Here is a 115,343-nt window from a genome sequence, read left to right as displayed (position 1 = left end):
CGTCCCGGGGCGCCGCGAGGACCTCGGCGGGTTGCCGCCGGCGTGGATCGGCGTGGGCACCCACGACCTGTTCCACGACGAAAGCGTCGACTACGCCCGGCGACTCGAAGGGGCCGGGGTGCCGTGCGGCCTCGAGGTGGTCGACGGCGCATTCCACGGATTCGACCTGGTGGTGCCGAAAGCCGCGGTGTCGCAACGATTTTTCGGCCGCCAGTGCGAGGTGCTGCGGTCCGCGCTGGCGCCGGCCGGCTGATCACATCGCGAAGTAGACGAGCTCGCCGCCGATGACCGTGGCCGCCACCATGCCGGCGTCGAGTTCGGCCAGCGCCGTCGCGGGCGGTTCGCTCAGCACGCACAGGTCCCCCGGTTGTCCGGCCTCGACGGTTCGCGGCAGGCCCGGCCGCTCCGGGCCGCCCAGGAACATCGTCAACGCCGCGCGCGCCGAGACGCGTTCGCCCGCGTTGAGGACGGCGCCGCTCGGGGTGGTGCGGTAGACCGCGGCGCGCATCGCCGTCCACGGGTCGCCGTGGCCGAACGGCATGTCGGTGGACAGCGCCGTCGGCACCGCCGCGGTGAGCAGGGACGCGACGCGCCACAGTTGGCCGTGCTCGTCGGCGGGGACGTCGGCGAGGTACTGATCGCCGCGCTCGGCGACGAAGTTGGGCTGGGTCACCACCGTGACGCCCAGCTCGGCGAGGTCGGCCAGGTTGTCGTCGGGCACCACGGCGGCGTGCTCGATCCGGTCCCGGGGATGGCCACCGGCCGCGCGCAGGGCCGCGATGGTGACGACGAGCTGGGCCGCTGTCACGCAGTGCACGGCGACCGGCTGGCCGATGTCGTGCCGGCCCATGATCCAGCCAATGAGTTCGTCGAGGTCGAGTCGGTCGTCCTGCAGGATCCTCTTTCCCGGGGCTAGGAAGGCCAGGCGGGGGCGGAACTCCCCGCGCAGGTGGGCCGCGCGCAGCGCTTCCGTGTCGGCGGCGCCCAGGTCGGGGGTGGCGTCGGTGACCCCGGTGACGCCGGTCGCGGTGATCCTGCGGCCAAGCTCGGCGAGGTCGGTTTCCCGCCACCCCAGCAGGTCCGACCAGCCGCGGTCGGCGCTGCGCAGGCGGCCGTCGGGATGCCCGGCCAGGCCGACGCGGCCGAGCGCCTCGGAGTTCAGGATCCACAGCGCGCCGCTGCGGTGCTGCACGCGCACGGGCACGTCGCGCACGACGGCGTCCAGTGCGGCCCGGTCGAGCTCGCCGGCGACCGATTCGTGATAGCCGACGGCGCGGATCCACCCGTCGGGGCCCGGGGTGGCGTTCGACAGCAGTTGCGCCAGCTCGGCTTCGGTGCTGACGCCGGGCGGTCCGACGAAGAACGAATTCAGGGCGGAGGCGGCCGAGCGCACGTGGACGTGGTGGTCGTGCAGTCCGGGCAGGACGGCACCGCCGCCGGCGTAGAGGACCCCCTCGCCGGCGCGCGCCTCGAGCCCCTCGCCCACCTCCTCGATCCGCTCGCCCACCCGCAGGTCGGCCGTCCTGCCATCGAGCAGGGCTGCCCGCTTGATCAGCATGCGGCGCAACGTCGTCGCGCGACCAGCCGGTGCACGGCGACGTTGTCCGCGCCGAGTGCGCCCGCCGGTTCGACCGGCGGAGGCGCCACCGGCGGCGGGGCGGGGCACTGCGCGACCGACGGTTCGGCCGGCAGCGCGGCATAGGTGGCGGCCACCGCCGCCATCGAGACTTCGATCAGCTCGCCACCACCCCGGGTCAGCGAATCATGGAGCGCGGCAAAGGCTTCCAGCCCAGTCAGCGGGTCGGCGACGGCGTCCCCGCAGAACACCGGCCCCGCGGCGCTGGCCCCCACCAGGCCGCCGGCCACCGCGGCGTCATCGCCGAAGGCCGGTCCGCCGCCCCAGGATCCGACGATGCGCAGCCAGATTCGCCCCCGCCGGGCCGCCGCGTCCGCCGGCCCGAGCCGGCGCCGCGCCAGCGCCGCCGGGCGCGAGCCTTCGATCACGATGTCGGCGGCCGCGAGCAGTTCGCGCACCTCGTCGGCCTCCGCATCGAAATCGATGCCGTACATCAGCTTTTCGCTGTTGACCCAGTCGAAGAAGGCTCGGCTGCCGTTTCGGGTGCCGTCCGGTCGGCGCGGGCTTTCGACCTTCACGACCGTAGCACCGGCCCGGGCCAGCAGCCGCCCACACAGCGGACCCGCCCACATCGACGACAGGTCGGCCACCAGCAAGTCGCTCATCTGGCGTCCCGCCGCCCTGGCGCCCAGCCGGCGTATCCGTGGCGGGCTGGCGACGACCTCGCCCAGGGCAGCTGCCGGGATGTCGAGCAGGCGCGCCCGGTCGACGGCCGTAGAGGTGAAACGCGTTGCGGCCCAGCGCTCCAGCGCCGGCCAGGGATCGGTCCCCACGTCGTCGGCCTGCACCAGCGCGGGCACCGCCGCGACGTCGTCGGGGCGGGAGAGTGTGATCGCGCACCAGCTATCGCGGGCCTCGAGCATCCGGGTGGCGCCGCCGGCCGACACCCGTCCGCGCCGCCCCAAACCCAGCCACGCGGCCCGGCAGGTGAGCTCGGCGGCCGCATCGATCGCGATGCCGCTGCGCGCGACCGCGGCGGCCACGGCCTCGGCGCGGGCCAGCACGTTGGCGCGGGAGAAGTCCGGGGGCCCGTCGGGCAAGCCCGTCAGGTGGGCCAGCCCGCTGCTCCCCCAGCGACGCGTCGCGCGGTTCATCTCGCCGAGAGTAACCCCGGGCGCGCCTCGCCCCGCGGCCGCACGGCCCGGGCCTCAGAAGTGCAACGCGCTGAACCGCCAGTCCAGCACCGGGCGGTCCGCCACACCGGAACCGTCGCCGACCGCGTGGACGACCGATCGCAGCGCCAGCACGCCGCCGCGCTCCGCGGGTTCAGCCGACTCGACCCGCAGCTCGCTGTACAGCGTGTCCCCCTCGTGGACGGGACCGGTGTGATCGCAAGACTCCCAGCCCAGCACCGTCGCCAGATTGGGCAGCAGCCTGCTCGCCTGCGCCAGCGCGATCCCGATGGTGTGCCCGCCGTACACCAGCCGGCGACCGCCGACCCGCGAATCATGATGCGTTGCCGCGATGTTCGCCGTCAGCCGGGCCAGCTCCGGGGCACCGCTGACCACGTCGCCGGTGCTACGCAGCACGAGACCGGCCATGGCCGGGTCGAAATGCGGGCCCGGGACCCTGCTGCGGAAGGCGTCCCCGTCCCAGTGGGCGGTGGGGTCGGCGGCCGGCCCGGCCGCGTCGGCGCCGATGACCGACAGGTCGTCGCCGAGCTCGTCGGAGGGACGCCAATCGGGGCTCGCCGGCAGCATCGCACACCGATAGAAGTCGAGCACCAGCCGGTCGGCCTGGTCGATGGTGATCATGCGCAGCGCCGCCATCCCCGTCGGCGCCCGGCCCGGCTTCGGCGAATTGGCTCGCAGCCCAACCACTTCCGTGCGTGTGTAGATGGTGTCGCCGACGACGGGGAAGCGGTGGAACGTGAGGCCCCGGTAGAACAGGTTGGCCTTGACCCGCTGGGTGGCCAGGGTCGACTGCCCGATCGCGACGTCGCACACCAGCGCGGGGTGGGCCAGCGGCCCCGGCACGCCGGTGACCGCGGTGCACAGGACGGCGTCCAGCGCGAGGCGCAGCCTATCCCCCACGATCGACTGGTGCGTGGCAGCCAGTCCCGACGACAGCGTCACCGAGGGAGCCCAGTCAAACACTTGGCCAACCGACAGGTCATCGAAGAAGGGGCCGCCCTCGCGCTGGCCCGCGTAGCCGCTGTGCACAACGCCACATGCTGGCAGGCGCGCGGGGTGGGTGCAATATGGCGTGCGTGAATGAGGAAGAGGAGATGTTGGTCGCCACGGTGCGGGCGTTCATCGACCGTGAAGTCAAGCCGACCGTCCGCGAGGTCGAACACGCCAACACCTATCCGGAAGCGTGGATCGACCAGATGAAGCGGATTGGCATCTACGGGCTGGCCATCGGCGAGGAGTACGGCGGGTCACCGGTGTCGATGCCGTGTTATGTGCGGGTCACCGAGGAACTGGCCCGCGGCTGGATGAGCCTGGCGGGTGCGATGGGCGGACACACCGTGGTGGCCAGGCTGCTGACGCTGTTCGGAACCGACGAGCAGAAGAGCGCCTACCTGCCGCCGATGGCGACGGGCGAACTGCGTGCCACCATGGCGCTGACCGAACCCGGCGGCGGTTCCGATCTGCAGAACATGTCGACGACCGCGCTGCCGGACGGTCCGGACGGCTTGCTCATCAACGGGGCCAAGACGTGGATCAGCAATGCGCGCCGCTCCGGGCTGATTGCGCTGCTGTGCAAGACGGATCCCGAGGCCACACCCCGCCACATGGGGGTCTCGATCGTGCTCGTAGGGCACGGCCCGGGCCTGACAGTGTCGCGGGACCTGCCCAAGCTCGGCTACAAGGGTGTCGAGGCGTGCGAGCTGTCGTTCGACGATTTCTCCGCGCCCGCGTCGGCCATCCTGGGTGGCGTTGCCGGGGAAGGCTTTTCGCAGATGATGAAGGGCCTCGAGACCGGCCGCATCCAGGTGGCAGCCCGCGCCCTGGGCGTCGCGACGGCGGCGCTCGAGGACGCGCTGGCGTACGCCGGGCAGCGGGAGAGCTTCGGTCAGCCGATCTGGAAGCACCAGTCGATCGGCAACTACCTGGCCGACATGGCCACCAAGCTCACCGCCGCCCGCCAGCTGACCCGGTACGCCGCCGAGCGCTACGACAGCGGGCAACGCTGCGACATGGAAGCCGGGATGGCCAAGCTGTTCGCCTCGGAGGTCGCCATGGAGATCGCCCTCGACGCGGTGCGCATCCACGGCGGCTACGGCTATTCGACCGAATACGACGTCGAGCGGTACTTCCGCGACGCGCCCCTGATGATCGTCGGCGAAGGCACCAACGAGATCCAGCGCAACGTGATCGCCCGGCAGCTGGTCGCCCGGGGCGGGATCTGACCATCTAAATCCCGGACCGGCGTCGGCCCCTGCTGTATATTTGCCTGACTTCGAGGAAAGCCGGGTGCCATGAGTTATCCCCCAGGGCCGTACCAGGGTTCACCGGAATGGCAGGGCCAGCAACCCGGCTGGCCGGGCCAGCAGCCGGCGGGTTGGCCGGGTCCACAGCCGGGCTGGCAGGGGCAGCGCGAGCCCGACAACTACCTCGTGTGGGCGATCCTGTGCACCGTCCTGTGCTGCCTGCCGTTCGGGGTCGTCTCGATCGTCTATTCGACCAAGGTTTCCGGCCTGTGGGCGCAGGGGCGGTACGCCGAGGCCCAGGCGGCGGCCAACAATGCGAAGAAGTGGGCCATCATCGGGGCGATAGTGGGCGCGGTGGCCGCCGTGATCGGCGCCATCCTCTACTTCGGCCTCATCGTGTTCGCGATCTCGAACGCGCCGTCGAACGTCACCACCACCTACTCCGGTTACTGAGCCACCGCGTCCACCAGCCCCCAGGACAACGCGGTAGCCGCGTCGATGGTGCGTCCCGTCAACACCAGGTAGGCGGTGCGCCAACGGCCGATCCTGCGCGTGACGCTGACCGTGCCGCCGGCCCCCGGGATCAGGCCCAGCGCAAGTTCGGGTAGTCCGAACAGCGAGTCACGTTGCGCCTCAACCCATCCGCAGAACGCCGCCATCTCCAGCCCGCTGCCGAGCACTCGGCCGTGCACCTCGGCGCGGCAGGACCGGCCCAGCCGGGCGGCGAGCGCGTCGAGCGCCAGGGCCGGGCTGTGCCGGGTGCGGGCCAGGTGCGCGCTGGCCGGGTCGGCCAGGCTGCCGAACTCGGCGAGGTCACCGCCGCTGCAGAACGACGGGCCGTTGCCGCGCAGCACGATTCGGGTCACCGACGGGTCCAGCCGCGCGACGGTGAGCGCCTCCAGCAGCGCAGCGCGGGCATCCGTCGAGAAGGCGTTGTGCCGCTGCGGCCGGTTGAACGCGACGACAACGGTGTCGCCGTCGCGCCCACAAAGGACCGGCTCGGCGATGTCCGGCATGCGCGCCGGGCCGCGGTCGGCGAGCCACCGCGCGAACTCGGGGCCGCCCTGCAGCGTCGAGTACGCCAGCGACTCGGTGATCACCCCGGCCGACGCCGGGCCGGCGGGATCGATCGCGCGCAGCACGTCGTCGCACACGCTGCTGGCGTGCGGCCAGCGTTCACAGCGCAGCGCCAGCTCGGCCAGGGCGTCGGGCAACGACGCGACGGTGATCGCCCGCCGGTCGTCACACGGGTCTTCGGTGAGCGTGAAAGTGGCGTGATCGAGCCAATATTCGGGCGCGCGACCGATCGCACCGGCGCCGACCACCACGCCTGGCGGCGCAACGTCATCGGGCGGCGGCGGCGCGCTCAGATCGATGACGCGCAGTGTCACACCGAGTACTTCTCGATCAGCCCGTTCTTGTACAGCTTGCCGGTATCGGTCCGCGGCAGCTGCGCCTCGAAGGCGATCGACCGGGGACATTTGTAGTGCGCCAAGCGGTCTCGCAGCCACGCCGTCAGCTCGTCGGCGAACTCTGCGGTGGCGTCGCCAGGGTCGACGGTCTGCACGGCCGCCATCACCCGTTGGCCCATCTCGTCGTCGGGAACACCGAACACCGCCGCATCCAACACCTTTGGATGGGTGACCAGGAGGTTCTCGGTCTCCTGCGGGTAGATGTTGACCCCACCCGAGATGATCATGTGGTGGCGCCGGTCCGTGAGGTAGAGGTAGCCCTCGTCGTCGAGGTAGCCGACGTCGCCGACCGTCACCCAGCCGCGCCCGTCGCGTGAGGCGGCGGTCTTCGCGTCGTCGTTGAGGTATTCGAAGGAATAGCCACCCGCGAAATAGATTTCACCGGGCTGGCCCGGGGGCAGCTCGTTGCCGTCCTCGTCGAGGATGTGGATCTCGCAGGCCATCGGTTTGCCGACCGACCCCGGATGAGCCAGCCACTCCTCGGCGCTGATCAGGGTCGAGCCGATCGCCTCCGAGGAGGCGTAGTACTCGTCGATGATCGGGCCCCACCAGTCGATCATCTGCTTCTTGATCTCCACGGGGCACGGCGCCGCCGCGTGCATCACCCGCTGCAGGCTGGACAGGTCATACGAATTGCGCACGGCCTCCGGAAGTTTGAGCATTCGGGTGAACATCGCCGGGACGAACTGGCCGTGCGTGACCCGGTGGCGCGCGATGGCGTCGAGGCAGCCTTCCGGGTCGAACTTCTCCAGGACGACCGTGGTGACGCCGCCGGCCTGCGCGCTCATCGACCACACCGACGGCGCGGTGTGGTACAGCGGCGCGGGGCTCAGGTAGATCGAATCCGGGTTCATCCAGAAGCTGACCAACGCCGACATCATCCCCGGCGCCTCGGCCGGCGAGACGTGCTGCAGTTCGCGTTTGATGCCCTTCGGCCGGCCCGTGGTGCCCGACGAATACTGCAGCAGGTCGCCCTCACGCTCGTCGTCGATCGGGGTGTCCGGCTCGCCGGCAACGCATTCCGGGTAGCGCTGCCAGCCCTCGAGGTCGGGTTCTCCCTTTTCCGAGGCGATCAACAGCAACGCGGGCAGGCCGCCCGGCAGGTGCTCGGCCAGGTTCTCGCAGGTCTTGCGCAGCGCGGCCGACCCGATGATCGCCTTGGCGGCGCTGTTGTCGATGATGTACGCGGCCTCGGCCGCGGTGAGGTGAGTGTTGATGGGGACGTAGTACAGGCCACTGCGGCGAGCTGCCCACATCACCGCATGGATGTGCTCGTTGTTCTCCATGAGGATCGCGACGGCGTCGCCCTCGCGCAGCCCGGCCCGCCGGAAGTGGTGCGCCAGCCTGTTGGCGCGCGCCTCGAGTTCGTCGAAAGTGACGACCGTGCCGGAGGGGTGAAGGACGATGGCGGGCTTACCCGAGCCGCAATGGTCGCGAATCTGCATGCGCAGACTGTACCGCCGCGAAACTTGACGGGTGTCAAGTGGTCCCGCTCAGCGGGCAACGTTACCGGGACTCGGCCAGCCGCTGCTTGAGCGCCTCGAACTCGTCCTTGACGCCGGTGGGCAGCTTGTCGCCGACGAACTCGAACCACTCCTCGATCAGCGGCACTTCCTGGCGCCATTCGTCGGCGTTGACCGCCAAGGCCTGCGCGACGTCGGCGCTGTCGGCGTCGAGCCCGTCGAGGTCCAGGTCGTCTGCGCTCGGCACCACACCGATCGGGGTGTCCTGGCCGCCGGCACGGTGCTCGATGCGGTCGACGATCCACTTCAGCACGCGGCTGTTCTCACCGAAGCCCGGCCACAGGAACTGGCCCTCGTCGCCGCGGCGGAACCAGTTGACGAAGAACACCTTCGGCAGCTTGGACTCGTCGGAGTTCTTGCCCAGGTCCAGCCAGTGCTGGAAGTAGTCAGCGACGTGGTAACCCAGGAAAGGCAACATGGCCATCGGGTCGCGGCGCACGGTGCCGACCTTGCCCTCGGCGGCGGCGGTCTGCTCGCTGCCCATGGTGGCGCCCATGAACACCCCGTGCTGCCAGTCGCGGGCCTCGGTCACCAGCGGCACCGTGGTCTTGCGGCGGGCGCCGAACAGGATGCCGGAGATCGGCACGCCCTGCGGGTCGTCCCACTCTGGCGCCAGGATGGGGCACTGCGACATCGGCGTGCAGTACCGCGAATTCGGGTGGGCGGCCTTGGTTTCCGTCTCGCGGAGGTACCAGTCGTTGCCCTTCCAGTCGATCAGGTGGTCGGGCTCGCCCTCCAGGCCTTCCCACCACACCTCGTCGTCGTCGGTCAGGGCGACGTTGGTGAAGACGGTGTTGCCGGCGGCGATGGTGCGCATGGCGTTGGGGTTGGACTTCCAGTTGGTGCCCGGCGCCACCCCGAAGAAGCCGAACTCGGGATTGACCGCGTACAGGCGGCCGTCCTTGCCGAACCGCATCCAGGCGATGTCGTCGCCGAGCGTCTCGGCGCGCCAGCCGGGGATGGTCGGCTGCAGCATCGCGAGGTTGGTCTTGCCGCACGCCGAGGGGAAGGCCGCGGCGAAGTAGTACGCCTTGTTCTCAGGGGAGATGAGCTTGAGGATCAGCATGTGCTCGGCGAGCCAGCCCTCGTCGTGGGCCATCGCCGAGGCGATGCGCAGCGAGTAGCACTTCTTGCCCAGCAGGGCGTTGCCGCCGTAGCCGGAGCCGTAGCTCATGATCTCGCGGGTTTCCGGGAAGTGGGTGATGTACTTGGTGTCGTTGCAGGGCCACGGCACGTCCTGTTGGCCCGGCTCCAGGGGTGCGCCCACGGAGTGCAGCGCCTTGACGAAGAAACCGTCGTCGCCGATCTTGTCCAGGGCGGCCTTGCCCATCCGGGTCATGACCTTCATCGAGACGACGACGTACTCGGAGTCGGTGATCTCCACGCCGAGCTTGGGGTCGTCGGCGCCGAGCGGGCCCATGCAGAACGGCACCACATACATGGTGCGGCCGTGCATGCAGCCGCGGTACAGATCGGTCAGGGTGGAGCGCATCTCGGCGGGATCCATCCAGTTGTTGGTGGGCCCGGCGTCGATCTCGCGCTCGGAACAGATGAAGGTCCGCGACTCGACGCGGGCCACGTCGGACGGGTCCGACAGCGCCAGGAAGGAGTTCGGGTACTCCTTGGGGTTCAACCGCTTGAACGTGCCCGCCTCGACGAGCTGGTCGGTCAGCCGCTTCCACTCCTCGTCGGATCCGTCGGTGAACACCACCCGGTCGGGTTGGGTGAGCTCGGCGACTTCGCGTACCCACGCCAGCAGACCCGGGTGATTGGTAGGCGCGGTATCCAGTCCCGGAATGGTGGCTGAGGTCATCGAAGTCTCCTGAATTCGTCTCTGTACTCGGGCTTCTGTGGCTTGCGTATGCACTCGCCCACACAACTGTTCCTATGGTGGCGTTAACTACAGGTTATCGCGGACGCCTTGTCGGGGAAGTCTCGGGCGGGTATAAGCCTTCTCACAACAACGATTCAGAAGCGTCACCGATCGTCACCCGTCGTCGCCATCGTCGCTCCTCAGGCCCGGTTTCTCGGCCACGTCCGCGCCGGGGGCCGCCGAAGGGATCTTGAGTTCAGGTATACCCGGTTCGCCGAGTTCTGCACGCACGGCGTCCAGCGCGGCCTTTACTGTGGGCATCTCGCGGTCGCGCGTCGCGGCCGCCCGCGCCGCCGCGACGGCGTGCTCGCGCAGCTCGCCGTCGATCGCGGTGACCTGGGCGGACACCGTGGTGTTCTCGGCCTCGTCGCGTGCCGTCGCCGCCGCGCTCAGCGCCGTCTCGGCGACGAGGACGCGGGTGGCGACGAGCTCGTCGACGACCGAGCGCAGCGACGACGTGGCGTCGCCCACCCAGCGGTCCAGCAACCCGCGATCGTGCAGTAGCGCACGGATGTGGACCACCATCAGCGTGACGGCCAACCCGACCGCCGCGCAGGCCGCAGCGGCGGCGACGGCGACCGCGGGGCTCAGCTTGGCGGCCACGCCGCCAACCAGCCGGCCCAGGGTCAGCGCCACCCCGAGCCCGAATCCGGCGCCGAGCAGCGTCATCAGCCACGCCTCGTGCCGCCGGCATTTCAGGGGCGGGGAAGAGACCTCGACAGCCGGCAGGTCCTGGCCGGCCGGCAGCGCGACCGGCGCGCCCGTCGCTTCGACCATTTCGGTGAGCTCCGAGAGCTCCGTGGAAATGCCCTCGCCGACCTCGGCGACCACGTCGTCGAGCCGGGCGCGCGTGTGCGCTTCGAAGCCGGCCATCTTCCGCCGCGACAACCCCGCGACTTCCTCCTGCAGTTCTGTGCGCACCGACGAACAACGGTTGCGGGCGAAATAGGACAGCTGGACGCGAGCCTGCTGAATCTGGCCACGCAGCGTGATGCTGCGCTCCGTCCTGGCCTCGCGCCGCTCCCGCAGCGCCGTGCTGCGCTGCTCGCGCAGCGCGTCGACCCGCGCCCGCCGGCCGGCGCCGTCCGCGTCGCGGTCGAACCGCCGCGCGGCCGTCAGGAGCCGGGAATCCCACGCCCGCAACCTGTTCCGGCGCGGGTTGTCGGGATCGGCGAGCCGACGGGAGACCACCTCGACCAGGCCGTCGACGTCCGGTTCGCCGAGATCGGGGAGGGCGGCCGCCCCCACCCACGGCACGTCGGCATACCGCGGGGCGTGGGCGGCCAGCGCGTCGCGGTTGGCGTCGACCAGGTCGCGCCAGCCGCGGTGCACGTCGATCTTGGACACCACACCCACCACCACGTCGGTGTTTTCGGCCGCGGCGTCGAGCAGGGCGCAGTCGGACGCCGCCAGCGGGGCCACCGCGGAGACGACGAACACCACCGCCAGCGGCGCGTCGCCCGGCCCCAGGTCCGTCGATTCGACGAACTTGCACTGGGGCAGCCGTTCGCGCAGCGCAGCGGCCACCGAGCTGACGCCCGCCAACCACGGGCCGGCCACCAGGACCACGTCGCGGCGATTGACCGCGGGTGGACCCAAGTCGGGGCCGATGGCCGCCACCAGCGCGTCCACCTGCGCGATCGGGTCGACAGAGTCCTCGACGCTCATGGCCCCTCCCCGGGCAGCGTCCGGCGGGAACGCGACCACAGCCGCATCGATCCCCTCACGATGTCCGCACCACAGGCACGCTGCACCGGGCCCACCGAGCCGCGGCTGTAGCGCTGCCATCGCGCGGCGGCCTGGAGGTGCTCGGCCGGGTCGCCGCCACCCGCGCCGATCTCCAGCCCGGCGGCCTCGGCCATATCGGCGGCCGCGGCCATCCGGGCGATGACCGCGTCGTCACCGGCGAGGAACGCGGTGATCCGCTCGCCGTTCACGTCCCGCGAGACGGCCCCAGAGACCGCCCCAGAGACCGCCAGCGCCTCCAGCTCCGCGACGGCGTCCAGGACGCGCCGGTAGCGCAGCTCGGCCCCGGCCGCCGCGATCGCGCGCAGGACGTCGTCCGCCCCACCCATGCGGTGCAGGAGGGCCCGCACCTGGCCCGACGTCCGGCCCTGCCGGACCGCCACCATCGCCAGGGCCACGCCGAACAGGTCCAGCCTGTCGAGCAGGCGTACCCGCACCTCGGTGGGAACGGGACAGTCCGCCGACAGAAACTCCGAAAAGGAACCGTCCAGGCAGGTCCCGGGCTCGTCGGCCAGCGTCCGCAGCGCCGCCCACAACCCGCCGTCGAGGTCGTCCAGCGTGGCGACCGTCAGCAGCCCGATCATCGGCCGCACCGCGACGCCGGCCAGGGCGGAGAGCTCCGCGCACCGGCGCCGCGCCGCCGCGATGGGCCCACCCGACGCCCTGGCGCCCCGGTCCGAGAGCGGACCGATCAGGTCGGCCTTGTTCAGCACCCCTACGACGGGCCGGTCCGCGGCGGCGATCGCGTCGACGTCTTCGGCCTTGAAGACCTCCGCGGTGGCGTAGACGAGGACATCGGCCGGACCGGTCGTCACCGCGATCCCCCAGGCCCGGCCGGCGCCGCCCAGGGCCCGCTCGACCGTGCCGCGGCCGACACCCGGCCGCCCATGGACGGCCACCCGCAGGGGCGCGGCGGTCCGCTCGGCGACTGCCGTCACGCGCGGGTCGGCGTGCGCGGCGGCGAACCGCGTCAGCCCCTCGGCGAAGATCTGGTGTCCCCGTCCCCTCATGTCCCGCCCGTTCCGTTCGATACGTTCCGGCCAACCTTGCCACCACCGTCGGTCACACCGATCGTGGCACCCGACACGCCGAGATGCGAGCCACCGCGAGCCGCCGTCTGGTAGCAGGCGAAGACAACTGTTGGATATCAATCTGGACCAGGGGCGGCTACATCGGGAGTTCATGGGCCACCATGGACAAATGCGTGCGCAAACCGGTGTGGGGCGGGGTCCCGGCACGCCGGTGGGAGGGGAGGCCTGTTCAGCCGCGGTCTCCGCACCGGAACCGCCCGACGCGGACCGCAGCGAGCAGCGCTACCTGCCGGCCAGCACCTTTCGTTCGCGTCGTTCGGCGCTCTCCGACGCGCAGCGCCAGACCTGGGAGCGGCTCTGGCCCCGGCTCGGCCTGTCGGTGGGTACGCCGGCCCCCGGTGAAGCCGGCCCGGAGCCCGTCGACACCCGGGCGTGGTTCGGTCGCCAGGCCCCGGTGGTGCTCGAGATCGGCTGCGGCACCGGCACATCCACGTTGGCCATGGCACAGGAGGAACCCGGCGTCGACGTGATCGCGGTCGAGGTCTACCGGCGGGGGCTTGCGCAGCTGCTCTCCGCGATCGACCGCGAACGGGTCGGAAACATCCGGCTGATCCGGGGGAACGCGATCGTCGTCCTCGAGTATCTGATCGCGCCGGCCTCGCTGACCGGCGTTCGCGTCTTCTTCCCCGACCCGTGGCCGAAGGCGCGCCACCACAAGCGCCGGTTCCTGCAGCCGAACACGGTTGGCCTGATCGCCGACCGGTTACTCCCTGGTGGTGTTTTCCACGCCGCGACGGACCACCCCGGTTACGCCGAGCACATCGCCGAGGTCGGCGAGGCCGAGCCGCGGCTGCGCCGGGTCACCGCCGAGACCGCGCTCCCGATCTCGGTGGTGCGACCCACCACCAAGTACGAGAGCAAGGCACACCAGGCGGGCAGCGCCGTGACCGAATTCCTCTGGCAGCGACGTTGAAAAGGCGGTGACCATGAGCCTGACGGAAGAAACCGCACCGGAGTCCGCCCGGTCGGCGGAACCTGTCGCGCCGCCGGCGGTGCTGTCCGACGAGGCGCTGGGCAGTTTCTCGCCCGGCGGCCGCGTGCTGCTGGTGTGGGACGCGCCCAACCTCGACATGGGCCTCGGCTCGATACTGGGACGCCGCCCCACCGCCCTGGAACGCCCCCGTTTCGACGCTCTGGGCCGCTGGCTGCTGGCGCGCACGGCAGAGGTGAGCGCCACCCGGCCGGGGGTCGTTATCGAACCCGAGGCAACCGTGTTCACCAACATCGCGCCGGGCAGTGCCGACGTGGTCCGGCCGTGGGTCGACGCGCTGCGTAACGTGGGATTCGCCGTCTTCGCCAAGCCGAAGATCGACGAGGACAGCGACGTCGACCGCGACATGCTCGAGCACATCGAGCGGCGCCGCGAGGAGGGGCTCGCGGCGCTGGTGGTGGCCTCCGCCGACGGTCAGGCGTTTCGTCAGCCGCTCGAGGAGATCGCCCGTGGCGGCATCGCTGTTCAGGTGCTCGGATTTCGCGAACACGCCAGTTGGGCGCTAGCGTCGGATACCTTGGACTTTGTCGACCTGGAAGATATCGCGGGTGTTTTCCGGGAGCCATTGCCGCGAATCGGCTTGGATTCGCTGCCCGACCAGGGGGCGTGGCTGCAGCCGTTCAGGCCGCTGTCCGCCCTGTTGACCGCGCGTGTGTGAGACTGGGAAGCCAATGCGCGGGTCACTACTGATCCAGTAAGGAGCTCACGTGTTCGCCTGGTGGGGTCGAACTGTGTACCGGTATCGGTACATCGTAATCGGGGTCATGGTGGCTTTGAGCCTGGGTGGCGGTGTGTTCGGGATGAGCCTGGGCAAGCACGTCACGCAGAGCGGTTTCTACGACGACGGCAGCCAGTCCGTGAAGGCCTCGGTGCTGGGTGACCAGACCTACGGTCGCGACCGCACGAGCCACATCGTCGCCACGTTCACCGCCCCCGACGGCAAGACCGTCGACGACCCGGCGTGGCGGCAGAAGATCGTCGACGAGCTCAACAAGTTCAAGAACGACCACCCCAACCAGGTCGTGGGCTGGGCCGGCTATCTGGCGCTGTCGAACCCCGCCGACGCTCCCCCCCTCATCAAGGGCATGGCGACCGAGGACAAGAAGCACACCTTCGTCAGCATCCCGTTGAAGGGCGACGACGACGACACCATCCTCAACAACTACAAGGCGATCCTGCCGGACCTGCAGAAGCTCGACGGCGGCACGGTCCAACTGGCCGGCCTCGAGCCGATCGCCAACGCCCTGACCGGCACCATCGCCACCGACCAGCGCCGGATGGAGGTGCTGGCGCTGCCGGCCGTGACGGTGGTGCTGTTCTTGGTGTTCGGCGGCGCGGTCGCCGCGGGCCTCCCGGTGATCGTGGGCGGGCTGAGCATCGCCGGCGCCTTGGGCATCCTGCGGCTGATCGCGGTGTTCGGGCCGGTGCACTTCTTCGCCCAGCCCGTCGTCTCCCTGATCGGGTTGGGGCTGGCCATCGACTACGGGCTGTTCGTGGTGAGCCGTTTCCGGGAGGAGATCGCGGAAGGCTACGACACCGAGGCCGCTGTGCGCCGCACCGTGATGACGGCGGGTCGCACCGTGACGTTCTCGGCGGTGCTGATCATCGCCTCGAGTGCCAGCCTGCTCGTGTTGCCGCAGGGGTTCGTGCATTCGCTGACCTATGCGATCTTCGCCGCGGTCGGACTCGCGGCGCTGCTGTCGATCACGTTCCTGCCGGCTTGCCTGGGCATCCTCGGTCGCCACGTGGACGCGCTGGGCGTGCGTACGGCGTTCCGCGTGCCCTTCCTGCGGAATTGGAAGGTGTCGCGGGCCTATCTGAACTGGCTGGCGGACCGGCTGCAGAAGACGAAGACCCGCGAGGAGGTCGAGGCCGGGTTCTGGGGCAAACTCGTCAACTTCGTGATGAAGCGCCCGCTGGCGTTCGCGATCCCCATCGCCGTCGGCATGATCCTGCTGGTGATCCCGCTGGGCAACCTTTCGTTCGGGGGCATGAGCGAGAAGTACCTGCCGCCCAACAACCCCGTCCGTCTGGCCCAGGAGCACTTCGACAAGCTGTTCCCCGGGTACCGGACCGAGCAGTTGACGGTGGTGATCGAGAGCACCAACCACACCAAGGTCACGGACCAGCAGGTCGCCGACATCCGTAACAGGATCGCGCCGATCACCGGGTTCACCGACAAATCCTGGGAGGAGCGGCCCTGCCCGACGATCGCCGGCAACCCCTGCGTCACCGGCCCGAACGGGACGTCGCAGCCCAAAGACAACACGGTGCGGGTGATCCAGAACGGCCTGTCCAATCGCGGTGACGCCGCCAAGAAGATCGACGAGCTGAGGGCCATATCCCCTCCGAAGGGGATCAACCTGTTGATCGGCGGCACGCCGGCGCTCGAGCAAGACAGCATCCACAGCTTGTTCGACAAGGCGCCGCTGATGCTGGTCCTGTTGCTCAGCGCGACGACCTTATTGATGTTCCTGGCATTCGGATCGTTCGTGTTGCCGATCAAGGCCGTGGTGATGAGCGCGCTGACGCTGGGCTCCACCTTGGGCATCCTGACGTGGATCTTCGTCGACGGGCACTTCGCCTCCTTACTCAATTTCACGCCGACTCCGCTGATGGTGGTGCTGATCGCGCTGGTCGTCGCGGTGGGTTTCGGCCTGGCGACCGACTACGAGGTCTTCCTCGTGTCGCGGATGGTCGAGGCGCGGGAACGCGGCATGTCGACCGCGGAGGCCATCCGGATCGGCACAGCGACCACCGGCCGCCTGATCACGGCGGCCGCGCTGGTCCTTGCCGTGGTCGCCGCCTCGTTCGTGTTCTCCGATCTCGTCCTGATGAAGTACCTGGCGTTCGGCCTGATGGCGGCCCTGCTGCTGGACGCGACCATCGTCCGCATGTTCCTGGTGCCCTCGGTGATGAAGCTGCTCGGGGACGACTGCTGGTGGGCCCCGCGCTGGGCGCGGCGCCTGCAGAACAGGATCGGGCTGGGCGAGATCGACCTGCCCGACGAGCGCAAGCGCCCCACGTTCAAGGGGGGCCCCGCGCGCCCGCCGGTCGCCGCGGCCAGCCTGGCCGCCGCGCCGTCGCGTCCCCCGCGCGACCCCACGCATCCCGGCGCGCTGGAGCCGTCGCGGGCGCGGCCGGTCACCCCGTCGGAGGCCCGCCCCGGCCCCGCGCCGACGTCGTCGGCGCCCGGCGGCAACGGCGCTCCCGGTCAGGCGCGGCCCGCGCAGCCGACCGAAGCCAAGACCTCCCGCCTGACGGCACCGGGACGGGAACGACCCGCCGGCCCGGGTGCGGCCCAGCCCGCCACGCCGGTGGCACCGACGCCGCCGCCACCGCCGTCGGACGGCCAGACCCGCGCCATGCCGGTCCCATCGAACCGCGACAACAACGTCGGCGCGGCGGATCCCACCGCGGCGCTGCCGGTCATGCGCCCGGAGGGCTCGGAAGGCAGGGACTCCGACGCCGCCACCGAGAAGCTGAACGCTCGCGGACAGGGCGAAAACGGTGACCCGTCGCGTCAGCGCCGCCGCGCCAGCTCGGGCGGCGGGGGCCTGTCAGCCCAGGATCTGCTGCGACGCGAGGGTCGGCTGTAGGGGTCGCGCGCTCGGTCGCGGCCTGCTTGCCCCCGCGACCCGCCTTCCTGCCCGGCGACCCGCCTTCCTGCCTGCCCGCCCCGCGACCCGCCTTCCTGCCCCGCGACCCGCCTTCCTGCCCCGCGACCCGCCTTCCTGCCTGCCCGCCCCGCGACACATAAATCACGCACACGACGCGCCGGAAGAGTCAGCAGTCGTTTATGTCTCGTCGCGCGGCAAGGCGCCTTCCGGGCTGTCCGGCTCGGCCTGCACGATAGCGGTGTCGTCGGACTCCTCGGTCTGCTTCTCGGCTTCAGCGGCGGGATCCTTGGCGAGCAGCACCTGCACCGCGTTGTTGAGGAACGCCACCGTCGGAACGGCCAGCAGGGCGCCAACGATACCGGCGAGCACGCCGCCGGTGGAGATGGCCAGCACCACCGCCAGCGGGTGAATCGACACCGCCCGGCCCATCACCAGCGGCTGCAGTATGTGGGCCTCGAGCTGGTTGACGGCGATCAGCACCCCGAGCGTGATCAGCGCGTAGACGACGCCCTTCGCGAGCAGGGCAACCACGACGGCCAGGAAACCGGCGACCACGGCCCCGACCAGCGGCACGAAGGCGCCAAGGAACACCAGGGAGGCCAGCGGCAGGGCGAGCGGGATGTGCATGATCGCCAGCCCGGTGCCCACACCGGCGGCGTCGGTCAGGGCGACCAGGAAGGTGGCCCGCACGTACCCGATCAGTGAGCTGTAGCCGGCGCTGCCCGCCTCGAGCACCCTTTCGCGGACGTCGGTGGGGAAGATCTTCGTCACGTACAGCCAGATGTTGCGACCGCCGTACAAGAAGAAGATCAGGGTGAACAGCACCAGGACGGCCGCGGTGACCAGCTCGGTGATGGTCGCCGCCGTGGCCAGCGCGCCGCTGGTCAGCTTCGACTGGTTGTTGTGCACCGCCTCGATCGCGGCGTTGCCGGCGTTATCGATCTGTTCGCTGCGCAGATGCGCCGGCCCCTGGATCAGCCAGCGGCGGGTGGAGTCGATGCTGCGGCTGATCTGTTCGGTCAGGCCGGGTAGGCCGTCGATGAACTGGTTGATGACGAACGCGAGGATGCCGCCCAGGATTCCGAAACCGCCGAGCAAGACCAGCGCCACCGCGCCGCCCCGCGGCAGGCCGCGCCGGTCCATCCAGTCGACGACGGGTACCAGCAGCGCGCTGAGCAGCAGCGCCACCAGCACGGGGACGACGATCACTTCGAGTTTCTCCACCACCCATAGCAGAGCGAGGAATGCGGCGAGGATGACGAGCAGGCGCCACGCCCAGGCTGCGGCCTTGCGGACCAAGGGTTCGACGGACGCGTCGTCGAGGTTTGCCGCCATTCGGCAAGCCTAGTGACGACCGCGAGCGCGGCGAAGCCGGGCGCGGCGGGTCGGCACGGGGTTTACATGGGGTTGTCAGGCCTACGCGGGGCTGGCACGATCCGGTTACGACCCCGACACAGTCGGAACTGCGCCGCGATCCCTCCCCCACCTGCACCGTTACCCTAAAACACGTGTCGCACGACGCACCCGTCCGCAAGCTCGACTTGCCACGCGAGGAGACCCCGCGCGGCAAGTACTGGTGGCTGCGATGGGTGATCCTCGGCATCGTCGCCGTCGTCCTCGCCGTCGAGGTCTCGCTGGGCTGGCGCCAGCTGGCCAAGGCGTGGATGAGCCTGTACGAGGCGAATTGGTGGTGGCTCCTCGCGTCGGTGGTGGCGGCCGCCGCGTCCATGCACAGCTTCGCCCAGATCCAGCGCACCCTGCTGAGGTCCGCCGGGGTGCATGTCAAGCAGTTGCGGTCGGAAGCCGCCTTCTACGCGGCCAACTCGCTGAGTACCACGCTGCCGGGCGGGCCGGTGCTGTCGGCCACGTTCCTGCTGCGCCAGCAGCGGCTGTGGGGCGCCTCGACGGTGGTGGCGTCGTGGCAGCTGGTGATGTCGGGGGTGCTGCAGGCGGTCGGGCTGGCGCTGCTCGGCCTGGGCGGCGCCTTCTTCCTCGGCGCCAAGAACAATCCGTTCTCGCTGCTGTTCACATTGGGCGGCTTTGTCGCGTTGCTGATCCTCGCCCAGGCCGTGGCGTCGCGCCCCGAGCTCATTGACGGGATCGGGAGCCGAATCCTGGCGCGGGTCAACTCGATTCGCGGCAAGCCGGCCGACACCGGGCTGGAGAGGTGGCGCGAGACGCTTCGGCAGCTGGAGTCGGTCAGCCTGGGCCGGCGGGACATGAGCGTGGCCTTCAGCTGGTCGATGCTGAACTGGATCGCCGACGTGGCCTGCCTCGGCTTCGCCGCCTACGCGGCCGGCGATCACGCGTCGGTCGCCGGGTTGACGGTTGCCTACGCCGCCGCCCGGGCGGTCGGGACGATACCGCTGATGCCCGGCGGGCTGTTGGTGGTGGAGGCCGTCCTGGTGCCCGGCCTGGTATCCAGCGGCATGTCGCTGCCCAGCGCCATCTCGGCGATGCTGATCTACCGGCTGATCAGCTGGCTTCTGATCGCCGCCATCGGCTGGGTGGTGTTCTTCTTCGTGTTCCGCACCGAGAACGTCACCGTCCCCGAGGACGACGACACCGATCCGACGGCGCTAGCGGTCCCCGACCCCGACCCGACCGAGCCCGCCCTGCAGGGTCCGCTGCCGCCCGACCGCAAGCCTGAGGACGCTTAGCCGACGGAATTGCCGCGCGGCGGCCCCGACAGCGGACTGCCGGCCGTCGGCGGGACCGTCCCCGTGCCCCCGATCGTGACCCCCGGCGGGATGGCGGCGGGCGGGCTGGCCGCCGCGCCGGCGGGGCCACCCGGCGGCAGAGCGCCGCCCGGCAGTCCGGCTGCCGCGCCCTGCGCCTGCTGCATCATGCCCATCGCCTGGGTGGGTGAGATCGGCAACTTGCACTGCATCGACAGGTTCGTCAGCGGCTGGGCGATCGACGTCATGTCCGCGGCGACCTTGGGGTTGGCCTCGAAGTAGGACTTGATGCCGGTCAACGACTGCGGCCCCGCCTGCTGCTGCAGCATCGACGTCATCGTCTGGTTGGTCTCGGGATGGGAGTCCAGGTAGTCGCCCATCGACTTGGAAACCGAACCGATCGTCCTGGCGACCTCGCTGGCCGCACACGGGTCGTTGGCACCCGTCGCGAACGGTCCGGCCAGCAAAGCGACGGCGGCGGCCGGCAACCCCACCAGCGTGGTGGCGATCAACCCGGTGCGGAGCCGGCGGCGGCCGGTCACGGTACCTGTCGTCATGGATCACTCCTTAGCTGCGAAGACCCGCCGGATGATGACGCCTCGCGAACGGCTGCGATGAACGGCCCCATGTCGCGGAGTTGCCCTGCCCCGCAGACCATCCGACATACTGCCATCCGCCCCATACCACTGCCAGCCCGTGTGATCTACATCCCCCGAGTCACCGGTTGACAACGACTCCACAGCGACTTGGCAACAACGGTGTTGCCGCAGCTCAGGATGCGAATAGCCGACATAATCCACAGCCCGCTGCGGTATCCTCGCCTGCACGCGTTGCGTGACACACCGGGGAGTCGAAAATCCAGCAGTTAATGATGCGCCTGAGCCGCAGCCTGCGCCGATATCGCTGGTTGGTCTTCGCGGGCTGGTTGCTGGCATTGGTGCCGGCCGTCTATCTCGCGATGACGCAATCCGGGAACCTCACCGGAGGTGGGTTCGAAGTCGCCGGCTCGCAGTCGCTCGCGGTGCACGACCAACTCGAGGATCTCTACCACGATCAGGGTGCGTCGTCGTTGGCGCTGGTCGCCGCGCCCCGGCCGGACGCCAGCTACCAGGACATGAACGACGCGGTGGCGCTGCTGCGGCAGACCGTCGGCGAGTTCCCCGGCATCACCGAGGCGCCCAACCCCACCCAACGGCCACCACAACCCGACCGGCCGTATGTGCTGTCGCTGAGGTTGGACGCCCGCAACGCCGGCACCAGCGACCTGGCCAAGCAGCTGCAGAAGAAGATCGGCGTCAACGGCGACCAGCCCGGCCAGACCGCCAACGGCCGGGTCCGGCTATACGTCATCGGGCAGGGCGCGCTGAGCGCCGCCGCGGCGGCCAACACCAAGCACGACATCGCGGCGGCGGAGCGCTGGAACCTTCCGATCATCCTGATCGTCTTGCTCGCCGTGTTCGGCTCGCTGGCGGCCGCGGCGATCCCGCTGGCGCTCGCCGTCTGCACGGTCGTGGTGACGATGGGCCTGGTCTACCTGCTGTCCGAATTCACCACCATGTCGGTGTTCGTCACCTCGACCGTCTCGATGTTCGGCATCGCGCTCGCCGTCGACTACTCGCTGTTCATCCTGATGCGGTTCCGCGAGGAGCTGCGGACGGGGCGCGAGCCGCGCGACGCCATCGACGCCGCGATGGCCACGTCCGGTCTGGCGGTGGTGCTGTCGGGCATGACCGTGATCGCCTCGCTCACCGCGATCTACGTGATCAACACCCCGGCGCTCAAGTCGATGGCCACCGGGGCGATCCTGGCCGTCGCGGTCGCGATGCTGACGGCGGCGACGCTGACGCCCGCGGTGTTGGGAACGTTCGGTCGGGCGGCCGCCAAGCGGTCGCCGCTGCTGCACTGGTCGCGCAAACCCGAGGCCACCCAGTCCCGGTTCTGGAACCGCTGGATCGGGGCGGTGATGCGCCGGCCGTGGATCTCGTCGCTGGCGGCGGCGACGATCCTGCTCGTCATGGCCGCGCCGGCGGCGTCGATGGTGCTCGGCAACAGCCTGTTGCGCCAATTCGACTCGTCCCACGAGATCCGCGCCGGGGTGGGCGCGGCCGCCCAGGCGCTCGGGCCCGGCGCGCTCGGTCCGATCCGGGTGCTCGTCACCTTCCCCGACGGCGGTGCCGCCTCACCCGAGCACGCCCAGACCATCGGCGCGATCCGCCAGCGCATGACCCAGGCGCCGCACATCGCCTCGGTGAGCCCGCCGCAATTCGCCGAGGACAACGGCAGCGCGCTGCTGTCGGCGGTGCTGTCGGTGGACCCCGAGGACATGGGAGCGCGGGAGTCGGTGGGGTGGATGCGCGCCCAGCTGCCTAAGATCCCCGACGCGGGCACGGCGCGGGTGGACGTCGGCGGGCCGACGGCGCTGATCAAGGACTTCGATGACCGGGTGTCGCAGACCGAGCCGCTGGTGCTGCTGTTCGTGGCGCTGATCGCGTTCGTGATGCTGCTGCTGTCCATCCATTCGGTCTTCCTGGCCCTCAAAGGCGTGCTGATGACGTTGCTGTCCGTCGCGGCCGCCTACGGCAGCCTGGTGATGGTGTTCCAGTGGGGCTGGCTGCAGGATCTCGGCTTCGCGCACATCAGCTCGATCGACAGCACGGTGCCCCCGCTGGTGCTGGCGATGACCTTCGGGTTGTCGATGGACTACGAGATCTTCCTGCTGACCCGCATCCGGGAACGCTTCCTGCACTCCGGGAACACCCGCGACGCGGTCGCGTACGGCGTGAGCACCAGCGCCCGCACCATCACCAGCGCCGCGCTGATCATGATCGCCGTGTTCATCGGCTTCGCGTTCGCCGGCATGCCGCTGGTCGCCGAGATCGGGGTGGCGTGCGCCGTCGCGATCGCGGTCGACGCGACCGTGGTGCGGCTGGTGCTGGTGCCGGCGCTGATGGCGATGTTCGCCCAGTGGAATTGGTGGATCCCGCCGTGGCTGTCCAGGGTCTTGCCGTCCGTCGACTTCGACCGGCCGCTGCCCGAGGTCGACCTCGGCGACGTGGTGGTGATCCCCGACGACATCTCGGCGCTGACGGCGCCCACCGCGGACCTGAAGATGGTGCTCAAGTCGGCGGCCAAGCTCAAGCACCTGGCGCCCGACGCCATCACCGTGGCCGACCCGCTCGCGTTCTCCGGTTGCGGACGCAACGGCAAGACAACCCTGTCCGGCCTGCAGTCCGGCGCCCTGGGCCGCGGGCGCGGCCCCGCGCAGATCCCCCACCAGGTCAACATCGACGACGACACCGCGGGCATCGCGGTGGGCCGAAACGGCGGCAACGGTCACGGCCCGGCCCACCCGGGGAGCAAGAAGCTGGTCGGCGCCCGGCCGTCGCGGAACGGCATCGCCCGGGTGATCGCCGGAACCGACCGGCCCGTGCACCCCGTCACGCTGTGGCGGGGCCGGCTGTCGGTTGCCATCGAAGCGCTGCAGACGGGCAGCGATGACGACGACCAGCCGAAGTACGAACGGCGCAGCCCGGTGGAGACCACCCACGTGCAGCTGCCGACGGGCGACCGGCTGCAGGTCCCCACCGGCGCCGAGGCGCTGCGCCTCAAGGGCTACCTGATCATGTGCCGTAACAGTCGCCGCGATTACGCCGACTTTGCAGACATGGTGGACACCGTGGAGCCCGAGACCGCCGCGCTGGTGCTGGCCGGCATGGACAGCTATTACTGTTGTCAATCGCCCGGGCGGCAGTGGATGGCCAGCCAATTGGTGCGTCAGCTCGCCGATCCCCATCCGCGCGATCTCACCGACGATCCGGGCTCCGACGCCGAAGACGAGGCAGACTGGGAAGAAGTCAGGCAACGCTGCCTGTCGGTGGCTGTGGCAATGCTGGAGGAGGCGAGGTGACGTTGGCATCCGACCGGCGCCCCGCATCGCCGCCCCAGCGGCCCGCTGCGGAAGCGAGCAGGCCCGAGCCCGACCAGCCGGTCGAGTTCTGGCCGACCTCCGCGATCCGCTCGGCGCTGCAGGGCGGTGACATCGACACCTGGAAGCGCATCGCGGCCGCGCTCAAGCGCGACCCGTACGGCCGGACCGCCCGCCAGGTCGAAGAGGTCCTGGAGGGCACCCGCCCGTACGGCATCTCGAAGGCCCTGTGGGAGGTGCTGGAACGCGCCCGCACCCACCTGGAGGCCGACGAGCGCGCGGAGGTGGCGCGCCATGTGCGGCTGCTGATCGACCGCTCCGGGCTCGGACACCAGGAATTCGCGTCCCGCATCGGGGTCTCCGCCGACGAGCTGTTCACCTACCTCGACGGCAGCGCCAGCCCGGCGGCCTCCCTGATGATCCGGATGCGCCGGCTGTCGGACCGGTTCGTCAAGGTCAAGTCCGCGCGGTCGGCCGAATCGAACTGACCCGCCTAGCGGGAGTTGACGGGCAGCACACCCGAGACCAGCCAGTCGCTGCCCCGCTTGGTCAGCGCGACCCGCAGCGCGGGCGCCGCCTGGCTGGGCGGCTGGCCGGGCGTCGTCTGGGTCACCCGCAGGATCACCGCCACGCTCGCCGCCGTCGGCCCGATCGCCTCGATGCCGGCCGACAGCGTGGCCGCCTCGGCGGTGACGTTGTGCTGGGCCAGCTCGGCGCTGCCCTTGTTGTATTGGTCCCTGAACGCCCCCGCCTGGTCCGGGACCATCAGCGCCGTCGCCCGATCGATCGCGCTGGCCGGGGCGCTGGGGCTGAACGACGCCATCGCTTCCGCCACGTCGGTGGCGATGTGGACGACGTCCCGGGAGTCCCGCCTGAAGTCGCGGTCCGGCCTCGTCCAATGCAGGTAGCCGGTCACGACCGCCGCCGACACGGCGGCCGTGCACAGGACGGCGACGGCCAGGCGCAGCCCCGGGGCGTCGTCGTCGGTGCCCACGCTGACCGAATCGCGGCGCAGTAGCCAGAAATCGACCGCCATGGCTTCGACGATCAGCAGGATCAACACCGAGCACGCCGACACCCACCACAGCGGCCAGGCGAGGACCACGCCGATCGCCAGGAGGGCCGCGATCGCGGCCAGCGGGGCCACCGCGTCGAAGGCCAGCAGCCGCAAGATGTTTCTCAGCTGAGCCCTCACCTGATCGACGCCAATCCGGAGACCATCAGCTTGCCGTCCACGTCGGACACGTCCAACCGCAGATTCCAGTGCACCGTCGTCGGCTTGCCGCCGGCGTTCTCGCTGATCGACGTGGCGACCAGCAGCACCGAGTCCGTGCGGCTGGCGAAGGGCGGCAGCTTGGTGGTGACCACATCTTTCGGCTTCCCGCCACCGGGCTGGGTGTCCAGTTCGTGGTGCACCGACTCGATGGCCACCGCCTCGATCCGGCCGGTGCTCTTGGCCTGCAGCTTCTGCACCACCTGGCGGTAGGGCTGGACGGCCGCGTCGAAGTCGGTGTTCAGCTCACCGACCGTCCCGTCGTGCAGCCGCTGCAGGCTGGCGTCCACGTTGCCGCTGTTCATGTTGATCAGCACGTTCGTCCATTCGGCGGCGGACTCCATGACGCGGGTGAGGTACGAACGCTCGGCCTCCTCGTCACGGTGTCCGGACCAGATGAAGACACCGAGCGCGACCGCCGCGACCGACAGCAGGCCGAGGGCGGCCGACGCGACGCCGTAGCCGGAAAACATGGCTCCGCCTGCGGGTTCGGACGCCGAATCGGCGCCGGCCGGTTCGTCGTCGGGGGGTGGCTCGGTGGGGTCGCCGTCGGGCATGGCCCGATCGTTGCACCCAAATGAAGATGGAAGGATGGCGGGGTGACAGTAGAGGCCATCCGCTCCGGTATCGACCTGAGCTACGTCGACGCAACCGCCCGCCCCCAGGACGACCTGTTCGGCCACGTCAACGGCCGCTGGCTGGACGATTACGAGATACCGGCCGACCGGGCCACCGACGGCGCCTTCCGTCACCTCTACGACCGCGCCGAGGAGCAGGTCCGGGACCTGATCATCGAGGCCAGCGAGGCCGGCGGCGCGCCGGGTACCGACGCGCAGCGCATCGGCGACCTGTACGCCAGTTTCCTCGACGAGGAGACGGTCGAACGCCGAGGCGTGCAACCGCTGCTGGACGAGCTCGCCTCGATCGACGGGGCCACGGACGCCGCCGCGCTGGCCGCAGCGGTGGGTGCCCTGCAACGCACCGGGGTGGGCGGCGGCATCGGCGTGTACATCGACACCGACGCCAAGGACTCGTCGCGCTACCTGGTCTACCTCAACCAGTCCGGCCTCGGGCTGCCCGACGAATCGTATTACCGCGAGGAGCGGCACGCCGAGGTCCTGGCGGCCTACCCCGGGCACATCGCGCGGATGTTCGCCCTCGTGTTCGGCGAGGATCAGGGCGACCACACCGACACGGCGGCGCGGATCGTGGCCCTGGAGGCCAAACTGGCGGCCGCCCACTGGGACGTGGTCAAGCGCCGCGACGCCGAGCTGAGCTACAACCTGCGCGCTTTCGCCGATCTCGAGGCCGAAGGGGCGGGCTTCGACTGGGCCGGGTGGGTGCGCGCGCTGGGCAGCAGTCCTGAGGCGGCCGCCGAAGTCGTTGTGCGCCAACCCGATTACCTGACCGCGTTCGCGACCCTGTGGGCCGGCGAGGACCTGGAGGACTGGAAGTCCTGGGCACGCTGGCGGGTGATCCGCGCGCGTGCGCCGTGGCTGACCGACGCCATCGTCGCCGCGGACTTCGACTTCTACGGCCGACGGCTGACCGGGGCGGAGCAGATCCGGGACCGCTGGAAGCGGGCGGTGTCGCTGGTCGAGAACCTGATGGGTGACGCCGTCGGAAAGCTGTACGTGCAGCAGCATTTCCCGCCGGAGGCCAAGGCGCGCATGGACGCGCTGGTGGAGAACCTCAAGGCGGCTTACCGGCAGTCCATCAACGACCTGGACTGGATGACGCCGCAAACCCGCGAGCGGGCGCTGCGCAAGCTGGAGAAGTTCACCGCCAAGGTCGGCTACCCCTCGAAGTGGCGCGACTACTCCGCGCTGCAGGTCGAGCGCGACGACCTCTACGGCAACTACCGCCGCGGCTACGCCGTCAACCACGACCGCGAGGTGGCGAAGCTGGGCGGCCCGGTGGACAGAGACGAGTGGTTCATGACGCCGCAGACCGTCAACGCCTACTACAACCCGGGCATGAACGAAATCGTCTTTCCCGCGGCCATTCTGCAGCCGCCGTTCTTCGATGCCGAGGCCGACGACGCCGCCAACTACGGCGGGATCGGCGCGGTGATCGGTCACGAGATCGGGCACGGCTTCGACGACCAGGGCGCGAAGTACGACGGCGACGGCAACCTGGTCGACTGGTGGACCGACGAGGACCGCACCGAGTTCGGCGCGCGGACCAAGGCGCTCATCGAGCAGTACGACGCCTACACGCCGAGGGGACTTGACGCGAGTCACCACGTGAATGGCGCGTTCACCGTCGGCGAGAACATCGGCGACTTGGGCGGGCTGTCCATCGCGCTGCTCGCCTACCAGTTGTCCCTTAATGGACAAGCCGCCCCCGTCATCGACGGCCTCACCGGCGTGCAGCGCGTGTTCTACGGCTGGGCGCAGGTGTGGCGCACCAAATCCCGTGTGGCTGAGGCGATCCGGCGGCTGGCGATCGATCCGCACTCGCCGCCGGAGTTCCGGTGCAACGGGGTGATCCGCAACATCGACGCCTTTTACGAGGCGTTCGAGGTGTCCGAGGGCGACGCCTTGTTCCTGGAGCCGCGGCGCCGGGTCAGGATCTGGAACTAGGTCACCCGGCCGGGCACAGTTCGATGCGGGCGGGAACGTGCTTGTGCCAGGGCGTGCCGGCGTAGGGGTCGCGCCACCGGGTGGAGGTGAGCGCGTTCGGGGCGACACCCGGAACGACGGTCTGCCCGTCGGGCCCGACGTAGTCGAGGCCGAAACCGTTGGGCAGGGCTGCGTGTCCGGCCAGCATGGTCTCGGTGACCTCGACGGTGGCCTCCGCGCTGCCGGCCGCGGTGCTGATGCGCGCCCGGCCCCCGTCGACGAGCCCGAGGTGCTGGGCGTCTTCGACGCTGACGCGCAGCGCCCCGTCGGTGTCACGCTTGCGCCAGGACGGGTCGCGGATGATGTCGTTGGCGGTGTAGGCCCGCCGCTCGCCCACCGACAGCACAATGGGAAACTCCGCCGTGGTCAGCCGCAGTGGCGCCTCGGCGAGTGCCCGCAGGTCGGCGAGCATTTCGGGAATCTCCAGCGCGATCTTGTGGTCGGCGTGGCCGATCAGCGCGAAATCGTCCTCGTAGTTGTGGGCGGTGAACACCACGCCTGACGGGCTGTCCAGGATGGCGTCGAACAGCGCGTTGCCGTCGGCATGGCCGGCCCGGCGTACGGCCTCGGGGTAGGTCATCGCGACCTTCTGGGCCAGCCCCCAGACGGCGGCCGCGCCGGCCATGCCGTCGGGCAGCGTCGGGCCGAGCGTCTCGTAGAGCACATACGGAACCAGCCGCGCCAGAGTCGGATTGGCGGACACCGCGGAGAGGAACGCCTCGGCGTACGCCTGACGGCCGCGTAGGGCGGCCTCGCGCAACGGACGCAGGTCCGCGTCGTCGACGACGCCGAGCGCCCGCACCAGCCGGGCCCAGATCTCCGGTTCGGGCAGCGTGCCCCCCAGCGGTTCGAGCAGCGGCCGCCGCAGGTGAAAGCCATTGTGCGGGAACTCGAAATTGAAGAAGGTGGCCTCGGGCTTCTCGTATTGCGACGCGGCGGGCAACACGTAGTGCGCCAGCCTGGCCGTCTCGGTCATCGCCACATCGACGACCACCATCAGCTCCAGCGATCGGAACGCCTCCCGGCACGCCGTCGAGTCGGCCAGCGAGTGGGCGGGGTTCCCGCTTTCGACGATCATGGCCCGGAACCGGTCCGGGTGATCGGTGAGGATTTCCTCGGGCACGACGTTGGACGGCACCAGGCCGGCGATGATCGGCGCGCCGGTGACGGGGGTGCGGCCCGACACCGTGCTGAACAATGACGCCACCGACGAATGCAGGTGCTGCCCACCCTTTTTCGCGAAGTTGCCGGTGAAGATCCACAGCAGCTTGTTCAAGTAGGAGCTCAGAGTGCTGTTGGGCGCCTGCTGGATGCCGAGGTCTTCGAACACCGCGACGCTGGCGGCGGTGCCGATGCGCCGTGCCGCGGCCCGCACCAGCTCTTCGTCGACCCCGCAGCGCAGCGCGTAGTCGCGGACCGAGACGTCGCGCAACGCGTCGCGCACGGTGTCGGCCCCGCGCACATGTTCGGCGAGAAAAGCCTCGTCGCACAGGCTTTCCTGAACGAGGACGGCAGCCATCGCGGCCAGGCACCAGGCGTCGGTTCCGGGGTGCACCCGCAGGTGGAAGTCGGACATTTTCGCCGTGTCGGTGACCACCGGGTCGATCACGATCATCGACCGGGCCGGGTCCTTGGCGATCTCGTTGAGCACCACGCGCGCCCGGGGGAAGCTCTGCGACATCCATGGGTTCTTGCCGACGAACACCGCAACCTCGGCGTGCTCGAACTCGCCGCGGGTATGGCCGCCGTACAGGTGCCCGTCGACCCAGGCCTCGCCGGTCTTCTCCTGCGCCAACGCATTCGACCGGTACTTCGACCCCAGCGCCTTCAGGAAGGCGCCGCTGTAGGCCCCGCCCAGGTGGTTGCCCTGCCCGCCGCCGCCATAGTAGAAGATCTTGTCGCCGCCGTAGGTGTCACGGATATGCCTGAAGCCCTCGGCGATCTCGACGATCGCGGTGTCCCAATCGATTTCTTCGTAGGTGCCGTCGGGCCGGCGGCGCATCGGCGATGTCAGGCGGGCCCGGTTGTTCTGGTAGTGGTCCAGCCGCAGCGCCTTGTTGCAGGTGTAGCCCTGCGACGCCGGATGGTTCTTGTCGCCGCGGATCTTGGCCAAATGGCCGTCCTCGACTTGGACGACGATGCCGCAGTTGCACTCGCAGAGGATGCAGGCGGTGGGCTGCCATTCAGCGGTCATCGTCGGGGTTCCTTCCCAGGGCGGCCAGCAGCGAGCTGCGCAGCTGACGGTGGATGAGATCCAGGGGCGCCACGTCACGCCGGACCCGGGCCAGCACGATCGCGCCCTCGATCGCCGACGTGGTCAGCATCGACAGTTCGGCGGCGGTCTCGGTCGGGATGCCATCGGAGACGAGGCGCTGGGTGATCTGGGACGTCCAGCGGTCGAACACCGCCGTCGCGCGCTCGATCACCGGGGCCATCCGCTCGCGGTCCTGCTCGTCACCGGATTCGACGGAGACCGCGACAACCGGGCACCCGGCGCGGAAGTCGCTGTCGAGCAATTGGCGGCGGTACTTGCCGATCAGCGTGTCCAGCAGTTCGAGGCCACTCTCGGCCGCGGCGATGACGGCGCCGACGTGGTCACCGGCGTAGTCCACCGCCTCGCAGAGCAACTGGGTGCGCCCACCCGGGAAGTAGTGGTAGGCGGACCCGCGCGGCGCGCCGCTGTGCTGCAGCACGTCCGAGATCGCGGTGGCGCGCGCGCCGCGCTCCCTGATCAGCAGCGCGGCCGAGACGACCATCTGCTCGCGGTGGCTTCGCATCGCCGCTCCTCGGCCGGGGGTATGTATGATGCTATACATAACCGCCGGGCGCGCGGAAGGCCCTTCCGCACAGAGCGGGAGAGGGCTAGTTCATCCAGTCGGCGGAGCCGTCATTCTTCGGGTAAGGCCCACCGCTCGAGTTCTTCACGACGATCACGTCGCCGGGGCCGAAGTTGTCGAAGAACCACTTCGCGTTCGAGGGGCTGATGTTGATGCAGCCGTGGCTGACGTCGCGCTTGCCCTGGTCGTCCACCGACCACGGTGCGCTGTGCACGAAGTCGCCGACGTTGTCGAACCGGACGGCCAGGTCGACGGTCACCTTGTAGCCGTACGTCGAGTTGACCGGGACCCCGTAGGTGGAAGAATCCATCACCACCGACGGCATTTTCTCCTGCACGTAGTAGGTGCCGTTGGGGGTTTGGTGATTGCCCGCCGACATGCCCATTGACATCGGGATGGTCTTCTCCACCGTGCCGTTGCGGGTCACGGTCAGCTGGTGGGTCGTGTCGTCCGCCGTGGCGATCAGCGCGTCACCGGTTTGGAAGCTGGTCACGGTGCCGCCCGCGTCGACGGTCACCGCGGTGTGGGCGGGCCAGAAGCTCAGCGGGCGCCAGCGCAGCTGCGTCGGGGTCATCCAGTAGAACTTGCCCGGCACCGGCGGGGTCGACATGACGTGGACGGCGTCCATGGCCGCGCCGGCGTCATCCACGCGGGCGGGGAAGTTGACGATGATCGGCTGCCCGACACCCACGGTCGAACCGTTGACCGGGACGATCTTCGGGGGGCCGAACGGCGCGACGCCGGTGAACGGGCTCGGGTTCTGCCCGGCGGCGGGACCCGCGGCGACGGGCTGGCCGAGCGGCGGCAGGAAGGGAGGCGGCGCCAGCGGGTTGGGCGGCGGGGGCGCCGCGAACGGGTCGGGCGGGGGGGAGGGCGGCCCGGGCGGGACGGCCACCCCCGGATCACCGGGAGCCGGGTCCGGATCCGCCAGCGCGGTGCCGGCGCTCAGCACCAACACAACGGCCAACCCGGCTGCGTTCAGAGCGGCGAAGAAGCGTCCCCTCGTCCAGCCCGACATATGCATCCCTCCAGACACGTCCTGGAAATAGTTTGGCACAGCGCGGGAACCGGCTACCCGGTCCGCGGCCCCCGCCGGACCCGTTTAGGGTCGCTGACCTGCCGAGCTATGAATCACGTGAGCTTGCCGGCGCAACGTCGAGCACCTGCCGATTGGCCGCCATACCGGCCAGCGCCGCGGCCATCAGGCCGGCCGAAGCGGTCAACATCAGGGCGATGCTGCGCTCGTAGAGAAGACCGCCCACCAGCGACCCCGCCATGATGCCCACCTGGAACGCCGTCACGTACAGCCCCGACGCCCCGTCGGGGTCGTCGACCCCGCTGCGCATGGCGGCGGCCTGCATCATCGGCGACACGGCCGTCGCCATCGCACCCCACAGCACGATCGCGCACGTTCCGATCAGCACGGTCGCCACGACGGGCTCGCCCCCGAACGCCAGACCCGTCAGCACGGCGAACACGACGGTCAACCCGGCCATGCAGAAGATGATCGCCCCGCGGGGCCGGCGGTCCAGCGGTCGCGCGACCATGCCCACGGCGACCACGCCGGCGGCGCCGTAGGCGGCCAGCACCCAGGCCAGGTTCGCGCCGCGCACGCCGACCACCTCGCGGATGACCACGACGATGTAGGTGTACGAGACGAAGTGGCCGGTGACGCCGACCATCGTGATGAGGCTGAGGATGATCAGCCGGCGGTTGCGGTGATGCCGGGCGCGCGGGCCGACGCAGGCGAGCTGGTCGTTGCTGAGCACCATCGCCGGCAACAGGAGCCGGGCGGCCACCGTGACGACGGCCGCCGCGACCGTGACGCTGACCGCCGCGAGCCGCCAGCCCCACATCAGGCTCATGGCGGCCGTCAGCGGGCTACCGATGACGAGGGCCAAGCTGGTCCCGATATAGATCGACATCGTGGCGCGGCCGGCATGGCTGGGCGGCACCAGCCGGGTGGCGAACGGGGCGATGACCGACCACAGCAGCCCGTGGGTGACCGCGCAGAGCACCCGCCCGGCGGCCAGCACGGCGAAGTTCGGGGCCAGCGCGGAGATCAGCTGGGAGGCGGTCAGGCACGCCAGGCTCACCACCAGGGCGCGCCGCCGCGGCCAGTGCGCCGTCCAGCGCACCAGCGGGAAGGTCGACAGGGCCGCCACCAGCGCGTACCAGGACAGCAAGGTCCCGACGAGGACGACGCTGACGTGCAGGTTCCGCGCGATCGAGGACAGCGCGCCCACCGGCAGGATTTCCGCGGTGACGTAGGTGAAAGCCGCCGCGGCCAGCACGGCCAGCTGTGCCGCGATGCGTGGCGTCCACGTTCGCGTGGCAACAGTGGTTTCGGCTGTCATGGCAGTCATAGGTCGGTTGCGGGATGGGCCGGCAATACCGCCGACACGACCACGCTGCCCCTACGGTACGCACCGCGGCAACGGGTTCATGCATTCTTTCGTTTCAACACGCCCTAGGCGATCAGGAACGAACCAGCCGCGCGATGGCCGCGGAGGCCTCGGCCAGCTTCTCGTCGGCCTGGCCGCCGCCCTCGGCGACCGCGTTGGTGACGCAGTGGCTAAGGTGCTCGTCGAGCAGGTTCAGCGCCACCGAGCGCAGGGCGCTGTTGACGGCGCTGATCTGGGTGAGGACGTCGATGCAGTACTTGTCCTCGTCGATCATCCGGGCGATGCCCCGCACCTGGCCCTCGATGCGCCGCAGCCTCTTGGCGTAGTTGTCCTTCTGCTCGGAATATCCGTGCGCGGTCGTCATTCTCCTAGCTTATACCCCGTTGGGGTATCCCGCGGGTCTCGTGGCCACGCGGTTCGCGCATACTTGAACGATGTCCTCCACCACCGATCCGGCGTCTTCCGCCGACATCAAACCCCGTAGTCGTGACGTCACCGACGGCCTGGAGAAGGCCGCGGCCCGTGGCATGCTGCGCGCGGTAGGCATGGGTGACGAGGACTTCGCCAAGCCGCAGGTCGGGGTCGGGTCGTCCTGGAACGAGATCACGCCGTGCAACCTCTCGCTCGACCGGCTCGCCAAGGCGGTCAAGGAGGGCGTGTTCGCGGCGGGCGGGTACCCGCTCGAGTTCGGGACGATCTCCGTCTCCGACGGCATCTCGATGGGCCACGAGGGGATGCATTTCTCACTGGTGTCCCGCGAGGTGATCGCGGACAGCGTCGAGACCGTGATGCAGGCGGAGCGGCTGGACGGCTCGGTGCTGCTGGCCGGGTGTGATAAGTCGCTTCCGGGGATGCTGATGGCCGCCGCGCGCCTGGACCTGGCGTCGGTGTTCCTCTACGCGGGGTCCATCCTCCCGGGCGTGGCCAAGCTTTCCGACGGCAGCGAGCGCGAGGTCACCATCATCGACGCGTTCGAGGCGGTCGGCGCGTGCGCCCGCGGGTTGATGCCGCGCGCGGACGTCGACGCCATCGAGCGGGCCATCTGCCCCGGCGAGGGGGCGTGTGGCGGCATGTACACCGCCAACACGATGGCCAGCGCCGCCGAGGCGCTCGGCATGTCGCTGCCTGGCAGCGCGGCGCCACCGGCCACCGACCGGCGCCGCGACGGGTTCGCGCGCCGCAGCGGCCAGGCCGTCGTCGAACTGCTGCGGCGCGGTATCACCGCCCGCGACATCATGACCAAGGAGGCGTTCGAGAACGCGATCGCGGTGGTGATGGCGTTCGGCGGCTCCACCAACGCGGTGCTGCACCTGCTCGCCATCGCGCACGAGGCCGAGGTGGCCCTGACGCTCGACGACTTCGACCGGATCGGGTCGAAGGTGCCGCACCTGGCCGACGTGAAGCCGTTCGGCCGCCACGTCATGACCCACGTCGACCACATCGGCGGCGTTCCGGTGATGATGAAGACGCTGCTGGACGCGGGCCTGCTGCACGGTGACTGCCTGACGGTGACCGGCCAGACCGTCGCCGAGAACCTCGCCGCGATCGCCCCGCCCGACCCGGACGGCAAGGTGCTGCGCGCGCTGAACGATCCCATCCACCCCACCGGGGGGATCACCATCCTGCGCGGCTCGCTGGCGCCCGAGGGGGCGGTGGTCAAGTCGGCCGGCTTCGATTCCGACGTGTTCGAAGGGACCGCAAGGGTTTTCGACGGCGAACGGGCCGCGCTGGACGCCCTCGAGGACGGCACCATCACCCAGGGCGACGCCGTGGTGATCCGCTACGAAGGCCCCAAGGGCGGGCCCGGGATGCGGGAGATGCTCGCCATCACCGGCGCGATCAAGGGCGCCGGGCTGGGCAAGGACGTCCTGTTGCTCACCGACGGCCGCTTCTCCGGGGGGACGACCGGCCTATGTGTGGGGCACATCGCGCCCGAGGCGGTCGACGGCGGACCGATCGCCTTCCTCCGCGACGGCGACCGCATTCGCCTCGACGTCGCGAACCGCGTGCTCGACGTGCTGGTCGATCCCGCCGAATTCGATTCGCGCCGAGAGGGTTTCACCCCTCCCCCGGCGCGCTATAAGACCGGCGTACTGGCCAAGTACGTCAAGCTGGTGAGCTCGGCGGCGATCGGCGCGGTCTGCGGCTAGGCGCGCGCCGCTAGCGCACCAGCGCCAGCGCGAAACCGTCCCAGCGCTTGGCACCCACCGTCTGGATCACCGCCGTGTCCAGGCGGGGGTGCTCGCCCATCTGCTGGAGGGTCTGACGCACCGCGTGCGCGGCGCCGCTTCCCGGGGTGGCGGTGAGCACGTCACCCTCGCGAATCACGTTGTCTGCCACGATGACGGCGCCGGGACGCGCCAGGCGGATCGCCCACTGCAGGTAGGCAGGGTAGTTCTCCTTGTCGGCGTCGATGAACACCAGGTCGAACGGGTCGCCGGTCACCGTCGGCAAGGTGTCCAGCGCCGCGCCGACGATCACCTCCACCCGGTCGGCCAGGCCGGCCCGCTGCAGGTTGGCTCGCGCCACCTCGGCGTGCTTTGGCTCGTATTCCAGTGTCACCACCCGGCCCTGCGGTCCCGCGCCCCGGGCCAGCCAGGTGGTGCTGAACCCGCCCAGGGTGCCGATCTCGAGGATGCGCCGCGCCTGCGTCGCGCCGGCCAGCAGCGAGAGGAACTTGCCCTGTTGTGCCGATACCGCGATCGGCGGTAACCCGGCGGCCTCGCTGGCGGCCAGTGCTTCGGTGAGCACCGGATCGTCGCCAATCACCGTGCTGTCCAAGAAGGCGTCGACGTCCTGAGGGGTTGCAGTGGTTGCAGGGGTAGCAGGGGTTGCTTTTTCGGCCATATCGCCCACGCTAGCGAGACGTGGCGCCGCGCGCCGTAACGGCCGGCTGGGCATCCGCGATTTACCGCATACCCGCCCGGGGTATACAGTGGCGGTGTGGTCGATCCACTGGTGTGGCCCACAACGAAGTGTCCACGACTGAAGAAGAGGGGTGATCGACATGGCGAACCACGCGGAAGGAACCGTGCTGACCTGCGGCCACGAAGGCTGCGGGTGTCGCGTCCGCATCGAGGTTCCGTGCCACTGTTCGGGTTCCGGCGAGCCCTACCGCTGCACGTGTGGCGACGAGCTGAGGCCGGTCGAGTAGCCGTCGGGCGCCCCGGGCCCTACCCGCACCGGTGACGATCGGCGATAGGCCGGGAGATTGTCGGCAAGCTCGTCGAACAGCGCCTGGTTGAGCGTGAAGGCGGCCTTCACCTCGTCGACGGCGCGGTCGAACTCGTCGGCGTCCAGGGTGAGGCCGTCGAGCCGGGAGCGGTAGGCGTCCTTGTACGGTTTCGGACGCATCGGGAACCGGTAGAACGCGAGGCCGGCACCGCCGAGCCCGAACGTGCGGTCGAGAACCTTGCCGATCACCTGGCCGCCCGAGAGGTCACCCAGATAGCGCGTGTAGTGGTGCGCGACCAGGGCGCCGCCCCACTCGGCGCCGGCGATTCGGTCACGGTATGCCTCGGCGGCGGGTGATTCGACGGCCCGCCCCGCGCCGGGCGCCCAATGGTCCAGGTCGGCGTCGATTGCCGCCAGGCGTTCGAGCGCCGGGTCGTACACAGCCGAAACCATCGGGTCGTCGCGATGGGACCGGACGGCGTCCTCGAGGGCGGCGTAGACGACGCGCAACCGCCGCAGGTAGTCGGCATAGCCCCGCTCGTTGACCCGTCCGGCAACCAGTTCGGACACGAACGGCGAGCGCTCCGCGGCGGCGTGCTCCGCGGCCGAGCCTTCCCTCATCGCGACGGAAACCCGGCGGGCGGATTCGGTGGCGTTCAACGGCATCTGCGGCTCCAAGAGGTCGGCGGATTCGGTGACAACATGTCAAAATGATACTGACAACCTGTCAGAAACATACTACGGCCGGTGCCCGCCCCGCCTGCTACGGCGCCGCGCCGAGCGCGCGCAGCACAAACCGCTCGACGATCGCGGGCGGCAGGTCGCGCGGCGCCAAACAGGCGTGGATCAGCGACATGGTGGCCACCTCGTCCTCGATGGTGAACTGTCCCGTGGCCACACCGTCGGCCAGGATTTCCCGCAAGACATCCTCGACGGCGGTCACGTGCTCCCGGATGGCCCGCATCGTGTCCTGCGAAAGGGCGCCGTACAGCTGCGGGCCAAGGCCCATGTGGAATTGCTGGCCGGCGTTGAGCTGGTGCCGGATGTAGATCGCGAGGCGCTCGACCGGGTCGTCGACATCGGCCAGACCGGCGCGCAGCCCGTCGATGTAGCGACTGGTCTCGTGCGATGCAAACGCCACGACAACCGCTTCCTTGTCGGCGAAGTGGTGGTAGATCGCCGTTCGTCCGATGCCGGCCCGGGCCGCGAGTTTGGCCATCGTGATCGCGTCGAAGCTGTGCTCGCCCATCAGCGTGGCGAAGGCGTCGAAGACGCGCCGCTGGACCTGTTCGCGGTGCTCCTCCACCGATGCGGCACTGATCTTGGGCACGCCGCGACTCTAACGCGGGGGCCCGGTCGCGATCACACATGCGACAAGGTCACGGGCAGGCCGCCTTTGACGGTTACCGAGAACGTGAATCGGGGCTCCGGCCGCCACCCGTGCGGCAGGGCCAGCCGATAGCGCTGAAAGAGGATGGTCAGGAAGAACTGGGCGGCCATGTACGCCATCGTGGTGCCCAGGCAGAAGTGCTGCCCCGAACTGAACGGCATGAACGCGAGTCGCGGACGCGCCCGTACCTGCGCCGGATCGATGAACCGGCCGGGTTCGTACCGTTCCGGATCGGGCCACCAGCGCGGATCGCGGTGCACCACCGACATGCACGCACCCACCAGGGTGTACTTGGGTAGCCGGTAGCCGCCGAGCGCGTTGTCCGCCATGCAGAACCTCGGGAAGAACGGATGCCCCTGCATCCGCTGCGCCTCGTCGAAGCAGGCCTTGGCCCACTCCAGCCGGGAGACGTCGTCGTAGGTGGGCAGCGCGCCGCCCAGCGCGGCGATCTCCTCCCGCAGTTTCGCCAGCTGGTCGGGGTTGCCCAGCAGCAGCGCGACCGTCCAGGTCAACGCCGCGCCCGTCGGGTCGTAGGCGCCGCCTAGCAGACCGACGATCTCCGCCGCGAGGTCCGGCCTGGAAATGGGTGAACCGTCCTCGTACCGGGCGCCGAGCAACGTATCGAGGAAGTCGGGGGTGTCGAGCGGGTGGGCCTCCCGGTCCCTGATCAGACGCCCGACAAGCCGGTAGATCCGGAGCAGGGCCGGCACCAGGCTGGATCGTCCATGCCGCGGAAGCAGATTGGGGAAGGGCACCATCAGCGTGGTAAGGCCCAGCAGGCCCGTGATCGCCCGCATGTCGGCGTCCAGCTGACGCAGGTTCCGATCGGTGATCGAGGTCGAGAACAGCGCCCGCAGGTAGACCTTCAGCGTCGTCAGCGAGATCTCGTACTGCAGATCCACCGGCCGTCCCGTGCCGGCCCAGTTCGACCACCGGCCGAGGCGTTCGTCGAACTCGGCGCAGAAGATGTCGGCCATCGTCACCAGGTGTCTGCGTGTGAACATCGGCATGAGCATCCGCCGGCGTTCCCGCAGCTTCGGCCCCTCGAGCATGATGCTGTTCGCCCCGATGATTCCCAACAGCGGACCCACCGGGCTGTATCGGCTGTATCGCCCGTCCGGATCGTCCATGAATTCGTGCAGCAGGTCCGGGTGCGTGACCGCGACCATGTCCAGGAGCGGCATCGGGATCCGGAACATGTCGCCGTATTCGGCCGCGCCGCGGCTCATGACCCGAAATGGATCCCGGCGGAGCTGGAAGAAGGAGCCGACGACGGGAAGGCCCTTGGGGCCGGGGGGCAGCGGCGCCGGCCGGCCGAATCCGCGCGCGGCACCCAGGGACGTTGCCACCGAGAGCCGGGTGGGCCACAGCGGGTCTTCCCGCAGCGCGCCGAGGGCGCTGAGCCGGCCCGCGGACCACCGGGACTCCCGGGGTGGCGGGGCCGCAGTGAGGCGGAATGTGCGCGCAAGCCCGGTTGCCGGGCAACCACTTTGCGCGTCGTGGGATTCCAAGATTGGTTCGTCTGCGGCGGTCAATGGACCATCATCCTTTCTTCGCCCGGATTGGGCTGGATTGGGGCGACGGAGGGGCGCGGATGTGCGGCTACCACGAGAGCCCCTTCTCGTAGAGCTTGCCGATCACGACCGCGCGCACGACTTCGCGAAACGAGCCGACCGCGTCGCGCCCCTCCTGTGACCAGGCGAGGAGAAAACCCGCGACCTGGCGCCAGTCGGACCTACCGGCCTGGATCGGGGCGTCGTTGACGACGCAGCGGGCGTCGATCAGGAAGGGGCGGGGTTCGCTGATCGCCTCCTGGAAGGCGGCGCGGAAACCGCGCGGGGTGTCGACCCTGCGCGATCTGATCCCCAGGGACGCGGCGTATTTCGCGAAGTTGATGTCCGGGATGGACGACGCGCGGTCCGGCCATCCCATGATCTCGCTTTCGAACTTGATCGCGGCGAGCGCCAGGTTGTTCACGACGACGAACACGATCGGCGTCGCGAGGCCGGCCGACGACCGGATCTGACTCAATGTCACCGAGGTGCCGCCGTCCCCGGCCACGGCCACCACCAGCGCCGGCTCGCTGGAACTCGGGACGGAGTTTCTGGCCACGGCGATCGCCGCGGGAACCGCGAAACCCATCGTGCCGAACGACGCGGACCAGACGCTGCGGGTCATCGACGTGATGTGGCGGTATACCCACAGCGTGTTGACGCCGACGTCCGCGCACACCGTGGAGGCGCCGTCGAACCGGCGGAGTTCCTCGTCGATCACACGGGTGAGCCGCGACGCGCGCAGCCGACCGTTGTCCCCCCGCCGTCGCGCGATCCGTGGAACGGTTCCCACTCGCGCCGCGCGGCGCCGGAAGGCACCCGCCGGCGGGGCGGCGCGCAGCGCGGCGACCATCGCCTCCACCGCCGGCGCGGCGTCGGCCAGCACGCAGATATCGCGCCGGGAGAGCCGCAGCATCGCGTGCGGGTCGAGGTTGACGGCGATCGTCCGCCCGGCCGCCGCCAGGTCGAAGGCCGAGCCCCTGTTGGACACGCCGATCAACAGCAGCACGTCCGCCCGGGCCACCTCGTGAAACGCCCGGAGGTCCCCGGAACCGCCGATACGCCCCCGCGCCCGCAGGCCCGGATCCGCGAGCACCGAGTCCCCGCCCATCGTCAGATACACCGGGCAACAAAGGATCTCGGACAGTTCCACCAGCAGATCCGAGCACCCCGCGGCCCCCCGGCCCGCGACGATGGCGACTCGGTCGGCGTCGCGCAGGGCGGCGATCGCCGCCGACAGCGCGGATTCGCTCGGGGGTTGACCATGGCGGGCCCCGGCCGGTCGCGGCCCCGCCGCCCCCGGGTCGGCCGTATCGGGCGTCCACTCCGCGTCCAGCGCGCGCGACCCCACGTGCAGATGCACCACACCCCCGCCGGGCGCGCCGGCGGCCGCGCAGGCCTGCCGCACCGTGGCGGCCGCCGTCGCCGGATCGTCGACCGTGTAGCGCGCGACGCTCACTTCGTCGAGCAGCCCGCGGGCGTCGAGTGCCCAGTCCCGGGCCTCGACGGTCGCCACGAGAATCCTGGCGTTATCCAACGCCGCGTCGTAGATCCCGTTCAGCTGCAGCAGAAGTGCGGCGCCGGTCGCGGCCACCGTGCCCGCGCGGGCGTTCCCGCATTTCCGCAGCGCGGACGCGTTCATCGAGGGCGCCTGGGCGTTGGCGCTGCGCTGCGCTGTCGTGAAACAGGGCAGCAGCGGAGCGCAGAATTCGCTCAGCTGGACCGGGACGGCCAGGCAGGCGGCCAGCCGCTCGGCCAAGGCCCGCTCACCGGGCCGGAGGGGCCGTGCCTCGGGGCTTGCCGCGGGGGCGCCCCGCACGGTGACAATCCCGGGGCCCCCGTTCTCGGCGAGGCGGCGGAACAGCCGGGACAGGTCCGCGCCGTTTTCCGCGCGGACCGCCGGCACCGACATCGCGGCACCGAGTTGGCTTGCCCCCGAGAGGCTTTCACCATCGCCCACCCGGCAGACCACCAGCACGTCGCCGCCGAGGCTGGCCAGGGTGGACACGTCCGCGATGAACTGGCCTAACTGCGCGTGGTCCGTCACGACCAGGCTCGGCGGATCCCCGTGGCCGCCCAGGGCCCCGCCGATGGCCAGCGGCAGCGCCGCGCCCGGGATGCGGGCCACGCTCGACACGACCGCGTCGTCAAGCGCGATGCCTTGCGGGAGTAGTCCGTCGGCGCCGTCCAGGTCGGTGTAGACGCGCCAGCGAACCGAATCGGCTGCGCCGTCGTCGGTTTCGCGCGCGGCGCTGCGCTCCGGCAAAGACCCGGGCTGCGCGGGGACGAAGCCGAGGACCGTCGCAAGCGTTGCCTCCACGTCGCAGACGATCTGCCTGATGTATGGCATGGACCCGGACGCGAACCGCCGGTCGGTGAGCTCAAGCAGGTTGGCGTGCCCGCGGACACGCTGCGCCAGCAAGGGACTCGCCCGGCCCACCACCAACACGTCCGCGGCACCTATCACGCCGGCGTCTCGTCCCTCCGCGGTGTGCAGCGGACAGTCCAGGCGCTCGGAAAGCTGCCGGGCCAGAACGCGCTGGGGCCCGCTCGCGCAGGAGAGCACTATGGCAAGGTCCCCGGAACCCAGGAAATCCAGGATCGCGCTGATCTCTTCCTTGGCCGCGGCCGCCGGGTTCGGCGGGTCGGGAACGAACACGCGCGAGCCGTGCGCACCGATGGGGGCGTACAGCACGTCACCGGGAATAGCCACGTGGCACGCGGTGGACTCGTGCACGGCCTGCACGCAGCACCGGGCCAACCGCTCGAATTGGCTTGGGCCGTCGATCTGTACGGACAGGGAGGTGCAGGGCCGGAACAGGCTCTCCGAGTCGATTTCCTGGAAAGAGCCCGTGCCCATGGCCGCCAGCGGAACCTGACCGCTGATGGCGAGCAGCGGCACCCGCCCGACGAAGGCCTCGTAGGCGCCGGCCACCAGATTGGTGGCGCCCGGTCCCGCCGTTCCGAAGCACACGCCCAATCGCCCGGAGGAGCGGGCGTAACCGACCGCCATCAGCGCGGCCGCGGTCTCGTGCCGGGCGCTGACGACCCGTATTTCGCTGCGCCGACTCGCGGCGTGCATCAGCGAATTCACCGACTCCGCCGGCATCCCGAAGAGGTACTCGACCCCCAGGCTGATCAGATGATCCACCAACTGGTCGGCGAACCGCTGCCGCCCAATGGCATTGGAGAGCAGGTGCCGGTTATGCATCGGCACCGCTGCGGGCGCGGCCGCGTGTGCCGGCCACGAAGGTCGCCAGCGACTTGCGGACGGCATTCACCGATTCGTCCGAACCGACGGTGATCCGGACGCCCCAGCCGGGGTACTCGCGCACGAGGATGCCGTCACCGAGGGCATGCGCGAACAGCCGCCGGGAATCCCGGGTGGGCAACCACACGAAATTGCCCTGCGAGGCGATCCCCGAGTACAGGCCGTACCGGAGCAGAGCCGCTTCCAGGCGGTTGCGGTTCTCGATCACCCGGGACACCCGTTCCCGCAGTCGCTGTTGATGCCGCAACGATTCCGCCGCGGCGGTCAGCGCGATCGAGTTCACCGCGAACATCGGGACGGCGGACCTGACCCGCGCCGCCAGCGCCGCGCAGCTGAAGACCCCGTAACCGATCCGCAGGCCGGCCAGCCCGTGGGCCTTGGAGAAACTGCGCAGGACCACCACCGGCCGCGGGCCGCTGACCATGCGCCGCACGGCATCCGGGCGGGCGGTCTCGTCGAACTCGGCGTAAGCGCCGTCGACGACGAGCACCGCGGTGTCCGGCAAGGCCAGCCGCAGATGCCTCAGTTCGGCCAGGCTGACCGCGGCGCCGCTGGGGTTGTGCGGCGCCGCGACGATCACATAGCGCGTCGACGAGTCGACGCGGGCCCGGATGCCGTCGAGCGACTGCTTGCCCACGGGGTCACCCGCAACCCCGACGGGAACGCCGCCCGCTCGGGCGACGAGCACCGCGTACTCGTCAAAGGTGGGGGTGGCAAACACCGTGGACCCGGCGGGTCCGCCGTCGGCGTGCAGCAGGGCGTCCAGCACACCGATGCTGCCCGGGCCGACGACCACCCGATCCAACGGCACCCCGTGCAGCGCGGCGATCCGCTCGGTCAGCGCCGCGACAAGGTGGTCCTGAGGGTAGCGACTGAGGGTGTCGGCGCTCGACTCGAGGATCTTGCGCACCTCGGGAAGCGGGTCGAGGTGCAACTCGTTGCGGGACAGATCGAACTCCGGGCGGGACGGGCGGGTCCCGCTGTCGTGCAGCACTATTCGGTGAGTCCTCATGGCGCACCGAAATCTTCGGCTCTTCGGGTGTCGAGCCCCAGCTGGTCCGATAACACCATGATGGCGATCCCCGCGGCCACCACCGAGGCGGACGACAGCGACGGCCTTTCGACCAAGATGAGCGTGGAAAGGTATCCGACGGATACGAACATGTCGTCGCGCAGCATGTCGTTGCGTGACTTCTCCTCACCCGCACGCACCAGCCGCCACCCCTGAAAGCACGCCACGGGAAGCCACACCAGGGCCAGCAGGAACTTGCGCCCGACGACGTCGAGAGCGACGGGAACGGCGACGGCGGCGTAGACCAGCACGGTCGCCGTCGCGGCGACCAGCGCCGCGTTGCGCCTGCTCGCGCTCAGCGTCGCCGACGTCGTCACGTTCACCCGCTTGTCGCCGTCGTAGTCGGGCACGTTCTTGATGAGGCCCTTGGCGCAGAACCATACGAACAGGTAGATCGCCAGCGCGCGGTACTCGGGCTCGAGGAAGGCATGCAGCTTCCCGTCGCCGGCCAGGGCCGCGCTCAGGTAGGGATATGCCACCGCGTTGGCGAAGTACAGGATCCCGACGCGGGGCCGCGCCTTCATCCGAAACGGCCGAAACGAATATTGTTGGCAGCCAACGAGGGCCAGCAGCGTCAAGCCCGCGAAGTAGGGGTTCACCAGCAGCGACGACACGAAGACGGCCGCGGTCAGCAGGTGGGTGTCGCGCAGCAGGCGGTCTCGGCCGTACCGGCCGAGCTCGAACACCCTGGACGGAATGTTCTCGTTGTCCTCGACGATGTCGGTGTACATGTTGTACAAATTGGCGATCGCGCCGATGTGGTAGGAGACCACCATGCCCACGATCAGGGCCCGCAGCGGAACCTGCCCGCTGACGACGCTCGCGAAATAGAAGGCCAGCATTCCGGGCACGCAGGTTCGCGGCCGCGAGAACGCCACGAAGCGCGCGAGACGCCATGCCACGGGCGCCGGGAGGCCCGGACTGCTGCGCACCCAGATCAACCGTTGCTCGCCGGGCCTGCACAGGAATTCGGCCAGCGATTCGGGGGCCGCCGCCGTCACCGGTGCGGTCAGTTCGCGCTTCGCCACGGCTACTCCACTTCCAACGCGTCCACGATCGCCGCCTTGGCGGCACGTGATGCGGGCAGCAGGGCACCGCTCCAGCACAAGGCCACCGCCACCACGACGCTGAGCAGGTCAAGGGGTGACAGCGCGAACCGCACCGTCATGGCCGTGACGGTGCTCATGATCAGCGTGCCCAGCCGGTGGACGACGAGGCTGGACAGCAGCCCGAGAAGGCCGCCCACCAGGGCGACGCTGCTCGACTCGACGAGAATCGATTTGGTGATGTAGCGCCGGGAAGCGCCCATCGCGCGCAACACGCCGATCTCCCTCCTGCGTTCGATGACGGAGATCATGAATGCGTTGAACAGGGCCATGGCCGCCAACAGCGCCACGATCCACTGAACGAACACGGCCACGGATCCGATCTGGGCGACCGCGCCCTTCCCCGAGTCGACGGCGTCCTGGCCGCCGAAGGCGAACAATCCGGTTGAGGCGGCAATCTTTTGGACCCGGTCCAGCACACCGGGCACCTTGTTGCGATCGGCGACGTGCACCTCCAGATAGGTGGCGCCGTCGCGTTGGAACCAGGTGCGCATGTTGGTCAGCGACATCGCGATCATGCCGCGCTCGGTGGTGAGATAGTCGACCACGCCCAGGATCTGCACCGTCTTCAGTCCCGACGGGGTGTTCAGGGTCAGGGTCTGCCCCTCGCCGCGATGCAGGCGGCGGGCAAGCTGGCGGGACACCACGACGCCGTCCCCGGCCTCGACCCGGGAGCGGACCCCAGGACTCATGGCGGAGAAGGCGGGCGTGACCGTGCCCGGGTCGGCGCCCACCACCAAGACCCGGTCGCTGCCGACGTTGACGTAGGCGTACTGGACCGGGACGACCCGGGCGACCCCCGGGATCTGCCGGACTTGCTGATCCACCCCCTTGGGGATCAACGGGCTCACGGGGACAACGTCTTTCGGCGCCGCGGCCAGGTAGACGTCGGCGCCCGCGAGGGAGGAGAAGAAACCGCCCGTGGAGTCCACGACATCCGTCAGCACCCCGTTGGTCACGCTACCCAACGCGACCGCGATCGCGACGATCATCACGTTCGCCCACGTCCGTTTTGCCGACGCGGTCATCGTCGACCTGCTGACCTGACCGCTCGGTCCCATCATGGCCGCGATCCGGCTGCTGGCCTCCACGATCACGGGCCCAAGGGCCCAGCACAGCACGAGCACGCCGGCCAGCGCCAAAACCCCGCCGCCGAAGGCTCTTTCGTCGTGCAGCCGCATCGCGCTGACAAACGCCGCTATCGTCAGCGAAGCGCCGGCAACCATGCCGAGCCAGTTCGGCCTCGACCGGCTGGCGCCCAGGGCTTCGAGCTCGGCCGGTCGCATGGCCGAGGCGGGTGAGGCGTTGAACACGACGAACGCGGGCCAGACGGCGCCCACGACGCAGGCGACGACCCCCAGCACCACCACGACGGCGATCGCGCCGTTGGGAAAGAAGAATTCCGGCTTGACGTCCACCGACTGCAGCAGCAACGGGGGCAGCCGCTTGATCGCGAGGTAGCTCATCCCGGCCCCCAGTGGTGCGCCGACGCAGCCACCGAGAAATCCCATCAGCGCCACCTCGAGCAGCAGGTCCCTTGCCAGCTGGCCGCGTCGCGCTCCGAGCGCCCGCAGGGTGGCGATCACCGGCCGGCGTTGCACCACCGCCATGTTCATGGTGTTGAACACGATGAACATCGCGACGACCAGCGCGATCGAACCGACCAGGAGCAAGGCGTCGCGGGTCAGCGACACAGAGTTGTCGGTCTGCGCGACGCGGAACTGCGGCTCGGCGACCACCGCCCGATGGTCGACCACCCGCACCAGCTCCGCGGCCAGGTTCCGGGTGTCGGCACCCGGCTCCGCGACGATGAAAACCGAACTGAACCGGCCGGTTTGGTGGAGGAGTTGCTGCGCCAGTTGCAGCGGCGCGATGAGGTAGTCACCCGCGTTGTATTTCTCGGCGAGGTCGCCCTTCGGCACGAAGACCACCTTGACGGGCAAGGAGTCGACGTCGACCGTGCCGCCCGCCGCGACCCCGAGCCCGGGCCCGGCGATCGCGCCGTCGGCGAGCGACCCGTGGGACGTGTCGCGTTGGGCCTGCTGCACGAGCTCGTTGCCGACCCGATTGTTCAGCACCCGAATGTTGGGGCTGACCCCCAACAACGTTGTCCCCGAGCGGGGTGCGTTCAGCGTCGCCTTCACGACCGGTTCGGCGGCGGCCACGCCGTGCACTCCGCGCAGCTCGTCCAGCAGCGCTTCGGGCAGGCCGCTGTCGGCCACACCGGTGACCTCGAACGCCGCTCGGCCGTACAGGTCCTCCGACATCGTTGCGACCGACTTGGTCAAGGAGCTGTAGATGCCGGCGATCGCCACCAGCAGTCCGCTGGCGATCATCACGGCCACCACGCAGCTCAGCGAGCGTTTCCAGTGCGCCAGCGCGTACCGCACGTTCAGCATCTTGAAGCGGACACCCGCAGCGGTCATCATCCGAATCCCTATGCCCGGTCCCGGCTTTCGACGACCCGGCCGTCGCGCATCACAATCTCACGATCGGCCGCGGCGGCGATTTCCCGATCATGCGTCACCATGATCACCGAGCTTTGGCCCTCGTCGGCGATCTGACGGAGGAGCGCCAGAATGCTGCTGCCGGATTCCGAGTCGAGGTTCCCCGTCGGCTCGTCTGCCAGCACGACGCCGGGCTTCATGATCAGCGAGCGGGCGATGGCGACCCGTTGCATCTGTCCCCCGGACAGCTCGGAGGGCTTGTGGTCGGTTCTGTTGCCCAGACCGACCATGTCCAGGAGGTCGTGCGCGTCCTTTCTGGCCAGCTTCATCGAAGACCCGTCGAGGACCCTGGGCATCGCCACGTTCTCCCAGGCGGTCAGCGTGGGCAGCAGATTGAAGAACTGGAAGATGAAGGACACTTTGCGCCGCCGGTATTCGGACTGCTCGTCGTCGCTCTTGTCCGACAGCTCTTCCCCGTCGACTTTGATGGAGCCCTCATCCGGCCGATCGATACCGCCGATGAGGTGCAGGAGCGTGCTCTTCCCCGAACCCGACGGCCCCGTGACCGCCAGAAGATTCTCGTTGCCGAATGTCAGGGTCACGTCGTCGACAGCTTTGACCAGTTCCCGCCCGCGGCGATACGTCCGGCTCACGGCGGTCATCTCGATCAGCATGCGGGGCTCCGTATCTCCCGATGGGGGTTGGCTGGGGGCGGGTCCCAGTGCTGCAGGCGCGTCGTGCGGCGGCTGAACAGCCGGTCGGGAACGGCCGACATACCCGCCTCCCGGAGCCGGACCAGCAGCGGATGGCTCCACTGCGCCGCGACACCGATGCCACGCGACTCGCGCGCGATGCGCTGGGTGCGGGGACGGCGGATCCGGTCGTAACGTCGCAACGCCGCGTCGATCCCCTCGATGCCCGACCCCGGCGCGGCCGTCAGGAGCGCGCATAGTGTCGCGGCATCCTCGAGCGCTTGATTCGCACCTTGGCCGAGATTCGGGCTCATCGCGTGCGCCGCATCGCCGACGAGCACGATGCGGCCGTGGACGTAGGACGATAGCGGACCGCTGAGTTCCTCACTGGAGACGTAGTTCACGGCGTCGGGCTCCGTGGCATCGATCAACCGGCCGATCGGTTCGTGCCACGAGTCGAAGCGGTCGCGAATCTCCTGGAGGGCCGCGGCGCCCGTGCCGCAGCGCGCGCGGTCCACAACGGCGAACCAGTAGACCCGCCCGTCGCGCATCGGGACAATTCCGAACCGCTGCCCCGGGCCCCATGTCTCGCCGCCCACTTCGACGGGCACCGGGATGGCCGTGACGGCACGCCATACGCCGTAACCACTGTGGCGCGTGGGGCGGTCCTGTGGCACGCTCGCCCGGACGCGGCTGCGGATGCCGTCGGCCCCGACGACCAGGTCGGCACCGCGGGTGAGGGCGCCGTCTTCGGCTTCGACCGAACCGTGCCGCACTCCGGTCACGCGTTGGCCCCAGCGCACGGTGCCGGGGGTCAGCGAGGCCAGCAACACGTGGTGCAGCTCGGTGCGGTCGACTGCGCGCAGCCGCGCACTGGCGGCTGGGGCGAACCTCACCAGCCAGCGCCCACTGGGGGTCCGGATGCCGGCCGTCCGGTACGGAGGACCGTCGGCGCATATGGCGCGGACGGCCGGTCCGAGCCCCAGTGCGTCCAAGGCCCGAAACCCGTTCCCGAACAACGACAATCCGGCGCGCGGCGGCTCGGGATCGGCCGCCCGCTCCAACACCACCGTCTCCCAACCGGCTCGCTGCAGTCCGCTTGCGACCGCGAGCCCGCCGATACCGCCGCCCGCCACCACGACCTTCATCGGCCCGCTTCGTTGTCGTCGGCCCCGGCCGCATGCTCGCCGCCGCCATCCCAGCTTTGCGGCAGCATCGGCGCCACCGGTGCCGCGTCGAATTCACGACCGTGGAGATGGGTGAGTCCTTGCGCGCGCGCCGCGGTCGGGTCGGGGACGGTTCCCGCGAACCCGAGCGGGCCCGAGCCGCCGTCGGAGGCGGCGACGCGCTCGTCCACCGGATCGACGGGCAGCGTCATGCGCCCGTCCTCGTCCAGGTATTCGAATCGGTACTTGCGGACCCGCTGGCGCGCTCTGGCGTTTCGCTTGGCCCTGAGCCGGTCGGCGTCCGCCGGTGCCTTGTCGGCGAGGGCGGCGATCGCGGCGACAGCCGCGGCGGCGGCTCCGGCTGTGGAGGTGGGGCTGAATCCTTCACCCCCGGGGTCGCCGTCGACCGCGTAGAAAACCTGCGCGGCACCGGGTCCGGGCACCGAGGCGGCCGGCGCGGTGGGGGCCGCGGTCGGCGCGCCAGCCGGTGTGCCGGCGCCCGCACCGGGGGTGGCGGCCGCCACGGTCACCCCGGTGACAGCGGGCAACACCTGCTGGTCGGGCACCTTGGACACCGCGGTCACCCCTCCCGCATCGCCCAGCGCGTCGAGGCCGGCCAGACCGGCCAGTCCGACCAGCCCGAGGGACGCCAGGAAGGGGGTCAACAGCGGGGTGAACGGGCCGAAATAGATGATCGGATCGATCACCGAGTAGGCGGGAATCAGGAACAGCTGGGTGGACATCAGGGCGATGAACGAGTCCAGGAGCTGGCTGACGAGGCTGCCCAAGGGCCCCGGCAGGTACTGGGTCGCCATGTTGCTCAGGGTGTTGAGGAAGTCGCTGAACAGCTGGAGGATCACCTTCGTCGGGTCGGGGAAGCTGCTGTCAGCGGCCGACGTGGCTGCCGTGGTGAGGATTTGCGGTGCGGGTGATGTCGCGGGCGTGGCGGCGAGGCTTTCCTCCGACAGACCTTGGTAGGCACTCATCGTCGTCGCGGCCTGAACCCACATCCGCGCGTAGTCGGCCTCGTTCAGGGCGATGGGGATGGTGTTGATCCCGAAGAAGTTCGTCGCGAGCAGGACGGCGTGGACGACGTGGTTGGCCGCGAGTTCGGCCAGGGTCGGCATGGTCGCCAGCGCCGACGCATAGCCCGCCGCGGCCGTTTCACGTCCCGCCGCCGCGGCGCTGGCCACCGCGCTGGCATGGGTCAGCCAGGAAAGGAACGGTTGATGGGCGGCGACAAACCGCTCCACCGTTGGCCCCTCCCAGGCGACGCTGGCGAGGAGACCCGTGAGTTGCGTTGCGGCGGAGCCGTATTCCGCCGCAAGCGCATGCCAGGCCTCGGCCGCCGCCAGCAGCGGCCCGGGGCCCACGCCGGTGGACAGCAGGGTGGAATGCACCTCCGGGGGAACCGCGAACCACATCGGGTAGCTCACGACCGCCCGGCCTTTCGGTGCGCGCGAAGGCCGATCACGGAGGTGGCGTCAGCCGGTGACTCCAGCAACACAGAAGCAATGTCCGCCATCGGCTGGCCCCTTCACGAAAGCTAGCAAAGTTAGCCTACCCTAGCTTAGGTATGCCTATCCTTGTTAGATGTGTGACGAATTCACCGTACTGGCGGCAAAATTGCTGGTCACGCCGCTGAGTGTGGGCGGCGTGGCGGCGTACGCGGGCCGAAGCGACCGTCTGGGGCGGCGGCCGTCGGCTCGCTCGGCAGTTCGGATTCGCGGGGCGCCCGTGCGGCAACCGGGGCGTCGGCCCCCGATGCAGTTACCGCACGCCCTCCTTGGCGTAGACCACCCGCAGCACATGCCCTAGCTCGGGGCCCATGACCAGCTCGGCCAATTCGCAGAACGTGGCCACGAAATGCGGGCCGTGGGGCGGCTCGGCCTGGCACAGATGATGCGCGACCTCGTGCAACACCACCAGCTCGCGCAGCGCCCAGTCGGCGGTGCCGCGGTCGGGAACCGCGATAACCCCTGCGCCGTCGCGGCTTTCGTAATGCGCCGCGGAGGCCGCACGCCGCGGCCGCACGCTCAGCGGCGACGCGTCGGGCCACTGGCGCCGCACCCCGGGCAGCGCCAGCACGTCGTCGACGTAACGCTGGACCGAGGCGATCGATCCGAACCGCCCCTCCGGGGGGAGCGTCAACTGCGTGCCGAAGAACTCCACTGCGGGCGAGCCGTGCTCGGCGGCGCGGTCGAACAGCGTCCGGACGAACTCCTCCGCGGCGTACACCTTGGCCCGCTGGGAGTCTCTGTCGCCCGGACTCACCTCACCGGCCCAGCGCGCTCCGAGCGCCGGGCAGCTCGGCGCTATTGCCGAGGCGAGCCCGCCGGCCCGCACGGTCACCCGCACGCCGCGCCGCCGACGAATACCCGGCCGTGGCGCTGTTCGCTCGCCAGGTGCCCCGCGCCTGCGACGCGCCGCGGTAGAAGTCGTGCAGCTCGACCTCCTTGTCCCGCAGCGCGATCGCGGTGCCCGGCGGGCGGCGACGGTCCTTGGTCGCCTCGCGGCGGGCCTCGTTACGCGCCTCGGCCAGGCGCTGGCCGACGCGGGCCCCGAAGGCCAGCTGGAAGTTCAGCCGGGCGGTGATGGTCGGCGTGGGGCGGTGCGCTCCCGAGGCCAGGTAGGCGTCCGACGCGCGCACCATCTGGACCACCAGGCTGGCGTAAAGCGCGTGGCTGGCGTCGATGTCCTCGGGGAACCCATAGGCGTAGAGGAAAGTCGAGTTAGACGCGATGTCGCAGCGGACGTCGTTGGCTGACGCGATCAGCACGAACAGCTGGACATAGGTCCGCAGGCCCTTGGTGCCGGCGGCGCCGATGGTGACGGTGCGCTGCGTCGGCGCCTGCGCCGGCGAGCGGTTCGCCGCGTGCGACCGCGCCACCGCCAGGTCGATGGAGGCCCCCGTCGCCAGCCGTTGCGCGGCGCTCATGAACGCCTCGGCCTCGTGGGGGTTGTCGGTCCCCTCCGCCTGGCGCAGCAGTGCGGCGATGCGGGTCAGCATTTTGTCGTCGGTCATCTGCGCCGCTCCTCCTCATCGCTACGCGCCGCATCGTCGCCGGCGTCGGTCATCTGCGCCGCTCCTCCTCATCGCTACGCGCCGCATCGTCGCCGGCGCGGGGTCATAGCGCCAACCTAACGGAGCCGTACGACATGACGCTCAGAGCCGCCTGGTGATCCACCCGACGACATCGCCCAGCACCTGGTCGCGCTCAGGCTCGTTGAAGACCTCGTGGTAGAGACCGGGATACACCTTGAGCTCGACGTCGGTGGATCCGACGCAGTCGACCAGGCGGCGGCTGCCGGCGACGGGGATCAGCCGGTCGTCGGAGCCGTGCACCACGAGCAGCGGCGCGGTCAGCGCCGGCGCGCGCTGCGGCATGGTCTCGCCGACCTGCAGCAGCGCCCGGCCGATGCCGGTCGGCACCTTCCCGTGGTACACCAGCGGGTCTTCGTTGTAGGCGGACACCACCGCCGGATCCCGGGATATCGCGTTGACGTCGAGATCCTCGACGGGCAGCCCGGGCACCACCGCGCCCAGCACGCGCGCGGCGAGCGCCTTGAGCCGCGAGATCTGGTCCTGCGCCGCCACGGCCGGGCCGGAGAGCACCATCATGTCGTAATTGTCGGGGCGTTCCACGCCGTAGGCGAAGACGATGCCGCCACCCATGCTGTGGCCGAGCACGATGCACGGCAGTCCGGGATGCTCCCGCGTCGCGACGCCGACCAGCATGTCGAAATCGGCGGTGTACTCGCTGATGTCGCGCACCAGCACCCGCTTGCCGCCGGAGCGGCCGTGCCCGCGATGGTCCAACGCGTAGGTGGCCAGCCCCGCCTCCGCGAACCGCTGCGCGACGTGGTCGTAGCGGCGGGCGTGCTCACCGAGGCCGTGGGATAGCACGACCACCCCGCGCACCGGGGCTTCGGGCGTCCAGACGTCGTACACGATGCGCACGCCGCCGACGCCGTCGAAAGTGCGTTCGGAACGCGTCGCGGAAGTCCTAGTCATCAGGGGCCAGCGTAGTGGCTGCCGGGGCGCTTCACCGGTTTGCCGAGCCCGAGTCACTGCGTAGGCTCATCCATCGTGAGGCTGCTTGCGGAAAACGCCGGCGGCGCCGCGGTCGGTGACGACTTCTCGACCCGCGCCGAGCCGTACCGTCGCGAACTGCTCGCGCACTGCTATCGGATGACCGGATCGGTGCACGATGCCGAGGACCTGGTACAGGAGACACTGCTGCGGGCATGGAAGGCCTACGACCGCTTCGAAGGCAAGTCGTCGATGCGCACCTGGCTGTACCGCATCGCCACCAACACCTGCTTGTCCGCCCTGGAGGGCCGGCAACGCCGTCCGCTGCCCACGGGGCTCGGCTCGCCCTGCGCCGATCCGACCGCGGAGTTGGTCGAACGCGCCGAGGTGCCGTGGCTGGAGCCCCTGCCGGACCCGTCCGACCCGGCCGACCCGGCCGTCATAGTCGGGTCACGGGAGTCCGTGCGCCTGGCGCTCGTGGCTGCGCTGCAGCACCTTTCGCCGCGTCAGCGGGCCGTGCTGTTGCTGCGCGACGTGCTCCAGTGGAAGGCCGCCGAGGTGGCCGAGGCCGTCGGCACCACCACCGTCGCCGTCAACAGCCTGCTGCAGCGGGCCCGCACCCAGCTGGAAGCCGTCGGCCCCAGCACCGACGACCGGCTGACCCCGCCGGATTCGGCGGAGGCCAAAGACTTGCTGGACCGCTACATCGCCGCATTCGAGGCCTACGACATCGACCGGTTGGTGAATCTGTTCACCTCCGAAGCGATCTGGGAGATGCCGCCCTTCGTGGGCTGGTATCGGGGCGCTCCCGACATCATCGCGCTCATCCACCAGCACTGCCCCGCCGAGTCGCCCGGCGACATGCGCCTGATTCCGTTGACCGCCAACGGCCAGCCCGCCGCGGCGATGTACATGCGCATCGACGGCGTGCACGTCCCGTTCCAGCTCCACGTGCTGGACGTGACCGGGGAGGGGATCTCGCGCGTGGTGGCGTTCCTCGACGGCGCGCTGTTCCCGAAGTTCGGTCTACCCCGTTGCCTGTGACGGAATCGCCGAGCGTCACCCTCGCGCCCGGCAAGCCGCTGATCCTGTTGGGCGCCTTCGACATCGGCGACGTAGGCTATGTCGCCGAGGAGTTCTTCATCTCCGGAACGGCCCGCTCCGTAACGCCCGGCGACGCGGCGGATTACACCACCCGGATGGTGGTGCTGACGCCGGACGATCCGGCCCGCTTCAACGGCACGGTGCTGGTCGAGTGGCTCAACGTGAGCGGCGGCATCGACGCTCCGGCGGTGTGGATGATGGCGCATCGCGAGGTCGTCCGTTCCGGTTACGCGTACGTCGCGGTCTCCGTCCAGCGGGTGGGCGTGGAGGGCGGCGCCAGCATGCTCGCCGCGGACATGTCCCTCAAGAGGCAGGACCCGGCGCGGTATGGCGCCCTGCACCACCCGGGCGACGGTTACGCCTACGACATCTTCACCCAGGCCGGAGAGACGCTCAAATACGCCGAGCGGCATGGCATTTCACGGCTGAGCCGTGCGCGCAGCGTGATTGCGGTCGGCGAGTCCCAGTCGGCCATGTTCCTCACGACGTACATCAACGCCGTCGACCCGCTCGCCCAGACCTTCGACGGATTCCTGGTCCATTCGCGCTTCGGGTCCGCCGCGCCCCTCGACGGAAGTTCCATCTTCGCCGAATCCGGCGCCGCCCAACCGGTCCCCTTCCGTCCGGACCTGCGCGTCCCGGTGATGACCGTGATCACCGAGACCGACCTCTTCGGCGCTGCGCGGGAGGGCTATTACTTTGCGCGGCAACCCGACAACGACCGGCTGCGGGTGTGGGAGATCCCCGGCGCCGCCCACGCCGACAACTACACGATCCAAGTGGCGCCGATTGACAGCGGCACGGCACGCGTCGACGACCTCGCGGCGGCGTACGCGCCGACCAACGTGCTGATGGGGCAGCGGCTTTCGCACTACATCAACTTCGCACCGCAGCACCACTACGTGCTGCAGGCGGCACTGGACGCCCTCAACGCCTGGGTCCGCACGGGCGCCCCGCCGCCCGAGGCCCCTCCCCTGGACGTCACCGACTCCGGGCAGCCCATGCCCGTCCTCGACGCCAACGGCCTCGCCCTGGGCGGCGTCAGGACCCCATGGGTGGACGTCCCGATCGCCCGCACCTCGGGGTTCGGCGGCGACGACAGCGTCATGTCCGCGATCTTCGGCTCCGGCGAGCCTTTCGACGCCGCCACGTTGAACCGGCTCTATCCAGACGGCGCGGCGGAATACCTGGCCCGGTTCGGCGCGGCGCTCGACGCGGCGATCCAGGCGGGGTTCATCCTGCCGGCCGATCGCGAGGAGATCCTCGCGCTCGCCGCCGCGACGTACCGCCGCGGCGAGTCCAGTCAGGCATAGTGCGGCCGAAGGTTCAGGCGCAGCCTGCGGTCCAACAACCTGTCGGAGATCACACGGGCCGGCCGCACCAGCGGCGGGCCCGAGGCGGTCACGCTTGCGCCAAGTCGGGGCACGGACCGGCTGTTTCCCACTCGGAGAGCCTGCTCAAGGTGCTCCCCCCGGATGCTGGGAACAAACGCTCTCGCCGGTCACCATCGGGCACACCCGCCCTCACCGGTACCGGCTGACGTTCACCGTCCCTGCGGGTGATCGCACCGCCCTCACGAGGGCCGCCGAGCGCACTCGCAACGGGCGCGACGATACGGGGCGCTGTTGCCGACCAGCGCCCACGGCACCACCGGCCTGGAGCTGAGCGGTCACCTGGCCTGGGACGAATGGCAGACCGACGCCGAGCACCCCATCGATATGCTCATCGGCCTGCTGCCGGCAGCGCGGCCGGTCCTAGAACAGCCGGCTGTCCGGCGACGGCCCCGGCACCGGACGGACCAGGCCGGACCCGGTCACCAGGGGCAGGTCCAGCGCGGACAGCAGACCGGGCGGCGCGGCGCACACCGCCGGGATGGCGTTCACCATCCGGGAGGCGCCGGCGATCCGCGCCCCCAGGTCGTGGTCGTGGTTTTCGGCCATCTCGAACTCGCATCGCATGCTCGGGGAGCCCTCGATCTCGACGCGGTAGAGCCCCCGGCCGGAGGCCGGGCCGAAGCCCAGGTTCTTCGGTGGGATGGAGATCATCGGCTGCGGCCAGTCGGGGGCGATGTCGTCGCGCATCCGCGTGACGTGATCGAGGACAAAGGTCGGCTTGTCCCCGACGTAACCGGTCAGGGTAGACCGCATCGCCGCGATCGTCCCGGCCGCGACGTGGCCCGTGGGCGTGTCGAACGATTCGGTGGCGGGGATACGCTCGTTGGCCTCCTCGATGTTGTCGATCTTGACGCCCAGTCCGGCGGCGAGCTGGTGCAGCACCGGACCCCAGCCGAAAGCGAACATCCCGGGCTGCGCGGCGAAGGCCTGGTACTCCGGCGGCTGGCCGAAACCCAGGATCTCGTACACCGCGGCCTTGTCGGGGTAGGTGGCGTAATTGAACATCTCCGTCACCCGCACCGATTCGATCACCCGCGATACCCCGGTAAGGACGAGCGGCAGAACGTCGTTCGCGAAGCCGGAGTCAATCCCGGTGGTGAAGAACGAGGCGCCACCGTCCAAGGCCGCGCGTCGCAGCGGCTCGGTGAACGCCGCGTCGACCGCATCGGGAAAGACCAGCGGCACCACCGAGCACGACACCACGTTTTTTCCGGCGCGCAGCAGGGCCACCATGTCCTCGACCGCCTCGAGGGGCCGCAGGTTGGCCCCGGCGGCGTAGACGACGGCGTCGGCGTCACCGGCGAGCAGCGAGGCCGGATCCTGCGTGGCCTCCACCCCCACCGGATCGATCCCGCACAATTCCCCCGCGTCGCGCCCCGCCTTGGCGTCGCTGTGCACGACGACGTCCACCAGTTCCAGCTCCGGGTGGTCGACGACTCCGCGCAGGGCGATCACACCCATGGACCCCGGCCCCCAGACTCCGACCTTGTACACTGCATTTCTCCTAAAATTAGGACACCGACTGTTAATATTTGGCGGATCGTAAGGAGCGGGTCGTGCAAACGTCAACCGTCAAATCTCCGCCCACCGCCCGGGTGGTGAACGTGCTTACCGCCCTGGCGGATTCGCCGCACGGGAAGACGTCGGCCGAGCTGGCAAAGAACTGCCGGATCAGCACCTCGACCTGCGCGCTGGTGCTGGCGGAACTCGAACGCCGAACATGGGTGACCCGGCGCGAGGACCGCCGCTACGTGCTGGGCAGCGGCCTGTTCGGCCTGGTGCACGGTCTGCGCACGCAGTTCCCGCTGCTCGACCGCGGGCGTGAGGCGTTGCGCTTCCTGCACGACACGCTGGGTGCGGGCTGCTCGATGTCCCGGATCGGCGGCCGGCACCTGACCACCGTCGACGCGGTCGGCCACGGCACCGACGGCGGGCACGCGGTGGGCCAGCGCTTCCCCATCGATCCACCGTTCGGGCTCGTCGCGATGGCATGGCGGGACGACGAGTCCGTGCAGGCGTGGTTGTACCGCGTGCTGCCACAGCTAAGCCGGGCCGAGATCGCGGAGCATCTGAGCGTGCTGGCCGACATCCGTGCGCGGGGCTACGGGGCGTGGCGGTTCGACGACACCCACCAGTCGCTGCACAACCGGCTCGCGGGCGTGCTGGCGTCGCTCGAGCCGACCGCCCAGGTGACCCGTCAGCTCACCACTCTGATGACCATAGTGACACTGCAGTCCGTCACCGGCGTCCTCGAAACAGAGCTGCCTTCAACGGAATTCGTGGTCCTGCCGATATTCGGCCAGGACGGTCAGCCGGAGTACCAGGTCGAGATCCACCTGGGCCACCCCTCGGGCCTGACCCTGGCGGCTCTTGAGGACGCGCTGCGCCACGCCCAGGGAATACTCGGCGCCGGGCCGGCCTGACCGGCGGCTGACTAAGCTGGCGACATGGCAGCCAACGCGGAGATCCGGCGTGCCGCCGACCGGGCCGTCACGACGACGCCCTGGCTGCAGTCGCGGCACTCGTTCTCCTTCGGCGATCACTACGACCCGCGCAACACCCACCACGGGTTGCTCCTGGTGAATAACGACGACATCGTGGAGCCGGGAACCGGATTCGAGACGCATGCCCACCGCGACATGGAGATCGTCACCTGGGTGTTGCGGGGCGAGTTGACCCACCGAGACTCGGCCGGCAACCACGGGGTCATCTATCCGGGTCTGGCGCAACGCATGTCGGCGGGCAGCGGGATACTGCACTCGGAGAAGAATCAATCGGCGACTGACGCAGTGCATTTCGTGCAGATGTGGGTCATACCCGAGGTGGCCGGTATCGCGCCGGGTTACCAACAGCGCGAGATCGGCGACGAGGCCCTGGCGGGCGAGCTGGTTCCCGTCGCGTCCGGTATGCCGGGCCACGACGCCGTCATCGGCCTGCACAACCGCCAGGCCGCGTTGCACGCGACCCGCCTGAAGCCGGGCGATGCGGTGCCGCTGCCGCGGGCGCCGTTCGTGCATGTGTTCGCCGCCCGCGGCCACGTCGCTTTGGAGGAGATCGGCGAGCTGCACGAGGGCGACGCGGTGCGGTTCGCCGACTCCGACGGCCGCCGGGTCACGGCGGTCGAGCCGGCGGAACTGCTGGTGTGGGAGATGCACGCCGCGCTCGGCGGCTAGCCGCGTGCCCGGCCAGCCGGGCGCGTGGCCGTGACAGCCCGGCGAGCCGGGCATCCGCGCCGAAACCCCGCCGACGGCGCAGCGGGTCGCCGCAATCAACCGGCGAACCCAATAGAGTGAGCACGACAGACAGGAGCCCGCATGTCTCAATCGCGGCCGCGGCACGCGGCGCCCGACCCGAAGCGCAATGTGAAGGCGATTCGGACCGTGCGATTCTGGGCGGCGCCGCTGCTCATCACGCTGGCCCTGATGTCGGCGCTGTGCGCGCTCTACCTCGGCGGCATCGTGAACCCGATGACGAACCTCCGCCACTTCCCCATCGCCGTGGTCAACGAGGACGCCGGGCCGACGGGCGCTCAGATCGTCGATGGCGTCGTCGCCGGACTGGACAAGGACAAGTTCGACGTCCGCGTCGTCTCCCACGACGAGGCGCAGCAGCTGATGGACCGGGTCCAGGTCTACGGCGAAGCCGTGATACCGCCGACGTTTTCGTCGCGGCTGCGCGAGTTCGGCGAAAGCGCCGTCGCTCCCGTGCACGCGGAGCGGCCCACCATCACGATCGCCACCAACCCGCGGGCGGGCACGCTGGGCGCGAGCATCGCCGGGCAGACGCTGACTCAGGCGATGACCGTGGTCAACAGCAGAGTGGGCCAACGACTTACGGCCGATGTCGCCGCGCAGACCGGTGGGGCGCCCCTTACCGGAGCCTCGCAGCTGGGCATCGCCAATCCCGTCGACGTCAAGTCCACCGTATACAGGCCCCTGCCCAACGGCACCGGCAACGGGCTGTCGGCGTTCTATTACGCCCTGCTGCTGTTGCTCGCGGGCTTCACCGGCAGCGTCGTGGTGAGCACGCTCGTCGATGCGTTACTCGGTTACGTGCCAGCCGAATTCGGTCCGGTCTATCGTTTCGCCGAGCAGGTCAGAATCTCGCGTTTCCAGACGCTGGTGGTCAAGTGGGCGATGATGGTGCTGCTGGCGCTGCTCACCTCGGCGGCATACCTGGCGATCGCGCACGGGCTAGGTATGCCGATCGACCACGGCTGGCAGTTGTGGGCCTTCGGCGTCTTCGCGATCGCCGCGGTCGGCGTGACGTCCAGCTCCGTGCTGTCGGTACTGGGTTCGATGGGCCTGCTGGTCAGCATGCTGATCTTCGTGATCCTTGGTCTGCCGTCGGCGGGCGCCACGGTCCCCCTGGAGGCGACGCCGCCGCTGTTCCGCTGGCTGGCCGAGTTCGAGCCGATGCACCAGGTGTTCCTGGGCGTACGGTCGCTGGCCTATCTCGACGGGCGCACGGGCTCCGGCCTGTCCCAGGCGCTGACCCTGACCGCGATCGGCCTCGTGATCGGCCTGCTGTTCGGCGGCATCATCACGCACATGTACGACCGCAAGGGCTTCCACCGGATCCCCGGCGCGGTGGCGATGGCGATCGCCGTGGAACACCAGGCGGCCTACCAGGCGCGCCAAGATAAGCGCGCGCCCGCGGATGAGACCGAATCCGAAAGCATAAGCGAACAAACGTAATTCGAGCGGTGCCCAAGCTTGACCCGGCCGTTATCTTAGTTGACAGTGTGACTGGTGTGACTGATGCTTTTCTTGTTGCATCCACATCAGGGCCGAAAGGGCTACCGTGCTGACCTCAAGCGCAAGCTTGCGCCGGCTGGCTGCCTGCTGCGCCGCCCTCGTCGCCTTCGTCACGTGTGTCGCGCTGGCGGCCACCGCGGGGCAGCCCGTTGCGCGCGCCGCCGACGGCCGAGACCTGCTCGCCAGCGCCATCGACTCCACCAGGGGGTCTTACCTGGTCTACAACTTCGGGCCGGGCCACCCCGCGCCGATGCTCAACGCGGGCGGTAGCTGGTACGAGATGAACAACGGCGGCCACCTGATGATCATCAAGAACGCGGCGAGCCGGCTGACCCCGCACCTGCTCGTCGACACCCATCAGGGCGACCAGGCCCGCTGTGAGAACAACCCCGCGGCCCGCACCGGCGAGGGGCTGTGGCAGGCGTCGGAGGTCTACGCGCCGCTGCAGGCATGGCAACGCATGGGGCAGCCGACGATCGCGATCAACGCGAACTTCTTCGACGTGCGCGGGCAGAAGGGCGGCTCGTGGCGCCAAACCGGGTGCAGCTCACCGCTGGGCGCCTTCGTCGACAACACCCATGGCCAGGGCCGCGCCAACCAGGCGGTGACCGGCACGGTCGCCTACCCCGGCAAACAGGGCTTGTCCGGCGGCGGCGAGAGCTGGAGCGCGCTGACCACGATGATCCTGCCGACGGGTGGCGCGCCGTACGTGGTATGGCCCAGGACCAAACACGATTACGACGCCGCCACCCCGGTGGTCCAGGACCTGCTCAACAAGAACGAGCGATTCGTCGCGGTATCGGGCATCGGCCTGTTGGCGCCCGGCAACACCGGGCAGCTCCACGACGGCGGACCGAGCGCGGCGCGAACGGCCCTGGCCTACGCCAAGCAGAAGGACGAGATGTACGTCTTCGAGGGCGGCAACTACACGCCCGACAACATGCAGGACCTCTTCCGCGGCCTGGGCAGTGACACCGCTGTCCTGCTGGACGGCGGCGGCTCCTCGGCCATCGTGCTGCGCCGCGACACCGGCGGCATGTGGGCCGGCGCCGGCTCCCCGCGGGGATCGTGCGACACCCGCCAGGTGCTGTGCGACTCCCACGAGCGGGCGCTGCCCAGCTGGTTGGCGTTCAACTAGCTTTCGGCCCCCACCGGAAGATCAGCAGGCTGGTTGCGACCACCGCCGCCGTGAGGGCGAACACCGGGGCGACGACGAACCGCGACAACGTCGCTCCCACCAGGGCGCCGGCGCACATCGTCACGACGACGCTCAGACGCAGCCCTTGGCGGGCGCCGGTACCGCCGGCCAGGCGGCTGTCCAGGCCGAGGCTGACGATCGTCGACGTGAGCACGGTGGTGGAGAGTTCCTGGATCCCGAACTGGCGGGCGCTCGAATGCTGCAGGCCGAAGGTGACCGCGAGCAGGCCGATCATGATCAGCTTCGAATTGTCGTGGTAGTGCAGGACACCCGCGCCGGCCAGGATCGACAACCCGATCAGCAGCGTGATCTCCATCGCCAGCACGGTGGTGATCCACGGTCGCGCGCGATCACCGAAGTGCCGCGACAACCGGCCGCTGACGATCGTCGTGCACACGAACGTCGGCAGGGCCACCACGACCGCCGTCAGGTCGATGCTGGTCCGCGGCGCGAGCCAAAAGCCAAGGAAGATCACGTTTCCGGTCATGTTGGCGACGAAGACGTGTCCGAGCACCAGGATGCTGATCGCGTCGGCGAGGCCGGTGGCGAAGGTGAGGAGCAGCAGGGCGGCAACCGTCGAGCGGTCGGATACCGGGGAGCTGACGGCCACTAGACGTGGGGGGTCAGATCCAGCGACGTGATCGTGGTCATCCGGGTGACCAGCCAGCGGGTGCCCGCGCGTTTCATGAACAGCCGGTAGGACAGGTACTTCAGCGACGGGATGTTCTTGGTCAGCGGGCTCGTCGACGAGGTGTTCGTGTACACGATGACGACGGCGTTGGAGTCGTCGAGGGATTCGACCGCCGCGCCGGTGACTTCGGTGCTGTTGGTGATCTTGGCCTGCTTGTTGGGCGCGACGATCGCGTCGATGAACTTGCGGTACTGGGCTTCGAAGTCGCCGCTGAGGTAAGCCGCCGCGCGGTCGGCCAGGCCGTCCATGTTCTCCGGCGTGTAGGTCCACAGCGTCGTGATCGCGTTGGCCGCCGTGCGCGCGACTTTCATCTTGGTCGCCGCGGCGGCGCGGTCGGTCAGGTACGGCTGCATCGTTGCCCCGGCGAAGGCTGCGGATCCGACGAAGAGCACGGCGGCCAGCGCGACGGCGACGGGTAGCCACTTGCCGGCCAGCCGTTTGGTCCGGACCCGTCGGCGCTTGGCGGGCGTCTCGGTCTCGGTCTCGGTCTCGGTCTCAGCGGATTCCGTTGGCGCCGAGTCTGGTTCGTCGTCGGTCAGATCACCTGCTGCAGGTTGCTGATCTTCCACTGCTTTCCTTCCTGCGTGGCGGTTGCCGTCCAACGATTCGTGTTCTCGATGACCTGCTTCTCGTCCGCCGATTTCGTGCTGACGGCGGTCGCCACGATGACGTTGACGCTCCCATCGTCGTTCCACCGTTCCACCCCGGCGCCGAGTACTGTCCCGGTGGCCGGTTCGGCGCGGGCGATCTGCAGCAGGATCTCGTTCGCCTTCTCGCGGTACTTCTTGGCGAAGTCGCCGGTCGCCTGGGCCTGGACCCGCGTCACATAGTCGTTGGCGTGGAACGGATCGACAGAGGTGAACTGCGTCATGAAACCGGTCACGTAGCTCAGCACCTCGCGGTCCCTCGACTCGGCATGTTCCCGTGACTGGTAGGAGATCAGCACCAACGCCGACACCGCGATCGCGGCCGCCATCAGCACCGCCGCCACCACGCCGGCCCCCGGCAGCAGCCGCGACCGCCCCGGCGGCAGCGGCTGCTCGACGAACAGTGGCTCCTCCCCGGGCAGGACCCTGCGGCGGGGACTCACTTGCCGCTCCCGGGCGGCTTCGGTTTGGTCAGGACGGCGAGATCGTCGACGCGCCAGCGGTTGTCCCCGCCTTTGGCGAACACCACCCGGACGGTGGCGGTGATGTACCGTTCGTCGGGCGCAGCACCCCGCCGGCCCTGTAGAAACAGCAGCATCGTCGCCCGATCCGGGGCCGCGTCCAGGACCGCGCTGTTGACCGGCCAGTACTCGTTGATGACCGGGTGGCCTTTTTGCACGATCTCCTGCTGCGCCGCCAGCTGGCCGCGGTACTTGTCGGTGGCCAGCGACCGGGCGCGGGCGAAGTCGCCGGCCAACGACTTCGGGTCGTACGTCAACATCTGGGCGACGATCTTCGGCCCCTGAACGGCGATCTCCGCCGTAGTCTGTTGGGAGGCCCGATCCTGCGCGTATACCACCACGCCGCCCACCGCGGCGCCGCCGAGGCACAACGACGTCGCCGTCGCCAGGACGCCCAGCACCCAGGGCCGCACATTGGGCCCCGGCCCGTCGGCGCGCCGCACCTCGGTCCGCAACAGCATGTCGGCGAAGGTCCGACCGCGCGAATCCCACAGTGGCCAAAGCCATCCCACCACCGACGCGGTATCGAGCAGGTGGGCCAGGTCGCGGAGCAACAGCGCCCACGGCGTGGGGGCCGATCCGTCACGCCGGGTCACCGCGACGCCGAACAGGGCCCGCCCGAGGCTCCACCCGGTGACCGTCGGCAGCAGCAGCCTGTTGAGCAGCATCAGCAGGATGGCCAGCCCACCGATCGCGACACACACCCACCACCAAACGGGATGCTGCGGCAGACTCAACGCGACCAACGCCATCGTGGCGACCACCGCCGCGCCGGGCAGCACGTCCACACTGATGGCGCCGGCGCGAAGACGCCACGGAGCCAACGGGTTCGGTGGTGACTCGCTGACGGCGGTGGTCTGAGGCTCCTCGACCACCACGGTCACTTCGTCACCTGGTCGAGCTTGGAGATCTTGTACTCGCCATCCGCCAGCGCCATCTTCACCCGCAGCCGATATCCGGTCTCTTTCTGCTGCTCGTTGCTGTCCACCTTGACGCGAAGCGCGACAAGCACATCGATCGACCCGTCGCCGTTGTTGCGCTCCACGGCCGCCCGCACGTCGGATACCTGAACGTGGACGTTGGCGGCCTGGTAGGCCTGGACGATCATGCTGGTGTAGAGCAGGGCCTGGGAGTGGAAAGCGTCAGTGCCGCAGTCGATGATCTTCTTCTCGCTGGCAGCCATCGCGTTGGTGTCGGGTGCCTGGGTCGCCGACACGCAATCCACCGCCGCCTTGAGTGCGGCGGCGTCATTGCGGGCTATGGTCTGCGCCTGTTGGTGGAACCGCAGCGCGAAGTAGCCGCCGGTCCCCACCGCCGCCGCGCACAGCACGAGCGCCGCGGCGATCCCGGCCTGCCAGCCGCGACCCAACCGCGACGGCCGGCGTCCGGGCCTGGCCTCGACCTCAGCCTCGACATCTGCCTCCGGTTCGGCTTCAACCTCGGTTTCGGTCTCGGTCGACTCCTGGGCCGTCGCGGTGGCGGTCGTCTCATCGGTCTCGTCCTGCGCCACGTCCGACCCCGGAAGATCTGTTGACCTGAAAGTGCGGTTGCGCCTACGCAGACGACGATTCGTCGGCATGGGTGGGGGGTTCAGCCGGCTGGCGCCAGCATCTCCTTCCATCCGTCGTCTCCTGTTTTGGTCGAGTTTTCGACGGAGTACTTGACCCCGTCGGGCCCCACCAGCTGACCGCTCTGCGGGCTGTACATCGCGACTGGGGGCCCGCCCGGAGTGTAAACGCACGGGTTGGGCTGCTGGCCGTTGCACTGCACCGTACCCGATCCGGGGCGCGACAACGGGTCGCTGACCGGTGGCGGTGTTCCCGCGACGCGATCCGACGGTGCCGGGTTCAAGCCGTTGTCCACCGACGGCGCCGGGATCACCAACCCCGGCTTGACCGGCTGGTCACAGCGGGCCGCGGGCGCCGGGCACGTCAGGGTCTGGTTCGGGTCGCCGTACCAGGGGTTGGTACCCGCCGGCACGTACGGCTTGGGGTCGCGGCACTCGCGCGGCGTGGCCGCCCGCTTGCCCGGAACGTCGGTGCAGGGGATGTTGCGCGACCCGCGCACGCTGTTGGCCGGGGTGTCCATCGGGATCTTGCAGTACGTCCCCGACGGCAGCGGCTGCATGCTCGTGTCGGCAGGCGACCGCCACTCCGGTGCCGGAATGAAGCCGGTGAGGCACGGCGGCGGCTGGTTGATCGACAGCGCGAGGTCCAGAGCCGCCTGGTTCGGGAACGGGGCGGCCACCGTCTGCGCGATCGACGCGCCCTGGGGAAGGAACACCAGCACCTGCTCCACACCCGTGTGGTAGCGCTTGAGCAGGTCGAACACCACCTCGAGATTGGCCAAGGTCTGGGGCAGCGAGTCCCGGACGTCGTTGAACACCTCGTTGACCTGATCGGCGGTCGGCGCGGCCTGGGACAGCACGCTCCGCACGTGCTGGTCGTTCTGGGCGGCCTGGGCCGACAACCTGTTCAGGTTGCGCGCCCAACGCTCGATGGCGCTGCCCGAATTGACCTGGCTGTCCAGGATCGGTCCGGAATGCTGGATGAGGTCGTTGGTGTCCGAGATGTTGGTCTTGAAGTCACCGACGATCGCCTGCGTGCCGTCGACGAGTCGCTGCAGGGCGGGACCCAATCCGCCGACGGACTGGGCCGTCTCGTCGAGCAATGAGCTGATCTTGTCCTTCGGCAGGGCGGCGAGCCCGCGATTGGCCGTGTCCAGGGCCGGTCCGATCTCGCTGGGCACCGTGTTCTTGCACTGCGGGCCGGGCCCGCACGTGATGGTCTGCCCGTCAGAGAAGAACTGGCGGGGATGGCTGCCGGTCGATTCCAAATCGAGGTACTGCTCACCGACCGCCGAGACCGAGTGCACGTTGGCCGTGGCGTCGACCGGGATCTTGTAGCGGCTGTCGAGGCTCATCTTCGCGCGGGCGCCCGTCTCGGTGGGCTCGACGTCGGTGACCTTGCCGATGGTGATGCCGCGGTAGGTCACGTTGGCCGTGGGGTACAGGCCCCCGGACGCGGGCAGCTCCGCGTTCAGCGTGTACCGGCCGATGCCCACCAGGCTGGGAATCTGCAGGTAGTAGACACCCAGCACCAGGACCGAGATCACGGTCATGATCCCGAAGACGATCAGCTGGCGTCTGATGAAGGGTGTCAGCAATTCCTATCCGCCCTTTCCACCAGCGGTCCGCCCGGCGCGTCATTGGGGTTCGGCGTGTAGCGGACGTCGGGGATCATCGTCTCGGGGTCGCGGCCAAACGACTGCTCCAGCGCCCGAAGGGCACCCGACAGCCCCGTGCCAGTGAGGAACGCGTTGTCGACCGCGCTGTAAGTCACGTCGAGCGTCAGCGAGACGTTGATGTAGTCACCGCGGAACAGCTTCGGCACCGTGTCGATGTCGAACGGCTGGGTGAGGATCAGCTTCAGCGCGCCGATCAGGTACGGCGAGGCCTTGCCCAGCTCCTTGAGCGGGCACTGCAGCGCCTGCAGGTCGGTGTGCAGGGGCCCGCGCGCCTCCGACAGGTACTGGTCGGCGGCCTGGCTGAGCCGTCCCAGCGAGTCGACCGCGTTGATCAGCAGGTTCTTGGTGTCGGCGAAGTGCTTTATCAGCGGCGGGAGGTCGGTGAGCACCCGATCGAGGACGTCGGCCCGGCCACCCACGTAGGCCAGCAGCCGGTTGGTCGAGTCGATGGCGTGGGTGATGTCGTCGCGCTGCTGGTTGAGCTGGTCGGTGAAGGTGTCCAGCTTGCCCAGGAACGACCGGATCTGGTTACCCCGCCCGTTGAAGATATTGAAGACCTCGTTCTGTAGCACCTCCAGGTTGGGGATGCCGCCGCCGCGCAGGATCAGCGAGAGGCTCGCCAGCGTCTGCTCGGTGGTCGGGAACGCAGAGGAGTTCTTCAGCGGGATGGTGTCGCCGTCCTTGAGGAACTGCTGGGACGGGTTCGGCGGTGCGGCCAGCTCGACGTGCTGGGACCCCAGCAGGGAGGTCTGGCCGATCTTGGCGGTGGCGTTCTTCGGCAGCTTCACATTCTTGTCGATGCCCAGCGTCAGCGTGGCGATCCAGTTTTTCAGCTGAATCGACTTGATGGACCCGACGAAGACGTCGGCGACCATCACCTTGCTGTTGCCGTTGATCGCGAGCGTGTCCGGCACCTGCACGTAGATGGTCATGGCACCCGAACCGCTGCCCGGGCCGCCCGGGATCGGCACGTTCGAGATGCCGCGCCAACCGCACGAGCTCAGCGCCACCGCGGCCACCGCCAGCACCAGGGTCTGCCAGGCCCGGTGCCGGATCAGCCCCGTAAGGCTCGTCGCGCGCCTCACCGCCCCATGGTTCGGCTTACTCCTCGCGCGTCCCGCGCTCGTCGCGCGCCTCACCGCCCCATGGTTCGGCTTACTCCTCGCGCGTCCCGCGCTCGTCGCGCGCCTCACTGGCCCAGCCCTGCGTCAAGCGGAGAGGGCGTCGGCGCGACCGGGCCCGGGACCACACCGGGGCCCGGCGGAGGCGGCGGGATCGGCACCTGCGGCGGGTTCAGCCCGATGAGCGGCGACGGGTTCTCGTCGTACGCGTTCGGCGGTCCCGGCGGGGTCTGCAACGTGGACTGGACGGGCGCGATGTCAGGGCCTCCCATGAGCTCGGCCAGCGAGTCGGGCGTCATCAGACCCGACGTGATCGGCCCCACCTGCTGACCCTGCATGCCGGGGGCGACGATCCAGCCGGGCTGGGTGTTGCGGTGCGACGTCGGCGTGTCCGGCACCCAGATGCCCGGGACGGTCGTGTCCTTATAACCGTTCGGCGGCTGCAGCCGTGGTTCCGAGTACGCGACCTCCTTGGGCAAGGTCTCGGCGGTGCTGAACAGGTTCAGGCCGAAGGGCAGATAGTTGAACTTGATCGAATCCAGGATCGGCCCGAGGTACTGCGCGCACAGCTCGGCGGACTCCTGGTACCCGGCGCGGCTGCCGGCCTGGATCGCGCTGCAGATGAACTGCATCGGGTTGGCGAAGTTGGTGATCGCCGGGATGGCGACCACCGCGCCGTGCGACGGGTGGTAGATCTGGTTGATGTTGGACGCGGCCGTCGGCAGGATGTGCAGCGCGGTCTCCAGCCCGTTCAGCGGATCGGGCTGAAGCAGCGCATTCGTCGCGGTCGCCAGGTTGTTCACGTCCTGCGTCAACACCTGGCGGTTCTTGTCCAGGAACGGGCGCACGGTGGACAGCAGGCTGTCGAATTGCTGGACCGCGTTGGCCAGATCGCTGTCGTTGTGCGCGAGCCGGGTGGTCACGTCGGCCAGGTTCTGGTTGAGCGCCACGAACTGCTGGTCGTCCTGGTGCAGCGCGTTGACGAACAGCGCCAGGCTCTTGAGCACCGCGAAGAAGTCGCCGCGGCCCTCGTTCAGGGCGGTCACTGCCTGCGAGAGGCTGCTGAGCGTGGTGTTGATCTGCTTGCCCTTGCCGGCCAACCCGTCGGCGAACGACTCGATCACCTCACCGAACGGGCCCGTCGGCTGCTCGGGCGTCGGGCCGAGCTTGGAGATGATGTTGGTGATGCTGTTGCGCAGCTGGTCCCATTCCACCGGGACCTGCGTGCGCTCCTCGGGGATCACCGCGTTGTCGGCCAGCACCGGGCCGCCCTTGTAGGCGGGCTCCAACTGGATCGCGCGCGACGCCACCAGCGTGGGGTTGAGGATCACCGCCGACGCGTTGGCCGGCACCTTGTACTTGTTCTCGTAGTGGAAGGTGACCTTCATCTTGTCGCCGGTCGGCTCGATCTTGTCGATCGCGCCCACCCGCAGGCCCATGATCTGAACCTTGTCCCCCGGGTACAAAGCGTTCGCCGCCGGGAAATACGCGACCACCGTGTTGTTGGTCAGCTTCTGATAGAGCTGGTAGCCCACGTAGCCGAGCGCCAACACGAGCACCACCGCCACCGTGCCGACGATCATGGTCGCGCGCGTCAGCTTCGGTAACCGCAGGTTGCGGATGTCAAAGATGGTGCTCAATTCTGGCTACCCCCTCCCGCTGCGCCGCTGCCTCCGGTTCCGCCCGGATTGATGAACGGTGCCGGCAGTTGGTTTCCCGGTCCGGGCGGCGCCGGCGGGCCCGGCGGCAGGGCCGGGGCGAACGTCGACGGCGGCGGCGTCGGGCCGGCCGGCGCCAGGTTCTCGGTGCGCGCGCCCGGCGGCGCCTGCGTCGGCAGCGGCACCGGGGTGCCGGGCGCATTCGGCGGCGGGTCACCCGGCCGCCCCGCGATCGGGATGCCCGGCGTGGGCGGCAGGCCGTCCGGGTTGGGTGGCGACGTCGCGACGTCGACGGGCGCGGGGAAGCCCGGGCCGCCGAACGGACCGATGTTCGCACCGGCACACGGCAGCGGGTTCCACGGCCGGGGCAGGCCCTCGTCGCCGGTGGTGATGTTGCCGCCGGGGTTGGCCGGCGTGTAGGAGCAGGGCGATCCCGGGGGAACCGCGGGCCCGGGGTGGTCCGGCGTGCCCTCCAACACCGGCGGCGCCGGCGGCGGCGCGCCGTTGGGGAACCGGGTGCCGTTGGGGTCGGGCCAGCGGAACTCCGGCAGGCCGGCGCTGCGCCAGAAGTTCTCCGGGTCGATGCCGCGCTTCTTGAAGGCGGCGTCGACGAAAGGCTGGATGATCTGGTACGGCGCCAGGTTGTGCAGCACGACTTTGAAGAACGGGCCCGATGCGATGGCCTCGTTCAGCGACGGCAGGAACTTGCCGACCTCGGTGAAGCCCGCGGCCAGGTCGTCCTTGCGCTGCACCAGGATGTCGCTGACCGTCCGCAGCTGCTCGAGCACGTGGTTCAGGTTCGGGTTGTCGTTGATGAAGCCCTTGACCTGCTGGGAGAACGCGGCGACGTTGGCCAGCAAGGCGTCGATCGCGCGCCCGCGCTCGTTGAACGCGGCCAGCAGCGTCTTCGCGTTGACCAGCAGGCGATCGACCTGGTCGCTGCGGTCCCCGAGGACGCTCGCCACCTGGTTCGCCTGGGCGAGCAGGTGTTTGATCTCCTCGTCGCGCTTGCCGATGGTGTCGGAGAATTTCGCGACCCCGTCGAGCGCGGCACTCAGGTGCGGATAGGTCTGATCGATCGTGTCCGAGAGCACGTGCAGCGACTGCTTGACCGTGTCGATGTCCCATCCGGAGGCGGCCTTGGTGGCGTCGAAGAACGCGTCGTAGATCTGATAGGGGGTCGTGCTCTGCCCCAGTGGCAGGGCGCTGCCCGGCCGCAGCGTCTGGTTGCCCCGGGCCTCGATCTCGAGGATCTTCTTACCGAGGATGGTGTCGGTCTTGATGGCCAGCCGACTCTCGGTGCCGATGGTGGCCGTGCCGATGTTGAACTTGACCACGATGTGGTCGCCGTCGATCCGCAGGCTCTCCACCTTGCCGACGTCCACGCCGGCGATGCGCACCTTGTCGCCGGTGCTGATGCCGCCGGTGTCGGTGAACTGCCCGTAGTACTCGGGCTTGGCCGTGAGCATCGGAACACTCGTGATGCTCTGACCCACGCCGACGATGAGCAGCGTGACCAGGATGCCCATCAAGCCGATGCGCATCCGGTTGGGTGGTTCAAGCGTTCTCATTGCGGCGTGCACCTACCCGTCGGCTGCTGGAAGAGCCGGACCGTGCGGACGGGACCGCCCGGCTGCAGGCCGTTCAGCTTGAGAGTGATGTCGCAGGAATAGAAGTTGACGAAGTCGCCGTAGGACCCGATGGCGCGGCCGATCATGTTCAGGGCCGTGGGCACCTTCTTCAGGTAGTCCTGCAGCTGATCCTGCTGGTCGATGAGCGGCTGCTGGACCGCGTCCAGGTAGTCGATGGTCTTGTGCAGCAGCCCGCGATCCTCGGCCAGCAGGTCGGCCACCGTGCCCGCGGCGTTGCTGATGTGCGCCGTCCCGCCCGCCAGCTGATCCTTGTGGTCCTTGAGGCCGGTGATCAGGCCCTCGAGATTGTTCACCGTCTGGTCGAACTGCTGACGGTGCCGGACCGTGGTGTCCAGCACGATGTTCAGGTTCTTGACCACCTGGCCGATCGCCTGATCACGCTCCCCGAGCTGGGAGGTCAGCTGAGCCGTCTGGTCGAGGATGTCGTTGATGGTGCCGCCCTGGCCCTGGAACACCGTGACCAGCGCCGTCGCGATGGTGTTCACCTTCTGCGGGTCCAGCGCCCGGAACAACGGCTTGAACCCACCGATCAGCGCGTCGAGGTCAAGCGCCGGCGAGGTCCGCGAGACGGGGATGAACCCGCCCGGGGACAGCACGCGGTCGGCGCCCTCGCCCTCGCCGCGCTTGAGCTCCAGGTAGCGGTTGCCGATCAGATCCAGGTACCGGATCTGGGCCGTCGTCGACTGGTACAGCGGCACCCCGCGGTCGACGTCGAACTCGACCCTCGCGCGCTTGCCGCCGTCGACCAGATCGACGGAACCGACCTTGCCGATCTCCACGCCGGAGGCCCGGACGAACTGGCCCGCCCGCAGCCCGCTGGCGTTAGTGAATTCCGCGGAGTACTTGTACGTGCGGTCGAAACGCATCTGACCGAACACCACGATGATCATCACGGTGAACAGCAGCAGCACCAGTGAGAAGATGCCGAGTCGGACGACGGTACCGGTGATTTTCATGGGTTGATCGTGTTATCCCCTACCTGGCGGCCCCAGACGTACTCGATCGCGTACGGCGACCCGGTGTCCAGGTGGTTGTACGGCGCGATGCTGTTGCCGGTGTCCATGACCAACTCGGGCGCGGGCCACAGGTCGTGGGTGATCTGCTGCCAGCAGCCCGGCGCACCGCCCGGCCCGCCGCGCGCGTTGACCCGCGGCAGGTTCTCCGGATAGGTGTAAGGGTTCGGCGCCCCGCCCACCAGCCCGGCGACCCCGCCGAGCCCCATCGTGAGGAGGCTGACCGCGGCCAGCGAAAGCGGGTTCGCGATGAGCCCCAGGCCGGACAGCGCCTCGGTCTCGGTGTTCAGCGAGTAGCCGTTGCCGCCCAGGAACGAGGCCGCCTTGGGCTCGATGTCGTGATAGTTGCGGATGGTGCAGAAGATGGCCGGGCTGTAGGTGTCGAGCAGCTGGGCCGACGGCACCAGGTCCTTGGCCCCGCGCGCCAGGTAGGGCCCGCCGCGCTCGAAGATGTCGGCGCCGGTGTTGCCGAATCCCGCCGCCGACAACAGGGCCTGGTCCAGGTCCTTCTGCTGGCGGTTGATGGTGCGGGCGGTCACCACCGCGTTGTTGAGGAAGTCAAGCAGGTCCGGCGCGGCGTCGGCGTAAGTGTCGCCCAGCGCCGCCAGCTGCTGGATGTCCCGGCGTGCCTGCGGCATCTGCGGGTTGACGTCGTCGAGAATCGCGTTGGCGTTGACGACCGACTGCCCGAACCGGTCGCCCAGCCCGGTCAGCGACTGCGCGGCGGCGCTGAGCGTCAGGTTCAACTTCACCGGATCGACCTTTTCAGCGATCGAGGTGATCGTCTGGAACAGTGTGTTGATCTCCGTCGTCACCGTGCTCGCGACGATCGTGGTCTGCGGGTTCAGGCGCCCTTTCGCGACGGCATTCCCCTGGGCGTCCCTCGGCGTCGTCAGCGACACGTACTTGCCACCGAACACCGTGGTGGCCTTGATGTCGGCGGTCACGTTCGCCGGGATCAGCGAGAGGTACCGGGGGTAGACGTCCAGCGTGAACTTGGCGGCCGGCTTCCCGTCGCGCATGGTCTCGCCGATGTCGGCGACCCGGCCGATCTCCACGCCGTTGTAGGTGACTTTCGAGCCCGGGTCCATCACGAGCCCGGCCCGGGAGGCGACCATCGTCAGTTTGGTCTTCGGGGTGAAGTCGCCGCGGAACTGGCCATACACCAGGACGAGGACGATGGCCCCGACCACCAGCAGCGCGACGCCGGCCAGTTTGTACGGCGGGTTCCGCGGGGAGTTGACCTTGATCGGTGCTGCCATGGCGCTACACCGTGAGCGCGAAGTTCGGGTTGACGCCGTAGAGCGCCAACGCTGCGGCCAAAACGACAACCTGCACCGACACCAGCGAGAACCGCATGGAGCGGCCGACGGCCTCGCCGACGCCGACGGGCCCGCCGCCGGCGTTGTAACCGTAGAAGCAGTGGGTGATCATCACCACCCCGGTGATGATGATGGCCTCGAGGAACGACCAGAACACGTCGTCGGGTCGCAGGAACGTCCGGAAGTAGTGCTCGTAGGTTCCGTTGGACTGCCCGTAGAGCACGGTCGTGGTGATCTGCGGGGACAGGAACGACATGATCATGGCCAGCGCGTACAGCGGAATGATCACGACGAGGCCGGCCATGATGCGGGTGGTCGCCAGGAACGAGATCGACTTGATGCCCATGACTTCCAGGGCGTCGATCTCCTCGCTGATGCGCATGGCTCCCAGCTCGGCGGTCGCGCCGGCGCCGACGGTGGCGGCCATCGCGATCCCGGTGACGACCGGGGCGGCGATGCGCACGTTGATCAGCGCGGCGAAGAACCCGGTGAAGGCCTCGACCCCGATGTTGCCCAGCGACGCAAACCCCTGGATGGCGACCAGGGAACTACCGGACAGCGTGACGAACCCGACGATCGCGACGGTGCCGCCGACGACGGCCATCGCACCGGTGCCCATGCCGATCTGGGCGATCAGGCGCAGCGTCTCCTTGCGGTAATTGCGCAGCGCGTGCGGCATGTGCCCGACGGCGACGGCGCCGAACCACGCCATCTGACCGATGTCGTCGATCGCCCGGACCACGGCGCCGCCATAGCGGTTGACGTTCTCCACCGCCCGGGGGAACCGGGCGCGCAACACGGCAGCGGTCGACATCTCAGCGTCCCGTCCCGAACCGAACACCGATGGTGGTGAGCACCACGTTGACCGCATACAGCGCGACGACGCACAGCACGACGGTCTCGTTCACGGCCGTGCCAAGGCCCTTGGAGCCGCCGCGCACCGTCAGCCCGCGGAAGCAACCGACCAGGCCGGCGATGAGCCCGAAGATCGCGGCCTTGAGGGTGGCGATGACCACCTCGGGCAGGCCGGTGATGGTGGTCAGGGTCGCGAGGTAGGCACCGCCCGAGACATTCTGCAGGTACACCCCGAATAGGTAGCCGCCCACCAGGCCGACGGTGATCACCAAGCCGTTGAGCAGCGTGGCGACCAGGGTCGCGGCGATCACCCGGGGGACCACCAAGCGGTGGATCGGGTCGATGCCGAGGACCTCCATGGCGTCGATCTCCTCGCGAATGGTGCGGGCACCGAGGTCCGCGCAGATCGCCGTCGAGCCGGCGCCGGCCACCACCAGCACGGTGGTCAGCGGTCCGAGCTGGGTCACCGCGCCGATCGCCGCGCCGGCACCGGAGAGGTCGGCGGCGCCGAACTGGGCCAGCAAGACGTTGAGGGTGAAGATCAGCAGCACGGTCAGCGGGATCGAAACCATGATCGTCGGCAGGAACGCCACCCGCATGATGAACCAGCACTGCAGGATGAATTCCCGCCACTGGAAGGGCCACCGAAACAGCGCCCGTCCGGTCAGCACGCACATCCGGAAGAACCCACCGATCAGGGTCAGCGGCGTCTGCAGTTGGTCGCGCAGATAACCCACCAACTGGGGGCCCTGCCGACCCGTCGACGTGGACGTCACCGCTCCCCCCTCACGCCTGCTCGCCCCGACCTCACAGGTGTGATCATCGGCTCCCTACTCGCAGGTAGTAACGGCGACCACAGGAATGTACCCGATGGTTTCGCACGTGTGAACCGCATCTCCACAATTAACCCTTCGTCAACAGCAGGCAAACGTTACAGGTGCCGTCAGCCTCCCTCGCCGTTCATCGAATCCCTTGCATCGGAACGTATTTCGATAAAATTTGCGGCCCCGTAACGGACCCGCAGCTCAGTCTTGAGCACCTTCCCTGAAGGGTTGCGGGGCAGCGCGTCGACGATCTCCAGCGCTTTGGGGTGCTTGTAGCGGGCTAACCGCTCGGCCAGGAAATCGGCCAGATGGTCGAGCCGCAACGCCTCGTCGGTGACCGCGGCGACCGCGATCGGTACCTCGCCCCACTTCTCGTGGCTGCGGCCGATGACGGCCACCTCGACGATGCTGGGATGGCCGGCGAGAACGTTCTCCACCTCCGCGCAGTAGATGTTCTCCCCGCCGGAGATGATCATGTCCTTCTTGCGGTCCACCACCCAGACGTAGCCCTCTTCGTCCATCCGGACGAGGTCGCCGGAGTGGAACCAGCCGCCCGCGAACGCTTCGGCGGTGGCCTCCGGGTTGTTCCAGTAGCCACTCATCAAGGTGGGCGCGCGGTAGACGATTTCGCCGACCTCGCCGACCGGCACGTCGTTCATGTTCTCGTCGACCACGCGAGCCGCGACCGTCGGGATGACCTTGCCGACCGAGCCGCGCTTGCGGATCGCGTCCTCGCCGAGCAGCATGCACGTCACCGGCGACATCTCCGTCTGGCCGAACGCGGCAAGGATCTGCGTCCCCGGGAAGGTCGCCGACATCTCCCGCAGCAGCGCGTCGGGCGCCGGCGCCGCCCCCCACGAGATCACCCGCAGCTTCAGGTCCCGAGGGCGCGCCCGCTGTTCGGCGCACACCGCCTGCCACTGCGCGGGAACCAGGAAGATCCCGGTGACCTTCTCCGCCGCCAGCACGTCGAGCAGCTGGCCGGGGTCGAACGCGCCGAGCGGGTAGATCACCGTCGGGGTGCCGAGCGTCATCGGCGTCAGCATGTTGCCGATCCCGGCGATGTGGAAGAACGGGACGCCGATGAAGCCGACGTCGTTGTTGAGGTCCGCGCCGTTGGTGTAGAGGCCCGTCATCGTCTGCCCGGCCAGGTTGGCGTGGGTGAGCACGGCGCCCTTGGGCCGGCCGGTGGTGCCCGACGTGTACATGATCAGCGCCGGCGAGTCGGTGGGGATGTCGACCGGCTGGTGCGCCTCGCCGGGCTCGTCGATCAGGTCTTCGTAACCGAGCACGGCGTCGTCGGTGGAGCGGCCCGCGACGATGACCGTGTCCACCAGCGGCTGGATCTCGCGGACCCCGGTGGCGACGGCGGCGAGCACGGGTTCGGTGATCATCGCCCGCGCTTCGCAGTCTTCGACCAGGAAGGCGATCTCGGCGGGGGTGAGCCGGAAGTTCAGCGGGACCGCGATCCCGCCCAACGCGTTGATCGCCAGCACCGACTCGACGAACTCGGTCCGGTTGAGCATCAGGATCATGACCCGGTCGCCGAACCCGACCCCCCGGCGACTCAGGGCATCCGCCAGCGCCGCGACGCGCCTCTGCAGCTGCGCCCACGTCACGGTGTTGCCGAGGAACCGCAGCGCCGTGGCGTCCGGCTGCATCAGCGCATGACGTTCCAGCTGAGTGACCCAGTTCTGCCGCCGGGCGCGATACAACTGGTCGCCCTCCCGTGACCCCTGCGCCAGATGGCCGGCCAATTGCGCGGTCAACCGAACACTCCCCTTCACTCAGGCACCGCTTGCGCCAGGTTGATATTTGATAAAAGTTGGTGTTGTCTGGGTCACACTATGGCTTTGTCGACGCTCTGACAAGCCCTGACAAGCCCCCGATAAGCCCAGGCAGCCGACGTGAACCCACCGATATCAACGCAGCCGCGGAGCCGGCGTCCGCTGCGCCGGGCGCAGTTGTCCGACGAGGTGGCGGGCCGCCTGCGGGCCGCGATCATGGCCGGCAAACTGCGCGCCGGAACGTTCATCCGGCTCGACGAGACCGCGGCCGAGCTCGGGGTCAGCATCACACCGGTGCGGGAGGCGCTGCTGAAACTCCGCGGCGAGGGCATGGTGCAGCTGGAGCCGCACCGCGGCCACGTCGTGCTGCCACTCACCCGCCAGGACATCGAGGACATCTTCTGGCTGCAGGCCACCATCGCGCGGGAGCTGGCGGCGGCGGCCACCGAGCACATCACCGAAGCCCAGATCAACGAGCTCGAGCGCATCAACGACGCGCTCGAGGCTGCCGTCGGATCCGCCGACGCCGAAACGATCGCGGGCATCGAGTTCGCGTTCCACCGGGTCTTCAACCAGGCCAGCGGCCGGATCAAGCTGGCCTGGTTCCTCCTCAACGCCGCGCGCTACATGCCGGTGCTGGTGTACGCCGGCGACCCGCACTGGGGTGCGGCCGCAATCGACAATCACCGCCGACTGATCGCGGCGTTGCGCCAGCGGGACGCCGTCGCCGTGATCGAACACACCGTCTGGCAATTCACCGATGCGGCCGGCCGCCTGACTGAGATGCGGGACCGGCTCGGAATTTTTGACTAGCGGGTGTTTACTGGGCGGCCAGCTGCTCGGCGCGCCGCTTCAGGTTCTCGGCGAGGTGGTCCAGAACGTTGCCGGCCAGCGACTTCACCATCGGCGCGGGGATCGGCATCGTCGTCTCGACGTCCATGTCCACGGTCAGCAGGCTCGACGCGCCGGTCTCCACCACGCTGAACAGTTGCTCCTGCTTGCTGAACAGGTCGCCCTGCTGCAGGACGGTCTGGATCTGGTTCTCCCCCGGGTAGTACACGGCCTGGATGAACGTGGCCTGCATGCCTTGGTAGTCGGCGTCGAGCCTCAGCTGGCTGGGGCGCCCGTCGTCGTAGCGGGCGAGAACCCAAAGGCCTTGGATCTCTTCGTTCCACTGCGGGTAGGCCTCGAAGTCGGCGACGATCCCGAGGATCATCGCGGCGTCGGCGCCGACCTCGACCGTCTTGCTCAAAACTGGCATGGGCGAAGCATAACGGGGCGCCAGCGCGGCGAAAGAGGCGGCGGTAGGGGCGATCTCACGCCCGATCGACGCGCGCCGTCGACAGCAGCTCCCGGATGGCGTCGGGGATCGGCACCGGTTTGCGGCTGGCCCGGTCGACGTAGACGTGCACCCAGTGCCCGAGCGCGGGGATCGGTCCCGCCGGGTCCCGCGGCCGGAACACCGCCAGCCGGTAGGTGACGCTGCTGCGCCCGAGGCGGGTCACCGCGATGCCCACGGCGAGGTCCTCCGGGAAGTGCACTTCGGAGAAGTAGCGGCAGCCCGACTCGGCGACGACGCCGAGCGCGGGCGTGGTGAGCGGGTCCAGGCCGGTGCTCGTGTTGATCCAGGCATTGATCGCCGTGTCGAACAGCTGGTAGTACACGGCGTTGTTGAGGTGGCCGAACATGTCGTTGTCGACCCACCTGGTTCCGACGGGCCAGCGCACCGGGAAGTCGGCGCCGGTGAGCCCGTCCGGCGCGGGCGGTACCGAAGGAGCCGAACCCATGGCCCTACCAGTACCGCAGGGCGTTCCGGAACAGGTCCGCCAGGACCGGTTTGCTCATCTCGCGCGGAGCGTTCTGCAGCAGGCGCTGCTGGGGGTAAGCGCCTTCGGTCAGAGCCGCCACGTCGTCGTCGGTGTAGCCGACCCCGCTCAGCCCGTTGGGCATGCCCACCGCTCGCATGATCCGGACGAGTTCGCCAGCCAGCACCTCGCCCGCATCCTGCGCGCCGGCGCCCCGGGTGTCGGCGCCGAGCAGCCGGGCCCCCTCCAAGTGCCGTTCTGGGCTCACCTCCGCCGTGAAGCGGAAGGCCGCGGGCGCGTTGACGATGACGGCCATCCCATGCGGCACGAGCGGCTCCTCGGTGGGGTAGCCCGAGGGACGGAAGTCACGTACCAGCCCCGCCACCGCGTAGGCCATGCCGTGTGGCGCGTGCACACCCGCGTTGCCGAACGCGATGCCCGCCAGCGTGGCGGCCCACATCACCTGTTCCCGGGCCTCGCTGTCCGAGGCGTCGCTCACCGCGCGCTCGAAGAACTGCCCCAGCGTGCGTAACGCCTGCCGGCAGCCCATGTCACTCCACGGGTTGGCACCCTGGCTCATCGGTCGCAGGCTTGGCCGTTCGGGGGCGCGGCGCCGGCTATAGGGACGCGCGGTGTAGGACTCGAGCGCGTGAGACAGGACGTCGAGCCCCGCCGAGGCCACGACCTCGCGGGGCAGGCTCGCCGTGCAGTCGGGGTCGACGAGCGCCTCCGTCGGGCGCAGCGCGTGCGAAGCGATGCCGGTCTTGGCTTTCAGCGCCAACAGGTCGAAGATCGCGATCCCGGTGACCTCGCTGCCGGTGCCCGCCGTGGTGGGGCAGGCGATGTGTGGCTTGAGCGGGCCGGGTACGGGCCTGCCCTCGCCGATCGGCGCGTTGACGTAGGCCAGCAAGTCGGCGGGATGGGTGCCGTACAGGTTCGCGGCCTTGCACGTGTCGATAACGGAGCCGCCGCCCAGTGATATGTAGCCGTCGGGCTTCGACTCCTGCGCGAACCGCGCCGCTTGGAGAAAGGACACGTCCGTGGGCTCGACGTGGACGTCGGTGTAGGGGACGACGTCCAGGCCGGCTGCGATCAGCGAGTCGTAAGTAGTCGCGAAGACGGGCAGCGCGGCAACGTCGGCGTCGCTGAACAACGCCACCCGCCGCAGCCCAAGCGTCCGGGCTCTGTCGCCCACCTCCGCCAGGCAACCGCGCCCGAACGTTACCCGTGACGAGTCGACGGTGAAGGCGCCGTCGCAGCCGTCGGCGGGAATCGGAATATCGCAGCAGGACATCGCCTGCCATCCTGTCAGACCGTGCCCGGCCTACCGAGGGTGCATGGGCGCCACCGGTTCCACGGTCGTGTCGGGAAGGCGGTGTTGCTCGATGTAGTCCCAACGGATCTGGTAGCCCAGGCCGGGCGTCGACGGTATCTCGACGAACCCGTCCGCGCCGAGCGGATCGCAGGGCGCCTCGAGATAGGGCGGCGCGCTGTCGTAGCGGGCGCCGGGCCCGAGCAGCCCGCGTTCGTAGTACTCGCAGACGTCTTCGCTGGTCGCACCGAGGACCTGCAAGTTGCCGAAGCCGCTCATGTGTAGTTCGCAGCGCATGCCGACCGCCTCGCACATCGCGGCCAGCTTCATCACCCCGGTGATGCCGCCGCGCAGCACGTCGATGCGGCTGATGTCGGAGGCGTCGCGCAGGATCCAGTCCGCCCGGGTATAGATGCCGCCCTCCGCGATTTCCGGGGAGCAGATGGGGATGTCGAGTTCGCGGGCGAGCTTGACGTAGGACTCCACCCGGTACTCGGGCATCGGGTGCTCGTACCAGTAGAAGCCGAGCCTTTCGAGCTCGCGGCCGACGCGAAGCGCGTCGTCGTAGGTGTGGTAGGTGCCCCAGGGGTCGAACATCAGCACCATGTCGTCGCCGACCGCCGCGCGCACCTCGCGGCACGCCTGGATGTCCCAGTCCACGTACGACGGCCGGGGCAGCGCGGGTTGGCCCGTCGCGGGATTCCAATAGTGATAGGGGTGGATCTTGTAGGCGCGATACCCGCGTTGCTTGCACTCGGCCGCGTGCGCGGCGTACTGGTCCGGTGAGCCGAGATTGTTGAAGCTGCTGGCGTAGGCCTTGACCCGGTCGCGGGCGCCCCCGAGCAGCTTGTGCACCGGCAGCCCGGCCACGCGGCCCGCCAGATCCCACAAAGCCAAATCGATCACACTGCAGACATTCTCGGGGAGCTTGGCCGCCCACAGCTGCCGCCAGATTTCGGCCCGGTCCAGCGGGTCCTGGCCGGCGAGCAGTGGGCCCAGGAACTGGGTGAGCAGGGCCTGATCTCCCGGCAGCAGGCCGTCCTGGTCGCCGTGGAAGTGACCGCCGAGGTAGTAACCCTCGACGCCCTCGTCGGTGAGGATCTTGGTCACGGTCTGCACCACGCGGTAGTCGGTCATCAGCTGGCCGAACGAGATCCGATCGACGAATGTTTCGAACGGGACGACCTGCACACCGGTGATCTTCATGGCACGGAATTCTGCCGAGGGCGCGCGCGCTCAGAGTAGAGGCGAAGGTCCCGCGACCCGTCGATTCACGGGCCACCCATCAGTCGAGCTGGATCAGCTGCGCGCCGGCCGGTGAGTGGGTGGTCATGTCGCACAGCAGCGTCTCAATGGGATTCACTGCGCCGCAGGAGATGCCGGCGGCCGCGAGCGCGTAACCCTTGTAGGTGCGCGCCGCCGCGCTGAGCACGTGCTGCGCCTTGGCCGTCACCCGGTGGACGCCCAGCGGCCAGCCCTGACCCGCGTGGCCCCACAGGGCCACTTCGGTCGTCCGGGCGTCGAGGGAAGTGAGGACTCGCCGGCGAACGCCCGCGTCGGCGGCAAATGCCTCGGCGCTGACGGCGAGGCTATGCCTCGCCGGATCCTCCTCGCCGATGCGTGACGGCAGGTCCGCGACGGCGATGCCAAGAATGCGCAGCGGCCGGGTGTCGCCCCCGTGCGGCAGCAGCGCGGTCACCTCCCAGCCGGCCATCACCCGGTCGTACAGCCACCCCCCGGCGGACTCCACGACGTCGGCGGCGCTGGCCGCCACGACCTCGAGTCGATAGCGCAGACACTCGCCGTCGGCACGGATTGCCCGTGCTGTCGTGGCCCGACTGGTCTCGCGGACGTCGAACGTTGGAGCGACCATCGATCCATTCCTCACCGCCGAACGCCAACGGTGCGGTTGGCGCGCCTGTGGGCTTGTTTCGGACTTGTCAGGCTGTCGCCGCGTCACGCAGCGGGTGATGCGACTATCCGACAGAGTGACACTTGAGCGGGATTTTGTAAAGCTGCGACGGGCCGGTCAGGGCCGCCTGCGGGCCTCGAGCTCGGCGAGGATCTCGTTGGTGTGCTGCCCGAGTCGCGGTGCCGCCGAACGCGGCACCCACGGCGTGCCGTGGAAATCGGCGGGCGTCGCCACCATCGGAACGCCGGCCTCGCCGTCGGGGACGTCGACGGGGACGTCCACCAAGCCGCCCGCCGCGTGGAACTGCTCGTCGGCGATCACGTCCTCGACGGAGTTGATCGGCGACCAGAAGAAGTCGGGCTCCCCCGCGAATACGTCGGCCCATTCGTCGAGCGGCCGGGCGGCGAAGATGCGGTCCAGTTCGGCGATGAGGTCCACCGCGTTGGCGGCGCGCTGCCGCGCGGTGTCGAACCGCGGATCGGTCAACCACTCGGGGCGCCCCACGGCGCGGCACAGCGCGGGCCAATGCCGCTCGCCCTCGAGCCCGACGATCCAGAACCGCCGCCCGTCGCCGGCCGCGTAGTTGTTCATGCACGGGTTGCCCATCGATTCGCGTTGCCCGATGGCGATGGGCTGGCCGGTGAGCAAATAGGTGTTGAGGTCGAAGCTGACCGTGTACGCGCCCTGGCGATACAGCGAGGTGGTCACCAGCTGGCCGGTGCCCGTGCGCTGCCGGGCGACCAGAGCGGCGCAAACCGCGGCGGCCAGGCTCATGCCCGCCGAATGGTCGCCCATGCCGCCGCGCTGGAACGGCGGGGTGTCACCGGGCCGGGTGAGCAGGTGGGCGATCCCGGCTCGGGACCAGAACGCGGCGACGTCGTAGGCGGCCCGGTCTGCGTCGGGACCGGCCTCGCCGTATCCCGTGATAAGGCCGTAGATCAGGCGCGGCAGGCGGTCCGACACCGACTCGTGGTCGAGCCCGAGGCGCCGCAACGCACCGGGACGCACGTTCGTCACGAATACGTCGGCCGCCGAGAGCAATTCGAATGCGGTGTCCCGGCCCGCCTCCTCGGTGAGGTCGAGGACGATGCTTCGCTTCGAGCGGTTGTCCATCTCGAAGGGCGGGTTGACGCCGAGGTCGCACCCCAGCATGCGCCCGAACATGCGCCCCGGGTCGCCGGAGGGCGGTTCGATCTTGACGACGTCGGCGCCCCAGTCGGCGAGGATGCCGCCAGTGGCCGGCCCGGCAACCCATACGCCGAGCTCCACGACTTTGATGCCTTCCAGCGGTCCGGCCATGCAAGGGACAGTAATCAGCCGCCCCGTCAGCAGGGTGGTGGGTCCTCGTCAGCCTCGGGTGGGGCGGGCCCGGCGTGTTGGCCGAGGCGGGTTTGGCGGTTGTGCCGGCGTTCGGTGGCCATGCGCGCGGCGCGGTGTCGGGCGTGGGTGCGGGTGCGGCGGGGCACCACGGCGGTGCGCTCAGCGCAGTGGTCGTCGGGCTGGGTTTCGGGGGCGGGCATGCCGCCCACGGCAGGGCGCTGCCAGGGATGGTGACGTCGGCATGGCCGGACGGAGAGGTCAGGATCGCGGTGCCGTCGGGCAGTTGCTGGTCGGTCCAGCCCGAGAAGGTTTTGACCGGGTGGTGGGTGGGGCACCTCGCAGCCGCTCGCGGGCACGTCGCAGCCGGGCCAGCGACACGTCAGGTCCCGACACCGCACGAACGCCGCCAACGCCGCCAAGCCGGGTTCGCGTGTGGTTAACCGGCGCCGTAACTGACACAGTTGACCCATGAGTCTGGTAGCCGGCCGGGGACCGCTGAGCGGCGATCCGGCCGGGTGGTTCTCGCCGGGCATACCCGCCGAGGTGGTCTACGCCGAGCCCCATCCCCGGCGGGTGCAGGCGCTGCGCGACGGGCGTCTGGTGATCGATACAGAGCGCGCGCTGCTGGTGCACCGGCGCGGGCAACCACTCAGCTACGCCTTCCCGGCCGACGAAATACGGCACCTACCAACGGAACCCGAGCCGGATGCGCCCGGATTCGTTCGCGTGCCCTGGGGCGCGGTAGACACCTGGCTCGAGGAGGGCAGGAAACTCGTTCACTACCCGCCGAATCCGTACCACCGCGTCGACTGCCGCCGCACCCGCCGGCACCTACGCGCCGCCGTCGACGGCACAATCCTGGTCGACACGCACGACACGGTGGTCGTGTTCGAGACCGCGCTCGAGCCGCGCCTCTACGTCGACCCCACGTACGTGCGCACCGACCTGCTACGGCGGTCGGACATGTCGACCTATTGCAACTACAAGGGTTTCGCGACCTATTGGTCGGTTGACCTCGGCGACCGCGTTATCGAGGACGCTGCCTGGAGTTATGCGGATCCACCCCCGGAAAGCCTTCCTATCAAAGGGTTTCTCAGCTTCGACGCCGCTCGCGTCGACGTCCACGCCGAGCTTCCGGCCACCCACAGGTGAACGCTACCGGGTCACCACGGCGAGTCGTTGAAGCTGTCTGATTCGTGCCTGAGCGTGACGCCGAGTTGGCGGCGCGCGGTGACGTCCAGTTTGGCAAACACCTTGCGCAAGTGGTAGGCGACCGTATTGGGGCTAATGAACAGCTGCGCGCCGATCTCGGCGTTGGTGGCTCCGCCGGCGGCCAACGCGGCAACCTGGGCCTCGCGCGGGGTCAGGCCGCAACGGGCCCCGGGATGCCGCTTCTCGCATATGCATTCACCGGCGGCCTCGAGCTCCAGCCGAGTTCGTTCAGCAAAAGCTGCCATACCGATCCCGATAAACATCCGGTAGGCCTGACGCAGCTGGGCGCGGGCTTCGCTCGGTCGCCTTTGCCGGCGCAGCCATTCGCCGTAGGACAGCCGCGCACGCGCGGCAGCCGGACGCAGATTCGTACGGTCGAGCCGCTCGACCGCCTCGCGATAAAGTCGTTCGGCGCCGTCACCGTCGCTGACGAGTGCCTGCGAGCACGCGTAGGTCCCCAGAGCCCAATCGGTGCCGGACGCCTGCGTGCTCTCCGCAAGCAGTTTCACTGCGTGCTCCGCAGCGCCCATCTGCCCGCAATGCGTTGCGGCTTCTACTAGTTCGGGTAGGAAGAAGTTTGACCAAAGCTCGTCCGGGTGCTCGCTGCCGTTCCGGGCCGCGGTGAGAGCCTGCTCGTAGCGCCCCAGCCCGTTGCACAGCAGCGCAGTCGCCAACTCGATTGACGCCAATCCCATTCCCTCGCCTCGAGCGAGGGCCTGTTGTGTGCCCGCCCGTATCAGTCGCTGTACCTCGACGCGGTCACCTTCCCATGCGGCGATCGGAAGTGCCGCATAGGGAAATACCGTCGTCGACAACGCGTTTGTGATCGCATCGGCCTCTGCGATCAGTTGCCGCGCCACCGGGAAGTCACCGCTCCAGGCCAGCACGGCCGCCAGAGAGTGCAGCGCGACGGGAAGTACCCGCCGGTTCTCGGCCCGGCGAGCGAGGGCCGCCTGTCGAGCCGGCAACAGCTGCCATGCCCGATCGTCCCAGGCAACGATGGCGGCGTGGCATGCAAGCCACAGCCATCGCGTGCCGTCATCGAGATCTGTTTCGTCCGAGCGGCAGAAACCGTGCACCGCCTTGCAGACCAGTCCCACACCCTCCGAGCCCCCGTTGATGAGCGTCGTCAACCCATCCAACAAGAGATCCACTGGGCGGGGAGTTCGCCCCGGCGGGGGTGCGGCCACGGCGGCCATCGCGACCTTCAGGACGCCATCGCCACCGGCCAGGCGACCGGCAAAGAGGACCGTCGAGAGCGCCTCGAGATAGAGCTCACGAGCCACGTCAGCGTCGTGGGGCGCGTGCGCCTCGGCCAGCTCGATCAGAGCCGAGGCAGCGTCACTGCCGCACTTCGAGGTGAACATCATTTCGCCGCGCAGCGCGGAAGGCAAGGTACCGCCGTCCACGATTGCCGACGAGCGCCGTGCCGGATTCATTGGGCACTCACCCCCGATCGCGGTCGCACCTGGAGCCCTCGACCGACAGCAGCAGACCGGTGCGGCCGGCATGCGGGGCGACAGGACCGCACTCGATGACTTCGCGCCCGCCCCAGCTCCGGGCGTAAATCATGCCGGAAGTGTATCGCCTCGACACGGGCACCACCGGGCATCCGAATCGACTTACCGGCTCCCCGACGGGGCACTGGTCAATGCCGTCGACGCGATGACTACCAGGTCTTGAGGATTCAAGGGCGCTGTCACTCGGGCCATCATCGGAGTGGGTCGCCCCCTGCGGTCATCGGAAGGATCAAAGGCGAAGCGGATGCTGTATTCCAACGCAACCATCCCGGCTGATCGGGTTCGCCTACTGCCGATCGCCGAAGCGCTGGAGCCTCGCCTCGAAAAGCTTTGCCGGCAGATCGTTTCGCGCGTTCGACGCGCTGTGCCCTTCTACGCAACAACGTCGCTCGTCGCCGATGAGGCGCTGGCGGCCAGCTGCGACGGCATTCTGCGAAGCTTGCTCGACGGCATGGGCGGCGCGATGATCGATACTTCGCCGGCAGCCACGAGCGGCCGGCGGCAGGCCGAGGCCGGAGTGCCGTTGCCGGCGGTGATGTCGGCTTTCAGAATCGGATTTCACCAGATGTGGAAGGCGGTGGCCGATCTTGCCGGGCCGCGGCCGGACATCAGCCGCGAAGATCTCCTGCGAGCGGCGACGTGGCTGTGGCACGCCCAGGATCTCTGCACCGACGCGATGGCGGCCGCCCACGACCAGCAGATGCGACAGCAGCTGATCGACGGCCACGCCGAGCGGCTGCGGCTCACAGAGGCGCTCTTCCAGAGCCGGCTGAGTGACCATCGGTCGTTATGGGAAGTCGCCGAGGCTCTGGGCTTGCCCCGATGCGGGCCGTACGTCGTGGTCGCCGCCAAGTGCGCGACGTCCGGAAGTCCGGCCCTCCCGGGCGCGGCGGCGATGCTGCGCAGCCTCGACGTCTTTTCCGCGTGGCTGGTGTTGCCGGATGTGCACGCCGGCATAGCCGCTGTCCCGAACGAGACCCGCTACGCGTCGCTGTTGGGATTGTTGGCACGAATCGCGGCCGCGCGGGTCGGGGTCAGTCCCCCGTTCGACGACCTGGGGGACACCGCGGAGGCGCTGCGCTACGCGCGGGTCGCGGTCAACGACCGCGTCCAGACCCAACTGGTCACGGTCTTCGACGACTCCCCTCTCGCCGCGCTCGCGGTCTCCGCGCCGCGGGTCACCCGAAAGCTGGCGAGAACGATGCTGGGCCACTTCGACCATCAGACCGGCAACGAACGTGACGTGTTACTCGAAACGCTTCGGGTCTGGATCGACTGCGACGGTTCGATCAACGATGCGGCCGACCGTCTCTTCTGCCACCCCAACACCGTGCGGTATCGCCTGCGCCGCGTCGAGCAGCACACCGGCCGGTCGTTGTCGGCGCCGCGGGATCTCACCGAACTCTGCCTGGCTTTTCAAGCCTATTGGCACGAATGGTAAATGGGGAGTCGTCGAGACGCGGTAGCGTGCAGCCCCTGCGCCCACCTTGCGTCCCGTCACATCCCGGCGCCGAAATTCTTGATGCCCGTCCAACGACCCCGGGGTCCGGCGCGTCAGACCATGGGACAAGCGGCGTGACGCGTCCACCGGAGTTGCAGCGAAGGAGTGAGGCGTGATCGAACTGATCGTGCTGAACCTGGCGACCACGCGGGCCATGCAGGCGGTGTCGATGGACGGTTCGCGGGTCCGCACCGTAGTCAGTGATCTCGACGAGGGACCCGACGGCATCGTCGTCGACCAACGACATGGCCACATCTACTGGACCAACATGGGCGCCCCCGATCCGGGCGCCCAGCCGGGGGCCGAACCAACCTTTCTCACCCGCAATGGATCGCTTGAGCGCGTCGACCTCGACGGCAGCCACCGCCGCACGATCGTGCCTCGGGGGGCGTTCACCACCGGCAAGCAGCTGACGGCCGACTTCACCGCCGGCAAGCTGTACTGGTGTGACCGGGAAGGCATGCAGGTGCTGCGCTGCGATCTGGACGGATCTCGCCTCGAAACACTCGTGAGTGCCGGCATCGGCGCCGACGCCCGTGACGGGCGCAACCATTGCGTGGGCATCGCCGTGGATGCCGTCCGAGGCCTGGTCTATTGGTCTCAAAAGGGCGCCCCTGATGCGGGCCAGGGTCGCATCTTCCGGGCCTCGATTGACATTCCGCAGGGGCGCACCCCGCTCGAACGCGACGATATCGAACTATTGTGGGCCGGCCTCCCAGAGCCCATCGACCTCGACCTGCAAGATGGGGAAATGCTGGCCTGGACGGATCGAGGCGCCGGCCCGGGCGGTAACACGCTCAACCGAGCCAGGGTGCAGCCGGACATCGGTACACCGCAGGTTGTTTCGCGGGGCTACCACGAGGCCATCGGACTCGCCACCCTCGACGGCGAAACGTACTACGTCGGCGACCTGTCGGGCTCCATCCGCTGCGTGAACCTCGCCGACGGGACCGACCGCGAATTGGCCAGGCTCCCAGCCGGACTGACAGGCTTGGCGTTGGCAGTGCTCTGACGGAAGCGAACGCGCAGACATCGGAGCTGCATGAGATTGTCCGACGGTTTAGGAGGTCTTGGATGAACCACCGTGACGGCAGGCTACTGCTGTTGAAGAACGTGGAAATTTTCGACGGGTTATCGGACCGAATGCGCTCCGGGCATGTCCTTATCGAGGGTCACACCATTGCCGCCGTGGAGACCTCACCGATCCCGGAATCCTCGCGCACCACCGTCATCGACGGTGCCGGTCGGGCATTGATGCCCGGGATGAGCGACGCCCACATACACCTGGTCGGCATGGCCAACACGCCGGCACGACTGGTGTTGGCCTCTCAGACTGAGCTGGCCGCAACAACTTTGGCTCGCGCCAAGGACACCCTGCTCCGGGGCTTCACGACGGTGCGCGACATGGGCGGAGACACCGTTGGGATCAAGAACGTCATCGACACGCAGCCTGAACTAGGGCCGCGCATCTACCCGAGTCAGGCGGCGATTTCGCAGACCGGCGGCCACGGCGATTTCGGTTTCGTCTACGAACCACCCACGGCGTTGGGCGGTGCGCCGTCACGCGCCGAACAAATCGGGTTCATGCGTGTTGCCGACGGCGCGGACCGGGTCCTGGCCGCCGTCCGCGAGCAATTGAGACTCGGCGCCTCGCAGATCAAGCTGATGGTGGGCGGCGGTGTGGCTTCGATTTACGATCCGCTCTACACGGTGCAATTCACACCCGGGGAGCTCCGGATGGCGGTGCAATCCGCCCAGGATTACGGGACATATGTGGCCACCCATGTGTACAACGTCGCGGCTATCCGGCGGGCCGTCGAGGCGGGTGTGAAGTCGATCGAGCACGGCCATCTGGCCGACGAGGCGACGGTGGCCCTGTTGGCGGAGCGCGACGTCTGGCTCTCGATGCAGCCGTTCGCCGAGCACGACCACAGCTTCGTCAACCCGGATAGCGCACAGAAGAATCGGCAGGTATGTGACGGCACGGACCGGGTGTACCGGTGGGCCAAAAAGCATGGGGTCAAGCTTGCCTGGGGTACCGACCTACTGTTCGAGCCTCAGAGCAACGCGCGGCAAAGCGAGATGCTGGTTCGGCTCGCGGAATACTTCACCAATGCCGAAGCCCTGAAGATGGTGACCTCCGGCAATGCCGCCCTGATGCGGCTGTCCGGTGAACGGGACCCGTACAGGTCGGCACGACTGGGTGAGATCACCGTCGGCGCTTGGGCAGACGTGCTGCTGATCAACGGCGATCCGCTCGCAGACCTCTCCGTGCTGGCGGACCCCGCCAACAACATTGCCCTCATCGTAAAGGACGGAATGGTCGTCACTGACCGTCGGGCGCCGAGGATGCCGCCGCCCGGCAACGCTGGTTGCTCTGCACCCGGATAGTGAAACGGGGAAGCCGTTTTCCCGGCCGCCGCTCGATCCCGTACTCCCAGGCCAAACCCTGGCCGAGTTGCCAGCCGCGCCACCGGGCCAGCATGCACAGTCCCGCACCCACGGCGGTGGCAAACAGCGTGCCCTGTGCCGGCGCGCCGCTGAAGCTGAACGCCACCTCCACTCCGCTGGCAGCCACCGCGCAGGTTGCGTAAAGCGTGTTGCCGCCGAAGATCTGCGGGATACGCCCTACTGTCAGATCGCGCAACACACCACCGCCGACCGCGGTAATCGTGCCGAGCAGCAGCGCGGGCAGCCAGCCCAAGCCAACCGCCAGCGTCTTTTGCGCGCCGACCGCCGCCCATGTGCCCAACGCCAACGCGTCGATGACGGGATAGGCTACGGCCCACAGCCGACCCCGCAAGGGTGCCACAAAGGCCAGCAAAGCTCCCGCCAATGCGGTTCCCACATAACGGGAGTCGGTCAGCGCAACGGGTGGCCCATGCTGTAACAGCGTGTCCCGGACCACGCCGCCTCCGAGGCCGGACACGATAGCCAGCCCCACGAACCCCACAGGGTCCATCCGCAACTGCCGGGCGACGACACCGCCGAGCACCGCGTTGGCGAACACTCCGGCCAGATCGACGGCATGCGACAGCTCGCTCAGTGCGGCGCTCATGCACCAGCCCCGCCCGTCGCGCCCGGAAAGCCTCTAACCATCAGGACCCCACGAGACCTCGGGCTCGATCTGGGTCCACAGGATGGCCAGGCAGACGAGACTCTGATCGAACGGGTTCTGTAGGTCCAGACCGCTCAGCTTCTGCATCCGCTGGATGCGGTACAGCACCGTGTTCCGGTGGATGAACAGCTCCGCCGCGGCGGCTCCGCGGTCAAAGCTGTTGAGGGCCAAGCACCGTAGCGTCGCTACCAGGTCGGCGTTCTCATTGCCGTCGAGCTCGCCGAAGACCCGCGCGACGATGTTGTCGGCGATCTGGGGAGACTGCGCCAGCAACAGGTGCGGGAGGAAGTCGCGAACTGTCACGAGCCCGGCGCGGCCCGCGCCGCCGGCGAACGCGATCAGCATTCTCGACGTTTCGAGGGCGGCGGACAGACCCACTCTCTCGACCGAACGTTCGCGGGCCAAGACGAGCTGCGGGTTTTCCAGCGCCGGAATCCAGTCAAAGCTCTCAGCACACAACCCCGCGACCCGATTCCCCTCTGTCGTCGCGAGCACACCCTGTGACCGCAGCCGGCCCGCCAGCGCGATGTGGTCAGCCGTGGTGGCCCCGCGAAGGCAAGCCGCGAATGGCCGATACGGACCGGCGAGGTCGAACCCGATATGTTCCGCCCGCTCACGGTCGTCGACCGTAAGCGGTTGCTGGCCACACAATCTGTCAAGCAGGGTTCGGGCGCGGCGTTCACCCGCGGTGTCGGGCGCGTCACCCTCGTCGTCATAGGCTTGCGAAAACGTGTCGACGACCAATTCCAGATAACTCCACAGGACATCTGCCTGTTCGAGCAGCATCGGCCGTTCGGCATCCGTCGCCGCGTCGAGCAACATGTTCCACATGATGCGGATGCCGCGGCGGTAGACCACCAATCCGTCATGCATCGGTTCGGCGGCCACCGCACGGCTCCGCACGACTTCGTGGAGCTCCGAAATCATGCTCTCGTCGGGCGCAACCCCCTCGGCCAGCCACCGGAGTATCAAGGCGACGTTCCACCGGATCGCCGGGCGGCCGCGAGCCGTCGGGTCATCGTCAACGAACCGGGAGTAGCCGGGTAGTTCACGAAAGGCCAGATCCATTTGGCGCGCCACCTCATCGGGATCCAGCCGCGCGAAAATCGCCCGGACCGCGCTGCTCGGGGTGGAAAGACCAGCCACGCGTCGATGATGGCACGAGTTGCGGTCGGCACCCTGTGCGCGAGCACAAACTTTGTCCAGGGATCTTGAGCTGACGACAATTGCGCCGGCGGCCTTCCGGGAAGACGATAGGCGGTAGCCGCAGCGAAGCGCGGCGCCGTCGGGGCACGACTACAGTCGGCGACCAAGCCGGGACTGTCACCAGCAAAGAGACGAGTTGTTGTGTCGTACCGCGATTTACAAGATGAGGTCTACTTCAAAGGTCTCACGGTGCCATCGTTACCGATGGCCAACCACGAGCTGGAGCAACGGGCAGAGTCAGCGATGGCCCCGTCGACCCTGTCCTATGTGGTGTTCGCGGAACTCGACCTGATCGTGGCGGTCGATGGTTATCCGACGCTGGACGACCTGAACCGAAAATCGCGCACGTCGTCATTGTCCTGAAAAGGAATGTAATACACCGCCCACTCAGCTTGGAGGCAGTATGACCACCGTTCGCGATGCAATTCTCGATCTGCTGCGCACTCACAATTTGACCACCTTTTTCGGCAACCCCGGGTCGTCGGAATTAGCACTCCTGCACGACTTCCCCGACGATTTCCGCTACGTGCTGGGCCTGCAGGAGATGGTGCCGGTCGGGATGGCCGACGCGTATGCACAGATCACCGGTCGGCCCGCTCTGGTCAATCTCCATACCGCTCCGGGAATGGGCAACGCGCAGGGCCAGCTCTACAACGCATTCGTCAACAAAACCCCGCTGATCGTCACCGCCGGAAACCAGCGTCGCACGATGCAAAATCAGTACTGCCTGCTGACCAATATCGAGCCCACGACCGTGCCGAAGCCGTTCGTGAAATGGGCGGCCGAACCCGCTACGGCCAGTGAGGCACCCGCCGTGCTGGCCCGGGCCATCCACTTGGCCGCCACCCCGCCGATGGGTCCGGTGTTCGTCTCGTTGCCCATGGATGACATGCCGATCGAGCTCGACGACGCACAGGCCACCGATATCGCCACCGTGCGAGATCGCTCGGTGACCCGGGCGGCGGGCTTCCCCCCAGAACTCGCCGAGCGGATCAGCGGCCGATTGGCGTCCGCGAACTCGCCGGCATTGATTGTGGGCGGCGACGTCGAACGCTATGGCGCGTGGGATGCGGTGATCGGGTTGGCCGAACGTAGTCAATCGGCCGTATGGACGGCACCGCTGACGGGTTGGAGCGGATTTCCCGAGAATCACCCGCTGTACCAAGGGATCTTACCGCCCGGGGCGGGCTGGATCTCCAAGATGCTGGCCGGGCACGATCTGCTCCTCGTCATCGGAGCCCCGGTCTTTCGCTACTACCCCTTGGTACCCGGACCCTACCTTCCCGAAGGCGCAAGCCTGATTCACATCACCAACGATCCCGACGAAGCAGCGCGCGCCCCCGTCGGAGATGCCATCGTCGCCGACTTGGCCAGCGCGGCCGCCGCGCTCTTCGCCGCCGCCAAACCGGCCCGCCGGTCCGCCCCAGCGGCCCGTCCGCCCATCCCGGACATGCCAAGTGCGCAGGCTCCCCTCGAGCCGGAAGCACTGTGGTCGGCGGTCGGACGAGCCGCGCCTGCGGAGACGCTGTGGGTCAGCGAGGCCGGAAGCAACGAGGTCGCCATTACGCACAGCATTCGGCCCGGTTACCCGTTTTCGCATCTGTCTGCGGCTGGTGGCGGACTCGGCTACGGATTGCCCGCGTCAGTTGGTGCGCAGCTGGCGGCCCCCGACCGTCCCGTCGTCGCTTTGATGGGGGACGGCTCAATGCATTACGCGATCACCGCGTTGTGGACCGCGACCCGGTACAAAATCCCGGTGACGATCGTGGTCGCGTCCAACGCCGAATACGGCGTAGTCAAGGAATTCGGTGTGTGGGAAAAGACCCCGGGCGTTCCCGGTCTCGACCTGCCCGGCCTCGACGTCGTGGCCACGGCGGCCAGCTATGGCGTCGACGCGCACGAAGCGCACACCACCGAGGAGGTCGTCGAGTTGGTACGCGCGGGCGTCGCCGACAGGGAACGACCAACCCTCATCAACGCACGCACCACGCCGGTCGGAGCCTGACATGGACGGGGCGATCGTCGCCGAGTTCGCCGCCGCGCTCGGCCGCTCGGACGCCGTCATCACCGAAAGCGCCATCCTGAGTGAAAAGGGCCGGGACTACTGGGGTTTCGGCGGCACGCCCGGGCTGCTGCTAAGGCCGTGCACAAGCGACGAGGTGGTAGCGGTGGTGCGGGTCGCCGCCGCACATCACATCCCCATGGTGACCCGGGGTGGGGCGTCGAACTGTGCTGGAGCGATGATGCCGAGCCCGGACCGAGTGATGATCGACTTGTCAGGGATGAACCGCATCCTTGACGTCGACCCGTCCGCACGGACTGCCCGAGTTCAGCCGGGCGTCATCAACGCGGACCTGCAGCAGCACGTCGCCCCGCACGGGTTGTGCTTCTCGCCCGATCCGGTGTCAGCGCATCTTGGGACGGTCGGTGGCAACATCATCGAAAATGCCGGCGGCCCACACGCTCTCAAGTATGGCGTCACATACAACCACGTCCTCGAGGTCGAGGCGGTTCTTGCCGACGGCAGGGTCATCCGGCTGAACGCCGCCGACGACGGTCCCGACCTGCTTGGGGTGCTCATCGGATCGGAGGGCACGCTCGCCATCCTCACCGAGGCCACGGTGGCGTTGCGCCCGGTAGCACCAGTCATACGAAGCCTCATGGGTAGTTTCGCAACCGCCCACGACGCCGCCAGCACGATCTCCGCGATCATCCGTACCGGGACGGTGCCGGCGGCGGTGGAATGGCTCGACCGGGCCGGTATCGCGGGCCTGCAGAAATTCACCGACACCGGCTACCCGACCGACGTCGACGCAATCGTGCTGATCGATATCGACGGCAGCGCAGAAGCGGTGGAGTACGACACCGAAATCGTCCACCAGGTGCTGCGGCGTACCGCCGTGGAGGTGCGCCGCGCCGACGACGAGGATTCCCGTGCCAAACTGTGGTACGGGCGGCTGCATACCTTTGACGCCGTGGTACGCAGCGGGAACGGGTTTTTTATCGGGGATGTCACCGTTCCCCGGCAATACATCCCCGAGATGCAGGCAGCTATCCAGGCCGCCGCCGCGCGCCACTCCGACGGGCTCCTGTTCATCGCGGTGACCGGCCACGCCGGTGACGGTGACCTGCACCCCACCACCTTCTTCGACCGTGAAAACCCCGGGGCGGCCGCCGCGTTGGAGGCTGCCAACAACGAAATCGTCGCGGCCGCGCTGGCACTGGGGGGAACCATCACCGGTGAGCACGGAGTCGGCACCGAGAAGCGCCAATTCATGACGATGCGATTCAGCCCCGTGGAGATCGCCGCCCAACGCGCCATCAAGCGCGTCTTCGATCCCGCGATGCTCCTGAATCCCGGCATCATGCTTCCCGACCCGTCACCGGACGAGCCCGCCCTCGAATCTTTCGAGGCGGCGGTGCGCACCGCGCTGGCGCCGTATCTGACCTCGAAGGCCGCGCCGATCGCCGATCCCGTGCCGGCCAACCACGCTGCCGGAGCACAAGTCGCCGTGAACGCCGACAACCTCAGCCTGGTCGTCGGGGCCGCGGTCACCCTCGAGGAGTTGTCGCGACAGCTGAGTGGTCAAGGGCTGACCTGCAGCGCCATTCCCGCCGACCCCGCGGGACGTACGGTCGGAGAACTCGTCGCCAACGCGAGCGGTCCAGAGCGGGATGCCGTGCGTCACGGCCTGCTCGGGCTGGATGTCGTCCTGACCGACGGCTCGGCGCCGGCGCGGTTCGGCGGGGAAAACATGAAGGACGTCGCGGGCTACGACACAAAACGACTCTTCGTCGGCGGGCGCGATCTGTTCGGGACCATCTCCACGGCCATCTTCAAAATCGCCGTTCTGAAGTAACGGCGCCGTTGCGCCGACCCGCCTCGAATGCCTGTCCGCGCCGATCGCGGCGCATCCCCAATGGAACGCCCCGTTTGCGGCAATGACTTTCGCCCCTGGGGCAGCACTACCTCCCGATGTGGTCGCGCATCCTCCTGCACCCAGCAGCCATCATGATTTCGTCTCGCTGCGCCCAAACCAGCCGCCCGCTGCGGAGTCCGCGTTGCCCACAGATAGCGGGACACGGTAAGGACGGGTCCCCGCAAGCGGGTGGCCGTCGATCACGCGATGCGGAAGGCGGTTAGCCCACCGGCAGATAGCCGACGGACTGAGCAAACAGGACCCGCTGCCGGGAGTTCAATCCGAGGTGTCTGGCCAGGCGGGGCCCGTCACAGTTGTGGAACCAAGCCGCAAGCCCGTGGGCTGCGGCGAAAAGGTAGACGTTCCCGGCGATCAGACCTGTGTCGACGTAGTAGTAGGACTTCTGCACGTCCGGATCATGAAGCCCTGGCTCGTCAAAACCGAGGGTGTGGGTAAGACGGTGGATGTCCACCACGTAGATCAACATCACCGGAGCGACCGCCACCTCCGGTTGAGCCGGCGTTAACGCCATGGCGCGAACATCGCTTGGGGTGATCTGCTCCAGGCGATGACCAAGTCCGTCATAGCGATAGGTCCCGTCCTCGAGCGCGACATAGAGATCGATTTCTTGGGAGTTACTGGCCGATGCGGCCGTCCGTCCGGGCCCACCGAATGGACCCATGTCACGATTCACGCCGTAGGCCGACCACAGCAGGTCGGAAAGGTCCCGCATCGACAGGGGTTTCGGGCTGGTTTCCTTGGTGGTCTTCCTGCGGTTGAATGCGGCGACGATCGGATCGTTGGGGTCGCGAGTCGACGCGGGCAGTTGCAGCCAGCCCTCACCGAGAACCGCTTTGCCCTCTGTAGCGTCTTCTGCTTGAGTCATCGGCCATCCCGAATTAATTGCGGCAAACTGACTTTAGGCGAGAGATCAGGCCCGTAGGAGAACGATAGAAGCCGACGTCGGCGCCGCTCTAGAGCCATTGGGCCCTCAAGCCGAGACATTGGACCCGGGCCGGCGGCCACTACCTGAACCCGGTGGCTCCGTGTGGGAAAGCGCGCAGGCTAGCTCGCCAGTCCGACGATCGCGAGCATGAACAACACGCCCCCGATGGTGCATGCCGGGGTCGCAAGCGTTCGACGCCCGGCGTTTGCCTTCGGCAAGATGTCGGCGCTCGCCAGATACATCAGGAATCCCGCGAAGAAGCCGAGGTACACCTCGAGGAGGCGATGGGGAATCGTCACGGCCAGGGTGAGGGCGGCGCCCGCAACCGGCGCGACAGCGTCGGCGGCGAGCAGCGTCAGCGCCCTGCGACGGTCGTTTCCGTAGATCGACGTGATGGTGTAGGTGTTGAAGCCGTCGGCGAAGTCGTGGCCGATCACCGCCACCGCGACCACCGCCCCTACGCCGGCGCCGGCCTGGAAGGCGGCACCGATGGCGAATCCGTCCATGACGCTGTGACCGACCAACCCCGTGGCCGCCAGGAGGCCGACGCTCGGGGCGTCGACAATATCGGCGGCGTCCGCCGGCTCCTCGCGGTGAATACCGACCGTGCGTTCGATGACGTGCAGCACCAGGAAGCCGAGAACGAACGCCACCAGCGGCGTGGGTATACCGAACAGGGTCCAGGACCCTTGGCTCAGCGCTTCGGGCAGCAGGTCGAAGGCCACCGCACCGAGCATCAGCCCGGCGGCCAGGCCGAGCACCAGGTAACGGTAGGAACCGATGCGCAACGCCGCATAGCCACCCAGCAGCGTGGTGATGAACGAGCCAAACGCTACGAGAACGGCCACTGCGCGCCCCACCTCCCTGGAAAACGTACCGTCGTAACCGGGCGACGCGATCGAGACGGACAGATTCCCGCGCGCTACAGCCGTGGCTCAGCGAGCGTAGCTGGGACGCCCGAGCCCCAGCACGTGCTGGGCGATCATATTGCGGAACACCTCGAGGGTGCCGCCGTAGATGCCGAGCGGCAGGGCCAGCCGATAAAGGTGTTCTGCCGCGCCGTCGCCCGCGGCCCCCTGCGCCTCGGCGGGGAGCGCCGAGGCCGCCCCCAGGATGTCCATCAGATCCGGCGAGATGTCGCGCATCGTTTGCGCAATCGCGACGCGCCCGAACATGCCGGGCGTGGACAGGGCCGCCTCCATCCGGGCCACGCTGCGCCCGAGCCGGTATCCGACCGACTCGTCGTCCGCCTGCCCGGCGATGGCCGCGACGGTGTCGACCACTTCGGCCATGATGTCTCCGTGTGCCGCCATCGCCGCGATGTATTGCAGGCCATGGTCTTCCGGATCGGTGATGCCGTGCTCGGAGTCCAGCGCGGCACGCATCACCGTCCAGCCGTCGTTCACCTCACCGATGCGGTACAGGTCGTCGACCCGCACGTCGCTGTAGTAGACGATATTGGTGCGGTCGCCGTCCAGCGTGCGGATGCCCTGGATCTCGATTCCGGGCGTATCGAGCGGCACCAGAAACATGGTCAGGTTCCGGTGTTTTCGGCCTTCGGGATCGGTGTTGGTGAGCAGGAAGACATACCCGGCGTTTTGAGCGTTCGACGTGAACATCTTGGAGCCGTTGACGACCCAGCTCGATCCATCCGCCTCCCGCACCGCCCGGGTCTTGCACGTCGCGACGTCAGAGCCGCCCTCGGGCTCGGTGTAGCCGAGGCACAGCCGGGTCTCGCCGCGGAGCACGCCGGGCACCACCTGGTTGACGAGCTCGGGCGCGCCGAACTGGTGCACGAGGCGGGCGACGACGGAGGTGGTGCCCCAGTGGTACCACGGCGTATGGGCGCGGGCGATTTCGAGCTGGAAGATGCGCCGGCGAACCGGGCTGAAGCCACCCTCCGATTCCAGCTTCCAGTCCGAGGCCAGATAGCCGGCCTCGCCCAATGCCAGATGCACTCGTTCGTCGAAGTTTTCGCCGCGCTCCCGCTGGCGGCGCAGCACGTCGTCGGTGACGAGCTTGGTGATGAACGCCCGGGTCTCGTCGAGGAAGGCCCGGTCGTCGTCGGACAGCGCGACGCGCGAGAAGTCCATCTAGACCGCATCGATGACGAGGGTGCGGAATCTGTCGATGCTTTCCAGCGCGTGCGCCACGCTGTCGCCGGGCAGACCGACCTGGACCCAGGTCACACCGAGCTTCGCGAGCTTGTCGAGCCCGCTCAGGTAGGCGTCGGCGTCGAAATCGTCGGATGCGGGGCTGCCGCCCCCGAAATTCGTGAAGGTGACGTCGACGGCGGCGAAGTCCCTGCCGGCCGCGTCGCAGCGACGCCGCAGATCGTCGATGCCGGCGGCGAGGCGCTCCTCAGATTCGAGGCTCACGGTCCCGGCGGTTTTCGCCAGCGTCGCCGGCGCCGGGAATGGGCACCAGCCGTCGCCGTACTGGGCGACCCGCTGACGCGCCGCCGTGGTGTTGCCGCCGATCCAGATCGGCGGGTGCGGCCGGCTGACCGGGCGCGGGTGGGCGGTGATGCCGCGGGCGCTGAAATGCTTTCCCTCGAACGACATGTCATCGGTGGTCCAGACCGTCCGGATGACCTGCAACGCCTCCTCGAACAGCTCGAGCCGCTCGTCGTAGCTGACCCCCAGCGCCGCGAACTCCCGCTTGAGGTACCCGACACCGACGGCCAGGGTGAACCTACCGCCGGACAGCAAATCGAGTGTGGCGCCGGACTTGGCCACCACGAACGGGTTTCGGTACGGCAGCACGACGATGTTGGGGATGAGGCGGAGGGTCTTGGTGCGGGCCGCCGCAAAGCCCAGTGCGACAAAGGGATCCAGCGCGTCGTGGCCCCCGGCGTCGAGCCAGCGCTGCGACGGGGCCGGGTGATCGGTGAACCCGAACCCGTGAAACCCGGCCGCCTCGGCCGCCGCCGCCACCGTGGCGATGCCCTCCCCCGCCACCAGCTCCGGGTTGTAGGGATGCGTGTGCATCGGGTGGGTGATGGTGAAACGCATCGCGATCAGAAACGTGAGTGGGCGTCGATCGACGTGTCGCTGGTGCGCAGCGGGCGGATCAGGGCCTCCTGCGCGAACGAGGCCAAGAGCTCCCCCTCCTCGGCGTGCACGGTGCCGCGCACGAACGACATCCCCGCCCCCACCTGCGTGCTCTCGTGGGTATAGAGCAGCCACCCGTCCCAGCGCACCGGCTCGTGGAACGCGATCGAGATGCTCATCGGCGCGGTGGACACCGTCAGGTGGGCCTGGCTGGTGCCGATGCCCGCGTGCGCACGCATGGTCGTCGAGATCCCCAGATGCCCGGTGAAGTACGCGACGAGCGCCTTGGCCAGGTCGTCCCTGGCCGGGATCGGCTCGTAGCGCACCCAGGCGTACAGCTCCAGGGGCCCGACCTCGTCCGGGCTGTTGACGTCGACGACGTCGACCAGCCGCACTTCCCGGCCGCTCAACGGCATCTCGCACGGGTTGGCCTCGGCGGGTCCCGCAACCTCGGGCTTCGGGAGGTGGTGGCGAATCACGTCGTCCGTCGGCACGTCGGCGAGCACCGTCACGCTCACGCACCGCCGACCGCCTTGCTGGGCCGCGACGATCGCGGTGGCCGTGGATCGTCCCTCGTGGACGACGTCGAGGACGAGCTCGGCGGGCGGCCCGACGGCGACCGCGCGGGAGAAGACGGCGTGCGCCGAGCGCACGGACTTGCCCGGGAAGCGTTTGGCCACGGCGACAATCGCCTGCGCGACCACCTGGGTGCCTTCGACCACCTGCCGGCCGTCCTGGCCGGCGATGCCGGTGTCGGCGACGAACCGGTCGGCCCCGTCCGCCCGCACGTCGAACAAGTCCAGCAGGCTGTCCACCGACCACTGCGCCTGATCAGATTCCGTGGTCAAATCCACCTCGCCTCTCGCGGGAGCAGGTCATCGCTCAGCGTGACACTCGGGGTGCCTTTTGTAAAGCTGCCGTCGCATTGACACCGGCGCCCGCGGTGCATGACACTTTTGCGGTGATTTGTAAAGGGCGCGGATGATCCCCGAGCCCCTCGCCAACGGTTTCTGCTTCGGCGAGGGCCCCCGCTGGTTCGAGGGACTGCTGTGGTTCTCCGACCTGCTGGGTGAGGCCGTGCACACCGCCGACATGCGGGGCTCGCTGACGGCGCTGCCGCTGCCCGGCCACCGCCCGTCGGGCCTGGGTTTCCGCCCCGACGGGTCGCTGCTGATCGCCTCGTCCGAGAGCCGGCAGGTGTTGCGCTACGACGGCGAAACCGTCGTCACCATCGCCGATCTCGCCGATGTCGCGCCGGCCGACCTCGGCGAGATGGTGGTCGACGAAGAGGGCCGCGCCTACCTCGGGTGCCGGGCGGTCACCGGCGGCATGATCATCCGGCTCGACCCGGACGGCAGCGCCACCGTCGTCGCCGACGACCTCGCGTTCCCCGGCGGCATGGCGATCACCCCCGACCGGGAGCTGATCGTCGCCGAAGCGACGGGCCGGCGGCTGAGCGCCTTCGCCATTGGCGACGACGGCGCGCTGGCCGACCGCCGCGTCTTCGCCGACGGCCTCGACGGGCCGCCCGACGGCATTGCCCTGGACGCCGAGGGCGGCGTGTGGACCTCCATGACGCTGGCCCACCGGTTCGAGCGCATCACCCGGGGTGGCGCCGTGACCGACCGCATCGACATGGGCGACCGGGTGGCCGTCGCATGCACGCTCGGGGGTCCCGGGCGCCGCACGTTGTTCCTGCTGTCGAGCACGGACGCGTATTCTCAGCGCCTGATCGGCACGCGGCGATCGCGGTTGGATGCCGTGACCGTCGAGACCCCCGGTGCCGGCCTGCCGTGACCCGAGAGGCGCACCAGTGACGGACTCCTACTACGAACTGCTCGACGCCGACGACCCGTCGGGCGAGAGGTTCGCGGCCACTGACCTGGTGCGCAGCACGTGGACCGCCGAGATCCAGCACGGCGCTCCCGTGTCGGCGCTGCTGGTGCGGGCGCTGGAGCGGTGCGCCCGGCGGGACGACGCCCGGCTGAGCCGCGTGGTCGTCGACCTGCTGGGCCCGGTGCCGGCGGACGGCGACCTGTGGGTCCGACCGCAACTGCTGCGCGGCGGCAAACAGATCGAGCTCGTCGGCGCGGAGATGCTCGGCCTCGGCCCCGACGGCCAGCCGCGACCCGTGGCCCGCGCCAGCGGTTGGCGGCTCCAACAGCTCGACACCCGCTCCCTCGCGCACGCCGCGGCGCCCCTGCCCGGACCGTTGTCCGAGGCCCGCAGCCGCAACCTGGAGAAGGACTGGGACCGCAATTACGTGCACAGCCTGGACTGGCGCTGGCTGACCGAGCCGCTCACCGGAGGCCCCGGGGAGTGCTGGATCAAACCGACCGTGGACCTCATCAACGGGGAGAACATGACGCAGCTCGAGCGGCTGTTCGCGGTGGCCGACTGCGCCAACGGCATCGGCAGCAAACTGGACATCGCCGAGTGGACGTTCCTCAACACCGATCTTGCCGTGCACGTGTTCCGGATCCCGGAAGGTGACTGGATCGGCATCCGCGCCGAAACCAGCTACGGTCCCGACGGCATCGGGACGACGATCGGCACGCTCTTCGACCAACAGGGCGCGGTCGGCGCGATCCAACAGTCCGTGCTGGTGCGCCGGCGGCCCGGCCGGGAAACGAAAATGCCGTGACGCCTCCGCAGATCTTCGTAAAGTTTGGGATATGAGCCACCCGGCCGAGACGGCGGAAGCTGACACGTCGACGCGTCAGCGCATCCTCGACGCCACCGCCGAAGTCCTCGGCCGCAACGGCAAGACCAAGCTGAGTCTGTCCGAAGTGGCGACGCAGGCCGGCGTGTCGCGTCCCACGCTCTATCGGTGGTTCGCCTCCAAGGAGGATCTGCTCGAGGCCTTCACCAACTACGAACGGCAGGTCTTCGAGAGCGGACTGGTCAGGGCGACCGCGGGGCTGAAGGGCGTCGACAAGCTCGACGCCGTGCTGCGGTTCATCGTCGAGTACCAGCATTCGTACTCGGGGGTGCGCATGGTCGACGTCGAGCCCGAGTACACCATCGCCCAGTTCGGCAGGGTGATTCCGCAGATGCGCGACGGGCTGCAGCGCCATCTGCCCGGGCCCAACGCGGCGGTGCGGGCGGCGACGGTGATCCGCATCGCGATCTCGCACTACATCGTCCGCAGCGACGACGCCGACCAGTTCCTGGCGCAGCTGCGGCACGCGGTCGGCATCAAGGCGCCGTCCGAACAGACGGGTTAGTCGAACAACACCGCAGCGTTCAGGTAACCCGTCGGGTCGAGGGCGCTCTTGAGGGTCCGCATCGCGGCGATGTCAGCCGGTTCTCGCGACATGCCGAGGTAGGGACGCTTGCGGCTGCCGACGCCGTGCTCGGAGCTGACGTTGCCTCCGCAGCGCGAGATGAGCTCCATCATCGGCTCGTACACCTGCGCCTCCCGCTCCGGGGGGCAGCGCAACACGTTGAGGTGCAGGTTGCCCTCGCCGATGTGCCCGAACAGCACCGGCAGGGCATCAGGCGCCCGCGACTGAATCAACGACGTTGCCGCATCGGCGAATTCGGCGATCGACGACAGGGGCAGCGAGGCATCGAACTTCAGCGGCGGCCCGTACACGTTGAGCACGTCGGCGAGCGATTCGCGGACCTGCCACAGGCGTTGCTGCGCCGCCACGTCCACGCCCACCGCGGGTTCGCCGCACAGCCGAACGCCGTCGAGCAGGTCGGCAAGCCGCTCGGTCTGGTCGTGGTCGGCGGCCAGCTCGACCAACAACAGCCAGTCGCCGTCGACGGGGGCACCCAACCCGAGGTGCTCGCGGGTCAACGCCGCCGCCCGGCTGTCGATCAACTCCAGCGCAGCGATGCCGTCGACCTCCCGGAACGCGCGGCCCGCCTCGACCAGCGCATCGAGGTCGGCGAACCCGCAGACCGCGGTGACCCGGTGCGACGGCACGGGGTGCAGCCGCAGCTCCAGCGACGTGATCACGCCGAGGGTGCCCTCGGCGCCGACGAACAACGCCGGCAGGTCGTAGCCGGTGTTGTCCCGGCGCACCCGGCTGTGCCGGCGCACCAGCGAGCCGTCGGGCAGCGCCACGTCCATGCCGACGACCTGCTCGCCCATGTTGCCGTACCGCACGGTGCGCAGGCCCCCGGCGTTCGTCGAGGCCATGCCACCCACGGTCGCGGTGTCGCGGGCGGCCAGGTCCACCCCGAACACCAGGCCCGCACCGTGCGCGGCGCGTTGCACGGCGGCCAGCGTGGCCCCGGCGCCGGCTTCGACGCGGCGCTCGACCGTGTCCACCTCGCCGACCTCGTCCAGCCGCTCGGTGGACAGCAACACGTCGTCGTGTTCGGGCACGGTGCCGGCCACCAGCGAGGTGCGCCCACCCTGTACGGTCACGTGCGCCCCCGCGTCACGGCAGGCCCGCAGCACCCCTGCCACCTCCCGGGGCGAGCCCGGCCGCACCAGCACGGTGGCCCGTCCGCGGTAGCGGCCGGTGTAGTCGACGCTGCGCCCGGAGAGCACGTCGGGGTCGGTGATGACGTGATTCGGTCCGACGATCCCTTTCAGGTCGTCAAGGCTGCCTGGCATGGTCGCGGTTATAGCACCGAATCGAGGCGCGCGCCGTTGCGGCGCTTCAGAACTCTTTGTGCGGCACGTCGCAGACCAGCCCGCCGTCCATGACGAACTCGCTACCGGTGGCGTAGGACGAGTCGTCGCTCGCCAGGAACACCACGAACGTCGACACCTCCCTCGATTCGGCGGGCCGTCCGAGCGGGATCGTGACCATGTCCTCGGGCAGCTTGGCCGTCATCGGTGTTCGGATGAAGCCGGGGTGGATCGAGTTGACCCGGATGTTCAACGGCGCCAGCTCCAGGGCCGCCGACTTCGCCAGTCCGCGCACCGCCCACTTCGACGCGACATACGGGTGCACCGCCGCGGCGCCGCGCAGTCCCTCGATCGACGACACGTTGATGATCGAGCCGCCCCCGGCGGCCGTCATCGGCTCGACGGCCACCCGCATGCCCAGGAACGTGCCGGTCAGATTGACGTCAATCACCTTCTGCCACTTGGCCAGGTCGAAATTCTTCAGCTGGCCGAGCGCGACGATGCCCGCGTTGTTGACCAGCACGTCGAGCTTGCCGAATTCGCCGGTCGCGGTGGCCACGGCGGCGTCCCACTGGTCGGGCTGTGTCACGTCCAGGTGGACGTAGCGGGCGGCGTCGCCGATCTCGTCGACCAGCGCCTTGCCCTCCTCGTCGAGGATGTCGCCGACCACCACCTTGGCGCCCTCCTCCACCAGGAGGCGCGCGTGTGAGGCGCCCATCCCGCGGGCGCCGCCACTGATGAGCGCAACTTTGCCGTCTACCCGTCCCACCGGGGCTCCTTTCGGTTACGTGACTACGAGGTCGTTCGGTGCGTACAGGCCCTTGCCCGTGATCAGCGGCAGGTCCAGCGTGGTGCGGATGCCGGGCGGCGCGGCGACCACCGCGGGGATCGCGTTGACGATGCGCCCGGCGGCGCCGACGATCGCCGCGTGGTTGTGGTCGCCCTTGCGGCTGCTCGGGACGATGTCCACGGCATACGACGGTTCGCCGGTGATCTCCACACGATACGAGCCGCCCCCGGCCGCGGGTTGCGGCCAGTCCGGCCGCAGGTCGGGCCGCAGGCGGGTGATGTGCTCGATGACGATGGCCGGGCGGCCGTCGGCCATGCCGCGGATCTCGAACTGCAGCGCGGCGAGGGTGCCCTTGGCGACGCGCCCCACGGCGATGTCGAAGTCCTCCGGCGCGGGCTCGCGCTGATACGACTCGGTGATCTGCTCGATCTCGATGCCGAGCCCGGCCGCGAGCTGTCGGATGGCCGTCCCCCAGGCGATGCCGAGCACGCCCGGCTGCAGGAGCATCGGCACCTCGTCAAGCGGACGGCCGAATCCCATGTAGTGCATGACCTCGGCGCCGTCGTAGGTGGCGTAGTCGGCGATCTCCATGCACCGCACCTGCTCGACGCGCTGGCACGTTCCGGCGAGGGCGAACGGGATCAGATCGTTGATGAAGCCGGGGTCGACGCCGCTGATGAAGACGCTCGAGTTCCCTTGCCGTGCGGCGTCTTCGACGCGCGCGATGTATTTGTCGGGCATCACCCCCCACGGGTGTTGCAGCAGGCCCGGCGCCGATCCGACGACATTCACACCGGCGGCCAGGATGCGCATGACGTCGGCCATCGCGTCAGGCAGGCGGGTGTCGCCCATGGCGCAGTACACGACGCAGTCGGGCCCGGCGGCCAGCACGGCGTCGAGGTCGCCGACGGCGGCGACGCCGGTGACCGTGCCCGGATCCAGGCCGACCCCGCAGAGCGCTCCGGCGTCCTTGCCCACCTTTTCCGGCGACGACACGCACAGCCCGGTCAGCTCGAACGCCGGATTGGCGATCAGTTCGGACAGGGCGAGCCGTCCGACGTTTCCGGTGCCGACGTGGGCGACGCGTATCGCCATGAGTTCCTCCGTCCCCGGGAGCCGATCGAAACTTTCTAGACAGTAGTCCACAATCACCGGCGCGCCTACCGGGTCCGGCCGGCATCCCGCAGAATGGAACCCGCCGATGACACAACGTGACGATGTGCAGTTCCTCTCCGGTGCCGACCGGATCAGCGCGTGGCTCTACCGACCGGCGGGCGGCGGGCCCGCGCCGCTCCTGGTGATGGCGCACGGCCTGGGCGCGGTGCGCACCATGCGGCTGGACGCCTACGCCGAACGGTTCAGCGCCGCCGGCTACGCCTGCCTGGTGTTCGACTACCGCAACTTCGGCGACAGCGAGGGCCGGCCGCGTCAGCTGCTGGACATCGGCATGCAGCTTGAGGATTGGGCCGCCGCGGTCGCATACGCCCGCACGCTCGATGGCATCGATCGCGATCGAATCGGGCTGTGGGGCACGTCCTTCGGGGGCGGTCACGTGATCTCCACGGCGGCCCGGCTGCCGGGAATCGCCGCGGTGGTGGCCCAGTGCCCCTTCACCGACGGCATCGCCTCGTCGCGCACCCTCAGCCCGTTGATCACCGCGCGGATCACCGCGCGGGCGCTGCGCGACGTCGTCGCGGCCCGAACGGGCAAACCGCCGGTGATGGTCCCGACGGCGGGGCGGCCGGGTGAGGTCGCCCTGATGAACGCGCCCGACGCCTACGAGGGCTACCTCAGGCTGGTGCCCGAAGGCGTGCGGCTGCCCAACGAGGTGGCGGCGCGCATCGGGCTGAAGATCATCACGTACCGGCCGGGCCGCCTGGCTGCGAAGATCGCCTGCCCGATCCTGTTCTGCGTGTGCGAAACGGACACGGTGGCACCGGCGAAAGCCACACTGCGGTACGCGGCGAAGGCGCCGCGCGGCGAGGTCAGGACGTACCCCGAGGGGCACTTCGCCATCTACGTCGGCGATGCGTTCGAGCGCGTGGTGGCCGACCAAATTGACTTCCTGGACCGCCACCTGAAGGGCGCCGCCGCGTAGCCGGAGCAAACTCACGCGAGTTGTGCGAAACGCCAGACTTCCCGGGATGACCGCTCTAGTCTCTCAGTACCTCCGGGCAGGGGCCGCCGTCGAGGGGAAGGACCGGCGAGATGTCGTACGTCGTTACAGCGCCCGACCTGCTGGCGGCCACGGCCGCCCAAGTGGAGAACATCGGATCGGCGATCAGCGCCGCCGGCGGGGCAGCTATGGGCCCGACGACCGGTTTGCTCGCGGCCGCGCAGGATGAGGTGTCGGCGGCCATCGCCCAGCTGTTCGCCGGGTACGGCCGGCAATACCACGCGCTGATCTCTCAGGCCGGGCTCTTCCACAGCGAATTCACGCAGGCGTTGGCCGGTGCGGCGAACACCTATGCGCAGGCCGAAGCCGCCGCCGCGGCCACCCTCCTAGGCCCGGCCCCCGCCGCCGGTGGTGGGCCCAGCCTGTTGACGACGCTGGCCCAGTCGCCGTCGGGTGATCCGTTGTACGCGGTGATCATGGGCGGCACCGGCAACCCGCTGCCCGCGACCCAATACGTGAACAGCATCTTCAACGCGTACATCAGGCCGCAGCTCCCGGCGGCCATTCCGTTGGGCCTGTTCACCTCGGAGCAGTTCTGGCCGATCACCCCGAATCTCGGCAGCTTGACGTTCGCACAATCCGTGACCAAAGGCGTCGGCCTCCTCAACAGCCAGCTGACGACGCTGCTCGGCAATTCCACCAACGGCGCCTTCGTTTTCGGCTACTCGCAGAGCGCCACGATCGCCACCAACGAAATCAACGCCCTGCTGGCGCTGCCCGCGAATCTGCAGCCGCTGCCGAACCAGTTGTCGTTCATGCTGGTCGGCAACCCGAACAACCCCGTCGGGGGCCTGCTCGCGCGCTTCCCCGGCTTCTACATTCCGGGCCTGGACGTGCCGTTCAATGGCGCTACTCCCCAATCACCTTGGCACACAAGCATTTACACGATCCAGTACGACGGTATCGCCGATACCCCCCAGTACCCGCTCAATCTGGTCGCCGACCTCAACGCCTTCATGGGCTACTTCGCCGTCCACAGCAGTTACCCGGACCTGACGGCCGCCCAGCTGGCCAACGCCGTGCACTTGCCGACCAGCGGCGGCAACACCGACTACTACATGATCATGACGCAGAACCTGCCGCTGCTCTCGCCGATCCGCGCCATCCCTTACGCCGGTCCGCCGATCGCCGACATCTTCCAGCCCACGTTGCGGGTGCTCGTCGACCTGGGCTATGGCGATTACGGGGCAGGCCTCAACTACGCGAACGTGCCGACTCCGGCCGGCCTGCTGGACATACCGAACCCCTTCACCGTGATTCCCGACCTCGCGCTGGGGGCGGTGCAGGGCCCGTACGGCGCCGCGGTGGAGATCGGCGTGGAGGCGGGGCTGTTGTCGCCGTCGTACTTCCCCGACGCCTACCCGTGGGTGCCGTCGACGAATCCCGGCCTCAACTTCTTCCTCGGCCAGCCGAGCACGACCCTGCTGTCGACGCTGAGCGGGGTCGTCGGGAACGTGCTGCACATCATTCCACCGATCTAGAGCTGATAGCCGCGTCGGCGCTGTCGGATCCGAGTGGGGAGTGCTGGCGGATGGTTTCATCCCGGATCAGCCCACGCAGCAGCGCGGTGCTGAACTCCGCGGCGATCTCCTTGGCGGTGCGCCGGCCGCTCGGCCGCAGCCAGCGGTAGCTACCCAGCGTCATCCCGATATAGCCGAGGGCCACCACGTGGGAGTCGCACTCGAAGAACTCGCCGCTGGCGATCCCGCGGTCGATCAGCCCATGCACGTGCTCGTAGACCTGGGCTTCCTTCTCGCGGACCTCGGCGACCTGCTCGGCGGTGAACCACTCGGTGATGTACGGCTGCTCCTGGAAGTAAACCGCGGCCCGCTCCGGGTTGGCGGCGATCCCGGTGAGCAGCCGGACGGTGTATTGGTACAGCGCCTCGCGCGCCGTCCAGGTCGGGTCGTCGTGGACGGCGGCCAGCGTGCCTTCGGCGGCCTGCCGGTAGATATCGAACAGGATCAGCGACTTGCTGGCGTAGTAGTGGTACACCGTCGCCTTGTTCAGCCCGATCACGTCGGCGACGTCGTCCATCCGGGTGCCGTGATAGCCGCGGGCGGCGAACAGCTTGGTGGCCACGGCCAGCAACTCCTCGCGGCGCGTCAGGCCGTTGTCGGATGGCATCTTTGCTCACTATCGTCACTGCCGGCGGGGAGGGCCGGATCGCGGATAAGGCTAATTATCAACTAACTGGTTGGCCAGTTTAGGCATGACGCCGGGTGTCGGACCGCCAAGGATGGGACTAGACTCACTTGACGAACCAAGTCGCGACTCGAAGGGATGGACCATGGACCCAAGTCCGGACTACGACGCAAGCGACGAAATCGAGTTCTTCCTCCGGTATGTGCCGTGGGGCCTGCGGGGTGTCGTCGACGGTAACGGTTACCCGCCGCCCGCCTACCCGCCCGTCTAACTACGCTTTTCGGCGGTGACCCGCTTCGCCCGGCTCCGCCGCGCTCCCGATCACCTACGCTTTTCGGCGGTGACCCGCTTCGCCCGGCTCCGCCGCGCTCCCGATCACCTACGCTTTTCGGCGGTGACCCGCTAGCTAGAGGGCTTTGAGTTCCTCGGCGACCTCGGTCACCGATTTCTTAGCGTCCCCGAACAGCATGGTCGTTCCGTCGGCGTAGAACAGCGGGTTGTCGATGCCCGCGAATCCTGAATTCATCGAGCGCTTCAGCACGATCACCGACCTGGCCTTGTCCACATTGAGAATCGGCATGCCGTAGATCGGGCTGGACTGTTCGTTCCTGGCCGCCGGGTTGGTGACGTCGTTCGCGCCGATGACGATCGCGACGTCGGTCCGCGAGAACTCGTCGTTGATGTCGTCCATGTCCTTCATGGCGTCGTAGTCCACCTCGGCCTCGGCCAGCAGCACGTTCATGTGCCCGGGCATTCGGCCGGCCACCGGATGGATGGCGTATTTCACCGGCACGCCCTTCTCCTCGAGCAGGCTCGCCATGTCCTTGACGGCGTGCTGGGCCTGCGCGACTGCCAGGCCATAGCCCGGGACCACGATCACCTGGTTGGCGTAGGCCATCTGGATCGCAGCGTCGGCCGCCGACGTCGACTTGACGTGCTTGTCTCCGCCGCCGTCACCGCTGGGCGCCACCCCGCCGCCGCCGAATCCGCCCGCGACGATCGCGGGGATCGAGCGGTTCATCGCCTTGGCCATCAGGTTGGTCAGGATCGAGCCGGAAGCGCCGACGATCATGCCCGCCACGATCATCGCGGTGTTGTTCAGCGCAAGGCCGGCCGCGGCCGCCGACAGCCCCGTCATCGCGTTGAGAAGCGAGATGACCACGGGCATGTCGGCGCCACCGATGGGCAGGACCACCATCAGGCCCAGCACGCCGGCGGCGGCGAGCAGGCCGATCATCCACCACAGCGACGCCCCGCCCGTCCCGGGATGGGCGTGCACGCCGACGACCACGGCCGCGGCCACCGCGCCGACGAGCAACAGCAGATTGATCGGCTGCTGGGCCTTGCCGAACCCGATCGGTGACCCGGAGATGATCTCCTGCAGCTTGCCGAACGCGATGATCGATCCCCAGAACGAGATGGATCCGATGATCGCGGCGAACAGCGACGCCACCACGATGTGCACCGTCGGCGACTCGCCGTGCTGGAAGGCCGAAAAGCCCTTCGTCTCAAGGAATTCCGACAGCGCGATGAGCGCGACGGTGCCGCCGCCGACCCCGTTGAAGAAGGCCACCAGCTGCGGCATGGCGGTCATCTTGGTCAGGCGCGCGGGCGGGACGCCGAGCACCAGCCCAACCACCAGGGCGGCAATGATCAGCGGCCACTGGGTGGTGTGCCGGATCGCGACCAGCGTGGCCGCCACCGCGATGGCCATGCCGACCGCGGCGATGAGGTTGCCCCGAACCGCGGTCTTGGGCCCGGTCAGGCCCATCAGCCCGTAGATGAAGAGGGCAAACGAAACGATGTACAGCCCGATCACCAGGTAGTTCATTTGGACACCGACTTCTGGGGCTCCTCGGCTTTGGCGGGCGATTTCTTCTTGCCCTTGAACATGCCCAGCATGCGGTCGGTCACGATAAACCCGCCGATCACGTTCAGCGTGCCGAACACCACCGCGACGAACAGGATGATCTGCACCGCCACCGACGGGTGCTCCACCTCCCCGAACACCACCAGCGCGCCGAGCACCACGATGCCGTGGATGGCGTTGGTGCCCGACATCAGCGGGGTGTGCAGCGTGTTGGGCACCTTGGAGATCACCGCGAACCCCACGAACCCGGACAGCACCAGGATCGCCAGGTTGGCCAGTAGGTCGTCGTACATTTCTAGGCTTTCTGTGCTCGGGTCACGCAGGATGCCGCGATGACCTCGTCGTCGAAGTCCGGGTCCAGCTTGCCGTCTTTGACCAACAGGTCCAGCAGCGCCGTGATGTTCTTGCTGTAGAGCTCGCTGGCATGCTCGGGCATGGTCGCGGGCAGGTTCAGCGGGGCGGCGATCGTCACGCCGTGCTTGACGACGGTCTGCCCGGGCTCGGTGAGTTCGCAGTTGCCCCCGGTTTCGCCCGCGAGGTCGACCACGACGCTGCCGGGCTTCATTCCTTCCACCGCTGCGGCGGTCACCAGGCGCGGCGCTGGCCGGCCCGGGACCAGCGCCGTGGTGATCACAACGTCGAACCCGGTGATCGCCTTCTCCAACGCCTGCTGCTGCTCGGCGCGTTCGGCTTCGGTGAGTTCACGGGCGTAGCCGCCCTCGCCCGCCGCGTCGATGCCGACGTCGAGCCACTGCGCCCCCACAGAGCGGACCTGGTCGGCGACCTCGGGCCGAACGTCGTAGCCGGTGGTCCGCGCGCCGAGCCGCTTGGCGGTGGCGAGCGCCTGCAGCCCGGCTACGCCGACGCCGAGCACCAGCACGGTGGCCGGCTTCACGGTTCCCGCCGCCGTCGTCAGCATGGGGAAGAACCGGGTCGATTCCGAGGCCGCCAGCAGCACGGCCTTGTATCCGGCGACGTTCGCTTGGGACGACAGCGCGTCCATCACCTGGGCGCGCGAGATGCGGGGGATGGCCTCGAGGGCGAACGCTTGCACACCGGCCTCGGTCAGCGCGCCGATCGAGTTGTCGGCGTTGCGCGGCGCCAGGAAGCCGATGAGCGTCTGCCCCTGGCGCAGCTTGCGCACCTCGTCGGCGGTCGGCGGCGCTACCTTGACAACGATGTCGGCGGCCCAGGCGTCCCCGATGCTGGCCCCGGCCGCGGTGTAAAGGTCGTCGGGCAGCAGCGCCTTCTCTCCCGCGCCGGACTCGACCACCACCGCCACGCCGCTACCCACCAGCGACGCGACCGCTTTGGGTACCAACGCGACGCGCCGCTCGTCGGGGCCGGACTCGGCGACCACTCCCACCGTCGTGTGCGCATCTGTCATGGCGCGTACATCTACTTTCTCTACTTCACGGATTGCCGGCCGGTGCTAGCCGGCGCGCTCAGCCACCCTAACCGGCGCTGCGGGGGCGCCTTTTTCCAGGCTCGACACATAAACGTCCGCGATGACACGCCGCCGTTGATCGCACACGTTTATGACTCGCGCGGCTGGAGGGGCGACGGCGGCCGAGTGGGATCACGAGGCCCGGCGCCTCCGGATCCCCAGCCCCTCCAGCCCCTAGACACATAATCGTCCGCGACGACACGCCGCCGTTGATCGCACACGTTTATGACTGGCGCATCCCGATCGACAACGACGATTAAGCGTCCCGCCGGTGACCGGAAACGAGGCGTCACCGCACGTGTCCTATCGTGACCGTCATGGACTTCGCGATGTCGGCAAAAGCCAACGACTACCACAAGCGACTGTCCGACTTCATGATCGAGTACGTCTTTCCGGCCGAGGCCGACTACGACAAATTTCGTCACGAGGCCGGCCCGAATGACCACACCGTTCCGCCGATCATCGAGGAACTCAAGAAGAAGGCCAAGGAGCTCGGCCTGTGGAACCTGTTCCTACCGGCTGAGTCCGGACTGACGAACCTGGAGTACGCCCCGCTCGCCGAGTTGACGGGGTGGAGCCTGGAGATCGCTCCGGAGGCAATCAACTGCGCTGCGCCCGACACCGGCAACATGGAAACCCTGCACCTGTTCGCCACCGAGGAGCAGCGCAAGCAGTGGCTCGAGCCGTTGCTGAACGGCGAGATCCGCAGCGCCTTCTCGATGACGGAGCCGGCGGTCGCCAGCAGCGACGCCCGCAACATCGAGACCTCGATCGTGCGCGACGGCGGCGACTACGTCATCAACGGCCGCAAGTGGTGGACCTCGGGTGCTTCCGACCCGCGCTGCAAAATCCTCATCGTGATGGGCCGCACCAACCCCGACGCCGCCTCGCACCAGCAGCAGTCGATGGTCCTGGTGCCCATGGACACCCCGGGCGTGACGGTTGTGCGTTCCACCACGGTCTTCGGTTACCAGGACCAGCCCGGCCACTGCGAGATCATCTACGACAACGTCCGGGTGCCGGTCACGAACCTGCTCGGCGAAGAGGGTGGCGGCTTCGCTATCGCCCAAGCCAGGCTGGGCCCGGGTCGCATCCACCACTGCATGCGTGCGCTCGGCGGCGCCGAACGCGCGCTCGCCCTCATGGTCGACCGGGTGCAGAATCGCGTGGCCTTCGGCCGCCCGCTGGCCGAGCAGGGCGTGGTTCGGGAGGCGATTGCCAAGTCGCGCAATGAGATCGATCAGGCCCGGCTGTTGTGTCACAAGGCGGCGTGGACGATCGACCAGCACGGCAACAAGGCAGCCCACACGTTGGTCTCGCAGATCAAGGCGGTGGCGCCGCAAGTGGCCTGCGATGTGATCGACCGCGCCATCCAGGTGCACGGCGCCGCCGGGGTTAGCGAGGACACGGTGCTCGCCCGCTCGTACGGCTGGCATCGGGCCATGCGCCTGTTCGACGGCCCCGACGAGGTGCACATGCGGACCATCGCCCGCGCCGAGCTCGGCCACGAGAAGTCACCGTTCGCGGCGGCGGTCACCTGAGATGGCGGCGGCACTGCGGGAACTGCCCGGCGCGTGGAATTTTCGCGACGTCGCCGACGGAGCCACCGCGCTGCGGCCGGGGCGGCTGTTCCGGTCGAGTGAGCTGAGCCGGCTCGACGAGGACGGCCGGGCGACGCTACTGCGGTTGGGCATCACCGACGTCGCCGACCTGCGGGCCTCCCGCGAGGTCGCCCGCCGCGGACCGGGCCGGGTGCCCGACGGCGTCGACATCCATCTGCTGCCGTTCCCCGATCTCGCCGACGACGAATCGAATGACGGTGCGGCGCCACACGAACACGCTTTCCAGCAGCTGCTGACCAACGGTGAACCGGACGAGTCCATCAACGAGACCACGGTCCGCTACATGATCGACGAGTACCGGCAATTCCCCACCCGCAATGGGGCGCAGCGCGCGGTGCGCCGCGTCATCACGCTGTTGGCGGCGGAGCGTCCGGTGCTGACGCACTGCTTCGCGGGCAAGGACCGCACCGGCTTCGTGGTGGCGACGGTACTGGAGGCGGTCGGCGTCGACCGCGACACCATCGTCGAAGATTACCTGCGCAGCAACGAGGCCGTGCCGGACCTGCGGGCCCGGATCTCCGAGATGATCCAGCAAAGGTCGGACACCGAGCTGACCCCGGAGGTCGTCACCTTCACCGAGGCCCGCCTGTCCGACGGCGTTCTCGGTGTCCGCACGGAATACCTGGCCGCGGCGCGCCAGACGATCGATGACGAATTCGGTTCGCTGGACGCCTACCTGCGCGACGCGGGGGTCACTCCGGAGGATGTCGACCGCTTACGCGACGCGCTCCTCGGCTGACGCAAAACGCGAACATGAACGGGGGATGGTTCTAAGCTGACTCCTGCCGGTTCCAGCGATGCGCCGTATGCGGGTTGGCAGCGTCTTCGGTACCGCGACCAAAACCGTATCGCCGGAAGGAACCCCGATGTCGACTTTGATTGCGCAGCCCCAACTCCTGGCCTCGGCCGCGGCGGACGCGTCCGCGATCGGCTCGGCCATCGACGAGGCCCGGGCCGCCGCCGCCGGTTCGACCACCAACCTGGTGGCGGCCGCGCAGGACGAGGTCTCGGCCGTCACCGCGGAGTTCTTCGGCGCGTTCGGCCAGGAGTACCAGGCGCTACTGCAGCAGGCGACCGCGTTCCACAACCAGTTCGTCGCTTCGTTGGGATCGG

Annotated in this window: 101 protein-coding genes and 3 pseudogenes (2 of these 104 only partly in view); 35 read left to right on the top strand and 69 right to left on the bottom strand. The window is 68.9% G+C overall.

What is annotated here, in order from left to right; genetic code table 11:
• Positions 1–253: the 3' portion of an alpha/beta hydrolase gene (locus G6N56_RS18795; protein ID WP_085258046.1), read on the top strand. Its footprint begins 653 nt before the window's first position; 253 of the gene's 906 nt are visible here — the last part of the coding sequence; its start codon lies beyond the left edge, outside the window; it ends in the stop codon at positions 251–253.
• On the opposite strand, the gene G6N56_RS18790 is transcribed toward G6N56_RS18795, so the two are convergent.
• Genes G6N56_RS18790 through G6N56_RS18780 form a run of 3 tightly spaced genes read right to left on the bottom strand, consistent with a single transcriptional unit; the run spans position 254 to position 3,798 of the window.
• On the bottom strand, positions 254–1,558 hold the full coding sequence (locus G6N56_RS18790; RefSeq protein ID WP_085258045.1) for an amidohydrolase family protein: 1,305 nt from the start codon (positions 1,556–1,558) through the stop codon (positions 254–256).
• Positions 1,552–2,730: a CoA transferase gene (locus G6N56_RS18785; RefSeq protein WP_085258044.1), complete on the bottom strand. Its 1,179-nt coding sequence runs from the start codon at positions 2,728–2,730 to the stop codon at positions 1,552–1,554. The genes G6N56_RS18790 and G6N56_RS18785 overlap by 7 nt, the downstream gene beginning before the upstream one ends.
• A gap of 54 nt (positions 2,731–2,784) precedes the next feature.
• Positions 2,785–3,798, bottom strand: a complete 1,014-nt coding sequence (locus G6N56_RS18780) for a MaoC family dehydratase (protein ID WP_085258043.1) — start codon at positions 3,796–3,798, stop codon at positions 2,785–2,787.
• Positions 3,799–3,845: 47 nt separating this feature from the next.
• On the opposite strand from G6N56_RS18780, the gene G6N56_RS18775 reads away from it, so the two are divergent.
• Positions 3,846–4,991 carry an acyl-CoA dehydrogenase family protein gene (locus G6N56_RS18775; RefSeq protein WP_163645140.1) on the top strand — a complete coding sequence of 382 codons (1,146 nt, stop codon included), beginning with the start codon at positions 3,846–3,848 and terminating at the stop codon, positions 4,989–4,991.
• A 69-nt stretch (positions 4,992–5,060) separates the two neighbouring features.
• Complete coding sequence (locus G6N56_RS18770; RefSeq protein WP_085258041.1) at positions 5,061–5,465, top strand: CD225/dispanin family protein; 405 nt, start codon at positions 5,061–5,063, stop codon at positions 5,463–5,465.
• Here G6N56_RS18770 and G6N56_RS18765 read toward each other — a convergent pair.
• The 5 genes from G6N56_RS18765 to G6N56_RS18745 all read right to left on the bottom strand — a co-directional run bounded on the left by G6N56_RS18765 (position 5,459) and on the right by G6N56_RS18745 (position 12,636).
• Positions 5,459–6,403, bottom strand: coding sequence for an enoyl-CoA hydratase/isomerase family protein (locus tag G6N56_RS18765; protein ID WP_408632629.1), 945 nt, complete (start codon positions 6,401–6,403; stop codon positions 5,459–5,461). The two genes, G6N56_RS18770 and G6N56_RS18765, sit on opposite strands and share 7 nt — an antisense overlap.
• Positions 6,400–7,929, bottom strand: coding sequence for a fatty-acid--CoA ligase FadD4 (gene fadD4 / locus G6N56_RS18760; protein WP_085258039.1), 1,530 nt, complete (start codon positions 7,927–7,929; stop codon positions 6,400–6,402). The genes G6N56_RS18765 and fadD4 overlap by 4 nt, the downstream gene beginning before the upstream one ends.
• A 61-nt stretch (positions 7,930–7,990) precedes the next feature.
• Positions 7,991–9,820 (bottom strand): phosphoenolpyruvate carboxykinase (GTP), encoded by a 1,830-nt coding sequence (locus tag G6N56_RS18755; protein ID WP_085258038.1) that lies wholly within the window; start codon positions 9,818–9,820, stop codon positions 7,991–7,993.
• Between the two features lie 174 nt (positions 9,821–9,994).
• Positions 9,995–11,548 (bottom strand): hypothetical protein, encoded by a 1,554-nt coding sequence (locus G6N56_RS18750; RefSeq protein ID WP_085258063.1) that lies wholly within the window; start codon positions 11,546–11,548, stop codon positions 9,995–9,997.
• Complete coding sequence (locus tag G6N56_RS18745; RefSeq protein ID WP_085258037.1) at positions 11,545–12,636, bottom strand: hypothetical protein; 1,092 nt, start codon at positions 12,634–12,636, stop codon at positions 11,545–11,547. Before G6N56_RS18745 ends, G6N56_RS18750 begins: the two co-directional genes overlap by 4 nt.
• A gap of 190 nt (positions 12,637–12,826) precedes the next feature.
• On the opposite strand from G6N56_RS18745, the gene trmB reads away from it, so the two are divergent.
• From trmB to G6N56_RS18730, 3 genes are read left to right on the top strand one after another with little or no spacing between them, the layout of a single operon-like run.
• Complete coding sequence (gene trmB, locus G6N56_RS18740) at positions 12,827–13,630, top strand: tRNA (guanosine(46)-N7)-methyltransferase TrmB (protein WP_085258036.1); 804 nt, start codon at positions 12,827–12,829, stop codon at positions 13,628–13,630.
• 13 nt (positions 13,631–13,643) lie between these two features.
• A complete protein-coding gene (locus G6N56_RS18735; protein WP_085258035.1) occupies positions 13,644–14,366 on the top strand; it encodes an NYN domain-containing protein in 723 nt (240 codons plus the stop codon).
• Positions 14,367–14,415: 49 nt separating this feature from the next.
• Positions 14,416–17,307: a trehalose monomycolate exporter MmpL3 gene (locus G6N56_RS18730; protein ID WP_085258034.1), complete on the top strand. Its 2,892-nt coding sequence runs from the start codon at positions 14,416–14,418 to the stop codon at positions 17,305–17,307.
• A gap of 198 nt (positions 17,308–17,505) precedes the next feature.
• Here the strand turns inward: G6N56_RS18730 and G6N56_RS18725 are convergent, their stop codons facing one another.
• On the bottom strand, positions 17,506–18,663 hold the full coding sequence (locus tag G6N56_RS18725; protein ID WP_085258033.1) for an AI-2E family transporter: 1,158 nt from the start codon (positions 18,661–18,663) through the stop codon (positions 17,506–17,508).
• Between the two features lie 173 nt (positions 18,664–18,836).
• Between G6N56_RS18725 and G6N56_RS18720 the strand changes: the two genes are divergently transcribed.
• Positions 18,837–19,988 (top strand): lysylphosphatidylglycerol synthase transmembrane domain-containing protein, encoded by a 1,152-nt coding sequence (locus G6N56_RS18720; RefSeq protein WP_085258032.1) that lies wholly within the window; start codon positions 18,837–18,839, stop codon positions 19,986–19,988.
• Here the strand turns inward: G6N56_RS18720 and G6N56_RS29190 are convergent.
• Entirely contained in the window at positions 19,985–20,563 is a 579-nt protein-coding gene (locus G6N56_RS29190; protein ID WP_085258031.1) for a hemophore, read from the bottom strand. The genes G6N56_RS18720 and G6N56_RS29190 overlap by 4 nt on opposite strands.
• A gap of 311 nt (positions 20,564–20,874) precedes the next feature.
• Between G6N56_RS29190 and G6N56_RS18710 the strand changes: the two genes are divergently transcribed.
• Positions 20,875–23,913, top strand: a complete 3,039-nt coding sequence (locus G6N56_RS18710) for an MMPL family transporter (RefSeq protein WP_085258030.1) — start codon at positions 20,875–20,877, stop codon at positions 23,911–23,913.
• Positions 23,910–24,419, top strand: a complete 510-nt coding sequence (locus G6N56_RS18705) for a transcriptional regulator (RefSeq protein ID WP_085258029.1) — start codon at positions 23,910–23,912, stop codon at positions 24,417–24,419. Before G6N56_RS18710 ends, G6N56_RS18705 begins: the two co-directional genes overlap by 4 nt.
• Before the next feature lie 5 nt (positions 24,420–24,424).
• On the opposite strand, the gene G6N56_RS18700 is transcribed toward G6N56_RS18705, so the two are convergent.
• Both G6N56_RS18700 and G6N56_RS18695 read right to left on the bottom strand, forming a co-directional pair.
• Positions 24,425–25,114 (bottom strand): hypothetical protein, encoded by a 690-nt coding sequence (locus G6N56_RS18700; protein ID WP_085258062.1) that lies wholly within the window; start codon positions 25,112–25,114, stop codon positions 24,425–24,427.
• A gap of 8 nt (positions 25,115–25,122) precedes the next feature.
• Entirely contained in the window at positions 25,123–25,761 is a 639-nt protein-coding gene (locus G6N56_RS18695; RefSeq protein WP_085258028.1) for a hypothetical protein, read from the bottom strand.
• 42 nt (positions 25,762–25,803) lie between these two features.
• Here G6N56_RS18695 and G6N56_RS18690 point away from each other — a divergent pair, with 42 nt between their 5' ends.
• A complete protein-coding gene (locus tag G6N56_RS18690; protein WP_085258027.1) occupies positions 25,804–27,789 on the top strand; it encodes a M13 family metallopeptidase in 1,986 nt (661 codons plus the stop codon).
• A gap of 1 nt (position 27,790) precedes the next feature.
• Here G6N56_RS18690 and G6N56_RS18685 read toward each other — a convergent pair whose 3' ends face one another.
• From G6N56_RS18685 to ricR, 5 genes are all read right to left on the bottom strand, one after another.
• Positions 27,791–30,022 carry a molybdopterin-dependent oxidoreductase gene (locus G6N56_RS18685; protein WP_085258026.1) on the bottom strand — a complete coding sequence of 744 codons (2,232 nt, stop codon included), beginning with the start codon at positions 30,020–30,022 and terminating at the stop codon, positions 27,791–27,793.
• Entirely contained in the window at positions 30,012–30,605 is a 594-nt protein-coding gene (locus tag G6N56_RS18680) for a TetR/AcrR family transcriptional regulator (RefSeq protein WP_085258025.1), read from the bottom strand. Before G6N56_RS18680 ends, G6N56_RS18685 begins: the two co-directional genes overlap by 11 nt.
• Positions 30,606–30,690: 85 nt before the next feature.
• Positions 30,691–31,683 carry a L,D-transpeptidase gene (locus tag G6N56_RS18675; protein WP_163645139.1) on the bottom strand — a complete coding sequence of 331 codons (993 nt, stop codon included), beginning with the start codon at positions 31,681–31,683 and terminating at the stop codon, positions 30,691–30,693.
• A gap of 106 nt (positions 31,684–31,789) precedes the next feature.
• The gene (locus G6N56_RS18670; RefSeq protein ID WP_408632628.1) at positions 31,790–33,031 is read right to left on the bottom strand and encodes an MFS transporter; all 1,242 of its coding nucleotides are present in this window, start codon (positions 33,029–33,031) and stop codon (positions 31,790–31,792) included.
• Between the two features lie 112 nt (positions 33,032–33,143).
• Complete coding sequence (ricR, locus tag G6N56_RS18665; protein ID WP_085254422.1) at positions 33,144–33,434, bottom strand: copper-sensing transcriptional repressor RicR; 291 nt, start codon at positions 33,432–33,434, stop codon at positions 33,144–33,146.
• Between the two features lie 70 nt (positions 33,435–33,504).
• Between ricR and ilvD the strand changes: the two genes are divergently transcribed.
• Positions 33,505–35,220, top strand: a complete 1,716-nt coding sequence (ilvD, locus tag G6N56_RS18660; protein WP_085254421.1) for a dihydroxy-acid dehydratase — start codon at positions 33,505–33,507, stop codon at positions 35,218–35,220.
• Between the two features lie 10 nt (positions 35,221–35,230).
• Here the strand turns inward: ilvD and G6N56_RS18655 are convergent, their stop codons facing one another.
• Entirely contained in the window at positions 35,231–35,917 is a 687-nt protein-coding gene (locus G6N56_RS18655; protein WP_085254420.1) for an O-methyltransferase, read from the bottom strand.
• A gap of 160 nt (positions 35,918–36,077) precedes the next feature.
• Here G6N56_RS18655 and mymT point away from each other — a divergent pair, with 160 nt between their 5' ends.
• On the top strand, positions 36,078–36,224 hold the full coding sequence (mymT, locus tag G6N56_RS29185; RefSeq protein ID WP_085254449.1) for a copper-binding metallothionein MymT: 147 nt from the start codon (positions 36,078–36,080) through the stop codon (positions 36,222–36,224).
• Positions 36,225–36,262: 38 nt separating this feature from the next.
• Here mymT and G6N56_RS18645 read toward each other — a convergent pair.
• The 13 genes and pseudogenes from G6N56_RS18645 to G6N56_RS18585 all read right to left on the bottom strand — a co-directional run.
• A pseudogene (locus tag G6N56_RS18645) lies at positions 36,263–36,910 on the bottom strand (biliverdin-producing heme oxygenase); the annotation flags it as partial.
• 97 nt (positions 36,911–37,007) lie between these two features.
• Positions 37,008–37,574, bottom strand: a complete 567-nt coding sequence (locus G6N56_RS18640) for a TetR/AcrR family transcriptional regulator (RefSeq protein WP_085254419.1) — start codon at positions 37,572–37,574, stop codon at positions 37,008–37,010.
• Between the two features lie 32 nt (positions 37,575–37,606).
• On the bottom strand, positions 37,607–39,169 hold the full coding sequence (locus G6N56_RS18635) for a cytochrome P450 (RefSeq protein WP_232069095.1): 1,563 nt from the start codon (positions 39,167–39,169) through the stop codon (positions 37,607–37,609).
• Between the two features lie 67 nt (positions 39,170–39,236).
• Entirely contained in the window at positions 39,237–42,398 is a 3,162-nt protein-coding gene (locus G6N56_RS18630; RefSeq protein ID WP_158090681.1) for a thiamine pyrophosphate-binding protein, read from the bottom strand.
• Complete coding sequence (locus G6N56_RS18625) at positions 42,391–43,470, bottom strand: pyridoxal phosphate-dependent aminotransferase (RefSeq protein WP_085254417.1); 1,080 nt, start codon at positions 43,468–43,470, stop codon at positions 42,391–42,393. Before G6N56_RS18625 ends, G6N56_RS18630 begins: the two co-directional genes overlap by 8 nt.
• Positions 43,467–44,558, bottom strand: a complete 1,092-nt coding sequence (locus G6N56_RS18620; protein ID WP_085254416.1) for a UbiA family prenyltransferase — start codon at positions 44,556–44,558, stop codon at positions 43,467–43,469. Before G6N56_RS18620 ends, G6N56_RS18625 begins: the two co-directional genes overlap by 4 nt.
• A gap of 2 nt (positions 44,559–44,560) precedes the next feature.
• Positions 44,561–47,062, bottom strand: coding sequence for an ABC transporter permease (locus G6N56_RS18615; RefSeq protein ID WP_158090680.1), 2,502 nt, complete (start codon positions 47,060–47,062; stop codon positions 44,561–44,563).
• 11 nt (positions 47,063–47,073) lie between these two features.
• Positions 47,074–47,757 (bottom strand): ABC transporter ATP-binding protein, encoded by a 684-nt coding sequence (locus G6N56_RS18610; RefSeq protein ID WP_085254414.1) that lies wholly within the window; start codon positions 47,755–47,757, stop codon positions 47,074–47,076.
• Positions 47,751–48,923, bottom strand: coding sequence for an FAD-dependent monooxygenase (locus tag G6N56_RS18605; protein WP_085254413.1), 1,173 nt, complete (start codon positions 48,921–48,923; stop codon positions 47,751–47,753). Before G6N56_RS18605 ends, G6N56_RS18610 begins: the two co-directional genes overlap by 7 nt.
• A complete protein-coding gene (locus tag G6N56_RS18600) occupies positions 48,920–50,377 on the bottom strand; it encodes a PPE family protein (RefSeq protein ID WP_085254412.1) in 1,458 nt (485 codons plus the stop codon). Before G6N56_RS18600 ends, G6N56_RS18605 begins: the two co-directional genes overlap by 4 nt.
• 334 nt (positions 50,378–50,711) lie before the next feature.
• The gene (locus G6N56_RS18595; protein WP_085254446.1) at positions 50,712–51,215 is read right to left on the bottom strand and encodes a TIGR04338 family metallohydrolase; all 504 of its coding nucleotides are present in this window, start codon (positions 51,213–51,215) and stop codon (positions 50,712–50,714) included.
• Between the two features lies 1 nt (position 51,216).
• On the bottom strand, positions 51,217–51,966 hold the full coding sequence (locus G6N56_RS18590) for a DUF2786 domain-containing protein (RefSeq protein ID WP_085254411.1): 750 nt from the start codon (positions 51,964–51,966) through the stop codon (positions 51,217–51,219).
• A gap of 141 nt (positions 51,967–52,107) precedes the next feature.
• Entirely contained in the window at positions 52,108–52,956 is an 849-nt protein-coding gene (locus G6N56_RS18585) for an alpha/beta hydrolase (RefSeq protein WP_085254410.1), read from the bottom strand.
• A 75-nt stretch (positions 52,957–53,031) separates the two neighbouring features.
• Here G6N56_RS18585 and G6N56_RS18580 point away from each other — a divergent pair, with 75 nt between their 5' ends.
• Both G6N56_RS18580 and G6N56_RS18575 read left to right on the top strand, forming a co-directional pair.
• Complete coding sequence (locus tag G6N56_RS18580; protein WP_085254409.1) at positions 53,032–54,018, top strand: sigma-70 family RNA polymerase sigma factor; 987 nt, start codon at positions 53,032–53,034, stop codon at positions 54,016–54,018.
• Positions 54,015–55,391: an alpha/beta hydrolase domain-containing protein gene (locus tag G6N56_RS18575; protein WP_085254408.1), complete on the top strand. Its 1,377-nt coding sequence runs from the start codon at positions 54,015–54,017 to the stop codon at positions 55,389–55,391. Before G6N56_RS18580 ends, G6N56_RS18575 begins: the two co-directional genes overlap by 4 nt.
• Before the next feature lie 441 nt (positions 55,392–55,832).
• On the opposite strand, the gene G6N56_RS18570 is transcribed toward G6N56_RS18575, so the two are convergent.
• Complete coding sequence (locus G6N56_RS18570; protein ID WP_085254407.1) at positions 55,833–56,966, bottom strand: NAD(P)H-dependent amine dehydrogenase family protein; 1,134 nt, start codon at positions 56,964–56,966, stop codon at positions 55,833–55,835.
• Between the two features lie 62 nt (positions 56,967–57,028).
• On the opposite strand from G6N56_RS18570, the gene G6N56_RS18565 reads away from it, so the two are divergent.
• From G6N56_RS18565 to G6N56_RS18550, 4 genes are all read left to right on the top strand, one after another.
• Positions 57,029–57,895: an IclR family transcriptional regulator gene (locus G6N56_RS18565; protein WP_085254406.1), complete on the top strand. Its 867-nt coding sequence runs from the start codon at positions 57,029–57,031 to the stop codon at positions 57,893–57,895.
• Positions 57,896–57,919: 24 nt separating this feature from the next.
• Positions 57,920–58,645 carry a pirin family protein gene (locus tag G6N56_RS18560; RefSeq protein WP_085254405.1) on the top strand — a complete coding sequence of 242 codons (726 nt, stop codon included), beginning with the start codon at positions 57,920–57,922 and terminating at the stop codon, positions 58,643–58,645.
• A 141-nt stretch (positions 58,646–58,786) separates the two neighbouring features.
• Positions 58,787–60,169, top strand: a complete 1,383-nt coding sequence (locus tag G6N56_RS18555; RefSeq protein ID WP_085254404.1) for a YhgE/Pip domain-containing protein — start codon at positions 58,787–58,789, stop codon at positions 60,167–60,169.
• Between the two features lie 79 nt (positions 60,170–60,248).
• Positions 60,249–61,367 (top strand): phosphodiester glycosidase family protein, encoded by a 1,119-nt coding sequence (locus tag G6N56_RS18550; RefSeq protein ID WP_142280458.1) that lies wholly within the window; start codon positions 60,249–60,251, stop codon positions 61,365–61,367.
• Here G6N56_RS18550 and G6N56_RS18545 read toward each other — a convergent pair.
• The 14 genes and pseudogenes from G6N56_RS18545 to fadD5 all read right to left on the bottom strand — a co-directional run bounded on the left by G6N56_RS18545 (position 61,360) and on the right by fadD5 (position 76,746).
• Entirely contained in the window at positions 61,360–62,037 is a 678-nt protein-coding gene (locus G6N56_RS18545; protein WP_085254402.1) for a YoaK family protein, read from the bottom strand. The two genes, G6N56_RS18550 and G6N56_RS18545, sit on opposite strands and share 8 nt — an antisense overlap.
• Positions 62,037–62,687 carry an Mce protein gene (locus tag G6N56_RS18540; protein WP_085254445.1) on the bottom strand — a complete coding sequence of 217 codons (651 nt, stop codon included), beginning with the start codon at positions 62,685–62,687 and terminating at the stop codon, positions 62,037–62,039. Before G6N56_RS18540 ends, G6N56_RS18545 begins: the two co-directional genes overlap by 1 nt.
• Positions 62,654–63,208, bottom strand: coding sequence for an Rv1363c family protein (locus G6N56_RS18535; RefSeq protein WP_085254401.1), 555 nt, complete (start codon positions 63,206–63,208; stop codon positions 62,654–62,656). Before G6N56_RS18535 ends, G6N56_RS18540 begins: the two co-directional genes overlap by 34 nt.
• Complete coding sequence (locus G6N56_RS18530; protein ID WP_085254400.1) at positions 63,205–64,170, bottom strand: RDD family protein; 966 nt, start codon at positions 64,168–64,170, stop codon at positions 63,205–63,207. The genes G6N56_RS18535 and G6N56_RS18530 overlap by 4 nt, the downstream gene beginning before the upstream one ends.
• Positions 64,167–64,907: an Rv1363c family protein gene (locus tag G6N56_RS18525; RefSeq protein WP_085254399.1), complete on the bottom strand. Its 741-nt coding sequence runs from the start codon at positions 64,905–64,907 to the stop codon at positions 64,167–64,169. The genes G6N56_RS18530 and G6N56_RS18525 overlap by 4 nt, the downstream gene beginning before the upstream one ends.
• Positions 64,877–66,451 (bottom strand): virulence factor Mce family protein, encoded by a 1,575-nt coding sequence (locus G6N56_RS18520; RefSeq protein ID WP_085254398.1) that lies wholly within the window; start codon positions 66,449–66,451, stop codon positions 64,877–64,879. The genes G6N56_RS18525 and G6N56_RS18520 overlap by 31 nt, the downstream gene beginning before the upstream one ends.
• Positions 66,445–67,617 (bottom strand): virulence factor Mce family protein, encoded by a 1,173-nt coding sequence (locus tag G6N56_RS18515; protein ID WP_085254397.1) that lies wholly within the window; start codon positions 67,615–67,617, stop codon positions 66,445–66,447. The genes G6N56_RS18520 and G6N56_RS18515 overlap by 7 nt, the downstream gene beginning before the upstream one ends.
• Positions 67,618–67,721: 104 nt before the next feature.
• Positions 67,722–69,293, bottom strand: coding sequence for a virulence factor Mce family protein (locus G6N56_RS18510; RefSeq protein WP_085254396.1), 1,572 nt, complete (start codon positions 69,291–69,293; stop codon positions 67,722–67,724).
• Positions 69,290–70,882, bottom strand: a complete 1,593-nt coding sequence (locus G6N56_RS18505) for a virulence factor Mce family protein (RefSeq protein WP_085254395.1) — start codon at positions 70,880–70,882, stop codon at positions 69,290–69,292. The genes G6N56_RS18510 and G6N56_RS18505 overlap by 4 nt, the downstream gene beginning before the upstream one ends.
• On the bottom strand, positions 70,879–71,919 hold the full coding sequence (locus G6N56_RS18500) for a virulence factor Mce family protein (RefSeq protein WP_085254394.1): 1,041 nt from the start codon (positions 71,917–71,919) through the stop codon (positions 70,879–70,881). The genes G6N56_RS18505 and G6N56_RS18500 overlap by 4 nt, the downstream gene beginning before the upstream one ends.
• Positions 71,916–73,238 (bottom strand): MCE family protein, encoded by a 1,323-nt coding sequence (locus G6N56_RS18495; RefSeq protein ID WP_085254393.1) that lies wholly within the window; start codon positions 73,236–73,238, stop codon positions 71,916–71,918. The genes G6N56_RS18500 and G6N56_RS18495 overlap by 4 nt, the downstream gene beginning before the upstream one ends.
• A 4-nt stretch (positions 73,239–73,242) precedes the next feature.
• Positions 73,243–74,112 (bottom strand): MlaE family ABC transporter permease, encoded by an 870-nt coding sequence (locus tag G6N56_RS18490; RefSeq protein ID WP_085254392.1) that lies wholly within the window; start codon positions 74,110–74,112, stop codon positions 73,243–73,245.
• A gap of 1 nt (position 74,113) precedes the next feature.
• Entirely contained in the window at positions 74,114–74,929 is an 816-nt protein-coding gene (locus G6N56_RS18485; protein WP_085254391.1) for an MlaE family ABC transporter permease, read from the bottom strand.
• Positions 74,930–75,067: 138 nt separating this feature from the next.
• A pseudogene (fadD5, locus tag G6N56_RS18480) lies at positions 75,068–76,746 on the bottom strand (fatty-acid--CoA ligase FadD5).
• Between the two features lie 138 nt (positions 76,747–76,884).
• Here fadD5 and G6N56_RS18475 point away from each other — a divergent pair.
• Positions 76,885–77,577 carry a GntR family transcriptional regulator gene (locus G6N56_RS18475; protein WP_085254389.1) on the top strand — a complete coding sequence of 231 codons (693 nt, stop codon included), beginning with the start codon at positions 76,885–76,887 and terminating at the stop codon, positions 77,575–77,577.
• Positions 77,578–77,584: 7 nt separating this feature from the next.
• Here G6N56_RS18475 and G6N56_RS18470 read toward each other — a convergent pair whose 3' ends face one another.
• The 7 genes and pseudogenes from G6N56_RS18470 to G6N56_RS18440 form a co-directional block, all read right to left on the bottom strand.
• Complete coding sequence (locus G6N56_RS18470; RefSeq protein WP_085254388.1) at positions 77,585–78,025, bottom strand: SRPBCC family protein; 441 nt, start codon at positions 78,023–78,025, stop codon at positions 77,585–77,587.
• A 55-nt stretch (positions 78,026–78,080) separates the two neighbouring features.
• A complete protein-coding gene (locus tag G6N56_RS18465; RefSeq protein WP_085254387.1) occupies positions 78,081–78,551 on the bottom strand; it encodes an acyl-CoA thioesterase in 471 nt (156 codons plus the stop codon).
• 4 nt (positions 78,552–78,555) lie between these two features.
• Complete coding sequence (locus tag G6N56_RS18460) at positions 78,556–79,863, bottom strand: hydroxyacid-oxoacid transhydrogenase (protein ID WP_085254386.1); 1,308 nt, start codon at positions 79,861–79,863, stop codon at positions 78,556–78,558.
• Between the two features lie 30 nt (positions 79,864–79,893).
• Positions 79,894–81,087, bottom strand: coding sequence for an enolase C-terminal domain-like protein (locus tag G6N56_RS18455; protein ID WP_085254385.1), 1,194 nt, complete (start codon positions 81,085–81,087; stop codon positions 79,894–79,896).
• A gap of 79 nt (positions 81,088–81,166) precedes the next feature.
• Positions 81,167–81,754, bottom strand: a complete 588-nt coding sequence (locus G6N56_RS18450; RefSeq protein ID WP_085254384.1) for a hypothetical protein — start codon at positions 81,752–81,754, stop codon at positions 81,167–81,169.
• A gap of 156 nt (positions 81,755–81,910) precedes the next feature.
• The gene (locus G6N56_RS18445) at positions 81,911–83,092 is read right to left on the bottom strand and encodes a CaiB/BaiF CoA transferase family protein (protein ID WP_085254383.1); all 1,182 of its coding nucleotides are present in this window, start codon (positions 83,090–83,092) and stop codon (positions 81,911–81,913) included.
• A 26-nt stretch (positions 83,093–83,118) separates the two neighbouring features.
• Positions 83,119–83,529, bottom strand: a pseudogene (locus G6N56_RS18440) (hypothetical protein); the annotation flags it as partial.
• 52 nt (positions 83,530–83,581) lie between these two features.
• On the opposite strand from G6N56_RS18440, the gene G6N56_RS18435 reads away from it, so the two are divergent.
• On the top strand, positions 83,582–84,265 hold the full coding sequence (locus G6N56_RS18435; RefSeq protein ID WP_085254382.1) for a DUF427 domain-containing protein: 684 nt from the start codon (positions 83,582–83,584) through the stop codon (positions 84,263–84,265).
• Between the two features lie 11 nt (positions 84,266–84,276).
• Here G6N56_RS18435 and G6N56_RS18430 read toward each other — a convergent pair whose 3' ends face one another.
• Positions 84,277–85,764, bottom strand: coding sequence for a LuxR C-terminal-related transcriptional regulator (locus G6N56_RS18430; RefSeq protein WP_158090679.1), 1,488 nt, complete (start codon positions 85,762–85,764; stop codon positions 84,277–84,279).
• A gap of 7 nt (positions 85,765–85,771) precedes the next feature.
• The gene (locus G6N56_RS29510) at positions 85,772–85,897 is read right to left on the bottom strand and encodes a hypothetical protein (RefSeq protein ID WP_264020428.1); all 126 of its coding nucleotides are present in this window, start codon (positions 85,895–85,897) and stop codon (positions 85,772–85,774) included.
• A gap of 192 nt (positions 85,898–86,089) precedes the next feature.
• Between G6N56_RS29510 and G6N56_RS18425 the strand changes: the two genes are divergently transcribed.
• The 3 genes from G6N56_RS18425 (at position 86,090) to G6N56_RS18415 (ending at position 89,737) form a co-directional block, all read left to right on the top strand.
• Positions 86,090–87,286 (top strand): PucR family transcriptional regulator, encoded by a 1,197-nt coding sequence (locus G6N56_RS18425; protein ID WP_085254380.1) that lies wholly within the window; start codon positions 86,090–86,092, stop codon positions 87,284–87,286.
• Between the two features lie 172 nt (positions 87,287–87,458).
• On the top strand, positions 87,459–88,358 hold the full coding sequence (locus G6N56_RS18420) for a hypothetical protein (protein WP_085254379.1): 900 nt from the start codon (positions 87,459–87,461) through the stop codon (positions 88,356–88,358).
• Positions 88,359–88,420: 62 nt separating this feature from the next.
• Complete coding sequence (locus G6N56_RS18415) at positions 88,421–89,737, top strand: metal-dependent hydrolase family protein (RefSeq protein ID WP_085254378.1); 1,317 nt, start codon at positions 88,421–88,423, stop codon at positions 89,735–89,737.
• Here G6N56_RS18415 and G6N56_RS18410 read toward each other — a convergent pair.
• Positions 89,673–90,404 carry a trimeric intracellular cation channel family protein gene (locus G6N56_RS18410; protein ID WP_085254377.1) on the bottom strand — a complete coding sequence of 244 codons (732 nt, stop codon included), beginning with the start codon at positions 90,402–90,404 and terminating at the stop codon, positions 89,673–89,675. The two genes, G6N56_RS18415 and G6N56_RS18410, sit on opposite strands and share 65 nt — an antisense overlap.
• Before the next feature lie 33 nt (positions 90,405–90,437).
• Positions 90,438–91,610 carry a PucR family transcriptional regulator gene (locus G6N56_RS18405; protein ID WP_085254376.1) on the bottom strand — a complete coding sequence of 391 codons (1,173 nt, stop codon included), beginning with the start codon at positions 91,608–91,610 and terminating at the stop codon, positions 90,438–90,440.
• 264 nt (positions 91,611–91,874) lie between these two features.
• Between G6N56_RS18405 and G6N56_RS18400 the strand changes: the two genes are divergently transcribed.
• The 3 genes from G6N56_RS18400 to G6N56_RS18390 are packed head-to-tail and all read left to right on the top strand — an operon-like array spanning position 91,875 to position 95,530.
• Positions 91,875–92,033 carry a hypothetical protein gene (locus G6N56_RS18400; protein WP_232069094.1) on the top strand — a complete coding sequence of 53 codons (159 nt, stop codon included), beginning with the start codon at positions 91,875–91,877 and terminating at the stop codon, positions 92,031–92,033.
• A 40-nt stretch (positions 92,034–92,073) separates the two neighbouring features.
• Positions 92,074–93,675, top strand: a complete 1,602-nt coding sequence (gene mdlC, locus G6N56_RS18395; RefSeq protein WP_085254375.1) for a benzoylformate decarboxylase — start codon at positions 92,074–92,076, stop codon at positions 93,673–93,675.
• A 1-nt stretch (position 93,676) separates the two neighbouring features.
• Positions 93,677–95,530: an FAD-binding oxidoreductase gene (locus G6N56_RS18390; RefSeq protein ID WP_085254374.1), complete on the top strand. Its 1,854-nt coding sequence runs from the start codon at positions 93,677–93,679 to the stop codon at positions 95,528–95,530.
• 280 nt (positions 95,531–95,810) lie between these two features.
• Here G6N56_RS18390 and G6N56_RS18385 read toward each other — a convergent pair whose 3' ends face one another.
• From G6N56_RS18385 to G6N56_RS18365, 5 genes are all read right to left on the bottom strand, one after another.
• Positions 95,811–96,476, bottom strand: coding sequence for a nitroreductase family protein (locus G6N56_RS18385; RefSeq protein WP_085254373.1), 666 nt, complete (start codon positions 96,474–96,476; stop codon positions 95,811–95,813).
• 179 nt (positions 96,477–96,655) lie between these two features.
• Entirely contained in the window at positions 96,656–97,384 is a 729-nt protein-coding gene (locus tag G6N56_RS18380; RefSeq protein WP_085254372.1) for a ZIP family metal transporter, read from the bottom strand.
• An 87-nt stretch (positions 97,385–97,471) separates the two neighbouring features.
• A complete protein-coding gene (locus tag G6N56_RS18375; protein ID WP_085254371.1) occupies positions 97,472–98,629 on the bottom strand; it encodes an acyl-CoA dehydrogenase family protein in 1,158 nt (385 codons plus the stop codon).
• The gene (locus G6N56_RS18370; RefSeq protein ID WP_085254370.1) at positions 98,630–99,550 is read right to left on the bottom strand and encodes an LLM class F420-dependent oxidoreductase; all 921 of its coding nucleotides are present in this window, start codon (positions 99,548–99,550) and stop codon (positions 98,630–98,632) included.
• A 5-nt stretch (positions 99,551–99,555) separates the two neighbouring features.
• Entirely contained in the window at positions 99,556–100,437 is an 882-nt protein-coding gene (locus G6N56_RS18365) for an acyl-CoA thioesterase (protein ID WP_085254444.1), read from the bottom strand.
• A 133-nt stretch (positions 100,438–100,570) separates the two neighbouring features.
• On the opposite strand from G6N56_RS18365, the gene G6N56_RS18360 reads away from it, so the two are divergent.
• The 3 genes from G6N56_RS18360 to G6N56_RS18350 are packed head-to-tail and all read left to right on the top strand — an operon-like array spanning position 100,571 to position 102,816.
• Positions 100,571–101,386 carry an SMP-30/gluconolactonase/LRE family protein gene (locus tag G6N56_RS18360; protein WP_085254369.1) on the top strand — a complete coding sequence of 272 codons (816 nt, stop codon included), beginning with the start codon at positions 100,571–100,573 and terminating at the stop codon, positions 101,384–101,386.
• 16 nt (positions 101,387–101,402) lie between these two features.
• Complete coding sequence (locus tag G6N56_RS18355) at positions 101,403–102,233, top strand: thioesterase family protein (RefSeq protein WP_085254368.1); 831 nt, start codon at positions 101,403–101,405, stop codon at positions 102,231–102,233.
• Between the two features lie 31 nt (positions 102,234–102,264).
• Positions 102,265–102,816, top strand: a complete 552-nt coding sequence (locus G6N56_RS18350) for a TetR/AcrR family transcriptional regulator (protein WP_085254367.1) — start codon at positions 102,265–102,267, stop codon at positions 102,814–102,816.
• Here the strand turns inward: G6N56_RS18350 and G6N56_RS18345 are convergent.
• Genes G6N56_RS18345 through G6N56_RS18335 form a run of 3 tightly spaced genes read right to left on the bottom strand, consistent with a single transcriptional unit; the run spans position 102,813 to position 106,065 of the window.
• Positions 102,813–104,162, bottom strand: a complete 1,350-nt coding sequence (locus tag G6N56_RS18345; RefSeq protein WP_085254366.1) for an FAD-binding oxidoreductase — start codon at positions 104,160–104,162, stop codon at positions 102,813–102,815. The two genes, G6N56_RS18350 and G6N56_RS18345, sit on opposite strands and share 4 nt — an antisense overlap.
• A 46-nt stretch (positions 104,163–104,208) precedes the next feature.
• Complete coding sequence (locus G6N56_RS18340; protein WP_085254365.1) at positions 104,209–104,949, bottom strand: glucose 1-dehydrogenase; 741 nt, start codon at positions 104,947–104,949, stop codon at positions 104,209–104,211.
• Positions 104,950–104,964: 15 nt separating this feature from the next.
• The gene (locus G6N56_RS18335) at positions 104,965–106,065 is read right to left on the bottom strand and encodes an NAD(P)H-dependent amine dehydrogenase family protein (RefSeq protein ID WP_085254364.1); all 1,101 of its coding nucleotides are present in this window, start codon (positions 106,063–106,065) and stop codon (positions 104,965–104,967) included.
• Positions 106,066–106,171: 106 nt separating this feature from the next.
• Between G6N56_RS18335 and G6N56_RS18330 the strand changes: the two genes are divergently transcribed.
• The gene (locus G6N56_RS18330) at positions 106,172–107,068 is read left to right on the top strand and encodes an alpha/beta hydrolase (protein ID WP_085254363.1); all 897 of its coding nucleotides are present in this window, start codon (positions 106,172–106,174) and stop codon (positions 107,066–107,068) included.
• Positions 107,069–107,178: 110 nt separating this feature from the next.
• Positions 107,179–108,627 (top strand): PE family protein, encoded by a 1,449-nt coding sequence (locus tag G6N56_RS18325; RefSeq protein WP_085254362.1) that lies wholly within the window; start codon positions 107,179–107,181, stop codon positions 108,625–108,627.
• Here G6N56_RS18325 and G6N56_RS18320 read toward each other — a convergent pair.
• Positions 108,611–109,273, bottom strand: a complete 663-nt coding sequence (locus G6N56_RS18320; protein ID WP_085254361.1) for a TetR/AcrR family transcriptional regulator — start codon at positions 109,271–109,273, stop codon at positions 108,611–108,613. The genes G6N56_RS18325 and G6N56_RS18320 overlap by 17 nt on opposite strands.
• Before the next feature lie 163 nt (positions 109,274–109,436).
• Here G6N56_RS18320 and G6N56_RS18315 point away from each other — a divergent pair, with 163 nt between their 5' ends.
• A complete protein-coding gene (locus tag G6N56_RS18315) occupies positions 109,437–109,562 on the top strand; it encodes a hypothetical protein (protein ID WP_090350544.1) in 126 nt (41 codons plus the stop codon).
• A gap of 135 nt (positions 109,563–109,697) precedes the next feature.
• Here G6N56_RS18315 and G6N56_RS18310 read toward each other — a convergent pair whose 3' ends face one another.
• The 3 genes from G6N56_RS18310 to G6N56_RS18300 are packed head-to-tail and all read right to left on the bottom strand — an operon-like array spanning position 109,698 to position 112,548.
• Positions 109,698–111,122: an NAD(P)(+) transhydrogenase (Re/Si-specific) subunit beta gene (locus tag G6N56_RS18310; protein WP_085254360.1), complete on the bottom strand. Its 1,425-nt coding sequence runs from the start codon at positions 111,120–111,122 to the stop codon at positions 109,698–109,700.
• Positions 111,119–111,454: an NAD(P) transhydrogenase subunit alpha part 2 gene (locus G6N56_RS18305; RefSeq protein ID WP_085254359.1), complete on the bottom strand. Its 336-nt coding sequence runs from the start codon at positions 111,452–111,454 to the stop codon at positions 111,119–111,121. The genes G6N56_RS18310 and G6N56_RS18305 overlap by 4 nt, the downstream gene beginning before the upstream one ends.
• A gap of 2 nt (positions 111,455–111,456) precedes the next feature.
• Entirely contained in the window at positions 111,457–112,548 is a 1,092-nt protein-coding gene (locus G6N56_RS18300; protein ID WP_085254358.1) for a Re/Si-specific NAD(P)(+) transhydrogenase subunit alpha, read from the bottom strand.
• A gap of 389 nt (positions 112,549–112,937) precedes the next feature.
• Between G6N56_RS18300 and G6N56_RS18295 the strand changes: the two genes are divergently transcribed.
• The 3 genes from G6N56_RS18295 to G6N56_RS18285 form a co-directional block, all read left to right on the top strand.
• The gene (locus tag G6N56_RS18295) at positions 112,938–114,149 is read left to right on the top strand and encodes an acyl-CoA dehydrogenase family protein (RefSeq protein WP_163645220.1); all 1,212 of its coding nucleotides are present in this window, start codon (positions 112,938–112,940) and stop codon (positions 114,147–114,149) included.
• 1 nt (position 114,150) lies between these two features.
• Complete coding sequence (locus G6N56_RS18290) at positions 114,151–114,969, top strand: tyrosine-protein phosphatase (protein WP_085254357.1); 819 nt, start codon at positions 114,151–114,153, stop codon at positions 114,967–114,969.
• A gap of 127 nt (positions 114,970–115,096) precedes the next feature.
• Positions 115,097–115,343, top strand: the 5' end (the start) of a protein-coding gene (locus G6N56_RS18285) for a PE family protein (RefSeq protein WP_085254442.1). It continues 1,493 nt past the right edge of the window; only the first 247 of its 1,740 coding nucleotides appear in the window; it begins with the start codon at positions 115,097–115,099; its stop codon lies beyond the right edge, outside the window.

Source organism: Mycobacterium saskatchewanense (assembly GCF_010729105.1).
Taxonomy (GTDB): Bacteria; Actinomycetota; Actinomycetes; order Mycobacteriales; family Mycobacteriaceae; genus Mycobacterium; species Mycobacterium saskatchewanense.
This window is presented reverse-complemented; position numbering and strand designations above follow the sequence as displayed.

What these genes read in the sequence shown, in the direction of transcription:
- G6N56_RS18790 (WP_085258045.1), bottom strand. Translation starts at nt 1,558, where the DNA reads ATGCTGATCAAGCGGGCAGCCCTGCTCGATGGCAGGACGGCCGACCTG.
- G6N56_RS18785 (WP_085258044.1), bottom strand. Translation starts at nt 2,730, where the DNA reads ATGAACCGCGCGACGCGTCGCTGGGGGAGCAGCGGGCTGGCCCACCTG.
- G6N56_RS18770 (WP_085258041.1), top strand. Translation starts at nt 5,061, where the DNA reads ATGAGTTATCCCCCAGGGCCGTACCAGGGTTCACCGGAATGGCAGGGC.
- fadD4 (WP_085258039.1), bottom strand. Translation starts at nt 7,929, where the DNA reads ATGCAGATTCGCGACCATTGCGGCTCGGGTAAGCCCGCCATCGTCCTT.
- G6N56_RS18755 (WP_085258038.1), bottom strand. Translation starts at nt 9,820, where the DNA reads ATGACCTCAGCCACCATTCCGGGACTGGATACCGCGCCTACCAATCAC.
- G6N56_RS18750 (WP_085258063.1), bottom strand. Translation starts at nt 11,548, where the DNA reads ATGAGCGTCGAGGACTCTGTCGACCCGATCGCGCAGGTGGACGCGCTG.
- G6N56_RS18745 (WP_085258037.1), bottom strand. Translation starts at nt 12,636, where the DNA reads ATGAGGGGACGGGGACACCAGATCTTCGCCGAGGGGCTGACGCGGTTC.
- trmB (WP_085258036.1), top strand. Translation starts at nt 12,827, where the DNA reads ATGCGTGCGCAAACCGGTGTGGGGCGGGGTCCCGGCACGCCGGTGGGA.
- G6N56_RS18735 (WP_085258035.1), top strand. Translation starts at nt 13,644, where the DNA reads ATGAGCCTGACGGAAGAAACCGCACCGGAGTCCGCCCGGTCGGCGGAA.
- G6N56_RS18725 (WP_085258033.1), bottom strand. Translation starts at nt 18,663, where the DNA reads ATGGCGGCAAACCTCGACGACGCGTCCGTCGAACCCTTGGTCCGCAAG.
- G6N56_RS29190 (WP_085258031.1), bottom strand. Translation starts at nt 20,563, where the DNA reads ATGACGACAGGTACCGTGACCGGCCGCCGCCGGCTCCGCACCGGGTTG.
- G6N56_RS18710 (WP_085258030.1), top strand. Translation starts at nt 20,875, where the DNA reads ATGATGCGCCTGAGCCGCAGCCTGCGCCGATATCGCTGGTTGGTCTTC.
- G6N56_RS18695 (WP_085258028.1), bottom strand. Translation starts at nt 25,761, where the DNA reads ATGCCCGACGGCGACCCCACCGAGCCACCCCCCGACGACGAACCGGCC.
- G6N56_RS18685 (WP_085258026.1), bottom strand. Translation starts at nt 30,022, where the DNA reads ATGACCGCTGAATGGCAGCCCACCGCCTGCATCCTCTGCGAGTGCAAC.
- G6N56_RS18680 (WP_085258025.1), bottom strand. Translation starts at nt 30,605, where the DNA reads ATGCGAAGCCACCGCGAGCAGATGGTCGTCTCGGCCGCGCTGCTGATC.
- G6N56_RS18675 (WP_163645139.1), bottom strand. Translation starts at nt 31,683, where the DNA reads ATGTCGGGCTGGACGAGGGGACGCTTCTTCGCCGCTCTGAACGCAGCC.
- G6N56_RS18670 (WP_408632628.1), bottom strand. Translation starts at nt 33,031, where the DNA reads ATGACTGCCATGACAGCCGAAACCACTGTTGCCACGCGAACGTGGACG.
- ricR (WP_085254422.1), bottom strand. Translation starts at nt 33,434, where the DNA reads ATGACGACCGCGCACGGATATTCCGAGCAGAAGGACAACTACGCCAAG.
- ilvD (WP_085254421.1), top strand. Translation starts at nt 33,505, where the DNA reads ATGTCCTCCACCACCGATCCGGCGTCTTCCGCCGACATCAAACCCCGT.
- G6N56_RS18655 (WP_085254420.1), bottom strand. Translation starts at nt 35,917, where the DNA reads ATGGCCGAAAAAGCAACCCCTGCTACCCCTGCAACCACTGCAACCCCT.
- mymT (WP_085254449.1), top strand. Translation starts at nt 36,078, where the DNA reads ATGGCGAACCACGCGGAAGGAACCGTGCTGACCTGCGGCCACGAAGGC.
- G6N56_RS18630 (WP_158090681.1), bottom strand. Translation starts at nt 42,398, where the DNA reads ATGCATAACCGGCACCTGCTCTCCAATGCCATTGGGCGGCAGCGGTTC.
- G6N56_RS18625 (WP_085254417.1), bottom strand. Translation starts at nt 43,470, where the DNA reads ATGAGGACTCACCGAATAGTGCTGCACGACAGCGGGACCCGCCCGTCC.
- G6N56_RS18615 (WP_158090680.1), bottom strand. Translation starts at nt 47,062, where the DNA reads ATGACCGCTGCGGGTGTCCGCTTCAAGATGCTGAACGTGCGGTACGCG.
- G6N56_RS18610 (WP_085254414.1), bottom strand. Translation starts at nt 47,757, where the DNA reads ATGCTGATCGAGATGACCGCCGTGAGCCGGACGTATCGCCGCGGGCGG.
- G6N56_RS18605 (WP_085254413.1), bottom strand. Translation starts at nt 48,923, where the DNA reads ATGAAGGTCGTGGTGGCGGGCGGCGGTATCGGCGGGCTCGCGGTCGCA.
- G6N56_RS18590 (WP_085254411.1), bottom strand. Translation starts at nt 51,966, where the DNA reads ATGACCGACGACAAAATGCTGACCCGCATCGCCGCACTGCTGCGCCAG.
- G6N56_RS18585 (WP_085254410.1), bottom strand. Translation starts at nt 52,956, where the DNA reads ATGACTAGGACTTCCGCGACGCGTTCCGAACGCACTTTCGACGGCGTC.
- G6N56_RS18560 (WP_085254405.1), top strand. Translation starts at nt 57,920, where the DNA reads ATGGCAGCCAACGCGGAGATCCGGCGTGCCGCCGACCGGGCCGTCACG.
- G6N56_RS18555 (WP_085254404.1), top strand. Translation starts at nt 58,787, where the DNA reads ATGTCTCAATCGCGGCCGCGGCACGCGGCGCCCGACCCGAAGCGCAAT.
- G6N56_RS18525 (WP_085254399.1), bottom strand. Translation starts at nt 64,907, where the DNA reads ATGGAAGGAGATGCTGGCGCCAGCCGGCTGAACCCCCCACCCATGCCG.
- G6N56_RS18505 (WP_085254395.1), bottom strand. Translation starts at nt 70,882, where the DNA reads ATGAGAACGCTTGAACCACCCAACCGGATGCGCATCGGCTTGATGGGC.
- G6N56_RS18500 (WP_085254394.1), bottom strand. Translation starts at nt 71,919, where the DNA reads ATGAAAATCACCGGTACCGTCGTCCGACTCGGCATCTTCTCACTGGTG.
- G6N56_RS18495 (WP_085254393.1), bottom strand. Translation starts at nt 73,238, where the DNA reads ATGGCAGCACCGATCAAGGTCAACTCCCCGCGGAACCCGCCGTACAAA.
- G6N56_RS18490 (WP_085254392.1), bottom strand. Translation starts at nt 74,112, where the DNA reads ATGTCGACCGCTGCCGTGTTGCGCGCCCGGTTCCCCCGGGCGGTGGAG.
- G6N56_RS18470 (WP_085254388.1), bottom strand. Translation starts at nt 78,025, where the DNA reads ATGCCAGTTTTGAGCAAGACGGTCGAGGTCGGCGCCGACGCCGCGATG.
- G6N56_RS18465 (WP_085254387.1), bottom strand. Translation starts at nt 78,551, where the DNA reads ATGGGTTCGGCTCCTTCGGTACCGCCCGCGCCGGACGGGCTCACCGGC.
- G6N56_RS18460 (WP_085254386.1), bottom strand. Translation starts at nt 79,863, where the DNA reads ATGTCCTGCTGCGATATTCCGATTCCCGCCGACGGCTGCGACGGCGCC.
- G6N56_RS18455 (WP_085254385.1), bottom strand. Translation starts at nt 81,087, where the DNA reads ATGAAGATCACCGGTGTGCAGGTCGTCCCGTTCGAAACATTCGTCGAT.
- G6N56_RS18450 (WP_085254384.1), bottom strand. Translation starts at nt 81,754, where the DNA reads ATGGTCGCTCCAACGTTCGACGTCCGCGAGACCAGTCGGGCCACGACA.
- G6N56_RS18445 (WP_085254383.1), bottom strand. Translation starts at nt 83,092, where the DNA reads ATGGCCGGACCGCTGGAAGGCATCAAAGTCGTGGAGCTCGGCGTATGG.
- G6N56_RS18435 (WP_085254382.1), top strand. Translation starts at nt 83,582, where the DNA reads ATGAGTCTGGTAGCCGGCCGGGGACCGCTGAGCGGCGATCCGGCCGGG.
- G6N56_RS18430 (WP_158090679.1), bottom strand. Translation starts at nt 85,764, where the DNA reads ATGAATCCGGCACGGCGCTCGTCGGCAATCGTGGACGGCGGTACCTTG.
- G6N56_RS29510 (WP_264020428.1), bottom strand. Translation starts at nt 85,897, where the DNA reads ATGATTTACGCCCGGAGCTGGGGCGGGCGCGAAGTCATCGAGTGCGGT.
- G6N56_RS18425 (WP_085254380.1), top strand. Translation starts at nt 86,090, where the DNA reads ATGCTGTATTCCAACGCAACCATCCCGGCTGATCGGGTTCGCCTACTG.
- G6N56_RS18415 (WP_085254378.1), top strand. Translation starts at nt 88,421, where the DNA reads ATGAACCACCGTGACGGCAGGCTACTGCTGTTGAAGAACGTGGAAATT.
- G6N56_RS18410 (WP_085254377.1), bottom strand. Translation starts at nt 90,404, where the DNA reads ATGAGCGCCGCACTGAGCGAGCTGTCGCATGCCGTCGATCTGGCCGGA.
- G6N56_RS18400 (WP_232069094.1), top strand. Translation starts at nt 91,875, where the DNA reads ATGGCCAACCACGAGCTGGAGCAACGGGCAGAGTCAGCGATGGCCCCG.
- mdlC (WP_085254375.1), top strand. Translation starts at nt 92,074, where the DNA reads ATGACCACCGTTCGCGATGCAATTCTCGATCTGCTGCGCACTCACAAT.
- G6N56_RS18390 (WP_085254374.1), top strand. Translation starts at nt 93,677, where the DNA reads ATGGACGGGGCGATCGTCGCCGAGTTCGCCGCCGCGCTCGGCCGCTCG.
- G6N56_RS18385 (WP_085254373.1), bottom strand. Translation starts at nt 96,476, where the DNA reads ATGACTCAAGCAGAAGACGCTACAGAGGGCAAAGCGGTTCTCGGTGAG.
- G6N56_RS18375 (WP_085254371.1), bottom strand. Translation starts at nt 98,629, where the DNA reads ATGGACTTCTCGCGCGTCGCGCTGTCCGACGACGACCGGGCCTTCCTC.
- G6N56_RS18370 (WP_085254370.1), bottom strand. Translation starts at nt 99,550, where the DNA reads ATGCGTTTCACCATCACCCACCCGATGCACACGCATCCCTACAACCCG.
- G6N56_RS18360 (WP_085254369.1), top strand. Translation starts at nt 100,571, where the DNA reads ATGATCCCCGAGCCCCTCGCCAACGGTTTCTGCTTCGGCGAGGGCCCC.
- G6N56_RS18350 (WP_085254367.1), top strand. Translation starts at nt 102,265, where the DNA reads ATGAGCCACCCGGCCGAGACGGCGGAAGCTGACACGTCGACGCGTCAG.
- G6N56_RS18345 (WP_085254366.1), bottom strand. Translation starts at nt 104,162, where the DNA reads ATGCCAGGCAGCCTTGACGACCTGAAAGGGATCGTCGGACCGAATCAC.
- G6N56_RS18335 (WP_085254364.1), bottom strand. Translation starts at nt 106,065, where the DNA reads ATGGCGATACGCGTCGCCCACGTCGGCACCGGAAACGTCGGACGGCTC.
- G6N56_RS18330 (WP_085254363.1), top strand. Translation starts at nt 106,172, where the DNA reads ATGACACAACGTGACGATGTGCAGTTCCTCTCCGGTGCCGACCGGATC.
- G6N56_RS18325 (WP_085254362.1), top strand. Translation starts at nt 107,179, where the DNA reads ATGTCGTACGTCGTTACAGCGCCCGACCTGCTGGCGGCCACGGCCGCC.
- G6N56_RS18320 (WP_085254361.1), bottom strand. Translation starts at nt 109,273, where the DNA reads ATGCCATCCGACAACGGCCTGACGCGCCGCGAGGAGTTGCTGGCCGTG.
- G6N56_RS18315 (WP_090350544.1), top strand. Translation starts at nt 109,437, where the DNA reads ATGGACCCAAGTCCGGACTACGACGCAAGCGACGAAATCGAGTTCTTC.
- G6N56_RS18310 (WP_085254360.1), bottom strand. Translation starts at nt 111,122, where the DNA reads ATGAACTACCTGGTGATCGGGCTGTACATCGTTTCGTTTGCCCTCTTC.
- G6N56_RS18305 (WP_085254359.1), bottom strand. Translation starts at nt 111,454, where the DNA reads ATGTACGACGACCTACTGGCCAACCTGGCGATCCTGGTGCTGTCCGGG.
- G6N56_RS18300 (WP_085254358.1), bottom strand. Translation starts at nt 112,548, where the DNA reads ATGACAGATGCGCACACGACGGTGGGAGTGGTCGCCGAGTCCGGCCCC.
- G6N56_RS18295 (WP_163645220.1), top strand. Translation starts at nt 112,938, where the DNA reads ATGTCGGCAAAAGCCAACGACTACCACAAGCGACTGTCCGACTTCATG.
- G6N56_RS18290 (WP_085254357.1), top strand. Translation starts at nt 114,151, where the DNA reads ATGGCGGCGGCACTGCGGGAACTGCCCGGCGCGTGGAATTTTCGCGAC.